Below are 111993 nucleotides of genomic sequence, written 5' to 3' on the forward strand. Positions count from 1 at the left end.
GAAGGCTCACCGGACATTTTAGCTTTGCTGGCGCCCGGACATTTTAACTTTGCCTGGACAAGATTTTTTCGCATAATAAACCTTATGTTAAATAGCGCCTAGCCGGACATTCCCCGCGTTGGCTTGATTACCCTGGTCACGCCACCATCAGCGGCTCGCTTTGGGCGTCATCGATACGGCAAAGGCTTCGGTGTAGACCGCCTGCACCTGGTCGCCGCGCCGGATGGCCTTGAGCTGCTGGGGATCGCTGACATGCACGTCCACCGTTTTCCCTTTTGGACCCTTGAGCGTCACCATGCCGGCCTTGTGGTTGACGTTCACGACATCCGCAGTCACGGTCACCTCCCGGCCGATGCTGCCGCCAGGCTTGGCTCCGGGCGGTGCGCGTTCGATCGTTTCCCGCTCGATAGCCGAGCGCACGCCGGTCTGCCGGGTCATGCTCACGGACAGCGCTTGCTTGTACTCGACGGTCACCACGTCGCCAATGCGGATCTGGTCGAAGTTCCGGACGTCGTCGCCGACCTGCAGGTCGGTAACCTTGCCTTGCTTGTTCCTTAACGAGACTGTGCGTGTGGCACTGTCGATGGCGACCACGGTCGAGGTCGTCTTGACCGTCTCCGTCTCCGTCGCCATCACCGCCCCGACGCCGGACGCGACATGCACGTTGGATTCTGGCTGGGCTAGCGCTACGCCACTGGCTGCGACGAGTGCGCAGGCGACGAATAGCTTGTCGAAATGCATGCTCGGCTCCATTGCGCGGAGAAACTTTCGGATACGTGAGGTTTAGTTCATCCACGCCAAAGTACAAGGCGTGCGACACGTCACAGGCATTCAGCAACGCGCGCTTGAATGACTGTTGCTCAAGCTTTCCCGGTGTTTCGAAGACTTGCCGGCCACGCCATCGTCAGGCAGTTTTCCAGACCTGAACTTGTGGGCTCGAAGCCACAGAACCTTACCTGCCTGTTTGGATCACCTAGACTACCGGACAGCGGCAAACATAGCGCGCGGTAAGGGAGAAGACATGGAAGCGACCTTCTTTCCCGCCACCCTGGTGGCGGCGGCAATCGCTTGTTTCGTATGGCAATTGCGAAACCGGTTTCTGCTGTACTGCAAATCCTATCTTCTGCTCAACGGACTCGTGGTAGCGCCGGTCAATGGTCGAGAAGTGTCCCTGGTCGGCCACTATGACGGTCGGGATATCAGTGGCGTGGTCCCGGCGGAGACCATTTTCTACAGGATCGAGTCGCCCTTGAAAAAGAAGCTTGTGCCCGCCGAACCCGCACAAGGCGATGAGCCGATCGTGCACGCATGGGATGCGCCAAAGTACTCGGTACAGATGTTCTGCCGGGGCGAGATGATATGGTCGGGTGCGGTTTCGCGACGCGAAGCACTACGGATACGCGAGGCAGTCGAGGCTTTCCGCAAGCGCGCCAGGGCGCCTCGAAGCGGAGACCAGGCGGTTCATGACGTGCAGCTGCTCTGGGTGGATTGAAGACTCCGGACCATCCCGCGCGCAGGATACTTGCCATGGATTTTCGCGCAATCGGCCAAAAGGATTAACCGCATTTAACCCTTCTCCTCGTTGCCAAGTCCTGGTTTGCGCTGAAGAATGCAGTCATGGACGAAGGGGGGGCTGACATGGAAATGCGTTGGGAGAAACTCTACTCTGGCGGCTTGGCCGAATTTCACAAGTCCGATTCCGAGGCCCGTCGTTCGGCGCGGCGCGCAAGCGCGTTTGAGGCAGTGTGGCTGGGAATGCTGCTGATGGTATTGATAATCGCCAGCGCCCTCCTCTTTCAATGAATCCGACACCGGGATGCCTGGATCCATGCCGTCCCCAGCCAGGGTGTCCGGCTAGGATAGCCGAGTCATGCACCTCGCAGCCGCTTGCGTCATGCCCCGCCTCGTAGGTATAGTCACCCGCGATGACTCCATCGCGGAGACTTGCCAATGAGCGCCTTCATTGCACGCAGCCGGGCCAGCGCAGTGGCGTACATCAACGCCTGCGCGAAAGGTACCGTCGAGCTGGACTATGAGACAGCGTGGGAGGATGCGATCGAGCTCGGGCGGCTTGGCCAGCGGCTGGGTGTCGATGTCCAGTACCGGACAGTCGAGCATATTTGCGTCGAGTCTGCCGACGCCTTGACACGCGGGCTGCGTGAAAAGAAGCTGACCTTCAGACAGCGATACCTCTATTGCAGGTTCGACATGGTTGCGCTGCCCGAGGCGGTCCTGTGCGAACTCGAGTCCCTTGCGATCGAGCATGGCGACTATATCTTGCCCGGCCATTTGCTCGGGGAAACAACCCTGGTCTGGCGCTAGCGATTTCCACGAGAGAACTGCGACCTGCAGTCTGGCGTCGTGACCTGATGTGACGCCTTGATATGGCGACGGATAGGCAAATCCACCTAAGGATCAATCCCTACAGGCAGCATGCCCCCTCGAAAGTAGGATAAGAGGACGAACTACGCGAGGGTTTCCTCTATGCGTCCTCACTATGCTACCGAGGCGGACTGGCCGGACATTAAAGCACTCCTGCACGCCTCATCATTATCCGTGGCCGGGGTTCAGGACCGGATCGGCCAATACATGGTAATTCGGGATAACGCCGGCCTGCTGGGTTGCGCAGGGTTGGAGCGCTATGCGAACACGGGCGTTCTGAGAGGCCTTGCGGTTGCACAGCGCGCGCGGTCAGCCGGCCTTGGCGAACTCCTCATTTCCGCCATCGTCGCAGACGTCCGCCGCGAGGGCGTCGAGTCGATCGTGCTGCAAACCAGCAACGCGTCCGGCTACTTCGCGCGAATGGGCTTTATGCCCATCAGCTACGCGGAACTGGCTCCGGCGGTCCTTGCCTCCCCGGCACTGCGCCGCGACCAGGTCGAAGCCGGAATGCTGATGCAGATCGCGCTGTGAGAATCGCCACAATCGCCACCTCTGCCATGGCCGCGCCCTCCCTCGCTAAGGTATGCTTTCGCCTTCAAAACGGTCCTGGCAGGGGAAGAAATGCGGCGCGTCGTATTCAATCAGAAAGGCGGAGTTGGCAAGTCAACAATCGTATGCAATCTCGCGGCGATCAGTGCCAGCGAAGGCTTGCGCACTTTGGTCGTCGACCTGGATGCCCAAGGCAATTCGACCCAGTACCTGATGGGCGCGCGCGCCGGCGAGGCGAGTCCGAGCGCGGCAAACTTCTTCGAGGCGTCCCTGGCCTACAGTTTCAAGCCGGTGGACCTGGCGTCGTTTATCCATCCGACGCCTTTCGAGAACCTCGACGTGATGCCAGCGCATGCCGACCTCGACGCGCTGCATGGCAAGCTTGAATCCCGCTACAAGATCTACAAGCTGCGCGATGCGCTGATCGAGCTGGAGGCAACCTACGATGCGATTTACATCGACACCCCTCCGGCCCTGAATTTCTATACCCGTTCGGCGCTGATTGCGGTGGAGCGCTGCCTGATCCCGTTCGACTGCGACGATTTCTCCCGGCGCGCCCTCTATACGCTGCTCGATAACGTGAAGGAAATCCAGCAAGACCATAACGACGCGCTGGAGGTCGAGGGCATCGTCATCAACCAGTTCCAGCCGCGTGCCAGCCTGCCGGCAAAGCTGGTCGAAGAACTGGTCACCGAGGGGTTGCCGGTACTTGAGTCGCGGCTGTCTTCCTCGGTGAAGATCAGGGAATCGCACCAGCACGCCATGCCGATGATCCACCTTGACCCGCGGCACAAGCTGTCGCAGGAGTACCTGGCGCTGCACCGCGAACTGGCAGGCTGAATGCCGCCGTTGCAACGCCGGCTCAGCGCATTCAGCGGAACCCGATACGCCGCGCTCCTTCCCGGAACAGCGCTTCGCCGTCGGCATCGAACGGGAACGTCAGCAGGAAGTCGTCGAGCGTATAGTGCGGCGCGACCTTGTAGATCGCCGCGGCCTGGGACCGCGCCTGCTCCAGCGAGTCGGCCAGCGCCAGCGTGCAGGCGGCGATGGCGTGGATATGCGGAAAGACATTGGGCCGCGCGGCAGCCTTGACGGCCCAGCCGGCGGCTTCCTCGAACTGCCCGAGCCGGACCAGCGCCATCGCCCGCGTCGCCAGCATGCCGAACAGCATCGGGTCGAACGGGCTCAGCTGGCGTGACAGGTCCGATGAATCGATAGCCGCCTGCGGGTCGCCGGAGATCGAGCGGACGAACGACAGGTTGTAGTGCCCCAACGCGAAGTTGGGGCTCAGGTCGATGGATTGCTCCAGCTCGCCGACGGACTCTTCGGGGCGGCCCCGCAGCCACAGCGCCCGGCCCATCGCCCAGTGCACCGCGGGGTCGCGGTCATCCGCCATCATGCCCTGCACCGCGGCTTCGTAGGCCTTGTCGATCTCCGGTCCGCGCTTCTCCCAGTTCTGGAATGCGTCCTGGAAATGCGTGAAGGACAGGCCCGCGTAGGCGCGCGAGAAGGTGGGGTCCATCCGCAGCGCCGTCTGGAAGAAATGCCGGGCCATCTCGTTGTCGGCCCGGCGATACCGGTACATGTGCCACAGGCCGCAGTGGTAGGCTTCCCACGCATCGAGCGAGCCCGGTGGCTTCAGGATGGCGCGGTTGCGCTCCAGCGTCTCGATTTCGCTGGCGATGGAGGCGACGATGCGGTTGCCGACTTCTTCCAGCACAAGGAAGGCATCGTCCAGCTTGTGGTGGAAGGTGTCCGCCCAGACGATCCGGGCGCTGCGGGTCTCGGCCAGTTCGACAGTCACGGTCAGGCGCCCTTCCCGCGTGTTGACGGTGCCGCCCACGACGTAGTCGACATTCAGTGTCCGGCCCGCTTCTTCCGCGCCGACGTGGCGCTCATGCAGCGCAAACACGGTTCCCTGTGCAATGACAAACAGGCTGCGCAGCTTGGCAAGCCGCGTGATGATGTCGTGCGCCAGTGCATCGGCAGCGCCGCCGCGCGCCAGCGCGGCGGTGGAAGGGTCGACGAAAGGCATCACCGCGATGGAGCCGTGCCGCGAAATTGCCGGTGAGGCGTCGGTGGCGGCAGCGACGCTGGCGACCCCGGCTACCTCGACGACCGCGGTGCGGCTGGCCGCCCCAGCCACCGACGCGGCCATGGCCGAGCGCCAGGCATTGCGGATCGGCCGGCTGTCCAGCCCTTCGGCCTCGAACAGCCTGGTGGTTGCGGCGACATGCTCTTCCCCTTCGCGAAGGCGGCCCTGGCGTGCAAGCGCGGCAAGGATGGTTGCGTGCACATGCTGGTCGAATGGCGCCAGTTCGCGCCACTTGTCCAGGTAGCCGAACGTTTCTTCGCCGGCAGCGCCCTGCGCGAGCTGCTCAAGCAGTGCGACGTGGCAGGCCCGGAGGCGCCGCCGTTGCGCGGTGAGCCATGTGCTGAATGCCGGGCAGCGCCCAAGCTCGAGGCCTTCCAGGAAATCTCCTTCGAACAGCACCGCCAGGTCGCGCTGCCGCTCCGCTGCCAGTGTCGTGACGCCTGCTTCCATCGCCTGCGAGACCGCCAGCGCGTCGACAAACCCGTCTGTCAGGTCCAGCCAGATCGTGTCCCCTCTGGTGCGCAGCCGCTGCCGTGCATCGGAATCGACGAGCTTGCGGATCCGGCTGAGGCACCAGCGTAATTCGCCGCGTGGATCGTTGGGCACCTCCCACAGCAGTTCGCACAGCTGGCTGCGCAATACAGGCCGTGGCGCAAGTGCCAGGTATGCGAGCAGTGCGCGGACTTTCCTCGACGCCGGCAGCGAAAGCGCAATGCCCTGCTGATGGACACGAAGCGGCCCAAGCATCCGGATCTGCACAGGCGGGATGCCGGGATCGGGCGGCCGGTGAGATTCCACGGCAATTTCCACGCCGGCTACCACGCGCCCTTCCACGCGCGCGGCAAAAGATCGGGACCGGAACGACCTGGAACAGACAGGAAAGGAGACAGGACCATGGACACCACCGTGCATGTGCGCAGCCGCAGTCATCTGACCATCGCCCTCGCGGCCGGAGCGGTCTTCGCGCTGGGGCTGGGCCTGCGCCAGTCGCTGCCGCTCTTCATCAGCTTACTCAACTCTCATACCGGCGTCGGCTATGCCACCGTCAGCCTGGCCTTTGGTGTCTCGCAGCTGATGTGGGGCGTGGCGCAGCCGGTCGCGGGCGCGATCGCCGACCGCTGGGGACCGCGGCCGGTGATGATCGCCGGTGCCACGCTGTTTGCGGCCGCGGTCGCGGCCACGCCGGCCGCGGACAATGCCATTGCACTGATGCTGCTAATCGGGGTGGCCGCCGCTGCCGGCTCCGGGGCGATCGGGCCGGCCATGCTGATGTCGGCAGCGAACCGGCTGATCCCCGAGGTACACCGCGCCATGGCGAGCGGCATTGTCAACGCGGGCGGCTCGGTCGGCCAGTTCACGATCCTGCCCCTGACCCAGTTGCTGATCGGCACCGCGGGCTGGCAGCCGGCCCTGGTGCTGCTGGGCGCCGCAGGACTGGCCGCGATCCCGGCAATCCGGGTCATCACCCGCGCGGCGCCGGCGCATGCCAACGCCCACGCCAGCGCCGCGGGCGACAGTACGGAGTGCGGGGCCAAGGTTGGCGAGGCCAGGGTGGGAGAAGCATTACGCGGCGCATTGCGCGATCCCAGCTTTCTACTTCTCAGCGCAGGCTTCTTCGCCTGTGGCTTCCACATTGCCTTCATTTCGACGCACCTGCCCGGCGTGGTCGCGCTTTGTGGAATGCCCGCCACGGTCAGCGCGTGGTCGCTGTCGCTGATCGGCCTGTGCAACATCCTGGGGAGCCTGTTCATCGGCAAGGTTATCCAGGCCGCGTCGATGAAATATGCGCTGGCCGTCCTTTACTTCGCGCGGGCCTTGCTGATCATGGCGTTCTTCATGGCGCCGAAGACGCCGGTGAGCTTCGCCCTGTTTGCTGCCGGGCTCGGTTTCACCTACCTGTCGACCGTTCCGCCGACCATCGGCCTGGTCGCCAGGCTGCGCGGGGCCCGCTATCTGGCCACGCTATTCGGCGTCGTCATGCTGTCGCACCAGCTTGGCGGATTTCTCGGCGCCTGGCTTGGTGGCAAGGCGTTCGAGATGACCGGCAGCTACGACTGGATGTGGCAGGCCGACATCGCGCTTTGCCTGCTTGCCGCGATGCTGCACCTGCCGATCCGCGAGGCACGCCCGCTGCCCGTCGTTGCCGGGCAGGTCCAACCCACCTGAGGAGACTGCCATGCGTTCATTTCACTCGGCATCGCTGCCTGTGCCCTATCAGCCCTTCTTCCGTGAGGCGGGGACCGGACCCGGCGTCGTCTGCATCCATGCCAATGCCGGCACCTCAGGACAATGGCGTGCGCTGATGGAACACCTCGCACCGAGGTTCCACGTCCTGGCGCCCGATTCCTATGACTCGGGCCAGGGTCCGCACTGGCCGTCGGACCGGGTCATTTCGCTGCGCGACGAGGTGACGCTGATCGAGCCGGTGCTTGGCAAGGCTGGCACGTCGCTGGCTCTGGTGGGGCATTCGTATGGCGCCGCGGTGGCACTGGTCGCCGCGCTGGCGCAACCCGGCCGCGTGCGCGCCGTCGTGCTGTACGAGCCCACGCTGTTCTCGCTGCTCGATGCGCAACAGCCCGCGCCGAATGACGCCGATGGCATTCGCCATACCGTCGCCGCCGCGGCCGCCGCGCTCGACGCCGGCAACGAAGACGCCGCTGCCGGGCACTTTATCGACTACTGGATGGGAGCGGGAGCGTGGCGGCAGACACCCGCACAACGCAAGCCACCGATTGCCGCGTCGGTGAAGAATGTCCGCCGGTGGGCGCATGCGCTGTTCACGGAGCCCACGCCGCTGCAGGCATTCCGCTCACTCGACGTACCGGTGCTCTACCTGGCCGGCAAGCGCTCGACGCCGTCGGCGCATGGCGTGGCGCGGCTGCTGACGGCGGCACTGCCGCGGGTGGAAGTGGTGGAGTTCGCGCAGCTCGGGCATATGGGCCCGTTGACGCATCCGGAGACGGTCAACCCGGTGATCGCGGCGTTCCTCGAGCGCCACCGGCAATGAGCCACGTCCATTCACCCATTGCTGCTACAAGGCCAGCGTAAACGGCAACAACAGCGCATTCACCAACAGCAAGCCGAAGAAAAGGATCGCGATGGCCGCGGAGACGGCGCGAGGCCGTCCCTGCCCTGCACCCGCCGTTCGCCGCGTCCACAGGAAACCGGCACCCATCCCGAGCACGGCCAGCCCGGAAAATACGCTCTCCGCGGTCAGCGCGGCCGGGTAGGCCCGGGCGGGGGTGGTATTGAAGCTCTCGATGAACGGAAGCGACGCCATCCCAGAGTCTGGCCGCGGTGGCGCGGCGGCGGCAACCGGCGGCCGTGCGGGCACCTCCGGTTCCTGAGCCGCTTGCGTGGCAAGCAACGCTGCCACCGGCAATGCGTCCGGAGCAGGCTGCGCCGGCGGGTCGTCGGGTACGCCGACCAGTGCAGGGGCCACCAGTGGAGGGGCCACCAGTGCCGGGGCCACCAGTGCCGGGGCCGGCGCTGGCGTGGCTGCCGGCTCCTGGAGGGGCAGGGTTGCCGGAGTTGCCGGGACTATCGGCTTTATCGTGACTTTGGCCGTGGGCGGCGTCGATACAGGCCGTTCCGACGCACTTTTCATCGAGTCCCGTTCCCGCCAGAACCGGGCGAACAGGCTTTCCAGGCAGCGTGCCGACTCGCAGGCATCGCGCCGCGCACGCCACGCCGTGATGTCGGCATTGTCGATCCTGCCCTTGCGCAACATCCGTTGCTGCTCGGCGTAGATGCGCTCGTAACGGTCGGACAGCCTGGAGGAATCGCAGATCAGGGCCTGCCGCTGGCGCGGCCTGGGCTCGTCGGTCGCCAGCGAGCATCGCACGCCGGAACCATCCGGATTATTGCAGCGGACCGTGGATTCGCCCGCAGGCGACCTGCATGCGATGTCGGAGGCCCATGCGCCGCCGACGGCGAAAAGGCACGCGGCAACAGCCGCGGCAACCAGCGAGGGCAGGCGCCACAGGATCCTTTTCATCATGATGCCCCATCGTGAATCGGTCCAAGGCTTCCAAGCTAGTCGCTAGTTGGCGCGTCATACAAGTGCTGGTTTTCGCAAGCCTGCGTCAGCGCACATGACGCGAGGCTTGCGGGCGGGAAAGCGCGCTGTCGTTCTCTCGCGGCAACCCGTTGCGGGCGAAACGCGTTATTCGACCGCGATGCCCTTGTCGCGGATGACCTTGCCCCACTTGGCATAGTCCGAGCGGATGCGCTGGCCCATCTGTGCCGGTGCCTGGTAGCCGGCGATGGCGCCCGCCTTCAGCAGCTTGTCCTGCACGTCCTTGTCAGCCAGGATCTTGCCGACTTCGCCGGAGATGCGGTCGACCACGTCCTTGGGCGTGCCCGGCGGCGCCAGCAGCCCGCCCCACGACACCGCGTCATAGCCCTTGAAGCCCTGCTCGGCAATGGTCTTGACGTCGGGCAGCATGGCCACGCGCTGCGGCGAGCCGACGGCGATGGCGCGCAGCTTGCCGGCCTGGATGTGCGGCAGCGCCGCGACCAGGTCGGCGTACATGATGGGCACCTGGCCGCCGATGGTGTCGCTGATCGCCGGCACCCCGCCCTTGTAGGGCACGTGCTGCATCTCGAAGCCGCCCATCTGCTTGAGCAGTTCCATGCTCAGATGGCCGAAGCTGCCGGCGCCGGAGCTGGTGTAGTTGAGCTTGCCCGGCTGCGCCTTGGCCTGCGCGATCAGCTTGGACAGGTCGGTCACGTTGGGCAGCAGCGTCGGGTTGACCACCACCACGATCGGCAGGTCATAGACCGTCGCCACCGGCGTGAAATCCTTGGTGGTGTCGTATCCCGCCTTCTTGTACAGGAACGGTGCCAGCAGCGTCGGCGTGGCCAGCATCATCAGCGTGTAGCCATCCGGCGCGCTCTTGGCGACCTGGGCCGCGGCGATGGAGCCCGACGCACCGGCGCGGTTTTCCACCACCACCGGCTGCTTGAGGGCTTCGCCCAGCTTCTGGCCGACGATGCGCGATGCGGTATCCGTGGGCCCGCCCGGCGGGAATGGCACGACCAGCTTGATGGGCTTGGCTGGCCACGATTGGGCGAAGGCGCCGCTGACCAGCAGCGGTGCGGCGGCCAGCGCCAGGATCGCGCGGCGGCGGGAGTGAACCATACGGGTAATGTCTCGAATACGCACTTTCTTGTTCCAGTTGAATCAGCGCAAGGCAATCCAGCCCCCTTGCCGGGCGCGCTGCGCGTGCGCCATGGGCCTGCCATGGGCACCACGCGCGGCGCGAATGCTCAGGCGGACGCGTCCGGCAGCGTCAGCACGCCGCTGGCCTGCAGCGCCTGCAACTGCTCGTCGCTCAGCTGCAGCAGGTTTTGCAGCACGGCCCGCGTGCCTTCGCCCAGCGTGGGCGGCGCGCTGCGGATCGGCAGGCGCTGGCCATCGAGCCGGTAAGGCGGCGCGAACACATGGGTGGTGCCTGCGACCGGATGCGGCATCTCGCGCAGCAGGCCGCCCTGGCGGGTGCGTTCGCTGGTCAGTGCCTCGTGCAGCCCTGCCACCTTGCCGCACGGAATGCCGCAGGCGCTCATGCGCTCGAGCAGCAGGTCGCGCGCAAAGCTGCGGATCAGGCCCGTGATCAGCGGGGTCAGCGTCTCGCGGTTTCTGGCGCGCTCGACATTGGTGGCGTAGCGCGGATCCTCGACGATGTCCGGGCGCTCGATCACCTGGCGGCAGAACTTGTCGAACTGGCTGTTGTTGCCCACCGCGATGATCAGCGGGCCATCGGCGGCCTCGAACATGCCGTAGGGCACGATCGACGGATGGGCATTGCCGTAGCGGGCCGGATCGCGCCCCAGCAGCATGGCGTCCAGGCCGTAGTAGCCGGTCACCATCAGGCCGCAGTCGTACAGCGCCATTTCGATCAGCTGGCCCTTGCCCTTGCGCTCGCGGCGGAACAGTGCCGCCAGCACGGCCTGCGCGGCGTACATGCCGGTCATCAGGTCCACCACGGCCACGCCAAACTTCAGCGGCGGCGTGTCGGCTTCGCCATTGAGCGCCATCAGCCCGGCCTCGCCCTGGATCACCAGGTCATAGCCAGGGCGCTTGGCCTCGGGGCCGCTGCTGTTGTAGCCGGATACCGCGCAGTAGATCAGTTCGGGCTTGATGGCCTTGAGCTGTTCGTAGCCCAGGCCCAGCTTCTCGGCGCCGCCGGTCTTGAAATTGTGGATGACCACGTCGAACTGCGGCAGCAGGTCGTAGACGATCTGCACGCCTTCCCTGCTCTGCAGGTCCAGCGTGATCGACCGCTTGTTGCGGTTCATGCTGTTGAAGTACGTGGTCTCGGTCTTGCCGATGCGCATGCCCCAGTCGCGCGTATCGTCGCCGCGTCCGGGGTGCTCCACCTTGACGACTTCTGCGCCGAAATCGGCCAGGACCTGCCCGCACAGCGGGCCGGCAAACACACGCGACAGATCGAGTACGCGCACCCCCTCAAGCGGGAAGTCGATGCCTTGGGATGATTCGGGCGTCTGCAAGTCTTGTCTCCTTGGGCTGTTTCGAGGTACGAGCCGTCTTTGGGAAATCGTAGCCCATGCCGGGCTGGCGGCACGCATGGCAGGCGTGGCTGCGGTGTGGCGCTGAGGTGTGGCGCGGTCAGCCCATCATTCTTGCTTGGATAAATAGCCTATACAATCCCAATCGACATTGACAAAATGTTCAATAGAATTTGACAACGCTCCGCGCAGGAGCCCAAATGCGTGGCGCCCGGGCATCCGACTGGAGTCGAATGCCCGGGCGCCACGTTGACTTCACATTTACCGGAACGGTACTGCCTGCTTCAGTGGCTGGCTCCCTCCACCGCGCCGATGCCGGTCTCGGAACGCAGTTCCTGCGCCTCGAAGCCAGCCTTGTCCACGCGGGCCCGCGTCGACTTGTCTGTCACCGAGAAGAACCAGATCCCCAGGAAGCCGGCAGTCATCGAGAACAGCGCCGGCGACGTGTAGGGGAACGGCGCGCTGCTGAAGTGGAACACGTCCACCCACACCGCCTGCGACAGGATGGTCAGCACCACCGCCGACAACAGCCCGATAAAGCCGCCGACCGTGGCGCCGCGGGTGGTGCAGCCCTTCCACAGCACCGACATGAACAGCACCGGGAAGTTGGCCGACGCCGCCACGGCAAACGCCAGCGACACCATGAAGGCGATGTTCTGCTTCTCGAACACGATGCCGAGCACCACCGCGACCAGGCCAAGGATGATCGTGGTGATGCGCGAGACGCGCAGTTCCACCGAACTCGTTGCCTGACCCTTCTTGAAGACCGTGGCATAGAGATCGTGCGAGACGGCCGAGGCACCGGCAAGCGTCAGGCCCGCGACCACCGCGAGGATGGTGGCAAAGGCCACGGCGGAGATGAAGCCGAGGAACACGTTGCCGCCCACCGCGCTGGCCAGGTGCACCGCCGCCATGTTGATGCCGCCCAGCAGCTTGCCGCTGCCGTCCTGGAAGCTGGCGTTGGTACCCACCAGCACGATCGCGCCGAAGCCGATGATAAAGGTCAGGATGTAGAAGTACCCGATCCACGTGGTCGCCCAGAACACCGACTTGCGCGCCTCCTTGGCATTGGGCACGGTAAAGAAGCGCATCAGCACGTGCGGCAGGCCGGCGGTGCCGAACATCAGCGCAATGCCGAACGAGATCGCGGAGACGGGATCCTTGATGAAGTTGCCCGGGCTCATGATCGAGTCCTGCTTGGCATGGACCTCCACCGCCTTGGCGAACAGCGCCTCGGGGCTGAACTGATACTGCGCCAGCACCATGAACGCCATGAACGAGGCGCCGCCAAGCAGCAGGCAAGCCTTGATGATCTGCACCCAGGTGGTCGCGGTCATGCCGCCGAACAGCACGTACACCATCATCAGCGCGCCGACGATGACCACCGCGACCCAGTATTCCAGCCCGAACAGCAGCTTGATCAGCTGCCCCGCGCCGACCATCTGCGCGATCAGGTAGAACGCCACCACCACCAGCGTGCCCGACGCCGCGAACGCTCGCACCGGCGCTTGCTTGAAGCGGTACGCGGCGACGTCGGCAAAGGTGAAGCGGCCCAGGTTGCGCAGCCGCTCCGCCATCAGGAACGTGATGACGGGCCAGCCCACCAGGAAGCCGATCGAATAGATCAGCCCGTCATAGCCGTTGGCATACACCGCGGCGGATATGCCAAGGAACGACGCCGCAGACATGAAGTCGCCGGCGATCGCCAGGCCGTTCTGGAAGCCGGTGATGCCACCGCCGCCGGTGTAGAACGCCGCGGCGGACTTGGTCTTGGAGGCCGCCCACTTGGTGATGTAGAGCGTGCCGAGGACGAACACCACGAACATGCCGATGGCGGTCCAGTTGGTCGGCTGGCGCACGGCCTGCCCCATGTCGCCGCCGGCGGCGAACACGCCCGCCGACAGCAGCAGCGCCGCGGCGCCGAAGATTGCGTGACGGGCGTTCATGCGACCTCCCGCTTGATACGTTCGGTCAGCTCGTCGTAGGTGCGGTTGGCATGCTGCACATACAGCCCGGTGATGACCACCGTGAAGACGATCACGAACAGCCCGATCGGCATGCCCCACGTCATCACGCCCTCGCCCATCTTCCTGGCAAGCAGTTCCTTGTCGAAGGCGATCAGCAGCACGTAGCCGTAGTAGATCACCAGCGTCGCCGCGGTCAGCAGCCAGCCGAGGCGCGAACGCCTGCGCACAAGCCGCAAGTAATTGGGATTGGCCTTCAGTCGCCTGACCAGATCTTCATGCATTCCTGTCTCCTGCCATCTATGCGTGGTCTTGCCCGGTTCACCCGTGGCGGGACGCCGCGAGTCCGTGCTGCATAAGTTAATGGCCGCCCCTTACCTGCTTCTTACACGGGCCAGAAATCGGCACCGGGTAAACGCTGAGGCGAGGCGAGGGGCAGGAGGCTCCCCGCGATGTCGGTTGTTGGTTGGCAAGGGCGGCGCATGCGCCGCAAGTCGGGCCGCGCCCAACACTCTTGCCGATGGACGAGCGGCATTTGCACGCGTGGCGGGACGCCGGCGGCATTTTCCTGCCACTGCATCCGGTGGCATGGCTCCTGCGTAAAAGCAAGCGGACGCTGCAGCGTTCTGCCCGCTTTCTCTGACCGTTTTTCTGCTTCTCCTTACCGTTTATCGGAGTACCGCCATGATTCGACAGTTCGCTCACACGTTCCTTGCCACCGCCGCGATCGCAGTGGCCTGCACCGCCAGCGTCGCCCATGCCGCAGCGCCGCGCGACAGCGGGCATGCCGGCGACAAGTACGGCTATTCGTTCCGGGTCGGCATGCACGATGTGTTCAGCGACGGCGCACGCGCCGGCCGCTTCGATGTGTTTGCCGAAGGCGCCAGCACCGAGGCTCCGGCCGCCAATGCGCAGTACATTTCGGGCCTGGACCGCAGCGGCGTATCAGCGGATCCGGCGCGCAAGTTCGACGTCTATTCCGACGGGGCATTGGCCTAGGCAATGCCGGAGAACAGCGCGTCGAGTATCCGCCTCGAATGACAATCAGCGGCGTGCTTGCGGCCGTGGCCTAGCCGTACTTTCCGCCCGGCAGCGCCATCTCGATCGCGCTCATCAGTTCCTGCAGGCGCAGCGGCTTCGCGCACACCGCATCGAAGCCGCTTTCCATCGCCAGGCGCCGGTCCTGTTGGCGCGTGAAGGCGGTCAGGGCGATGGCCGGCACGCGCGCGCGGGACCCGACCACCTCCTGCGCGCGCACTTCGCGGACCAGTTCATTGCCGTCGCGGCCCGGCAGGCCGATGTCGCTGATGATCAGGTCCGGCGTGGCGTTCGCCATCTGCGCCAGTGCGTCGTCGCTGTCGCGGGCGCTGCGGACATGGGCGCCAAAGCCGGCCAGGATGGCGCTCAGGGCGGCGGCCGCATCGCTGTCGTCTTCCACCAGCACGATATCGAGTCCGTCCAGCCGCGTCGCGGTGCCGGGTGCGCCGTGGTCGGTACCGCCGGCAGAATCTGCCTCCTCCGGCTCGGCGCTCGGGGTCAGCAGCGGGATGGCGATCTCGAAGGTGGCGCCATGGCCCAAACCCTGGCTGTAGGCCTGCACGACGCCGCCATGCATTTCGGCAAGGCGCTTGACGATCGCCAGGCCGAGGCCCAGCCCGCCCTGGGCGCGACGGTTGGCACCTTCGCTCTGGGTAAAGCGGTCGAACAGGAACGGCAGGAATTCCGGATCGATGCCACGGCCCGCGTCGACCACGGACACGCTCAGGGTCTCCGTATCGGACTTCGCGATCACGCGGACGGTGGCGCCTTCGGGCGAGAACTTGATCGCGTTGGAGATGAGGTTCCACAGGATCTGCTGGAAGCGCGCCGGATCGAGCCACGCAGCCTGCGCCAGGTCCGGGGCGATTTCCCCCTGAAGCGACAGCCGCTTCTCGCTGGCCATCAGTTGCATGCTGTCGAGTGCGGCGCGAATGACTGTGGCTGGGTTGGCCATCTCGCGCTCGAGCTTCATCTTGCCGACATTGAGCAGCGACACGTCGACCAGGTCAGCCACCAGCCGCTGCTGGATGGCGACATTGCGTTCGACCGCGGCCAGCCCGCGGCGCCCTTCGTCGGTGCTGACATGGCGCCCCAGCACATGGGTCCAGACCGAGATCACATTGAGCGGGTTGCGAAGCTCGTGCGACAGGATGGCGATGAACTCGTCCTTCATGCGGTTCACGCGTTCAACGCCGGCACGTGCCGCCTGCTCGCGTTCGATCAGCTGTTCCTGCTGGCGCTCAAGGTTGAGCCGCTCGGTAGCGTCCGTCACGACCGCGACCCGGTCGCCCGATGGCGTGCTAGGGGAAATTCTCCAGTCGAGGTGGACCGGCTCTCCCGCCGCGTCGAGCAGCGGGAACGATCCCTGCCATCCCTCGTCCGCTGGCACGGTGGCTTCGGCGGCGCGCTCGGCAAAATCGCCGGGCGCCAGCGCGGTGACGGACTGCCCGAGCAGATCCGAGGCCGGCCGGCGCAGCAGTGTCAGCATGGCGGGATTGACGTCAATCAGCTGGCCGCGGGCATCGAGAACGCAGATGCCGCTGGTGGCCTGCTGGTAGATCGCGCGCAGGCGTGCCTCGCTCTCGCGCAATGAGCGCTCGGCCGCGGCGGCACGCGCCAGCGCCGAGGCCGTGGCAATCAGCACTTCCGGTTCGGCGGGATGGATCAGGTAGGCCGTGGCACCGGCATTCAGCCCGCGCGCCTTGTCGTAATCCTGCACGTAGGTGGCCGACAGGTGGATCACCGGCAGCGTCGCGGTATCCGGGTCGGCACGCAGCCGTTCGCACACCTGGATCCCGTCGATATCAGGCAGGTTGACGTCGAGCACCATCACGGAAATGCCCGGTGCCCTTGCCAGGCGCAAGGCGTCCAGCCCGCAATCGGCCTCGGTCGTGCGGAACCCGGCGCTCTTGAGCACGCGCACGGTCGAATAGCGGGTGATTGGGTTGTCGTCGACGACCAGTACGAGCGGAGATGACGCGGACGGTGCCGCCTGCTGCGTGGATTGCGGGTCCATGATCATGCCTTTGCCGCGCCCGCCGCCGCCGGCGCTGCGGGATAGGTGAGCGGCAGCGTGACGTAAAAGCGCGAGCCCACATCGACTTCGCTTTCGAAACCGACCCGCCCGCCCAGCACCTCGGCCAGCCGCTTGCTGAGCGCAAGGCCAAGCCCTGAGCCGCGCAGGCGGCGCTGCAGCGGCGAATCGATCTGCACGAAATCCTGGAACACCGCGCCATGCATTGCCGCGGGAATGCCAATGCCAGTGTCCTTGACCGAGAACATGACCTCGTGCTCGCCCACCAGCTTCGCGGAAACACGGACTTCGCCGCGCGGCGTGAACTTGAGCGCGTTGGAGATGAAGTTGCGCAGGATCTGCGACAGCTTGCGGTCGTCGCTGTAGAGGCTCGGCACCTCGTGCGGTTCTTCAAAGATCAGCGCCACCTCTGGATTGGTCAGCACCGGCTTGAACATGCCGCGCAGCGTATCGAACAGCGCGACCATGTCGAACCACGCCGGCGACACATCCACCCTGCCCGCTTCGAGCCTGGCCAGGTCGAGCAGGTCGTTGACCATGTCGGCAAACTCCGCGGCGGTCTCGCGCACGAACATCACCTGCCGTTCCTGCTCGGTGGTGAGCGGACCGTCCACGCGATCGATCAGCAGGCGGGTGATGCTCTGGATCGCGACGATGGGAGTGCGGAATTCATGGCTCATGTACGTGAGGAAGCGGCTCTTCAACTCGGTTGCCTGGCGCAGCTGTTCCGCCTGGATGTCCAGTTCCGCGTACAGCGCCACCACGCCGCGGTTGGTCTCCTCAAGTTCCGCGCGCAGGCCGTCGCATTCGCGGATCTTGGTGTCCAGGGCCTCGCGCAGTTCGTCCGGGCTCAGCGGGGTGTCCGGCGGCAAGCGGGAGTCGTCGTGGCTGGCCATGCTCAACCCTCGGCGCGGCGGATCACCAGCACGGTGGCGTCATCCCGGCCCCGGCCGAACTTCCACACGATAAACGCCGCGATCAGCGTGGGATCGTGCCGCAACAGGCTGGCATCCTCCAGGCGCCAGCGCGACTGCACGCCATCCGAGAACAGGATCACCAGCGCATGGGCCGGCCATTCCATCACCTGTTCCTGGATGGCATGTACCTGGATCCCCGCGGTGCCGTGCTGCGGCAGCAGCGTGCGGTCCGCGGTGCCCGAGATAACGCGGCCCATCACATTGCCGGCCCCGGCGAAATGGATCTGGTTGCCGCGCAGGTCCAGCCGCGCCGCGCTGACGGCCGCGCCACGGGTGCTGCGCAGTGCCGCGTGAGCGCGTTCGAGGACCTGGGACGGGCTGCCGCAGGGCTTCTCCGCAAACGCCGCCAGCGCGGCCCTGGCTGCGTCGGCGGCCAGCGGGCCATGCCCGAGGCCGTCGGCCAGTACCACGTCGGCGCCGTTCTCGTGCTGCGCCACGCCCCAGCCGTCGCCGCTGACCTGCTCGCCGGGTGCGGCCAGGCATACCGCCCCGACCAGGCAGCCGCGCAACGGCGCCGCCCGTACCGGGCGGCCACCCGGCTCCCGTTCGCGATAGAACCGCGCCAGGATGACGCTGCCCTGGCCAAGGCGGCTGACGATATCGAAGTCGTCGGCCATGCGCTGCACGGCGCCCAGCCCCTCCCCGGCGCTGCCCGCGCTGGAATAGCCATCGCGCATGCATGCCTGCAGGTCGTGCATGCCGGGCCCGTTATCCAGCGAGATCAGCTCGATCAGCATGCCGTCGCCCACGGCGCGGGCGCCAATGTACATCCGGCCGCCCACCGCATGGCGTACCAGGTTGCTGCAAAGCTCGTTCGCGACCACGGCGATGCGGCCCGCCAGCACGCTGTCGAAAGCCAGCCGCGCGCACAGGTCGGCCGCGAGCCGGCGGGCTTCGCCGACCCGGCTGGCGTCATCCATGGGAAGCACGACGGCGGGACCCTGTCCGCTACTTCCACCGAGTGACACTGACACAGGTTCCCTCCCCGACTTGGGTACGGATGGAGAAATCGTTGACCAGCCGGCGGCTCCCGGACAGGCCCATGCCGAGGCCATTGCCGGTGGTCCAGCCATCGGTCAGCGCCAGGGAAACGTCGGGGATGCCAGGGCCCTTGTCCTCGAAATGCAGCCGCAAGCCCCGGCGTACGCCTTCGTCGATGAATTCCCAGCGCATTTCGCCGCCATGCCCGTGCACCACCGCATTGCGGGCCAGTTCGCTGGCCGCCGTAATCATCTTAGTCTGCTCGACCAGTGAAAACTGCAGCTGGGCGGTCAGCGCACGCACGACCGAGCGGGCCTGCACGACATCGCGCTCGTCGCGCAGCGGGATCGTCCCAGTGGTGCCAAGCGCGGATTGCGTCACCTGAGCTCACTCCGCTGCGCCTTGTCCAGCAGCGCCATGCCGCGCTCGACGTTGAGCGCGGTCCTGACGCCGGTCAGGGGCAGCCCGAGTTCCACCAGCGTGATCGCCACGGCCGGGCGGATGCCGACTACCACCGTGGCCGCGCCCAGGATGCGTGCGATATCGGAAATGCCGACGAGCATGCGGCCGATAAACGAATCGACCATTTCCAGCGCCGAGACGTCGATCAGCACCCCGCGCGCGGTGTTCTGCTCGATGCTTGCCGCCAGGTCTTCCTGCAGCCGCAGCGCGGTCTGGTCTTCCATGTCGATCTGGATCGTGACCAGCAGGTAGGACCCCATCCGCAGGATCGGAATTCGCTCCATGGTCTGCCTCCCGGTCAGGCCGGCTGGCGGGTCACGGCGTGCCCCGTCAGCCGCATGGCGGTGGCCAGCGCGTCGGCCAGCGTTGCCTTGGTCACGATGCCTTGCAGGTCGATGCCCAGATGCACGATGGTCTGCGCGATCTGCGGCCGGATCCCGCTGATGATGCTCTCCGCGCCCATCAGGCGGATCGCGGTCACCGTCTTCATCAGGTGCTGGGCCACCAGCGTGTCGACCGTCGGCACGCCGGTAATGTCGATGATGGCCAGTGCGGAGCCGGTTTCGACGATACGCTGCAACAGGGTTTCCAGCACCAGTTGCGCGCGGCTGCTGTCCAGCGTACCGATCAGCGGTACCGCCAGCACCCCTTCCCACAGCTTGATCACCGGCGTCGACAGCTCGAGCAGTTCCTGCTGCTGGCGACGGATGATGTCTTCGCGGCTGCGCTGGTAGGTAGACATGGTCCACTGCGCCATGCGGTCGACGATGGCGGACGCGGCCCAGATCACGTCGATCTGCGCTTCCGGGTTGCTGCGGTCACGCTGCAGCGCCTCGAAAATGGGCCGTTTGAGTGACAGCACGAAGCCGCTGGTCACGTCCGCGGTCTCGCCTTGCGCGGCGCGCGAGGCCGACAAGTGGGCGAGTACCTCGCGCAGTTCGGCGAACGGCGCCTGCTCGAAGCCGCCCGCATCGCCGTTGGCGCGCAAGGCGGCCTGCAGGCTTTGCAGGATGGAGCGCTGCTCGCTGGCAAGGTTGCCGGTGAAGCCCCGGCCGCCGGACAACGACTGGTATTCGGTGGCCCAGCTCTCGGCAATTTTTTCGACTTCGGCGTGCAACAGGCCGGCAAGGCGCTGGTTTTCTGAACGCATAGGGATGGCGAAAGTTGTAAGCGATGCACAGGAGACAAAGTACGCAGTGTCAGTGCATTCTAGGAGAGATTGATAGCTCACTCCACGTTACTTCGCGCCTCACGAAACAAAGTCGGGTGCAGCCATGTGCACTGCCGTGCACGGCTGCGCCCGTCCGGGCCGGTCGTATCCCGGATCGCTATTGCATATCGGCAAACCGCTTGCCGCGCGCCGCCAGGTCTGCCAGCAACGGCGCGGGATGGAATTCCTCGCCAAGCATTTCCTCGTACTGCCGCAGCGTCCGCACTACCTTGTCGAGCCCGATAGTGTCGGCATAGAACATCGGACCGGCCCGGTACACCGGCCAGCCATAACCGTTGTTCCAGATCACATCAATATCGGACGCCCGCAGCGCCTTGCCCTCCTGCAGGATCTTTGCGCCCTCGTTGATCATCGGCAGAACGCAGCGCTCCAGGATTTCCTGGTCGGATACCGCGCGGCGGGTGCGGCCCTGGCGCGCGGCAAAGTCGCGGATCATCTGCTCCACCACCGGCGACGGCCGCGCATTGCGCTGCGCGTCGTAGTCGTAGTAGCCCGCGCCGGTCTTCTGGCCGCGCCGGTCCATCTCGCAAAGGATCTCGCGCAGCGTCGAGCCGGTCGAGCGCTCGCGCACCCAGCCCAGGTCCAGTCCCGCCAGGTCGCTCATCGCGAACGGGCCCATCGGGAAGCCGAAGTCATGCAGCACACGGTCGATGTCCCAGGGCAGCGCCCCCTCCAGCGCCAGCTTCTGCGCTTCGCGCTGCCGCTGCGCCAGCATCCGGTTGCCGACGAAGCCGGGACAGACGCCGACCAGCGCCGCGACCTTGCCGATCTTGCGTGCCAGCTCCATCGAGGTCCGCACCACGGGCTTTGCGGTTTTCTCGCCGCGCACCACTTCCAGCAGCTTCATCACATTGGCCGGCGAGAAGAAATGCAGCCCGATCACGGCCTCTGGACGCGACGTGGCCGCGGCGATCTCGTCGACATCCAGCGCCGAGGTGTTGGTCGCCAGGATGGCGCCCGCCCTGACGATCCGGTCGAGCCGGCCGAACAGTTCCTTCTTGACATCCATGTTCTCGAACACGGCTTCGATCACCAGGTCGGCTTCGGCCAGGTGCTGCAGGTCCAGCGTGGGCGTCAGCAGCGCCATGCGCGCCTCGACATCGGCGGCGCTCAGGCGCCCCTTCTTCATGGTGTTGTCGTAGTTCGCGCGGATGGTGCGCAGCCCGCGGTCAAGCGCCTGCTGCGTGGTCTCGACGATGGTGACCGGCATGCCGGCGTTGAGGAAGTTCATCGCGATGCCGCCGCCCATGGTGCCTGCGCCCACGAAGCCGACTTTGGCCACGGGGATCGGCTGCACATCGGCGCCGATGTCGGGCACGTTCCAGACCTGTCGCGAGGCAAAGAAGACGTAGCGCTGCGCAGCGGACTGCGTGCCCGCCATCAACGCCTGGAACAGCTCGCGCTCGCGCCGCAGGCCCTCGTCAAAGGGCAGCTCGACCGCCGCCTCGATGCAGCGGATATTGGCCTCGGGCGCCTCGAAGCCGCGGAAGCGGCGCGCGTTGGCCTTGCGGAAGGCGGCGAACAGTTCGCCATGGCCGCGCGCGGGCGCAATCCTGTCCTCAAGGTCGCGCACCTTGCGCAGCGGCCGCTTCTCTTCGACGATCCGGCGCGCGAAGGCGATGGCGTCCGCGCGCAGCGTGGCATCGTCGGCGAGCGCATCGAGCAGGCCCATCTCGGCTGCCTCGGGCGCCGGAACATGGGTGCCGTAGGCGACCATCTCCAGCGCCCTTTCCACACCGACCAGCCGGGGCAGCCGCTGCGTGCCGCCGGCGCCCGGCAACAGCCCGAGGTGGACTTCGGGCAGGCCGCATTTCGCACTGCGCGCGGCAATGCGGTAATGGCACACCAGCGCGACCTCCAGCCCGCCGCCGAGCGCGGTGCCATGGATGGCGGCGACTACCGGCTTGGGGCTGTTTTCGATGGCCGCCTGCACCTCGGGCAGCCCGGGCGGCACGAACGGCTTGCCGAACTCGGTAATATCGGCGCCGGCAATGAAGGTCTTGCCGGCACAGGCCAGCACGATGCCCTGCACCGCCGGATCGGCGATGCAGCGCTCGATCCCCTGCAGGATGCCCGCGCGCACGGCGGCGGACAGCGCGTTGACAGGGGGCGAATCGACGGTCAGCACGGCGATATTGCCGTCCACGGCCAGGCTGGTGACTGCGTTGATGGCGGTCATGCAAGCTCCTTGTACTTTCGGGGAGAAAGGGAAAAGGGGAATCGGCCGACCGCGCATGTCTCAGTCAGGCAGGCCGGCCACATGCTCGACGGGCGTGACAGCGCGGTCCGGGCCGGCCCGGCGCGAGCGCGGATCGGCAATGCGAAGTGCCAGCACGAAGGCGGCCAGCTTGACCGCGATGGCAACGACAAAGACCAGCGGGAAGTGCACCGACTGCGCCAGCAGCCCGCCGATCACCGGCCCGACGGCCATCATGCCGAACGTGGCCGTGTCGGAAACCGCCAGCAGCATCGGCCGGTCCTTGCGTGCGCCGAACTCCATCACCAGGTTGTCCGCCGAGATAAAGAAGCCGCCGAAGCCCGCACCCAAACCGCAGAACGCCAGCAGGAAGCCCGGCAGCGTGGCGCACGCCAGCAGCCATGCCGTGGCGGCGATCCACGTGGCGATGCTGGCCAGGAACACCAGCCGGTAGCCATGCCTGTCCGCGACGCGGCCCCAGGCGAGGTTGCTGCCCGTCTGCGCCAGCAGGTAGGCCAGGCTCAGGTACCCGAGCGTGGCGCCATCCAGCCCCAGCAGCCGGCCGGCGTAGATCGCATAGAACGGCATCGCCATCATGCCCAGCGCCACCAGTGCCCGCGCCGCGAAAAAGCGCACGAAATCCCCGGTCGGCTGCCAGCAGCGCCGGCAACTCACGCACGCGCCGGCCAAAGCCGGCGCGCATGCGCACGTCGTGCAGCGCCGGCTCGCGCATGCCCGCCAGCGCCGAGATCCCCAGGCTGGTCAGCACGAAGGCAGCCAGGAAGGTGGCGGCATAGCCATTGCCGAACACGTCATTGCCGACCAGGTAGCGTCCGCCCATCCACGCCACCGCCGCCGCGGTGAGGCCGCCGAAGAAATTGCGCAGCGCCGTCAGGCGCCCGCGCCGCGCCAGCGGGATGATCTTGGAGGTCAGGTAGTTGAAGCTGACGTTCTGCACGCCGTTGAGCAGCCCGAACAGCAGCAGGAACGCTGCCGCGGCCATCAGCGCGCCGCGCCCGCTCAGCAGCAGCGCCGACAGCGCCAGCCCCAGGATCTGGCCGCGCACCAGCCAGCCGACCAGGTAGATCAGCGGCATCACGCGCTGGCGATGCTCGATCAGCGTCGCGCCCCAGATCGACGAGGCGGCCATGCCGGCATATTGCGCAGCGAGCACGAGTCCGACCGTGAGTTTGGAGCCGGATAAGAGGTACAGGTAAGCGGGCACGAAGGTGGGTGCGGTCACCAGCCGGAAGCCGGTCATGCCGAGCATGCCGTGGATCAGGAATGCCCTGGCATTGCGCGGCAGGTGGCGGTCGACATGGTCGCGGAAATTTTGCTCGGCCCGTTGCTGCTCCACCTCCGCGGCTTCGCCCAGCAGCGCGCCGCTCATGCCGGCCTGCGTTGTCACGTCGTCTCCCGCTATGGGTCCGGCCCCAGTGCGATGCCGGATGCATTTTCGTGTTTTTGGTATGGCTACGATAAATGCTAGCACAAGCGTTCGTTTTTCGAGGATGAGGACTTGGCGTGCTTTCGAAATTTCGGCATTGAGACGGCGAGCTGGCGCCGGCAGCGAAGACGCGAGACCGGCCGGGAAGGTGGCAAGGCGGCACAAGCCCTACGATTCTCACCATACATGCCATGAAAATCTCGCATATTTGCCCCGATCTTTGCTGCACCGCATTAGTCCGGCCAGGCCTTGGCGGTGGCTGCCACCGTCCCATCTCCGCCTTGCCTTCCGATCCCCGATGACAGCGACCTGCCGCCCGGTTTAGGTTTTGGAGTATTGACGATGCCAAGTGCGGCTTGTATAAAAGTTCCTGCCGCTGCGTGGCCGTCGACGTTTTTCGAAAAACAAGACTGCTGATGCAGTGCCCCTGATCCTGCCGGCCGCCAGGCAACAGCGCAGGGCACGGGCCCACAGGCGCACAACAAGGAGACGAGCTTGGACGCACTGGAAACGTTCCGGCAGCAGGCACACGCCTGGCTGGAGGCCAATTGCCCCCCTGAGATGCGCCTGCCGATGCAGGACGAGGAAGACATCTGCTGGGGCGGCCGCAAGTTCCGCTATCAGTCAGAAGCGCAGCGGCATTGGCTGCAGCGGATGGCCGAACAGGGCTGGACCGTACCGGAATGGCCGCGCGAGTATGGCGGCGCCGGATTGAGCGCGGCCGAGGCACGGGTGCTGCGCGCCGAGATGCAGCGGCTGAACTGCCGCGTGCCGCTGCAGAGCTTCGGCATCTCCATGCTCGGGCCCGCGCTGCTGAAATATGGCACCGAGGCGCAGAAGCAAGAACATCTTCCAAAGATTGCCCGCGGCGAGATCCGCTGGTGCCAGGGCTATTCCGAACCCAACGCCGGCTCTGACCTGGCCGCGCTGCAGACGCGCGCCGAAGAGCGCGGCGACCATTTTTTGGTCAACGGCCAGAAGATCTGGACGTCGTATGCCGACAAGGCCGACTGGATCTTCTGCCTTGTGCGCACTGATTTCGCGGCGCAAAAGCACACCGGCATCAGCTTCCTGCTGTTCGACATGGCGTCGCCGGGTGTCTCGACCCGTCCGATCGTGCTCATCTCCGGCAAGTCGCCCTTCTGCGAGACCTTCTTCGACGACGTCAAGGTGCCGCGCCACCAGCTCGTCGGCGAGCTCAACGGCGGCTGGGCCATCGCCAAGTACCTGTTGACGCATGAGCGCGAGATGATCAGCGCGATCGGCAGCCGCGGCTTCCGCCAGCCGCTGGGGCGCCATGCCGCCAGGGTCATCGGCGTGGACGAGCGCCATCGGCTCGACGACCCGATGCTGCGCGCGCAGATCGCGCGCTTCGAGGTCGACGAGGCGGCCTTTGCCGCGGCCGGCGAGCGCGCCCGCGACCTGGCGCGGCAAGGCGAAGGCATGGCGGCGTTCTCGTCCGTACTGAAGTACTACGGCGCGGAACTGAACAAGCGGCGCTACGAGCTGCTGATGTCGGCAGGCGGCACCGATGCCCTCGAATGGGAAGGCGCGCGCAGCCAGGAAGGTGCGCTGGCGCGGGCATGGCTGCGCACCAAGGCGAACTCGATCGAGGGCGGCACCAGCGAGGTCCAGCTCAATATCATCGCCAAGCGCCTGCTCGGCCTGCCCGGCGCCTGAGCCGCCGCGTAATCCTCCATGACCCCACATCTGCCAGACGCCGCCATGCCTATCGTACTGACCGACACGCAGGAGATGCTGCGCGACAGCGCCATGACGTTCCTGCAAGAGAACGCCCAGATCTCCGCGCTGCGCACGCTGCGCGACACCCGCGACCCCGTCGGCTTCTCGCGGGAGCTGTGGCAGCGCTGCGCCGCGCTGGGCTTTGCCGGGGTGATGATCGACGAGTCGTACGGTGGCAGTGGCCTTGGCGCGGTCGAGGCCGGCGTGATCGCGGAAGCGATCGGCACCACGCTGGCGCCGCTGCCCTTCCTGTCCACCGCCGTGCTTGGCGCCGCGCTGGTCGGCTTGTACGGCAACGAAGGCCAGCGCAGGGCGCTGCTGCCAGAGATCGCCGCGGGCCGGCACCTGATGGCGCTGGCGCTGGATGAAACCGCCCGGCACCGCCCCGAGCGCATCGCCACGCAGGCGCGGCGCGATGCGGACGGCTATGTGCTCGATGGCGGCAAGGTTTTCGTGGTCGACGGCCACGTGGCCGATACGCAGGTGGTCGCGGCGCGGACGGGCACTGGCGCGGGCGACGGCATCTCGCTGTTCCTGGTCCCGCGCGACCATGCCGGCGTGCAGGTGGAGCGCTGCGTGCTGCCCGATGCCACCAACGCCGCGCGCATCGTCTTCCACGCCGCCAGGGTACCGGCCGATGCGCTGCTCGGCAGCGTGGGCAGCGGCGCGCAGATGCTGGAGCGGGTGCTCGACATCGGCCGCGCCGTGCTGTCGTCCGAGCTGCTCGGCATCGCCGATGCCAGCTTCGCGCGCACGCTGGCCTACCTGAAGGAGCGCAGGCAGTTCGGCAAGGCCATCGGCGAGTTCCAGGCACTGCAGCACCGCGCCGCGCACCTCTTCGCCGAGATCGAGCTCGCCCGCGCCGCCGTGCTGCGTTGCCAGCAGCGGCTCGACGAAGGCCATGCCGATGGCCCCGAGCCGCTGGTCTGCGTGGCCAAGGCCAAGGCCGGCGATACCGCCACGCTGGCGGTGCAGGAAGGCGTGCAGATGCACGGCGGCATCGGCATGACCGATGAATTCGATATCGGCTTCTTCATGAAGCGCGCCCGCACCGCGCAGGAATGGCTGGGCGACGCCAACTGGCAGCTCGACCGCTGGGCCACGCTGCGCGGCTACTGAGCGACTGAGCGACTGAGCGACTGAGCGACTGAGCGATTGAGACAGGCGGCCCCATCCGCAGGGGCCTGCAGGACATCACGCAACACCGAGGCGACAACGGATGCCCCGGTTGCGGCGCCATGCGCCCGCACCGGTCCGACCGCCAGCAAGGAGGCAGCATGTCGGCAAGTCCCTGGGCACCCGTATTCCCGATAGCGACCGCAACGGCTGGCGTCAGGCAGCATTGCCGGCCTCCGCACGGAGGCCTGCAATGAGCGCCTATGTCTTGCGCCGCCTGCTGGCGCTGCTGCCGACGCTGGTCTTCGCCAGCATCATCGTGTTCGCCATCGTGCGGCTGGTGCCGGGCGACGTGGTCGACCTGATGCTGAGCCAGAACGACATCAGCGCCGATACCCGCACCCGCGAAGACCTGGTCCGCGCGCTCGGCCTCGACCGCCCGATGTGGGAGCAGTACCTGCACTGGGTCGGCAATATCGTGCTGCATGGCGACCTGGGCCAGTCGCTGTGGCAAGGCGAGCCGGTGCTGAGGATGGTGATGGCGCGCATCCCCGCGACCTTCTCGCTGGGCGTGCTGGCGCTCGCCGTGGCGCTGACGGTGGCGCTGCCGATCGGCGTGCTGTCGGCGATCCGCCAGGACACGGCGGCCGACTATGTGGCGCGTTCCTTCTCGATCCTGATGCTGGCGGTGCCCAGCTTCTGGCTGGGCACGATGGTGATGGTGTTCCCGTCGGTATGGTGGGGCTGGTCGCCGGAAGTGCGCTACGTCCCCTTCCTGGAAGACCCGGTGCAGCATGTCAGGCAGATGCTGGTGCCGGCCATCGTGCTGGGCATGGCGCTGTCGGCGATCACCATGCGCATGACGCGGACCATGATGCTGGAGGTGCTGCGCCAGGACTATATCCGCACCGCCTGGGCCAAGGGCCTGAACGAGCCCCTGGTGATCCTGCGGCACGCGCTGCGCAATGCGCTGATCCCGGTGGTGACGCTGATCGGCCTGCAGGCGCCCCTGCTGATCGGCGGCGCCGTGGTGATCGAGCAGATCTTCGTCGTGCCGGGCATGGGCTTGCTGCTGCTTGATGCCGTGCACCAGCGCGACTATCCGCTGATCACCGGCGTCTTCCTCGTGGTCGGCGTCGCGGTGATGCTGATCAACCTGCTCGTCGACCTGAGCTACGGCCTGTTCGACCCCAAAGTGAGGCACCGCTGATGGCACCCCCGACCGTCGATCCGCAAGCCGCTTCCGCCACCCTGCCTGGCACGCTGCCTGGCGCCCCGCCCCGCTCCGCCCGGCAACGACAGCCCCGCTTTGCGCTGCTGCGGCGGCTGTTCCGCGACAAGCCGCTGGGCGCCGCCGGCGCGGTGATCTGCGCGGTGTTCCTGTTCTGCGGCGTGTTCGCCGACCTGCTGGCGCCATATGGCATGAACCAGATCAACATGATGGCGCGGCTGCAGCCGCCCTCGTGGGCGCATCCGTTCGGCACTGACAACCTCGGCCGCGACATGTTCTCGCGCTGCCTGTACGGCGCCCGGCTGTCGGTGGTGATCGGGCTGGCGGCGGCGACGCTGGCCACGGCAATCTCGCTGGTGCTGGGCATCCTGACCGGCTACCTGGGCGGCAAGTTCGACCTGGTGGTGCAGCGCATGGTGGACGCGTGGATGAGCTTTCCCGACCTGGTGATCCTGATCGTGGTGGTGTCGGTGCTCGGCCCGGGCAGCTGGCAGATCGTCTGCACGCTCGGCCTGCTGCTCGGCATCGGTGGCTCGCGCATCGTGCGCAGCGCGGTGGTGTCGGTGCGCGAGAACATGTACGTGCATGCGGCGCAGTCGATGGGCGCTTCGACCGGCCGCATCCTGTGGCGCCATATCCTGCCCAATGTGCTGCCGCCGGTGATCGTGCTGTTCACCACGCGCGTGGGGACCGCAATCCTGGCGGAGTCCGGCCTGTCCTTCCTCGGCCTCGGCGTGCCGCCGCCGGCGCCGACCTGGGGCGGCATGCTGTCCGGTGACGGACGCACGTTCATGTTCCAGGGCCCCTGGCTGGCGCTGGCGCCTGGCGTCTGCCTGACGATCGTGGTCTATGCGATCAACGTGTATGGCGACGCCCTGCGCGACCTGCTCGACCCGCGCATGCGGGGCAGCCGCTGAGAACAGCAGATTGACGAGCCGCCGGCGTATCGGGTATCGAGCCGGCACATCATGATCCCCAAAGGAGCAGACGATGGTGCGCAGCGTGAAGACGGACGGCAGGATGACGAGGCGGGCTTGCCTGGCGATGGCGGCGACGGCAATGGCCGCGGCCTTCGCCTGTGGCACGGCAGCCGCCCAGGCGGAAGCGCCGAAGTATGGCGGCACCATCGAAGTCGGCTCGGTCTACCCTACCATCTCCGCCTTGTCGTGGGACCTGGGCGACTGGAACTGGAAGCAGAACTACGACACCGGCCAGGTCTATGAACAGCTCTTCGCCGCCGATCTGTCCAAGGCCCGCCGCAACGGCGGCAAGTACGCCTTCCAGGCCGACGCCTGGCTGCCCGAGGATGCCATCCGCGGCGAGCTGGCCGAGAGCTGGAAATGGACCGATCCGCTCACGCTCGAAGTCAAGCTGCGCAAGAACGTGCGCTTCCCGGCCAAGCCGGGCGTGATGGAAGAGCGAGAGCTGACCGCGGAGGACGTAGTGTTCAGCTACAGCCGGCAGAACGCCAGCGCCAAGAAGATCCCCACCTACTTCGACCACCTGAGCAAGGTCGAGGCCGTGGACAAGCACACGGTCGTGTTCCGCTTCAAGGAGTTCAATGCGGAATGGGACTACCGCTTCGGCTGGGGCTACTACTCCGGCATCATGCCCAGGGAGGTCGCCACCGCGGGCGCGGCGAACTGGAAGAACGTCACCGGCTCCGGCCCGTTCACGCTGAGCCAGTTCGTGCAGGGCAATTCCAGCACATATGCAAAGAACGCGCAGTACTGGGACACCGAGAAGATCGGCGGCAAGGACTACAAGCTGCCCTTTGCCGACAAGGTCATACTGCGCACCGTCAAGGACGAGGCCACCCGCAACACCATGCTGCGCACCGGCAAGCTCGACGTGCTGGAAATGGTGCGCTGGACCGCAGTCGATGAACTGAAGAAGAGCGCGCCGCAGCTCAAGTGGTCACGCTGGCTCTCCTACACCGGGCAGTACCTGGCCCTGCGCGTCGACACCAGGCCGTTCAACGATATCCGCGTGCGCCGCGCCCTGAATATGGCGGTGAACAAGCAGGAAATCGTCAAGCAGTACTACGGCGGCAATGCCGAGCTGTTTGCCTATCCGCAGCACCCGGACTACACCGGCTATTTCGAGCCACTGAGCGCGATGCCGGAATCGGTCAAGGAGCTCTTCACCTACAACCCGGAGAAGGCGAAGAAGCTGCTGGCCGAGGCCGGCTACCCGAAGGGCTTCAAGTTCAAGGTGCAGGTCTGCGCCTGCAGCCAGGACCATATGGAAATGCTGCCGCTGATCGGGGCCTACCTGGAGCAGGTCGGCGTGCGCATCGAGATCCAGCCGATGGAGTACGGCGCCTTCCTGTCGGCGATGACCACCAGGACCAATGCGCCGGGCTACATGATGAGCAACGGCCATACCAACCCGACCACGACGATCCGCAAGAGCTTCGTCGCGGGACAGGTGTGGAACGCCTCGCAATGGAACGACCCCAGGTTCGATGCCCGCGTCAACCAGGCCTTCCAGATGCGCGACCTGGGCAAGCGCCAGGAAGCGTTGCGTGCCATGACCCGCGACATCCTGGCCGAAGCCCCGTATATCTGGCTGCCCACGCCCTACCTGTTCACGGCGTGGTGGCCGTGGGTCAAGAACTACGACGGCGAGCTGCGCGCCGGCGCCGTGCGCAACGGGCCCATCTATGCCAGGGCATGGATCGACCAGGAGATGAAGAAGAAACTCGGGTTCTGACCTCCGCAACGTCAATCCGCACCGTCAACCCGCACTGTCGACAGGAAAGCAACCATGACAGAGCCAATCCTGCAGGTGAAAAACCTGACCACGCGCTTCCGCACCGACCGCGGCGTGGTCACCGCGGTGGACCGGGTCTCGTTCGACGTGGCCGCCGGCGAGACGCTGGCGATCGTCGGCGAGTCGGGTTCGGGCAAGAGCGTGACCGCGCTGTCGATCCTCGGCCTGATCCCGCAGCCACCCGGCGTCATCGAGTCCGGCGAGATCCGTTTCGAGGGACAGGATCTGCTCAGGCTCAGGCCGGCGGCCATGCGCGCCATCCGCGGCAACCGCATCGCGATGGTGTTCCAGGAGCCGATGTCGTCGATGAACCCGGCGCTGACCGTGGGCAAGCAGATCGCCGAGCCGATCCGCGTGCACCAGGGCCGCGCCTGGCGCGACGCCTACGAAGAGGCCGCGGAACTGCTGGCGCAGGTGCAGATCCCGGAGCCGCGCAGCCGCGTCCATGCCTATCCGCACCAGTTCTCAGGCGGCATGCGGCAGCGCGCGATGATCGCGATGGCGCTGGCCTGCAAGCCGAAGCTGATCATCGCGGACGAACCGACCACCGCGCTCGATGTCACCGTGCAGGCGCAGATCCTGGATCTGCTGAAGGGGCTGGCGCAGCAGGCCGGCACGGCGCTGATCCTGATCACGCACGACCTTGGCGTGGTGGCGCGCTATGCCGACCGCGTCGCGGTGATGTACGCCGGGCGGCTGGTGGAGACGGCGACCGCGGACGAACTGTACCGCCATCCCGCGCATCCCTACACGCGCGGCTTGATGGCGTGCGTGCCGCGCCTGGACGGCGACACCAGCCAGCCGCTGGTGCCGATCGACGGCCAGCCGCCAGACCTTACCGCGCTGGGCCCGGGCTGCGCTTTCCTGCCGCGCTGCCGGCTGGCGCAGGACCAGTGCCGGCAGGCGCCGCCCGAGCTGCGCGCGGTTTCCGACCAACATCTCAAGGCTTGCTTCCTCCATGACGCACATTGACACGCCCCTGGCGCGCAGCGTCGCGGCGCCTGAGCGCGCCGAACGCACGGATTGCACGCATGGCAGCGCAAGCGCCGAGGCCCCGGCCAATTCTCAATCGCGCCAACCGCTCCAGTCTGACGACGTGATCCTGAAGGTCGAAGACCTGAAAGTCCATTTCCCCGTGACGCGCGGCGTGCTGCTCAAGCGCCAGGTCGGCTCGGTCAAGGCGGTCGACGGCGTCTCGTTCACGCTGCGCCGCGGCGAGACGCTGGGGCTGGTGGGCGAAAGCGGCTGCGGCAAGTCCACCACCGGGCTGGCCATCATGAAGATGCTGCCCGCCAGCGCGGGACGGATCGCCTTCGACGGCGAGGACCTGGCCGGCTTCAGCGGCGCGCGCGAAAAACGCTTCCGCCGCAGCGTGCAGATGGTCTACCAGGATCCGTTCGCGTCGCTGAACCCGCGCATGAAGGTGCGCGACATCATTGCCGAGCCGCTGCAGGTGCATGGCCTGGCCGGCGACCGTACCGCGCTGCAGGCGCGCGTGGCCGAGCTGCTCGACATGGTCGGCCTGCTGCCCTACATGGCCGACCGCTACCCGCACGAATTCTCGGGCGGCCAGCGGCAGCGCATCGGCATCGCGCGTGCGCTGGCGTTGAAACCGAGCCTGATCGTCTGCGACGAGCCGGTGTCGGCGCTGGACGTGTCGATCCAGGCGCAGGTAGTCAATGTGTTCATGGCGCTGCAGCGCAGCCTGGGCCTGTCCTACCTGTTCATCGCCCATGACCTGGCTGTGGTGCGCCATATCAGCGACCGCATCGCGGTGATGTACCTGGGGCGCATCGTCGAGATCGCGACCCGGCACCAGCTCTACGCCGAGCCGCGCCATCCGTACACACGCGCGCTGCTGTCCGCGGTGCCGGTGGCCGACGTGCGCGCCGAACGCCAGCGCCAGCGCATCGTGCTGCAGGGCGAAGTCCCCAGCCCGATGCATCCGCCTTCGGGCTGCCGCTTCCATACGCGCTGCCCTTCGGCAATGCCGCAGTGTCGCAGCGCCGACCCGGTGCTGCGCGACCACGGCGACGGGCAGATGGTGGCCTGCCATCTGTACGGCTGACAGCAGGCAGGCGACAAACACGGCTCAGCGCAGCAGGCCCATCATCATGGGCCGCACGAACAGCTCGGCGGCGTTGTCAGAGGTGGCGTCGCGGACCCAGCGGCGCAGCTCGACCGCGGCGTTGATCATGCCGTGCACCTGCAGCGCGGCGATCGACTGGTCCAGCGGCCGGATCGAACCGTCCTGCATGCCTTGCACCAGGAAGCGGACAAAGCGCGTCGACAGCCGCGCCATGTCCTGCATCTTGGCGACGCGCATCTCTTCCGGCAGCGCCCCGTAGATGGTCAGCCGCAGCAGTGGCCCCTGGCTGGAGAACTGGTAATGCACCAGCGCGCGCGACACCGCGCACAGCTTGTCCCAGCCGGTGCCTGGCATCTCGTCGGCCAGCGTCTGGGTATCGCGGATCACCGCCGACATGCGGTCGAAGCAGGCGGAGATCAGGTCGTCCTTGTTCTCGTTGTGATGGTAGAACGCGCCCTTGGTCAGGTTCAGCCGTGCCGAGATCCGGTCCGCCGAGGCGCCACGGTAGCCCTGCTCGTTCAGCAGCTCGGTGGCGGCGCGCAGGAATGCCTGCTGCGTCGTTTCCGGCTGGCCCAGCGTGGGCAGCAGCGCTTCGACATCCAGATCCGGCTGCCATGCGGTGCCGGGCGCGGCAATGCCGTTTAGCACGATGTCCGCCAGCGTCTGCGCGACCTTGGGATAGTCCGCGGGTTCGTAGCGTTCGATCCAACTCATCGCGCCGCTGGTCAGCGACAGCAGCAGGTGGGCCCGCGCGCTCAGCGCGCTGCGCTGTGCCGGGTTCTGTGCCGGATCGGCGGGCGGGGCATCCCGCAGCAGCCCGCGGATCTGCCGGAACATGTCGTTGTAGGCGGAGAACGCCACGTCGGCATGGCTGGCCGGCAGCGCGCGGATCTCGCGGAAACTCATCAGCTCGGGCCGCTCGCCTGCCGCGGTGCGCGCCAGCCGCGCGACAAACAGCGCGATGAAGGCGGCAACGCGCTCGCCGGCGCTGCCGTGCCGCGAAGCCGCGCCGGCCAGGCCGCGCATTTCCTCGATGGTGCGCATCAGGCAGGCCAGCACCAGGTCTTCTTTCTTGCGGAAGTAGTACGTGATGCTGTTGGTGTTCAGCCCCACCAGCTGGCCGACGTCCGACAGCGTCGTGCCGCGCACGCCCTTGCGGTTGAACAGCGCCGCGGCGGCATCGAGGATGCCTTCGCGCTTTTCGACATAACGGCGGGTCTGCCTGGCTTCCGACTGGTCCGTGAGCATGAGCGGTCCGGCTACGCGGATGGGCGAACCGGTTTTTCGAAGATACGGTGCCAGGGATTATAGGTGCGGGTATAGCGCGAGAGATATTGGGATGTTCCCGCTTTGCCGCACGTACCGTATTGTTGAAGCGATCAGGACGACTACGAAGCCGCCTTCGGCCGCGCCCTGGCCGCCCGCTGCACCGGCGCCAGCATGGCCGCGGCAGGCCCGATACCGTCCGCATTGACCAGCACGCCCGCCGACACGATGTAGGCCGCCGCGCTCTCGATATCGCCGCGCAGCGCCGCGCAGGCCGCTTCGCTGTCGTGCCCGCGCAGGGCCTCGACCAGCTTGTCGTGATGCTTGACGGCGACGCGCTCATCCACGCGGCGCGATCCGGAACGCAGGTCGTGGTTGAGGATCGGCCCGATGCGCAGCCACTGCGACTCGATCATCTGCAGCAGGATCGGCATCCTTGCCGCCGCATAGACGGCAAAGTGGAACGCCTGGTTGGCGGCGATGACCGCGGCGCCGTCGGGCCGATCCTTCGACATCTCCGCCGCAAACCGGCTGCGCAGCGACTCGACCCGCGCCAGTTCGGCATCGGTGATGCGCTCGGCGGCGGTGGCCGTCGCCAGCCCCTCCAGCTGGATCCGGATCTTGGTGATTTCCTCGAACTGGCTGACGCTCATCCGCGGCACGCGCAGCGCCCGGTTGGGCGTCAGTTCCAGCGCCTGCTCGGCGACCAGGCGGTGGACCGCCTCGCGCACCGGCATCACGCTCACGCCCAGCGCTGCCGCGATATTGCGCAGCGAAATCTGCTCCCCCGGCATCATCTGGCCAGTAATCAGCAGCTCGCGCAGCTGTGTGTAGACATCGCGGCTCAGCGTCTGGCGGGTCAGCGGCGTTACGAGTTCGTTCAGGGGCATGCGGCGAAGCATACCACATAGGGTAATCCGCTATATGCGATCTGTGATCACAGTTTTAATCTTGCTTCCGAAGGCAGGCACTGGCCTGTCGCATGGACTTGTAAGCACTGGAAGCAAGGAGAGCGGATACATGTGGAAGGATGAATCGCTGGCGGGCAAGCGCGTACTGGTGACCGCCGGGGCGGATGGAATCGGCCTGGAGGTCACGCGGGCCTTCGTCGAAGCCGGTGCCCGCGTCGCGGTATGTGATGTGTCGGGCGCGAGCCTGGAGCGGATTGCGGCGGAACTGCCCGGCGTGCTGGCGGTCAGGGCCGATGTGTCCCGCGAGGACGATGTCGAAGCGCTGTTCCGGGCGATCGATGCGGGGCTGGGCGGCCTCGATGTGCTGGTCAACAACGCCGGCGTGGCCGGCCCGACCGGCGGCGTCGAAACGCTGTCGCTGGCCGACTGGGAGCGCTGCCTCGCCGTCAACATCACCGGCCAGTTCCTGTGCACCCGCGCCGCGGTGCCACGCCTGCGCAAGGGGCACGCGCCGGCGATCGTCAACCTGTCCTCGGCGGCCGGCCATCTCGGCATGCCGGGCCGCAGCGCCTACTCCGCGTCGAAATGGGCCGTGGTGGGCTTTACCAAGTCGCTGGCGCTGGAGCTGGGCGCGGATGGCATCCGGGTCAACACGGTGCTGCCCGGTGCGGTCGACGGCCCGCGCATCCGCGCGGTGATTTCAGCCAAGGCGGAATCGCTCGGCAAGCCGCTCGACGAAGTCACGCGCAACTACACGTCGCAGGCGGCGCTGGGCCGCATGGTGACGATGCGCGATATCGCCAACATGGTGCGCTTCGCGTGCAGCGACCAGGCGGCGAACGTACACGGCCAGGAACTGGTCGTCGACGGACTGACCCAGGCCCTCAGCTAAGGCGCCCTGCCCTGCACGGGCTGCCTGCATTTCCGAACAACGCCAGACCAGGGAACCACCATGGCCAAACGAGCCAAAGCCATCATCACCTGCGCGCCGACCGGCGCCATCCACACCCCGAGCATGTCGCCGCACCTGCCGGTGACCGCCGACGAAATCGCGCAGGCGGCCATCGACGCCGCGCGCGCCGGCGCCGCCATCCTGCATCTGCATGCGCGCGATCCCAAGGACGGGCGCCCGTCGCAGGATCCCGAGCTGTTCCGCCCCTTCCTGGCAAAGATCAGCGCCGAGACCAATGCGGTGATCAACATCACCACCGGCGGCAGCCCGCACATGACGGTGGAAGAACGCATGCTGCCGGCCACGACCTTCAAGCCGGAGCTGGCCTCGCTCAACATGGGCTCGATGAATTTCGGCCTGTTCCCGATGCTGGAGCGCTTCAGGGACTTCCGCCACGACTGGGAACGCGAACACCTGGAGAACAGCCGCAACCTGATCTTCAAGAACACCTACCAGGATATCGAGAACATCCTGCGCATCGGCAATGCCAACGGCACGCGCTTCGAGTTCGAGTGCTATGACATCAGCCACCTGTACAATCTGCGGCACTTCTTCGACCGCGGCCTGGTCAAGGGCCCCGTGTTCATCCAGTCCGTGTTCGGCATCCTGGGCGGCATCGGCCCCGATCCCGAAGACCTGATGCATATGCACCGCACCGCGCAGCGCCTGTTCGGCGACCAGTTCCGCTGGTCGATCCTCGGTGCCGGCCGCAGCCAGATCCCGCTGGCAACGATCGGCGCGGCGATGGGGGCCAATGTACGCGTCGGCCTGGAAGACTCCCTGTGGATCGGCCCGGGCCAGCTGGCGGCATCGAGCGCGGAGCAGGTCACGCGCATCCGCACCGTGCTGGAAGCGCTGAACATCGACGTGGCCACCCCGGACGAAGCCCGCGACATCCTCGACCTCAAGGGCGCGGCAGGCACCGCGTTCTGAACGCCGGCGGGGCCGCAGCAGGCAGGCTACGGCCACCATCGACACCCGCCATCCACTGGCGGGCACCGAAGACATCAACCAGGCAGAACGGCAGCCGCGCGACCCGCGAGGCGCAGCGCCGTATCCGCCCAACGGAGACCACGTTCATGCAGACCGTACCCGCCCCCGGCGCGCCATCGCTGGCCGCGCCGACAGACCGCCCGCTGACCGGGCTGCTGTTCCGCAAGCTCATGCCCCTGCTGGTGCTGTCGTATGTGATCAGCTTTCTCGATCGCACCAACATTGCGCTGGCCAAGACCCATATCGCCGTCGACCTGAACATCTCGGCGGCCGCCTACGGCCTCGGCGCGGGCCTGTTCTTCCTCAGCTATGCACTGCTCGAAGTCCCGAGCAACCTGATCATGCATCGGGTCGGGGCGCGCTTCTGGATCACCCGCATCATGGTGACGTGGGGCCTGCTGTCCGCGGCGATGGCCTTTGTCCAGGGCGAAACGTCCTTCTACATCATGCGCGTGCTGCTCGGCGCGGCCGAAGCGGGCCTGTTCCCCGGCGTGATGCTGTACCTGACCTACTGGTTCGGCCGCGAGGACCGTGCGCGGGCGGTCGGCTATTTCCTGCTGGGCGTCTGCATCGCCAACATCGTCAGTGGTCCGCTCGGCGGCGCACTGCTGGGCATGGAAGGCATCTGGGGCTTCAAGGGATGGCAATGGATGTTCGTGCTGGAAGGCCTGCCGGCCGTGTTCCTGGCCGCGGTGGTGTGGAAGAAGCTTCCCGACGGCCCGGAAAGCGCGCCGTGGCTGACGACGGCGCAGGCGCAGCAGGTCCGCCGACAACTGGCCGCGGAAGCCGCCGACGGCAGCGCCGGCACGGGCGGCCACTCGTTCCTGGGTGCCATCCGCGATCCGCAGGTCTGGCTGGCGATCTTCATCTACTTCTGCCACCAGATCGCGATCTACACGGTGATCTTCTTCCTGCCGGGCATTATCGGCACGTACGGCAAGCTCACGCCGCTGGAGATCGGGCTGCTCAACTCGCTGCCCTGGATTGCCGCAGCCATCGGCGCCGCCTGGCTGCCGCGGCATGCCAACACCCCGCAGCGCGGACGCCGCCTGCTGTGCCTGGGCCTGGCCGTGATGGCGGCCGGCCTGCTGGTTGCCGCGTTCGCGGGCCCGGTGCTGGCACTGGTCGGCTTCTCGATGACGGCGCTGATGTTCTTTGTGGTGCAGTCGATCGTGTTCCTGTTCCCGTCGTCGCGGCTGACGGGCGTGGCGCTGGCGGGCGGGCTGGCGCTGATCAATACCTGCGGCCTGGTCGGCGGCTTTATCGGGCCGTCGACGATGGGGCTGATCGAGCAGGCGACCGGCAGCACGCGCAACGGGCTGGTGATCATGGCCGTACTGCTGCTGGTGGCGTGCGCGGTGGCGCCTCGGCTGCGCCAGGGGCAGGAGCGCTGAGCCCGCGGTGCACGGGCCCTCAGGGGTTCAGGGCTCGTGCGCTGCCGCCGGCCCTGCCGGTGCCGACGGGTGGAGCACCGGCAGCCGGAACATGAACTCGCTGCCGCCGCCGCGGCGGCGCCTGGCTACCAGCGTGCCGCCGTGTGCCTCGACGATCGAGCGGCAGATCGCAAGCCCCATCCCCATGCCGTCGCCCTTGGTGGTGAAAAAGGCGTCGAAGATCCGCGGCAGCACGTCTTCGCCAATGCCGGTCCCGCGATCCTGCACGCTGACCACCACCATCTCCTGCTCCTGCTGCTCGCGGTATGAAGCCACCAGCAGCTCACGCTGCTCGACCGGCGTGTCGGCCATGGCGTCGAGCGCATTGGTGACCAGGTTGAGCACTACTTGCTGGAGCTGCACGCGGTCCGCCTCGACCTGCGTGGCGCCGGCAGCCAGCCGGGTCACGATCCTGACGTTGTGCGCGTCCAGTTCGGGCCGCACCATCACCAGCACCTCGCGCAGCACCTCGTCCGGCGAAAGCGGCGCGAGCGCCGCGGGGGCCTGCCGCGCCAGCGAGCGCAGCGCACGCACGATGTCGGCGGCGCGCAGCGCATGCTGGCGGATAAAGGCAAGGCCCTCCAGCGCCTCGCCGAGTTCCGGCTGCGGCCGCTGCAGCCAGCGCGCGCTGGCATCGACGGTCGCGACAATGGCAGTCAGCGGCTGGTTGACTTCATGGCCGATCGACGCCGCCAGCGTGCCCATCACGGTCAGGTGCGAGGTGCGGGCCAGCTCGGCGCGCGCATCGCGCAGGCTGATCTCGGCGGCCACCCGACGGTTGTTCTCGCCGATCAGCTGCTCATACAGGCGCGCCGTTTCCAGCGAGATCGCGACCTGCGGCGCCAGCATTTCCAGTTCGGCAACGTGGTTCGCGCCGAACACGCCCGGGGCGTTGTTGTTCTCCAGGTAAACCGCGCCGATCAGGCTGTGTCCGCGCACCAGCGGCAGGCACAGCACCGAGCGCACCCCGCTGTCGATGGCGGCCCTGGTGCGGATCGACGGCGCGTCTACCATGGCGTCGGCGAGCACCAGCGTCTGGCGCGTGCGCAGCACGCTGCTGAGCACCGCCAGCGGCAGCGCGTGCTCGGTGGGCGGCGCCGAGCCAAGTGCCACCGTCACCTTGCCGTCGAGCACGCGGCCCGACGCTTCGATCATGGGCGCGCCGTCCCGCATCAGCACCAGCAGGCCGTAGCGGGCACCAGCATGCAGGATCACAGTGCTCAGCAGGCTCTCGACCAGCCGATCCATCACGATCTCGCTGGACAAGGCACGCGCCGCCTGCCTGCCGAGTTCCCAGCCGGCTACCGGCGACGTGGGGGGCGTGGGCGGCGCCGGCGTGTCGCCGGCAGCAGGCGCATCGAGTTGCGGATATTGGACGGCCAGCAGCGTCGCCTTGTGTTCGGCGCCCCAGCGCTGGTAGCACGCGCGCGCCACAGCCAGGTGCTGCCGGGCAGCCGTATGCAGGCCGTGCCGGGCGCACAGCATGCCGGCCAGTTCGTGGGCCAGCGCCTGCTCATGCACGAAGCCGGCCGCCGCTGCCGCCTCGGCCGACTGCTCGTAACAGGCCAGCGCGCGCAGCGGATCGCCATCCGCCTGCGCCAGCGCGGCATCGGCCAGCAACAGCTTGTTGCGGAACGTCAGCGGGTTGAGCGCTGCCCAGCGCGCGAAGCAGGCGCGGTGGGCAGCGATGTCGGCGGCGGCCTGCGGTGCCTGCGCGTGCGCCAGCGCAATGCTGAGGAACAGGCGGCAGTCGGCCACGTTGATATGCGCCGGCGCGGACCAGATCAGCGTCTCGGCGTGGCGCAGGCTGTGCACCGCTTGCGCCCACTGCCCCAGGAACACCGCGGCCATGCCGTCGTACAGGTAGATCCAGAAGCGGGTCGGCAGCGAGTTGCTGCGTGCCAGCCGTTGCGCGGCGGTCCCGCAGTGTGCGGCTTCCTCATGCCACCCGCTGCTTTCGCCGTCCTCGCCGCCCTTGCCGCCCTTGCCACCCTTGCCGCCTTCGTCGCCCACGCGCAGCCGCTGCACGAGATGCAGCTGCGAATGCAGGATCAGTTCGATGTCCCGGTACTGGACCTGGCGCGTCAGCGCCAGGCCGCGCGCGATCTCTTCCGCCACCAGGCACAGCTGCTCGCCCATGACCAGCAGGTCGGACGCGATATGGTTACAGGCATAGCAGGCCATGCCGATGTCGCCGGAGGCGCGCCCCAGGGTCACGGCTTGCTGCGCGTGGCTCAGCGCATACGACAGCGGACGCGTCCACGCGCTGACCTGGTCCACCGCGACCAGGGTGGCGATGCGTCCCGCTTCATAGCCATGGTGGTCGATCAGCGCCATCGCGGCCTGCCCGTACGCCAGCCCGTCCTCGTACTTCTCGTACAGGCTGGCGATAAACACGCCAAACCATGACAGGCCGTACGGAGACTCCGGCGTGGCGCCATGGTCGAGGGTCAGCTCGACCATCTTGGCCACGTGCAGGAAGCTGATGCCATCGCGCACGAACAGCGAAGAAATCAGCGTGGAGAGCAGCCCCATCACGGCATGGATGCGCGCGTCTCCGGTGGCGGGCAATGACGCCAGGCTGGCGATCGGGCGCGTGCCCAGCGCGGCGCGCACGGCGTCACAGGCGTCGCGCATGCGCTGCGCGGAAGGCGCGCGCTCCAGGTGTACATCGAGCAGCGCCAACCCGGCCAAGGCAGCGTTGATCGCGCCTTCGTAGTCCGAGCGCACGGTCTGCAGGCTGGCGCGGAGACGGTACACGGCGGCCTGGTCGAGCGCGTTTTGTGCGCGCGCCAGCAGCGCGTCGATCCCGTCCGAGGCGGCATCGAGCCGGGCCTGTGCCAGCAGGCATTCGCAACGCAGCAGGTCGACGGCGTAAGCCTGCGCGTAGTGCGCATCCCACCAGTCCGGCCGCATCAGCGCCTGTGCCGTGTCCATGTAGTGCAGCGCCTGGCCGATCGCGCCGGAGCGCCAGGCGCGCCGCCCCCCCACCAGCAGCACCTCGACGAAGGCGACGCGCTGCGGCATCGGCAACGCCTGGCTCGCACGGACGGCCACGCGCTCGATCTGGTTGCAGATCTCGAACGCATGGTCCGCCAGCGCGCCGCGCCAGTGTCCGATCATGATCTGCGCGATGCGTGCGTGCTCGGCGGGACGCGCGTGCGGCTCGATCATCGAGTACGCGGATTCAAGCACGCGGTCATGCTGGAACGCGTAGCCGCACGGCGCCTGCACCAGCAAGCCGGCCTCGACGAACGGTTGCAGCCGGCTGGCCAGCTGTGCGGCGCTGACGTCGGCCACGCGGGCCAGCAGGCCGGCATCGCCGCGCAGTCCGACGCAGGCGAGCTGTTGCAGCAGTTCGGTTCCGGCGCGCGGCAGCCTGGCAAAGCGCCGGATCATCAGGTCGACGACGTTGCTGGTGTAATGCTGGTCGTCGACCTCGGCGGCATGCCAGTCCCAGCCAGTGCCGCCGGCCTGCCTGGTCAGTACACCGTCGTCGACCAGCGTGCGCAGCAACTGGTAGGAAAAGAACGGATTGCCCGCGGTCCTGTCGTGCACTGCGTGCGCCAGCGCCGCGATACGCGCGGGCGGCTCGTCGAGCGCGGCGCCGACCAGCTCGGCCAGGTCATCGGGTACCAGAGGCCTGACGGCGATGCGCGTGACCGCCAGCGCGCGGTTCGCATGCAGCAGCCACGAGAAGCGTTGCTCGACATCCTGGCCGTGGTCCCGGTACGCGGCGATCAGCAGGATGCCGCCGGGAGGCTGCAGGGTGAAGGTCTCCAGCAGCGCAATGGTAAATGCATCGGCCCACTGCAGGTCATCGAGGAACAGGACCAGTGGCATGCCCGGCGCGGCAAAGGCGGCAAAGGTTGCCAGCAGCGCGGCCTGCGCGCGGGCCTGTGCCTGCTGCGCGGGCACGTTGGCCAGCGGCGCCGTGCGGCCCAGCACCTGCTCGACCTCGGGCACGAGTTCGGCCACCGCCTTGCCCTGCCCCGCCAACGCGCCGAGCCAGCGTTCGCGCATTGGCGCAATCGTGGCCGGCGGCGCGTCCAGCAAGCCGAGCGCAAGCGCGTGGATGGCCTGCGCCACAGGCGCATACGGAATCTCGAGCTGGAGCTGGTCGCTCTTGCCGGCGGCAATGCGGGCGCCGGTCTGCGCGGCGGCCTGGAGCGAGAAGGCGTTGGCCAGCGCGGACTTGCCGGTGCCGGCGGCGCCGGCAATCAGCACCAGCTCGGATTTGCCGCCCTGGCACACGCGGCCCAGCGCGTTGGTCAGCAGCGCCATCTCGCGGGCGCGCCCGACCAGGCGCGCCGGTGCCCGCAACGCCGGCTTGTCCGTCACTGGCCGGCCTGGCAGAGGCCGAGCTGCTGTGCCATCAGCACCAGTTCAGCAAAGGTGCGCGCCTTCATCTTGCGCATGGCCTGCCCGCGATGGATCTTGACCGTAACCTCGCTGATGCCGATCTCGGCCGCGATCTGCTTGTTCAGCAGGCCGGACACCGCCAGCCCCATGACCTCGGCCTCGCGCGGCGAAAGGGTTTCGTAGCTGGCGCGCAATCCGTCTGACTTGCGCGCGCCTTCGCGACGCAGGCGGTCCTTGGCCAGCGCAGCGCCCACCGCGTCGAGCAGGTCCTGTTCGCGGTACGGCTTGGGAATGAAGTCCACTGCGCCCGCTTTCATCGCGGCCACGCTCATCGCAATGTCGCCGTAGCCAGTCATGAAGATGATGGGCAGCGGCACGCCCATGCGGGCCAGCCGGCCCTGCAGGTCCAGGCCGCTGGGGCCGCGCAGCCTGACGTCGAGCACCAGGCAGCACGGCGTATTCGGCAATGGAAAGGCAAGCAGCTCCGCGGCGGACTCGAACAGCACCGCGCCCAGGCCGACCGAGCGGAACAGGTTGCTGAGCGCATGGCGCACGCCGGCATCGTCGTCGACGACCAGTACGGTCGCGTCATCGCAGGCACTGTCTTCGGCAGGCTCCAGGCTTTGGGATGTCACGGTCTGATCTCCAGTCCACGCGTGCGAGGCCGCACGAGCAGCGGATTATAACCGCGGGCCGTCATCGGCAATGGACCGCCTTGAGCCCAGGTGAGATGCACGGGTCACTCATACCATGGTGTTAGTCCCGCGCGCACCGGCGCCGGACCGCTCGCCCGCTTCCTGTGCAAGCGCCGCCCGGCCGACTAATACCTTCATGCAATGGCGATGGCTGCGCCTACAGTCTAGTCTTGTTATCCGGGCCGCGCTGCCGTGCCGTCTGCCGGCGGCCACCTCCCGCCTACGCCTGCTCAAACCCCTTGCCCCGAGGATCGACACCATGTCTAACCCGAAGCTCGAAGTCCTGACCCCGCAAAACAGCCAGCTGATCATCATCGACCACCAGCCGCAGATGGCCTTCGGGGTGCAGTCGATGGACCGACAGGCCATGAAGAACAACGTCGTCGGCCTGGCCAAGGCCGCAAAGATCTTCAATATCCCGACCACCATCACCACGGTCGAAAGCGAATCGTTCTCCGGCTACACCTATCCCGAGCTGCTCGACGTGTTCCCCGGGCAGAAGACGCTGGAGCGCACCTCGATGAACTCGTGGGACGACCAGAAGGTCCGCGACGCGCTCAAGGCCAACGGCCGCAACAAGGTGATCGTCGCCGGCCTGTGGACCGAGGTCTGCAACACCACCTTCGCGCTGTGCGCGATGCTGGAGGGCAACTACGAGATCTACATGGTGGCCGATGCCTCCGGCGGCACCAGCAAGGAAGCCCACGACTACGCCATGCAGCGCATGGTCCAGGCCGGCGCGGTGCCGGTGACCTGGCAACAGGTGCTGCTGGAATGGCAGCGCGACTGGGCGCACCGCGACACGTATGACGCCGTGATGAAACTGGTCAAGGAACATTCCGGCGCCTACGGCATGGGCGTCGACTACGCTTACACCATGGTGCACAAGGCGCCGCAGCGCACCGCCACGCCGCACGAGTCGGTGGCGCCGGTGCCGGCGCGCTGATCCCGGCATCCCCCGATGCCCGCTTGCGCGCGCCCACGACGGCCGGCGCGCAAGCCTGCTTCCCAGGCACCGGCAAGGTGCCTTCTTCCACTTCCTGGAGGGCCTGATCGATGAAAACCATCACCACCCAAGACGGTACCCGCATCTTCTACAAGGACTGGGGCGCGGGCCAGCCGGTCGTGTTCTCGCATGGCTGGCCGCTGCATGCCGATGCATGGGACACGCAGATGCTGTTTCTCGCGCGCCAGGGCTTCCGCGTGATTGCCCATGACCGCCGCGGCCACGGCCGCTCGGACCAGCCCGCGCAGGGCAACGACATGGACACCTATGCGGACGACCTCGCCGCGCTGATCGAAGCGCTGGACCTGCGCGACGCGGTGCTGGTCGGGCACTCCACCGGCGGTGGCGAGGTGGCGCACTACATCGGCCGTCACGGCACCAAACGCGTGGCCAAGGCGGTGCTGATCGGCGCGGTGCCGCCGCTGATGCTGAAGACCGACGCCAACCCCGGTGGGCTCCCGCTGGACGTGTTCGACGGCATCCGCAAGGGCGTGGCCGAGAACCGCTCGCAGTTCTACCAGGACCTGGCGGTGCCGTTCTTCGGCTTCAACCGTCCGGGCGCCAAGGTCTCGCAGGGCACGATCGATGCCTTCTGGGCGCAAGGCATGGCCGGCGGCATCGTCGGGCAATACGCCTGCATCCGCGAGTTCTCCGAGGTCGACTACACCGAGGACCTGAAGAAGATCGACGTGCCCACGCTGATCCTGCACGGCGACGACGACCAGATCGTGCCGATCGACGCCTCGGCCCGGCGCGCCGCCGAGCTGGTCAAGGGCGCGACGCTCAAGGTCTACCCCGGCGCCTCGCACGGCATGTGCGTGGTCAACGCCGACCAGGTCAATGCCGACCTGCTCGCCTTCCTGAAGGGCTGAGTTCGATGTCGCGAGGCCGTTTTACCCGCCGGCAGTTCATTGGCACCGCGGCCGCGCTCGGCGCGGCCGTTTCCCCGGAGATCTTCGGCATGCAGCCCAGCACCGCACCCAGCCTCATCCTCGTCAACGGCAAGTTCACCACGCTCGACAAATCCAACCCGCAGGCAGACGCCGTGGCTATCCGCGACGGGCGCTTTGTGGCCGTCGGCACGCGCCAGGACGTCATGAAGCTGGCCAGCGCGCAGACGCAGATCGTGGACCTGAACGGCCGGCGGGCCATCCCCGGGCTGATCGACAGCCACATGCACATCATCCGCGGCGGCCTGAACTACAACATGGAGCTGCGCTGGGACGGCGTGCGCTCGCTGGCCGATGCCATGCGCATGCTCAAGGACCAGGTCGCGCGCACGCCGGCGCCGCAATGGGTGCGCGTGGTCGGCGGCTTCACCGAGCACCAGTTCGCCGAGAAGCGGCTGCCGACCATCGACGAACTGAACGCGGTGGCGCCCGATACCCCCGTATTCATCCTGCACCTGTACGACCGCGCCATCCTCAACGGCGCGGCGCTGCGCGCGGTCGGCTATACCAGGGACACGCCCAACCCGCCCGGCGGCGAGATCGTGCGCGATGCGCGCGGCAATCCCACGGGCCTGCTGCTCGCCAAGCCCAACGCCACCATCCTGTACGCGACGCTGGCCAAGGGCCCCAAGCTGCCGCCCGAATACCAGAAGAACTCGACGCGCCATTTCATGCGCGAGGTCAACCGGCTGGGCGTGACCGGCGTGATCGATGCCGGCGGCGGGTACCAGAACTACCCGGAGGACTACAGCATCATCGAAGAGCTGCACAAGGACGGGCAGCTGACGGTGCGGCTGGCGTACAACCTGTTCACGCAAAAGCCCAAGGAAGAACTGAACGACTTCAAGACCTGGACCGCCAAGGTCAAGCCGGGCCAGGGCGACGACCTCTACCGCCACAATGGCGCCGGCGAAATGCTGGTCTACACCGCGGCCGACTTCGAGGACTTCCGCGTCGAGCGCCCCGACATGGTGCCGTCGATGGAGGCCGACCTGGAGCCGGTGATCCGCCTGCTCGCGGAAAAGCGCTGGCCGTGGCGGCTGCATGCCACCTACGACCAGACCATCTCCCGTGCGCTCGATGTCTATGAAAAGGTCGCGAAGGACATCCCGTTCAACGGCCTGAACTGGTTCTTCGACCACGCCGAGACCATTTCCGAGCGCAATATCGACCGCATCGCCGCGCTTGGCGGCGGCATCGCCGTGCAGCACCGCATGGCCTACCAGGGCGAATACTTCGTCGAGCGCTATGGCGCGCGCGCCGCCGAAGCCACGCCGCCGGTAAAGAAGATGCTGGAAAAAGGCGTCAAGGTCGGCGCCGGCACCGATGCCACGCGCGTGGCCTCGTACAACCCGTGGGTGTCGCTGTACTGGCTCACCACCGGCAAGACCGTGGGCGGCATGGCGATGTACCCGCAGGCCAACCTGCTCGACCGCGAAACCGCGCTGCGGCTGTGGACCGAGGCCAACACGTGGTTCTCCTCGGAAGTCGGCAAGAAGGGCCAGATCAAGGCGGGCCAGCTCGCCGACCTGGCGGTGCTGTCGGCCGATTACTTCAGCGTGCCCGGCGACGAGATCCAGGACATCACCTCGGTGCTGACCATCCTGGGCGGCAAGGTAGTCTACGGCGACGCCGACTTCAGCAAGCTGTCGCCGGCGCTGCCTCCCCCGATGCCGGACTGGTCGCCGGTGCGCCACGTCGGCGGCTACCAGCCGCGGCCGGAAGCGCGCAAGCTGGCGCTGAACACGGCGTGCGGGTGCGCGAGTTCGTGCGGCGTCCATGGCCATGCGCATGCCAGGGCCTGGACCGCTGGCGTGCCGGCATCCGACGAGAGCACGTTCTGGGGCGCGCTGGGCTGCTCATGCTGGGCCTTCTGACCGTGGCCAACGGAGACCGGCCATGCCTGAACCGATGACTTCCGTTCCCCAGGCGCCCACCGGCGCCACCGGGCTGCCGCGCTGGATGCATTGGCTGGCCCTGCTGCTGCTGTGCGCGGCCTACCTGCAGGGCGGCCTGTTCAAGCTGGCCGACTTTCCCGGCGCGGTGGCCGAGATGCGGCACTTCGGCCTGAATCCGCCGGTGCCGATGGCAGTCGCTACGATCGTCCTCGAGCTGGGCGCCTGCGCCATGATCCTGCTGGGCTGGCGGCGCTGGCTGGGCGCACTGGCGCTGGCGGCATTCACGGTCGGCGCGACTTTCATCGCCAACCGCTTCTGGGAAGTCCCGCCAGAAGCCCGCTTCATGATGACCAACGCGTTCTTCGAGCACCTGGGCCTGGCCGGCGGCTTCCTGCTGGTGGCCTGGCACGACCTGCGCGAGCGCGCATTCAGGCAGGGCTGACCAAGATGGCAGAGCAAGTGACGGACTCCCCTTCCCGCCCCGCCGACGGCGGCGCTTTCGCGCCGCTGGCGCAGGCCACGTTTGCCGTGCTGTGGGCGGCCACCATTCTCGGCAACGTCGGCAGCTTCATGCGCGACGTGGCCAGCGCCTGGCTGGCCACCGACCTGTCGTCGTCGCCGGCCGCGGTCGCAACGATCCAGGCCGCGGCGACCTTGCCGGTATTCCTGCTGGCGATCCCGGCCGGCGTGCTGTCCGACATCCTCGACCGGCGCCGCTTCCTGGTCGCGATCCAGGTCGGGCTGGCGCTGGTCAGCGGCACGCTGATGATGCTGGCCTGGCGCAACGCGCTGACGATCGAGATCCTGATCGGCATGGCTTTCCTGGGCGGTGTCGGTGCGGCCTTGATGGGGCCGACGTGGCAGTCGATCGTGCCCGAGCTGGTGCCGCAGCAAGAACTCAAGCACGCGGTTGCGCTCAACTCGCTGGGTGTCAACATCGCCCGCGCCATCGGCCCGGCTGCCGGCGGCCTGCTGCTGGCGGCGTTCGGCGCGGCCGTCACGTATGGCATGGACCTGCTCAGCTATGTCTTCGTGATCGCCGCGCTGCTGTGGTGGAAACGCCCGGCGCGCACCGCCGACCCGCTGCGCGAGCATTTCCTGGGGGCGTTCCGCGCCGGGCTGCGCTTTACCCGCGCCCACAGCAAGCTGCATGTCGTGCTCGCGCGGGCCGCGGTGTACTTTGCCTTCGGCAGCAGCATCTGGGCACTGTTGCCGCTGGTGGCCAGGCAACTGCTGAAGGGGGGCGCCAGCCTCTATGGCGTGATGCTGGGCGCGGTCGGGGTGGGCGCGATCCTCGGCGCACTGGTCATGCCGCGGCTGCAACGGCGGCTGGACGCCGACGGGCTGATGCTGCTGTCTGCCATCACCACTGCGGTGGTGATGGCCGGGCTATGCATGGCGCCGCCGGTCTGGATCGCACTGTTGCTGCTGCTGTTCCTGGGGGCGGCATGGATCATCGCGCTGACGACGCTGGGCGGCGTGGCGCAGGCGATCTTGCCCAACTGGGTGCGCGGCCGCGCGCTGGCGGTCTACCAGATGGTCTTCAACGGCGCGATGGCCGCTGGCAGCCTGGTGTGGGGCTTTGTCGCGCAGGCGCTGGGCACGCCCGGCGGGCTGCTGGTGGCCGCGGCCGGCATGCTGGCGGCAGCGCTGCTGCTGCACCGGCTGCGCCTGCCCCGCGGCGAAGAGGACCTGGGGCCGGCACGGCACTGGCCCGAACCCGAAGGCGCCGCCGATATCGCGCATGATCGCGGCCCGGTCATGATCCTGATCGAGTACTGCGTCCGCGCGCCAGACCGCGACGCCTTCCTGCGCGCGGTCCACCAGCTTTCCGAGGAACGGCTGCGCGACGGCGCCTTCAACTGGGGCGTGATGGAAGACCCGGCCGATCCAGAATTGCTGACAGAGTGGTTCCTGGTCGAATCGTGGGCCGAGCATTTGCGCCAGCACGAGCGCGTGCCCCATGCCGACGCAGATCTGCAGCGCGAGGTCGCCCGCTTCCATGTCGGCGACAAGCCGCCGCGCGTGCGGCACCTGCTCGGCGTCGGATTGCCTCCGGCCCCTGCGGCTCGCCACTGATCCTCGTGCATCTTCTATTGGAGTCTTTCCGATGAAGCTTTACCTTGTCTCCCTTGGCGCCGGCATCCTCGTCGGCATCATCTACGCGCTGATGCAGGTCCGTTCGCCGGCGCCGCCCGTGGTGGCGTTGATCGGCCTGCTAGGCATGCTGATCGGCGAACAGGTGGTGCCGCCGGTCAAGCGCCTGCTCGCCGGGGAGCCCGTCACCATTGCGTGGTTCCACTCGGAATGCGTGCCCAAGATCACCGGCGCCCCCGGCCCCACGCTGAACGCCGCCAGCAAGACGCCCGCGGACGACGCAACGCACTGACCGGCACCGGTCACGCGCCTGGCTCAAGGGCCTCAGGGAATCCGTGTGAATGCCACGCCGGTCATTGCCATCGTCGACGACGACGCTGCCGTGCGGCATGCCATGGGCGGGCTGGTGCGCGCCTTCGGCATGGCGGTGGAGTTGTACGCGGGTGGGCCGGCACTGCTGCAGTCGCCGTCGATCGACGGCATCGACTGCGTGATCACGGATGTGCAGATGCCCGGCATGAACGGCTTCGCGCTGTGTGAAGCGCTGCGCGCGCGCGGCTTGCGCATGCCGGTTATTTTCATGACGGCGTTCGACCTGCGGGACTTCGCGCAGCGCGCGCGGGACGCGGGCGCTGCCTGCTTCCTCGGCAAGCCGTTCGGCGATACCGATCTGCTCCGGTGCATCGAGCGTGCGCTGGCGATGCCCCGGAGGCCTTCACGGCCCGGCCGGGGTCAGGCCAGCGCCGGATAGTCGACGTAGCCGTGCGGGCCGCTTCCGCCATAGAGCGAAGCATCCTCGAACGGCTGGTTGAGCGGCTGGTTCTCGCGGAAGCGGCGCGGCAGGTCGGGGTTGGTGATCATCTTGCGGCCGAACGACACCATGTCGGCGCGGCCGCCGCGGATGGCTTCCTCGGCCATCTCCTTCGAGTAGCCGTTGTTGACCATCCAGACGCCGCTGTACAGCCGGTGCAGCGCTTCATAGTCGAACGGCACATTGTCGCGCGGTCCGCCGGTGTGGCCTTCCACCACATGGATGTACACCGGGTGCAGCTTTTCCAGTTCGCGCACGACATGCTCGAACAGCGGCTTCGGGTTGCTTTCCACCGCGTCGTTGACCGGCGACACCGGCGCCAGGCGCACGCCGACACGGTCGGCGCCGATCTCCGCGATCACCGCGGCCATGACTTCGAGCAGGAAGCGCGCGCGGTTCTCGACGCTGCCGCCGTAGGCGTCGGTGCGCTTGTTGGTGCCGTCGCGCAGGAAGGCATCGAGCAGGTAGCCGTGGGCACCATGCACTTCAACACCGTCGAAGCCGGCGCGGATGGCGTTCGCCGCGGCGGTACGGAAGTCATCGACGATGCCGGCAATCTCGTCCACCTCCAGCGCACGCGGCAGCGAGCATTCGACGTATCCCTGGCCGTTGATGAAAGTCTTGGCATTGGCCGCGATGGCCGACGGCGCCACCGGCGCCTGGTTGTCCGGCTGGAAATGCGTGTGCGACATGCGCCCGGTGTGCCAGATCTGCAGGAAGATCCTGCCGCCCTTCGCGTGCACCGCGTCGGTCACCTCCTTCCACGCGGCGATCTGTTCGGGCGTATAGATGCCCGGCGTATTGGTGTAGCCCTGGGCCGTGGTCGAGACCTGAGTGGCCTCGGCGATGATCAGGCCCACGCTGGCGCGCTGGCTGTAGTACTCGACCACCATGTCGGTCGGCACCAGGTCATCGTCGGCGCGGCTGCGCGTGAGCGGCGCCATGGCCATGCGGTTGGCGAGCTCAAGCTTGCCCAGCCTGACCGGCTGGAACAGCGCATTGGCGAGAAAGGCTTCGTTCTGTGCACCCATGAATGGCTTACTCCGAGGTTGGTGATTGGCCCTCCGCCGCGGCGGAGGGCTGGAACAGGTGGTTGAACATCAGGTCGACGCTGCGGCGCAGCGGCTCGGCCGAGCGTTCGAGTTTCATCCGCAGCAAGGCGCCTTCCCAGGTATCCCAGGCCAGGCCGGACAGTTCGGCGGCTGCGATATCGGTGCGGATGGCGTGGTCCGCCTGGGCTTCGGCGATCATCCCGGCCAGGCGCTCGCGCCAGGCCAGTTGCGCCGCCTGCAGTGCCGCACGGCAGGTCTCGCTGGACGAGGCGATTTCCGCGGCGAAATTGCCGACCAGGCAGCCGGCGCGCTCCGTCCCGGCTTCATGGTGGGCAATCATCTGGTCGAACACGTAGCGGATCGCCGCCATCGGCTGCGGCGGCGCCGCTTCCATCATGGCTTCCCACGACCGCTGCAGGTACGCCGCGTACTGCGCGATGATCGCCGCGGCGAACGCTTCCTTGCTGTCGAAATGGTTGTAGAACGACCCCTTCGGCACGCCGGCATGGTCGGTGATCTGCTGGATGCCGGTGGCGTTATAGCCGTGGCGCGAAAAGAGTTCGCGCCCTGCCTTCGTCAGGCGGTTCGGGATATCGGTCTTGTCTGCGGTGCGGGCCATGGGTTCAATAATATGACCAGTCGTCTTAAAAAGTCAAACGCCAATAAAGTGGTGAATCAGCCACTGGTAACGCAGTTTTTCTGGTGAAGTGCCGTTCCCTCTACCTTGGTTCGGCAGGCCGCACTTCATAGAATGAAGTTGCCTCCTGGACAAGCGGCCCGTATTCCGCCGCAGCCACCGCCATGCACGCTGTCGCCTATCCCTACCAGCCGGTGCCGGAACGGGGCACCATGCGCTGCTTCCTGCTGGCCTTGCTGATGCACCTGTTGCTGGGTGCCTTGCTCTACTACGGCGTGCGCTGGCGCAACGCAGTGCCAGAAGGCGTGACAGCCGAACTGTGGGAGCCCGTACCCGAGGTGGTCACGCCACCCCCAGCGGTCACGCCCACGCCGACACTCAGGCCTGTCGAAGAGGAAGACGCCGATATTTCCCTTCAGGAAAAGCAGCGCAAGGCCGAGCGCGCCGCCCGCGACGAAGCCCAGCAGGCACGGCAGCGTGAAAACCAGGCCCGCGCCGAGGCGGCGCGCAAGGAGGCACAACGCAAGGCAGAGGCAGAGCAACGCCAGGCTAACAACACGCGGCGCCAGGGCGAACTGGCCCGCCTGCAGGCACAGGCGGGCCGTGCCAACGCGGGAACCGGCTCAGGCACCTCCGCGCGGCCTTCGTCTGGCTATGCCGAGCGGGTCCGGCAGCGGGTCAAGCCGAACATCATCTTCAGCGATGACGTCGCCGGCAACCCGGCGGCGGTGGTGGCGGTGCATATGGCGCCGGACGGCTCGGTGCTGTCGACGCGGCTGGCCAAGTCGAGCGGCAACGCCGGGTGGGACAATGCCGTGCTGCGCGCGGTCGCGCGCTCGGACCCGCTGCCGCGCGACGAGAACGGCGTCGCGCCCTCCAGCATCAACATCACGTTCTGGCCCAAGGACCTGGGCGGCTAGCCGCGGCGCCGTGCAAGACGAAACACAAAGAAGGGAAACAAGCAGGAAGGGGTGGTGCCCATGGGCAGGATCGAACTGCCGACCTCTCCCTTACCAAGGGAGTGCTCTACCACTGAGCCACATGGGCGCACACGCTCCGGCGAAGACCGGAAGATTTGGAGCGGGAGACGAGTCTCGAACTCGCGACCTCAACCTTGGCAAGGTTGCGCTCTACCAACTGAGCTACTCCCGCGTACTTTGGCTCCCCGACCTGGGCTCGAACCAGGGACCTGCGGATTAACAGTCCGTCGCTCTACCGACTGAGCTATCGGGGAATTCATCGCGTTTTCAGCGAAGCGCGGATTCTACAACAACGTTGGCGGGTTTTGAAAGGGGTCAACGACAAAAATCCGCAGAACGTGCCGCCGTCATTGCCGCCTGGTGGCGGCGCTGCTCTCGAGACAATCTCGAGGCTACCCACATCGTCCAACAGGCCGTTGCCGTATCACCGTTGCCGGTCGATCCGGAATCTGTGCACATTGTGCACACTGAACGCCCGCTCGCTTGTCCCCGCCCACCCGATACGCTTGAATCGGGTCACCTTCCGGCAGAGGAAGGATGGAGACAACGATGCCTATTCCCAACACGGCGCGGCCACCGGAACGCGCCGATCGCACCGCACTGGCGCAACTGCTTGAGCCCGCCTCGATCGCCATCATCGGCGCCTCGCGCGATACCAGCCGCATCGGCGGCGTGGCGCTGGACCACCTGCAGCGCCTTGGCTACCAGGGGCAGGTTTACCCGGTCAATCCGCGTTATGCCGAGATCGCCGGGCTGGCCTGCTATCCCGATGTGGAATCCCTGCCGGCGGTGCCGGACGTGGCGGTGCTGGCGCTCGGCGCCGACGAAGTGCTGCCGCAGCTGCGGCGCTGCCATGCCCGCGGCATCCGGGCCGCCATCCTCTATGCGTCCGGCTTCGCCGAGGCCGGCGAAGCCGGCGTCGCGCGCCAGGCCGCGCTGACCGCCTTCGCGCGCGAGAGCGGCATGGCCATCGCCGGCCCCAACTGCATGGGGCTGGCCAACCTGACCACGCGCGCCATCACCGCCTTTGCCACCACCTTCCGCGCCTACCCGCCGCAGGACGGCCCCGGCGCAGTCAGCCTGCTGACGCAGAGCGGCAATGTCTGCGCCATCGTCTATGCCACCGGCAGGCAGATGGACGTGGGCTTCCACCAGTTCATCAATACCGGCAACGAAGCCTGTCTGGACTACGCCGACTACCTCGACTACCTGGCCGACGATGCCCGGACCGGTGCCGTGGTCGGCTACATCGAGGGCCTGCGCAGCGGCCCGCGCTTTATCGACGCCGCGGCGCGGTTGCGCGCGGCGGACAAGCCGCTGATCGTGCTGAAGGCCGGCGAAAGCGAGGCCGGCTCGGCTGCCACCCAGTCACACACCGCCGTGCTGGCCGGCAACCAGGCCATCTACCGCGCCGCGTTTGCCCAGGTCGGCGCGATGCAGGCCAGCGACCCGAGCCACCTGACCGACCTGGCCTACCTGTCGGGCTTCCGCCAACGCAGCGCGGGCCGCCGCGTGGTGGTGGCGTCGGTGTCGGGTGCGATGGGTGCGCTGTCCGCCGACCTGCTCAGCGCCGCCGGGCTGGACGTGCCGTGCCTGCCCGAGCCGGTGCAGCAGCGCCTTCAGAGCGCTGTGCCGGAGATCGGCTCGGTGGCCAACCCGGTCGACCTGACCGGCCAGCTATTCAACCGCAGCGGCCTTGCGTATGCCGTGCTCGACAACCTCGCGGCGGTCGACGGCGTGGACGTGATCTTCCTGTACGCCACCGCCTACCTGCTTGACCGCGTGGCGGATGAACTGATCGACGTGGCGGGCAAGACGAACCGGCTGATCGTCGTCGCGACCACCGGCGAGCCGGCCAGCCGCGCCAGGCTGGCCGCGGCCGGCGTGGCGGTGTTTCCGGACGTGGCGCGCGCGGCCAGGGCATTGGGCACGTATGTGGGCTGGCTCGGCACGCAGGCACGGACTGCGCACTGGATGGCCCAGCGCGCGCAGGCTGCCGACCGTCCGCAGACGGAAGAACTGCCCGCTACCGCGCTGGACGAGTATCAGGCCAAGCACTGGCTCGCGGGTTTCGGGGTGCCGATCGGCGTGGAAGCCGTCGCGGCCACTCCCGCCGATGCCGCACGCGCCGCCGCGAGCCTCGGCTTCCCGGTGGCGGTCAAGGTGCTCAGCCCCGACATCGCCCACAAGACCGAGGTCGGCGGCGTGCGGCTGGGCCTGCGCGATGCGCAGCAGGTGCAGGATGCCGCCGCAGAAGTGGTTGCCGCCGCGACGCAAGCCAAGCCGGATGCGCGCCAGCGCGGCGTGCTGGTTCAGCAGATGGCCAGCGGCGTCTGCGAGCTGATCGTCGGCGTCACGCGCGACCCGGTGTTCGGCCCGGCCATGACGGTCGGCCTGGGCGGGATCTTTACCGAAGTCTTCCACGACGTCGCGCACCGCTTGCTGCCGGTGGACCGCGCCATGGCCCGCGAGATGCTCGCCAGCCTGCGCGGCTACCGGCTGATGACCGGCTTCCGCGGCAAGCCTCCGGCCGATATCGACGCGGCCGCGGACGCCATTGCCGCGCTGTCCGACGCCGCGATGGCGCTCGGCGGCTCGCTCGCGGAAATGGAAGTGAATCCCCTGCTGGTGCGCGAAGCCGGCCGCGGTGCGGTCGCGCTGGACGCGCTGGTGCTGACACAGCCGAACCACGACGGAGACCGGCAATGAGAGACGACACCATCGACACCCGCCGGCGCGACACGCTGGCGCTGCTGGGCCTGGGCACCCTGGGCACCCTGGGTATGCTGACCCCGGGCGCCGCGCGGGCGGCCGATTTCCCCGCGCGGCCGGTCACGCTGATCGTGCCGTTCGCGGCCGGCGGCGCCACCGATACGCTGGTGCGCACGCTGGCCGACAGCGCCAGCAAGACGCTGGGCCAGCCCGTCGTCGTGGAGAACAAGCCCGGCGCCGCCGGCGTGCTGGGCGCCAACGTGGTCGCGCGCGCCAAACCCGACGGCTACACCCTCACCGTGATCCCGGAACCGGTGTTCCGCCTGCCCCACCTGCAAAAGACGCAATTCGACCCGCTGCGCGACTTCACCTACGTGATCCACCTGACCGGCTACACGCTGGGCGTCGCGGCGCGCGCCGACGCGCCGTGGAAATCGTGGCAGGAAATGATCGACGATGCGCGGCGCCGCCCCGGCAAGATCAGCTACGGCAGCACCGGCACCAACGGCACCATGCACGTGACCATGGAAGAGATCGGGCAGAAGCTCGGCATCCAGTTCAACCATGTGCCCTACAAGAGCATGGAATCATAAAAACGCCACGTTTCCGCCCCTTTCCGTCCCCTTCAAGTTCCGCCCGCTATCCCTTGCCAGTCCTGGGCTTGCGCCGTTTTCATCCGTTCCACCCCTTCCATGGCCTTTTGGTATGATGTTTCATCTGAAGTTCATACGGATGGAACCATGCAATACCGAATCGACACCCCGGCCGGCCGCCGCAAGTTGCCAGCGGATCGTGAACCCTATTACAGCCAGGTGGGCAGCGGCGCCTATGTTGGCGTGCGCGTCCTGGCCAATGGCACGCAGACGTGGATAGCGCGCGCGCGTGACGTGGTGGCCAAGAAATACGTGTATCTGGCCCTTGGCAGTCTGCTGGAAGCGGACGAAGCCGGCCGCTATGACGCGGCCGCAGAACTTGCGCGCAACCATGCCGTGCGCGTGGCGGGTGGTGTCGTGAAATTGGAAGCGGGCACCGTGGGCGATGCCATGGCGCGCCGCGTCGCGTTCATCAGGCAGGATCAACGCCCCAAGGCGGCGGACGAAGCGGAACGCATGTTCGCTTACAACGTGTTGAGCCATCCGATTGCCGCCCGTGCGCTTGACAGGCTGACGGTGGAGGAATTCCGCGCGTGGTTGCATGGGCTGGTGAATTCGCGCCTGCCGGACGACTATGACCCGGACGACTATGACGCGCCCGAAATCCTGCGTCGCACGCGTTCCACAGCGAACCGCATCATTGGGGTGGTGCGCGCCGCGCTGAATCAGGCGTACACGGACGGGCGCGTGGACAGTGACCGGGCATGGCGCAGTGAAGGCAAGTTCGAGAAGGTGGACGGCACGCGCAAAACGCTGCTGACTGCCGCGCAGGTGGGCACGCTGATAAAGGCGGCCGAACCGGACATGGCGGTGTTTCTCAAGGGGTTATGGCTGACTGGCTTCCGCATTGGCGAACTGGCGCGCCTGCGGGTGCGGGACTTCGTGCCGGAAACGGGCACCGTGGAAATCAAGCTGTCCAAGACGGGACCGCGCACCGTTCATTTGCCCGCCGATGCATTGGCGCTGTTCAAGGCGCAATGCAAGGGCAAGACGCCAGCGGCGCCCATCTTCGCGCGCACCGATGGTTCGGCATGGGAAAGCGCGAACTACTGGCGTCCGGCCTTCCGCGCGGCCGTGGATGCGTCCGGCCTAACCGAACGCGACGACGAACCCTTGGTGCCCTATCACGTGCGGCACGCGTCCATATCGCACCTGCTGGCCCAAGGCGTGAATATCACCGGCGTGTCCGAAATGGCGGGCACCAGCCTTGACATGCTGAATAGGACTTACGCCAAGAACGTGGCCGCCGTGACCAATGCGCAAATTGCCAAAGCCAGAAAGACACGCACTATTTGAGTTTCGGTATTCATTTAATCTAATTTGCGTATTCATAAATCCCCGGTTCGCCCGGGGATTTTTTTTGAACATTGGATGGAAACAGATGCGATTGCCGGGAAAGCAAACGTGACACCCCGGAAAGCAAACGTGACAGACAGCAGGCAGAAACAACCAATAGTCCGGGGTTCCTGGTGGCGCCATGCGCCTGCTGGATTGGACGGGCTTTTTCCTGGCGCGCGAAAGTCCTTGAATTCCTAAAAAGCCAACCTATTGTAGATGCCCGCCATCATAAGGATGGACCGAAAGGGGCCGCAGGAATTCAAACGCCAGGAAATTGGAGTCAGACAGATGGCCATCAAACAAGTGACCAACCGCAAGTTAAAGGGCGATGCGATTGCCGATGCCGTGGCATCCACCGTAAAACATCCGAAGGGCGGGGGATTGCCTGCCGTGGCATCGTCCATGAGCGAACCCACCAAGCGTTTGCCGCCTGGCCGTTCTGGAAAGCTGCTGACCACCCCCGGCGCCTCCACCTACACCGGATTGTCTGTCTCATGCCTGGAACGCTTGCAGCGCGAAGGCACGGGACCGCGCCGCGTTCAGGTAACACCGGAAACCTGGCGCTATCACGTGGATGACCTGGACGCCTGGATGGCGGAGCTGCCAACGTCCACCAGTGGTTCAGCGGCGCGCATCGCCGCCATCCAGCGCCGCCGCGCACAAGCCGCCAACAGCGCAGACAAGTCCCGCACCAGCACGCACGAACCCGCCGCGTAGCACGCCCCCGCATTGGCGCCGACTGCGCGCGCCAAGTAATCCAGGAACGAACGCAAAGCGCGACCCGCGCCAGGTATTAGCCCCTGGCAGCGGTGGGCACCGTTCGCCTTGAAGAACCGGACAGGGGCATGTGTCGTGACCATCCAAACTTTGTTGAACGCGCCGCGTCTGCGTGGCGTCATCCCAACTGCCTGCGGAGAATGGTGGGCAATCACGCCGATTGCCGATGACCTGACGCGGCGCCTTGAGTTGCTGATTCGTGCCTACAGCAACAACGCTGCGTCCATGCATTGCATGCGAAAAACGCCGCTGCCCGTCCTGCTGGCGCTGCTGGACCTGACCATAGACGACCTGCGCGGCACGGACGGCAAGTTGCCCGATCTGGACCCCGGTTGGTGGCGCCATCCGCGCCGCTATGACGCCCGCTATCCGGTGCGGCCCATGGGGGAACAGTGATGCAGGCCGAGCCAAGCCGGGATGATGACGAAGACATGGCATGCGAAGCGGCCATGGCGTCCATTCGCGCAAACGGTCATCACTTCAATGGGCACCGGAACGGACAGCCCTTTCAATCAAATCTTGAACTACGCGGCGCGGAGGGCATCACGATGGAATCCATTGAATGGCTTTGGAAGGACCATCTTGCGCACGGCAAGTTGTCCATCTTGGCCGGCGACGCTGGCACGGGTAAGACCACCTTGGCATTGAGCATCGCCGCATATCTGTCATGTGGGCGTCAGTGGCCTGACGGCGCGCCGATGACTGAGCCGGGAACCATCGTGATGTGGTCAGGCGAAGACGATATCGCCGATACATTGCTGCCACGCTATGTCGCAATGTACGGCGATAGATCGCGCATGTGCTTTGTGGGGGCGGCACGCGACGCAGACGGCCACCATCGCCCGTTCGATCCCGCGTCCGATTTGCCTCTGCTGGCCGAAGCCATTTCACAGATTCCCGGCCGGGTTAGCCTTTTGATTATCGACCCGGTAGTCAGTGCCGTGGCTGGCGACATGCACAAATCCAACGACGTGCGACGCGCCCTGCAACCACTGGTGGACCTTGCATCGTCCACCGGCGTGGCAGTCATTGGCGTGACCCACTTCACCAAGAACAGCCGGGGTTCCAGTCCCTTGCACCGCGTGAATGGTTCGCAGGCGTTTGGCGCCGTCGCACGCGTGGTACTGGTGGCGGGCAAAGAGGAAGACACGGGGCGCCGCATCCTGGCGCGCGCCAAGTCCAATATCGGCACGGACACCGGAGGGATGGCCTACAGCATCGAACAGACCGAAGCTGCGCCGGGTATCCCTGCCAGTTTCATCCGTTGGGGCGAACAGTTGGAAGGCAGCGCGCGCGAGTTGCTGGGCGTGATTGAAACAGACGACGATCCGGAAGAACGCGGCGCGCTGACAGAGGCAAAGACCTTTCTTGCGGACCTGCTGGCCGATGGTCCCATGGCGCAACGCGAAGTCATGAAGAACGCGCGGGGCGCCGGCCATTCGCAGCGCACCATCGAACGTGCAAAAGCCCACCTTGGCGTGCAGGCCAAGCGGCTGGACGGCGTTTGGAAATGGGGGTTGCCATGAACGCCGCCAAGACCGCCAACAAGGCCGCCAAGTCCGCCAACAAGGCCGCCAAGTCCGCCAAGCGGTTGGCGGGGTGCAAAGCCAATACCAGCATGGGTTTCCGGCAAGGCCGCCAAGGCCGCCATGTGTACGTGCGCGCGCGCACGCGCACGCGCGGGGGTTCTGGCGGTGTTGGCGGCCTTGGCTGCAAGCCAATACCAGCATGGGTTTCCACCCCGCCAACCCTTGGCGGCCTTGCTGGCGGCCTTGGCGGCCTTGGCGGACTACCTGGCGGGGTTGAATCCGCCGCCATGACCCGCCTGCCGGGGTGATGCCATGTCGCAGTTGCCTACCACGGAGGACGTGGCCTTGTGGCTGACGCAGTGCAAAACGTGGGTCAAGGAACTGGCCACGCTGGAAGCCTGGCCGCCTGCCCTGACGGCCGACATTCTGGACCGCCTGCGCGGTGCCCCTGCTGCGAGCCTGGAAGGCCAAGCCGAACACTTCCGGGTCCGCATCAACGAAGCGCGCCAGCGCGCGAAACACCGCGAGTCGTTCGAACGCGCCGAACGGCCCGCACCAGAACGTCCCGCGCCAACCAAGCCGCGTTGGCGCCGGGAATGGGAAGCGCGCAAAGCGGCGGAAATTCTGAACGCGAAAAATCGGAGGAACGATCATGAGCAAAGCCTTACGCGTCGTTGAAAAGCCTGCGCCGTCTGGTGACATGGTGCCGGTAGAGGCCGAGAAAGCGATAGCGCAATACAACAGCATGGTGTTGGCCATCAAGGAATGTCACAGCCTTGATGTTGCCGCGCAAATGCAATCGCAGGCCGCTGCCATGGCGTATTACGCGCACGAAGCGCAAGACGTGGAAAGCGAACGGCTGATGCGGGAGATTCGTATCCGCGCACAACGCCGTTGTGGCGAACTATTGATTGTGATGAAGGAAAACGGACAACGCCGCCCGTGGGGCGGTGATAACAAAAAATCGAAGTCCGATGACCGGACCTTGAAAAGTTCAAGCGTCCCAAGCCTGAATGACCTTGGTATCCCGAAGCAACGCGCTACGGAATGGCAGGCGATTGCCAAAATTCCAGAACAAGAATTCGAGCAACACCTGTCCAATCTCCGCGCTATCGGGGAAATGCCTATCACCCACACGATTGCCGCGTTGGGCAAGGCCACGAAGCCGCGCGCGGAACCGGAAATGGCCACGCCGGATACCCCTGTGCGAACTGAACCACCGCCACCGCCACGCACGCCCGAACTGGATGCAAGAACGCTGCTCATTGGCCTGAACCGCTTCTGCGAAATCGAAACCGACCCGGCCGCCATCGTTGCGCAGTATCCCGATTGGGAACGCGACTACGTGAAAGAACGGCTGGACAAGTCCATTGCCACGCTGGTGGCCATTCAACAAGCATGGGGAGAATGAATCATGGGAAAGGTAGTGAAGTCGAAACGCGACCTGCGCACGCTGATTGACCAAGTGTTCCGCCAAGCTGCAATGAAGGGCGAATTTGATGAACACGAAAACTTGGCCGCGTTCAAAGCGCAGCACGGGGAACTGTCCAAGCAACTCGCCTTACAGTTGGGTGACCTGCAATTGCTCGACCTGTTCCGCGCCGCTGCAAAACGCCATATGACCGTGCCCGTGGAACCGAAACACGCGAAGCAACTTACGTTGTCGGGCATCCCTGACAAGGTGCCGGGTTGCATCAAGTTTGTGGACCCGAACGGAAAGCGCCGGTTCGTTTCCACCATGCTGGCCACGGTGGAACAACTGCAAAGCCATGCCCGTTTGCAACGCGCCAACATCGAAGCGTGCGAGAACGCCGCCACCATGTCCGGCCGTCTGTGCCGGTTCATCAAAAAGATGGGCGCGCGCAATCTTGAGGAAGCATTGCGAATCAGCGCGGCGCGCAAGGGCGGCCGGAAGGATGCAGCATGAACGCGCCCTTTCCGACAACTGCCGGCGAACTGCTGCTGGCCATCGAATCCGCAGGCGAGACGAACAACTGGGTTGTGTCCAGCGATCCGGCCGACGCGCGCGACCAGCACGGGAGCCTGCGCCGCACGTTCCGCCTGCGCGCCCTGGCCGATGCCGAATGCGCCCTGGTGTGCGAATTTGGCGCGGTGTTCATCGTGCTGGACGGCGCCCGCTTTGATTGTTTGCTGCAAGACCTTTGGCACCCCGACCGCCTGCGCGATGCCATCACGTCCAAGTCCTGGGCCGGCACCGATGAACTGGCATTCATTGACGCGCTAGAACGCGCATTTCCGCGCGAACTGTTCGCGCCCACCATCGCCCCGAAGGGGTCGCACCATGACCAAAATTGACACAACGCGCGCACGCGCCGCCCTTGTTCCCCGACAGGCACCCTACTGGCAGCGGGTGGATTGCGGCCTGTTCGTGGGCTTGCGTCTGATGGAAACCGGCGCGGTGACATGGAACCTGCGCTACCGCTTCGGGGACCGCCAGCACTACCGCACCTTGGGTTCGCTGCTACAACTGCCCGAAGCCGACCGCTTCAAGCACGCCGCCGAAGTTGCGCGGCAATTCTCCGCGCAATTCGCGGACCCACACGGACAGGCATCCATTGACGTGCGCCCATCCGCGCCCGTTCGTATTCCCATACGGAAAGGCAACGGCCAGCGCGGTCCGTGCAACCTGTACCGGCATTTCAATGCGCAGGACCAATTGTTGTATGTCGGTATTTCCAACAGCGCCATTGCTCGCTTGAAGGGACACCAGCGCAATGGGGCTTCGCATTGGGTGGATGAAATCGCCTACATGACGGTGGAAACCTTCCTCACACGGGACGTTGCCTTGGCCATGGAGCGCACGGCCATCAAGCGGGAAAGGCCGCTTTACAACATCCAGCACAACGGCACAGACGCGGACGTCGCGCCCGTATGTGGTTGCCGCTGACGCGCAGAACAACGCGGAAGGACGTCATGAAGAAAAACCCACCGACACCGGAACAGCGCGCCGCGCGCAACGCGAAACACCGCGAGCGCGACCGCGCCAGGCGCGCCGCCATGACCCCGGAACAGTTGGAAGCCTGCCGCCAAGCCTGGCGCGAAGCAAAGCGCCGGCACCGTGACCGTGTGAAAGAAAATCCGGACCGCTATGGCAGGTCATCACGTGCACGTACGGACATGGACCCTGACGAACGCGCGCACCTGCGCGCCAAGGACCGCGCACGCTATGCCGCCCTGTCACCGGAGCGGCGCGAAGCCAAGCTAATGCGGCAACGTGCCCGCTATGCCGCCAGGACGCCCGAACAACGCGCCGCGCGCAATGAAGCCAGGCGCGCGCGTGCCCAAAAGCGCAAGAGCGCAAGCGGCTTGTAAACGCGCCTGGCGCCGCATAGTGTGAATCGGCCCCCCGGAGGAAAACCCATGAGTGCATCAACGTTTCGCAAGGCCACCCAACAGGACGCGGAGTGGTGGCAAGTGTTCCAAGGTGGCACGCCACTACAGCAGGCGGACATGCGTGCGGTGGCGGACGCAGCGGTCCAAGAGCTGGTCCGGCGCGGGTACACCGCTGCGCAGGATGACCGCCTGGACGCGTTCCTGGCGGCCGCGACCCGGTACGCGGTGGAGTCCCAACAATGACCGCCCCGCGCGTTGTCGTGGTCCTGCTCAATCCTGGCCGCTATGGCCTGCGGCTTGAGACTACCAGCGGGGTTTTTTGGGATGCGGAAGACATACCACCGGAAGGCGTTGCGGCCACGGCGGAAGCGATGGGCCACGCGTTGCGCGAAGCCGGCCAGCCGCTTGCCGCCTTGCGCGTATTGCCGCCGCCAGAAATGACCACCGAAGACGCCATGGACCTTGCACGCACGATTGGCGATGCCATCGCGCGCGGGTTTAGCCAGGCTTCATGAAGCCACCACAATTTGGAGATACCGAAAATGCAAGTCACCTTGAACAACACCGGCCGCAAGGTCAATCCCGTGGTGGCCTTGGCGTTGGATAGCCTGCGCCGATTTGCCAAAGCGGATACCGGCGCCGTGGTGCGAGTGGACGCGGCGAACATTCGCACCAAGGCCGCGCAACCGCCAGCGGACACCGGGACACCTGCCTGGGCTGGTGACCTGGTGGCTACTGCTGTCTATGACTTTTTCGAAGCCATCCCCGATTCCGTCCTGGCGGCGCTGATCCCCTTTGCCACCAAGCTGCAAGTCCAGGGACAGTTGCACGTGCCGGGGCACGTGACACCGAGCCAGGCCGCAACCTTCCTTGCAGAAGGCTATCCAATCCCCGTGATTAGCGGCGCCCTTGGTAGTGGTGCCACGCTGAATGGTGCCAAGCTGGCCACCGTGGTGACCGCTTCGCGCGAACTGCTGGGCGCTGGCGCAGGGGCCAACGCGCTGCTGGAAGCAACGTTGGCCGAATCCATCGCCTTGGGCGTGGATGCCATCCTGTTGGGCAGCGGCGCGGGCAGTGCATCGCAACCGCCTGGACTTGGTGCGGGTATCGTTCCCCTGACTGGTTCGGCCGATGCGGTGGCCGATACCAAAGCGGCGGTGGAAGCTGCGCCGGCCGGAATGGTGACGCCCGTTTGGCTGATGCACCCATCGCAGGTGATTGGCGCCACCGCCGCCAACATCGTGGACGGCGGTGCGATTGCCGGCGCGCCCATCATCGGCAATATGCACGTGACCTTGGGCGATGTTTGGTTACTGGACGCGGCGGACCTGCTGCTAAACACCAACGGTGACGTGCCGGAGTTTTTGCGCACGGAGGAAGCCATTGCGCATCTTGATGACGCCGCCTTGCCCATCGTGGACGGGGCCGGCACGGTAGCCGCGCCCGTTGTCAGCATGTACCAACAAGGGCTTGTGGCCACGCGTGCCGTGTTGCCGATCTATTGGGCGATGCGTGACCCTGCGCGCGTCATCAAGACCAGCGGTTGCACGTGGTAAAGGGGCAAGCCATGAACCTAGAAGACGCCAAGATGATTTGCGCCCTCGCGGACGCCCTGGGCGAACGCATGGACAACCTGGAGCGCAACGCCGAACGCATGGCCAAGGAATTGGAAGTGCTGCGCGTGGGGCTGAAAAGCGCCATCTATCTGCGCGCACCCGACACGCCGCCGCCAGGCGCACCAGTGCGGCCGCGTATCTCACGCCCCGGTGTGGCGGGCAACAGCATGGAGAACTGACAAATGCCACGCAGGCGCCCGCACGTCCCATTGCAACTGTTGCGCGCAACGGACCGCGCGTGGTCCTGGTCCGAAGCGGCGGACCCGAACGGCGCGCCCGCCGCGCTAGTGTCCCGCACCTACGTGCAAACGGAGCCAGGCACCACGCTGGTGGTGGTGTGCCCCTGGCCCGTAGGTGGGTGGCAGGTCAGCGCCGAACGCCGCACCGGACTGCGCGCTGGCCATGTCCGTGCGTTCCCTGCGGCGGATGCCAGGGAAGTGCTGGCCGCTTGCGCGCGCGTGGCCGCCAGCATCGCGCGGCGCCCGCTGCCTGCCGTGCTGCACCTGGCCTTGGACGATGGCCTGGACCCTGGTGTGGCGGCGCGTGCGGCCCTGGTCCTGCTGGCCGCTGCTGGTCAGGCGTCGCAACCCATTGCCGCCTGACGCACCCCCCGGTTCGCGTCCCCGTCCAACGGTCCCCGCGTCCCACCCACCCCCCCACCTGCCCTGGTCAATGGGCTTTGTGCGCAATGCGATACAGGCGCGCCGGGTTCCTGCCAACCAGGACAGGCCGGCGCCCCACCTTTGCAAATCCCTTGTGTGTCACATGCGCCAATGCCCCGCGCGCTGGCCAGGCGGCCCGCTGGCGCTGTCTTCCTGCCAGGTGCGTGGGTAACACTGGCCCTAGCCGAAAAGCGCCTACGGCGCGTTTAAACGCGTTTGTCTTGGGTGACGCGGGGATATCACGGCGGGGGGAGGGTCCGAAAAGTGACTTAAAGGGGTGCGAGCGGCCCTCGATGTGCCGCGTTAGAAAATCCCGACATTTCCGGGGGCTGATTTTTCCCTCAAAGAAAATGACCTACGGCGCACCTACAATGCACTGGCGCCATCTGCTCATCACAGATTGATGATGTAACGGGAGGGGCGCATTTTGACAGGTTGCGGCCTGGCCCGCCGCCAGCGTTGCTACTATCGAAGCCGGATTTGCGATAGGGGAATGCCAAATGGGCCAGGACATGACCAGGCGCCGGCCGATGCCGACACGCAGGCGCGACCAGCCGGCGCCCGACCCGCGCACGCCGCGCGAAATTCGCTGAATACCGGGCTTTTCGTGGCCGGAAAACCTTGCGGCTTTGGTATGGTGGCCAGGTCTTGAACGCACCTTGTCCTGGTCCCCCATGAACCTGTCCGAAGCCTTCCGGCACTACGGCGCCACGCTGCGCAACCGCCTGTATGACGTGTCAGCCTTGACGGACACGGACCCACCAGAACTGGTGTTCGCGCCGTTTGAGCATTGGCCAGGCTGGCGCTGGCCTGGCAAGCATGCCGACCTGCCGCGCAACGTCTGCGAATACCGGGACGATTTGCGCCTATGGGGACAGTCACCGGCCATCCCCGAAGTACGCCGACACATGCGCCAGGCGCATGAACAAGGCTTGCCCGTGCGGCTGGTCCTGGCGCGCCTGCTGGACCCGGAACGCGACGGGGGCCAGGTGGATGCCGGCCAGAATGCGCAAGACGTGCCAAAGGAATTTCATGTCCGGCCGGAACTGGTGGGCCGTGTCACTGAGTTTGACGGGGAAGCATTCTGCATTCGGTTTGAGCGCCACGCTTGAACTTGCGACGCGGGGCGCGCAACAAATGGTGCACGGCTGATGATGCCAAACGACCGTGGGCGCCACCAGGCGGGGGACGTCCACGGGTGGAAAGACACGGCCAGTTGGACGCGTCCATGCGTGGGCGCGACCTGGACAACGGCACGGTGTTTGACTTCGTGGCCGAACTGCCAAGCCCACGGCGCCGGCTTTTGCGCCATCCGCCCCACTGTGCAGGCCCAAGTCTAGACCTGTTGGCCGGCCAAAATTCACGCGCCTGGATTCATGCATGTTTCATACGGGCATGAAAACGCTGGACGGCAAATATGCCGCAAACCGGCGCCAGTAAAGGAAAAGCGGCATTTATGACGTCTTGCGCATTTGTGCCCTACAAGGGCGAGTCCGAGATCATCGCCGCGCTGATGGGCGGGCATATCGACCTGGGCGTCACGGCCGGCGGCATCGGTCCGTATGTCGACAGCGCCAAGGCGCGCTGGCTGGTGCTCTGGACCGCCGAGCATTCGCGCCGCTGGCCGCGCGTGCCGACGCTGCGCGATGTCGGCCTCGACATCGTATCCAACTCGCCGTTCGGCATCGCCGGCCCGCGCGACATGGACGCGCAGGCCGTGCAGGTGCTGCACGACGCCTTCCGCAAGGCGCTCAACGAGCCGGCGATGCAGAAGCTGCTGGAGCGGCTCGACCAGGAGAACGCCTACCTGAACAGCGCCGACTACGCCGCGTTCGCGCGCCAGCGCTATGAAAGCCAGGGCAAGCTGGTCAAGCGCCTGGGCCTGACCGCCAACCCTTGATGCCCAATCCCAGCCCGATCACGGAGCCCGCATGCAATATCGATCCGTCTTCCACTCCGGCCTGTTCGCCGGCCGTACCGTGCTGGTCACCGGCGCCGGCAGCGGCATTGGCCGCTGCACCGCGCATGAACTGGCCAGCCTGGGCGCGCGCGTGGCGCTCGCCGGACGCAAGCTGGAAAAGCTGGAACAGGTCCGCGAGGAAATCATCGCCGCCGAACCCGACGCCGCCGGCCGACTGACGCTGCACAGCTGCGATATCCGCGACGAGGCACAGGTGCGCGAGACCGTGGCTGCGGTGCTGGCGGCGCACGGCAGCATCGACGGCCTGTTCAACAACGCCGGCGGGCAGTTCCCTTCGCCGCTGCGCGATATCAGCCTGAAGGGCTGGGAAGCCGTGGTGCGCAACAACCTGACCGGCGGCTTCCTGGTGGCGCGCGAATGCTTCACGCAATGGATGGAAGCCAACGGCGGCGCCATCGTCAACATCATTGCCGACATGTGGAATGGCATGCCGGGCATGGGCCATTCGGGCGCTGCGCGCGCGGGCATGCTGTCGTTCACCGAGACCGCGGCGTGCGAATGGGCCGCCGCCGGTGTGCGCGTCAACGCCGTGGCGCCGGGATGGATTGCGTCCAGCGGCTTTGACACCTATCCGCCCGAATTCCAGGCCAAGATCCGCCAGCTGGCGCGCAAGGTGCCGCTGCAGCGCCTGGGCACCGAGGCCGAGGTTTCCGCCGCGGTGGTGTTCCTGCTGTCGCCGGCGGCGGCCTTCATCACCGGCTCGACCCTGCGCGTAGACGGCGGCGTGCCCAACGCCAAGCACACCTGGCCGCAGCCCGAGCACCGGCGCTCGCAGCCATACAACGGCTTCCCGCTCTACACGCTGCCGCAATGCCTGACGCCATCCAACGAGTAAGCGAACACCATGACCCTGCAACCGCCCAACCCGCGCTATTACAGCGCGGATCATGAAGCCTTCCGCGCCAGCGTGCGGCGCTTCTTTGAGAAGGAAGTCGCGCCCAATGCCGAAGCCTGGGACGAAGCCGGCAGCTTCCCGCGCGAGCTGTACCGCAAGGCCGCGGAAGCCGGCCTGCTGCAGCCGGGCTTTCCCGAGGAATACGGCGGCGCGCCGTGCGACGCCTTCTACCGCATGATCCTGTTCGAGGAGCGCGCCTGGGGCGGCTCGGGCGGGATCGCCTCGGGGCTGTTCTCGCACACCATCGGCGCGCCGCCGATCGCCGCGGTGGGCAGCGAGGCGCTGAAGGCGCGCGTGCTGCCGCGGATCCTGTCGGGCGAGAAGATCTCCGCGCTGGCGATCACCGAGCCCGACGCCGGCTCCGACGTGGCCCGGCTGTCGACCAGCGCGCGCCGCGAAGGCGATCACTACGTCGTCAACGGCACCAAGCTCTATATCACCTCCGGCATGCGCGCCGACTACTTCACCGTGGCCGTGCGCACCGGCGGTCCGGGCTCCGGCGGCGTGTCGCTGCTGCTGATCGAAGGCGATACGCCGGGGTTGAGCCGCACGCCGCTGAAGAAGATGGGCTGGTGGGCGTCCGACACCGCGCAGCTGTTCTTCGAGGATTGCCGCGTGCCGGTGGAAAACCTGGTCGGCGAGGAAGGCAAGGGCTTTGCCGCCATCACCCGCAACTTCAACCACGAGCGCCTGGCGCTCGCGGCGGCGGCCTGCGGCTACGCGCAAGTGTGCTTCCACGATGCGCTGGCGTGGGCACGAGAGCGCCATACCTTCGGCAAGCGGCTGGCCGACCACCAGGTGGTGCGCCACCAGCTGGTCGACATGGCCACCCGCATCGAATCCACGCGCGCCCTGCTCGACGACCTCGCCGCGCGCCTGGACGATGGCGCCGCGCCGGTGGCGCAGATTGCGATGGCGAAGAACATGGCCACGCGGACCTTCCAGTTCTGCGCCGACCGCGCGGTGCAACTGCTCGGGGGGATGGGCTATATGCGCGGCAGCCGCGTGGAGCGCCTGTATCGCGAGGTCAAGGTGATGATGATCGGCGGTGGCGCCGAGGAAATCATGAAGGACCTGGCGGCGAAGCAGCTGGGGCTCTGAGCGCCGGGCGGCCGCTGACAACGTCAAAGGCTGCCAATGTTGTCTCCCCTCTCCCATTCATGCGAGAGGGGCGCAAACAGCCCTGCTTATTCCAGCTTCACCCCGCTCCTCTTCACCACCTCACCCCAGCGCGCCGCTTCGGTCCTGATAAAGGCCTGGAACTGCTCGGGCTTGCCGCCAACCGGATCGATGCCGTAGTCGATCAGCCGCGCGCGCACGTCCGGCTGCTGCAGCACGGCATCCATCTCCGCCGACAGCTTCGCCAGCAGCGCCGGCGGCGTCTTCGCGGGCGCCAGCAGGCCGATCCAGCTGCCCGCCGTCACCGCCGGGAAGCCGGCCTCGGCCATGGTCGGCACGTCCGGCGCGGCCGGCCAGCGCGCGCACCTTGCCCGCCTTCACCTGCGGCATCATGGTCTGCACCGAATCGAAGATCACCGCGACCTGCCCGGAGAACAGGTCGGGCAATGCCGGCGAAATGCCCTTGTACGGCACATGCGTCATCTTCATGCCGACCGCCTGCGCGAACAGTTCCCCTGCCAGGTGCGCGCCGGAGCCGGTGCCGCTCGACGCAAAGGTCATCTTGTCCGGGTGGGCCTTGCCCCAGGCCACCAGCTCCTTGACGCTGGTCGGCGGCAGTTGCGCGCTGCCGACCAGCAGCAGCGGGATCCGGCCGATCATGCTGACGCCGGTCAGGTCCTTGACCGGGTCATAGCTCATCTTCGCGTACAGGCTCGGGTTGATCGCGTGGGCCGCGACCACGACCAGCAGCGAATAGCCATCCGGCGTCGCTTTGGCGACGTTTTCCGAGCCGATCATGCCGTTGGCGCCGGCGCGGTTTTCCACCACCACCGGCTGGCCGATGCGCTCGGACAGCTTCTGCATGACCAGCCGCGTCACCGCATCGGATACGCCGCCTGGCGTATAGGGCACCACCACGCGGAGCGGCCGGTTCGGGTAGGCATCGCCTTGGGCCATGGCCGGGATGGCGCCGGCAAGGCTGCCGGCGAACAGGCCCAGCGCCAGCAGGCGGCGGACGCGCGCATTGCGCTTGAGTCGGGTCATGTGTCTCCTCCTTGTCAGGATTGGCCGGGTCTATGCCCAGCTGTGCGGTACGGAAAGCGGGAAATCGAGCAGCATCTGCGCATAGCTCTTGCCCAGCGGATCGGAACGCAGGCTGGCCACGCCGCCGCCGCCCAGCGCGCCATGCATCAGGAAGTTCAGCGCATGCAGGCCGGGCACATCGAAGCGCTCGACCTCGCCCTCGACCAGGTGGGCAAAGTACGCGCGCACGGCCTGCGGCGTCAGCTGCTCGCGCAGCAGCGCCAGGTACTCCGGCTTGCGCGCGATAACGCCGATGTTCTCGTCGTCGCCCTTGTCGCCGCTGCGCGCGCAGGCCAGCGCGACCAGCGGCCGTTGCACGCGCGGTTCGTCGGGGACCGGAGGCAGTGCCGGGGCGTCGACCACCGCGGGCGCCTCCGGCGTGGCGCTGGTTGCGGCGTTCGGCAGCGTGATCACGCCGCCGTTGAATTCCACGCGCATCGGCACGTCCGCCTTTGGCACGAGGAAGGAGAACACCTTCACCACCGGCTGGATATCGACACGCCCCGCGAAGGACGAGCGCGTGCCGGCCGCCATCGACGTTCCCGCCGACGAGCATTCGCGCTGCAGGAAACTCAGGCCCCGCGCCAGCGGATGGCGTGCGCCGATGCGCAGCACCACCTCGCGCGTTGGCAGCTCACGCGCATGGGGGCCATATTGCGATTCGCAGCCCAGCAGCTCGACCACGGTCTCGGTGTAGTCGGGCATGCCGCGTTCGGCCAGCATGGCGCGGGTGCGCGCCAGCAGCGCGTCGGCGGTGCGGCGGGCCTTGGCCGGGGCGTCGATGCCGCGGATCGCCATCATCAGGCTGATCTGGAAGCCGTCCTGCCAGGTGGCGTTGCCCTTGTAGTGGGTGCCGGGTGCCCTGCCGCGCGCACCATTCACACGCACCCGGCCCGGCTCGACCAGCTCGGTGCGGACCATGCGGAAGTCGCACGTTACGTCAGGCATCAGGTAGTTGGCGGGGTCGCCCACCTCGTAAAGCACCTGCTCGGCGACCGCGGCCGGATCGACCAGCCCGCCGGTGCCGTCAGGCTTGCTCAGCACGAAGCTGCCGTCGTGCGCGCAGTCGATCACCGGGTAGCCGATCCGGTCCCAGCCTGGCACGCGTTCCCAGTCGGTAAACAACCCGCCGGTGGCCTGCGCACCGCATTCGATCACATGGCCCGCGAGCGTGCCGGCCGCAAGGCGGTCCCAGTCGGTCCAGTCCCAGCCGAACTCATGCGCCAGAACCCCGACCACCACGGCGCTGTCGACGCAGCGCCCGGCGATGACGATATCGGCGCCAAGCGCCAGCGCGCGGGCAATGCCTTGCGCGCCGGTGTAGGCGTTGGCCGACCACGGCTCGGTGGTGGGCACGGGCGCGCCGGCAAGATCGGTGAGCCCGTCGGCGCACCATTGCGCGAAACCGGGCTGCACGTCGTCGCCGGTGACCACGGCGATGCGCGGATGCAGGCCCTGCTGCGCGGCGACCTTGAGCAGTGCGTCGCGGCAGGCTTGGGGGTTGAGGCCCCCGGCGTTGGCGACCACGCGGACACCTCGCTGAAGGATCCCGGCCAGGTTGGGCCCCATCGCCGCCTGCACGAAATCGGTGGCGTAGCCCAGCGCCGGATCCTTCGCGCGGGCGCGCGCCAGGATCGACATGGTGGTTTCGGCCAGATAGTCGTAGACCAGGTACTGCAGGCCGGGCACGGCCAGCAGTTGCGGCGTGGCGATGGCGGAGTCGCCCCAGAAGCCGGAAGCGCCGCCGATGCGCACGGTCTTGCCGGCGTGTGCGTCGGCCACTACGGCATTGGTGAGTTCGCTCATGCTGGCTCCTTTGCCGCCACATCGGCTTCGACGCGCGCCAGCAGCGAACCGGCGCTGGCCTGTCCGCCGGCGCGCGCGGGCAGTTCAGCGACCACGCCGGCAAACGGCGCAGCGATGGTGTGCTCCATCTTCATTGCCTCCAGCACCACCAGCGGCTGGCCGGCTTCCACGCGCTCGCCCTCCGCCACGTGGACCGCGACGATGCGCGCTGTCAGCGGTGCCTGCAGCACCCCGTCGGCATCGCCGGCATCGCGGCGGCGGCGCGGGTCGTGCAGCGGGAACTGCCAGGCGCGGCCGCACTGGAACAGGTGCAGCACCTGCTTGTCGGCGGCGAACACCAGCGGATAGGCCACGCCGTCACATTCGACCAGGGCCGTGCCGCTGTCGCCGTCGGCGCGCAGCACGCGCAGCGCGCAGGCGACCGGCTGCTGGCCGGGCTGCTGGTCACCTTCGCGCTGGCGCAGCATCACGTGCCAGCCTTCGGCGGCGACGCGCAAGGTCGCTTCCCACGCCGTGCCGGCCGCGTACAGCACCACGCTGGCGGCGGCACGCGCAAGCGTAGCCGGCTTGCCGTTGTCGCCGAGCAGCCCCGACGCGGCCAGCGCGGCGCTGGCCATCACGTGCAGCGGCGGCAGCGGCGCCTGCAGCGCGCCCTGCATGTGCGCATCGACGAAGCCGGTGTGCACGTCATTGCCCGCGAAGGCGGGATTGGCAAGGCAGTCGGCGAGGAAACCCTGGTTGCTAGGCACGCCCAGCAGCGCACAGTCTTCCACCGCGCGCAGCAGCTTGCGGCGCGCTTCCTCGCGGCCGGCGCCATGGGCGACCAGCTTGGCTACCATCGAATCGTAATGCGTGGGGATGGCGCCGCCCTCTTCCAGCGCATGGTCGACGCGCACGTCGCGGCCGGCGGCGGGCGGACGCCAGCGCAGCAGCGGCCCGCCCTGCGGCAGGAAGCCCGCGGGCACGTCTTCGGCGGTCAGGCGGACCTCGATGGCGTGGCCGTTGAGTTTCACCTGGTCCTGCGTCACCGGCAGCGGCTCTCCCGCCGCCACGCGCAATTGCCATTCGACCAGGTCGAAACCGGTGATGGCCTCGGTCACCGCGTGCTCGACCTGCAGGCGCGTGTTCATTTCCATGAAGTAGAAGTTGCCGTCGGCATCGAGCAGGAACTCCATGGTGCCGGCGCCGAGGTAGCCGATCGACCTTGCCGCCCGGACCGCAGCCTCGCCCATGCGCGCGCGCAGCGCCGGGCCGACCGCTGGTGACGGCGCCTCTTCGATGACCTTCTGGTGGCGGCGCTGCACCGAGCAGTCGCGCTCGCCCAGATGGATGACGTTGCCCTGCGTATCGGCAAAGACCTGGATCTCCACGTGGCGCGGCGCGATCACGGCGCGCTCCAGGATCAGCTCGCCGGAGCCGAACGCGGCCACGGCCTCGGAGCGCGCGCTTGCCAGTGCCATGGGCAGTGCCGCCGCCTCGCGCACCAGCCGCATGCCGCGCCCGCCGCCGCCGGCCGCGGCCTTGACCATCAGCGGGTAACCGATCGTGCCGGCTTCGGCCAGCAGCGTGGCGTCGTCCTGCGCCGCGCCCTGGTAGCCCGGCACGCAGGGCATGTCGGCGGCCAGCATCAGTCGCTTGGCCTCGGCCTTGTTGCCCATGGCGCGGATCGCCTCGGCGGGCGGGCCGACAAAGATCAGCCCGGCCGCGGCGATGGCTTCGGCAAAGGCCGCGTTCTCGGCCAGGAAGCCGTAGCCGGGGTGGATGGCATCGGCACCGCTGGCACGGGCGGCCTCGATGATGGCGGCAATGTTCAGGTACGACTCGCGCGGCGCCGCGGCGCCGATGCAGACCGCCCGGTCCGCGAATGCCACGTGCGGGCTGTGGCGGTCGGCTTCGGAATAGACGGCCACGGTGGCCAGCCCGAGGCGGCGCGCGGTGCGCATGATGCGCACCGCGATCTCGCCACGGTTGGCGACGAGCAGCGTATGGAAGGGTCGGCTGGTTGCAGACATGGGAATTCCTGTTGGTGGGCCTCTGCGCGTCGTCCCAGCGAATACCCAAAGGGCACGTGGGCGGGGGCCCAGTGGCTTTGGAAGACGCTGGATTCCCGCCCGAGCGGGTGACGGTGGCAGGTTTGGTGTTATCGCTGTGTTCTGGCGCTACTCACAAGACTGGGCGGCGCGCACGGCATCGGCATCGAAGCGCACCGTCCAGCTCGCGTCGCGCTTCTCGCGGAAGGCCGCCACGCCCTCCGCGCCCTCGCCGCGCATGCACTGGGCGAACAGCCGCGAGGCTTCGTCCAGCAGCGGCCCGGCCGGCTCCTGGCCGCAGCGGCTGACCAGCGTCTTGAACACGCGGTTGGCATTGGGCCCGCAGCGGCCGATGCGCGTCAGCCATTCGGCGACCAGCGCGTCCAGCTCGGCGCTGCCGGCGGCGAGCTGGTCGACCAGCCCGATCGCCACCGCGGCCTCGCCGCTGATGCGCTCGCCGGTGAGTCCCAGGCGGCGCGTGGCAGCCGCGCCGATGCGCTGCACCACGAACGGCGCGATCTGCGCGGCGATGATGCCGAGCGTGGTTTCCGACAGCGCGAAGCGCGCGTCCCGCGTGGCCAGCACGATGTCGGCGGCGCAGGCCAGGCCCATGCCGCCGCCCATCGCGGCGCCGTCGACGGCGGCGATGACCGGCACCGGCAGCGCGCTCAGCCGCTGCATGAAATAGCCGAACTGGCGGTTGCGGGTGGCGACCGGGTCTTCCCGGCTGGCATCGGCATCGAGCCGAGCCTGGAAGTTGCCGACGTTGCCGCCGGCGCTGAACATGCCGCCGGCGCCGCGCAGCACCAGCGCGCGCACCTCCGCGTCGGTTTCGGCCTGCTCGACCGCCGCCGCCAGCGCGGCAACGACCTCGGGCGCCAGCGCATTGCGCGTGGCCGGGATGTTGAGGGTGGCGAACAGCACGCCGCCGGCGCGGCGCACGATCACGGGTTCGGTTTGCGTTGGTTCGGTCATGGCGCTTCCTGCCTGTCAGCCGCGTGACATCAGGCCCATCTGCTTGGCGATGACCTGCAGCATCACTTCGTCCGCGCCGCCACCGATCGAGCCCAGCCGGAAGTCGCGGTAGGCGCGCGAGGCATGGTTGTCCCAGGTGTAGCCCATGCCGCCCTGGAACTGCATGCACCAGTCGGCCACCTCGCGCGACAGGCGCCCGGCCTTGAGCTTGGCCATCGACGCCAGCTCGACCACGTCGCCGCCGGCGATATAGGTCTGCGTGGCCAGGTAGACCAGCGCGCGCAGCGCCTCCATCTCGGTCTTCAGCTCGGCCAGCTTGAACTGGATGAACTGGTTGTCCAGCAGCGGCTTGCCGAAGGCGATGCGCTGGCGCAGGTACTCGGCGGTTTCCTCGATCAGCGCGGTGCAGGCGAGCCGGCGCGCCGCGCCGTTCAGCCGCTCTTCCTGGAACTGCTTCATCTGGTAGATAAAGCCCATGCCCTCCTCGCCGATGCGGTTGCGTACCGGCACGCGCACTTCGTCGAAGAAGATCTGCGCGGTGTCCGAGCACCACATGCCGAACTTCCTGATCTTCTGCACTTCCACGCCGCGCACGCGCTTGCCGTCTTCCCTGATCGGCACCACGATCAGCGATTTGTTCTTGTGCGCGGGCCCGTCGGAGGTGTTGCACAGCAGGCAGATCCAGTCCGACTGGGTGCCGTTGGTAATCCACATCTTGGAGCCGGAGATGACATAGTCGTCGCCATCGCGCACCGCACGGGTCTTGAGCGATGCCACGTCGGAGCCGGCGCCCGCCTCGGACACGCCGATCGAGCACACCATGTCGCCGGCGATGGCAGGCGCCAGGTAGTTGCGCTTCAGTTCGTCGGAGCCGAACGCGGTCAGCGCCGGCGTCGCCATGTCGGTCTGCACGCCTACGCCCATGCCGACGCCTTGTGCGCGCGCATATCCAAGCGCCTCGGCGGCGGCGACGGCGTAGGAGAAATCGAGCCCCATGCCGCCGTACTCTACGGGCTTGGTGATGCCGAGGAAGCCGAGGTTGCCCATCTTCTTGAACAGCTCATGCGCCGGGAAGATCTCTGCGGCTTCCCATTCATCGACGAAGGGATCGATTTCCGCCGAAACGAAGCGGCGGATGCTGTCCATGATGTTGCGGTGGTCTTCGGTGTAAAGCATGCTGGTCTCCTGGATTTCGTTGCGTTCTGTCTGTCTGGGAGCGGCGGCGCTCAGAAGCGCCCGACGCCGAACTGGATGGCATGCGGCTGGCGCAACGCCGCCTCGCGCGCGGTGGCCAGCACAAAGGCCAGCACGGCGCGGGTGTCGCGCGGATCGATCACGCCGTCGTCCAGCAACAAACCACTGGTGACGAAGGCGCTCGCCTGGCGCTCGAAGTTGGCGACGATCTCGGCGGTCTGGCCGGCCAGTTGCGCCTCGTCAACCGGCTTGCCCTTGCGCGCCGCCTGCTGGCGCGCCACGATCTCCAGCGTCATGGCGGCCTGCTCGCCGCCCATCACCGCGGTGCGCGCGTTTGGCCACGAGAAGCAGAAACGCGGCTTGAAGCCCCGCCCGCACATGCCGAAGTTGCCCGCGCCGAACGAGGCGCCACAGTACAGCGTAACCTGCGGCACCCTTGAGTTGGACAGCGCCTGGATCATCTTGGAGCCGTGCTTGATCATGCCGGCCTCTTCCGAGGCGCGCCCGACGATAAAGCCGGTGGTGTTCTGCAGGAAGACGATCGGCGTGCCGGACTGGTTGCACAGCTGGATAAACTGCGCGGCCTTGGTGGCGCCGGCCGGGTCGATGGGGCCGTTGTTGGTGATAAAGCCCACGGTGTTGCCCTCGATGCGGGCATGGCCGCACACGGTGCCGGGGCCGTAGTCGGGCTTGAACGGCAGCCACGCCGAATCGTCGACGATGCGCGCGATGACCTCGCGCATGTCGACCGGGCGCTTCATGTCCAGCGTCATGACGCCGTCGAGTTCCGACGCCTCGAGCCGTGGCGCTCGCGCGGGCTGCGCCGGCTGGTGTTCCACCCTGGGCCAGTCCAGGCTGGCGACGATGTCGCGGGCAGTGGCAATGGCGTGCTCGTCGTCTTCTGCAAGGTATTCAGCCAGGCCAGTAGTAGTGGCGTGCAGGTCGGCGCCGCCCAGTTCCTCGTCGGTGGCGATCTCGCCGGTGGCGGCCTTCAGCAGCGGCGGACCGGCCAGGAAGGCGCGGGCGCGGTTGCGCACCATCACCACATAGTCGGACAGGCCGGGCATGTAGGCACCGCCGGCCGTGGACGAGCCGTGTACCACCGTGATCACCGGCAGCCCGGCCGCCGACAGCCGCGCCAGGTTGTAGAAGATCGCGCCGCCGCGCACGAACTTGTCGACGCGGTACTTGCGCAGGTTGGCGCCGGCCGACTCCACCAGGTGGATGAAGGGCAGCCGGTTTTCCAGCGCGATTTCCTGGCAGCGCACCAGCTTCATGTTGCCGGCTTCGGTCATGGCGCCGGCATCGATGCCGGAATCGGTGGCGAGCACCATGCAGCGCACCCCGCACACGAAGCCGATGCCGGCCACCAGCGAGCCGCCGGGCACCGAAGTCTCCGGGTCGGGATCATCCATGCAGAAGCCCGCCAGGGTGGACAGCGGCAGGAACGGCGCGCCCGGGTCGAGCAGGCGGCCGACGCGCTCGCGCGGCAGCAGCGCGCCGCGCCTGGCGAAGGTCGGCCGGGAGCGCTCGGAAGCGGCCACGGCGCGCTGTTCCAGGCCGTGCAGGCGGTCGATCAGTGCCTGCATGCCGGCGCGCTGGCTAGCGAAAGCGTCGGAGGACGGGTCAATGCGGGATTCGATGGGGATCATGGCGCGTGCGTGTGGTTCCGTGATGGATGGATTGCAAACCACGGCGCCCCTCGCGACAACCGCAATCGCTCAGATTGTGCATAATGTGCACAAGTTGCCCACCCAGGGAGTGTCTTCCGGCGCTCCGCCGACACATCCGGCCATGCCCACCAAATCCTCCGCCCCCGGCGGCGTCCAGAGCCTGGCGCGCGCCTTCACCCTGCTGCAACTGCTGGCCGAACACCATGACGCCGGGCTGGCGCTGCCAGACCTGGCCACGTTGGCCGGTATCGACCGCACCACCGCGCACCGCATGGCGCGCTTCCTGGAAGCCGGCGCGTATATCGAGCGCGAATCGGCTGGCAAGCGCTATCACCTCGGCACCGCGGCGATGGCGCTCGGGCTGCGTGCGATGAACCGGCCGCCGCCCAACAGCGCCCTCGTCACCAAGATGAAGGCACTGGCGCGCCTGACCGGCGACGCGGTTTTCCTGATCGTGCGCATAGGCGACCACGGCCATTGCCTGAATACCGAGGAAGGCAGCCATCGCATCAAGACCTTCCACATGCTGACGGGCACCTCGCGCCTGCTGGGCCAGGGCACCGGCAGCATGGCGCTGCTGGCCAAAATGGACAATGACGCCGTCCGCGCGCACTACGAACGGCACCGCGCCGAGTACGAGGCGGGCGGCCTGAGCCTGCTCAAGCTGTTGCGCGGCGTCGAGCGCAGCCGCAAGCTGGGCTACGCGCTCGCGGGTGCGGAGGGCGTGGCCGGCGTGGGCTACGCCCTGCCACTGGCGATGGGCGCGGATGCGGCCATCAGCATCGTCTCGACTGCGTCGCGGATGTCCGCCGCGCGCCGGCATGAGATGGGCGCGATCATCGTGACGATGTTCGCGCAGCAGGGGTAAGACGGCGGCGGTCGCGCAAGCCCCCGGCCATGCATGCCCTGCTGGCGGACTGAACGGCGGCGCACCTCGCGTTTCTTTTTCTTGTCGCGCCTTTGTCAGGGGCCGCACAGAGACGCACCACCTCGACAGCGTTCAATGGTGACGCGAACAGAGATACGCAAGACGCGCCCGCCGCCCTGGCATCGGCCGGGCCAAGCCGCCTTCATTGGAGGGCGAAATCTGTCCTGGTGCCAGAACAATAAATTCCCCCGCCGGCCAGAGGGAGGGTCGGCATTCTGGCCACGCCCCGATGTCGGAGCGTGGTCTTTTTTTTCGCGGGCGGGTGAACCAGGAAGTTTCCCGCGGGGTGCAGCCCGTCGAGCACTCCGCGCCGGAATGCAAAAAGCCGGCGCACAAGCGCGCCGGCCCGAAGCGGCATCGATTGCCGCCCTGCCCGCTCAGAACGAGCGCGGCAGGCCGAGGATGTGTTCCGCGACGTACGAGTAGATCAGGTTGGTCGAGATCGGCGCGACCTGGTACAGGCGCGTCTCGCGGAACTTGCGCTCGACGTCGTATTCGCAGGCAAAGCCGAAGCCGCCGTGGAACTGCAGGCAGGCGTTGCCAGCTTCCCAGCTGGCCTTGGCCGCCAGGTACTTGGCCATGTTGGCCTGCGCGCCCATCGGCTCGTGCTTGTCGAACAGCTCGCAGGCCTTCCAGCGCATCAGGTTGGCGGCTTCCAGCTCGATGAAGGACTCGGCGATCGGGAACTGCACGCCCTGGTTCTGGCCGATGGGGCGGCCGAAGACCTCGCGCTCGCTGACGTACTTGGTGACGCGGTCCATGAACCAGTAGCCGTCGCCGATGCATTCGGCGGCGATCAGCGTGCGCTCGGCGTTGAGGCCGTCGAGGATGTACTTGAAGCCCTTGCCTTCTTCGCCGATCAGGTTTTCCTCGGGGATTTCCAGGTCTTCGAAGAACAGCTCGTTGGTCTCGTGGTTGACCATGTTCGGGATCGGCCGCACGGTCAGGCCCTTCTTCTGCGCTTCGTGCAGGTCCACCATGAAGATGGACATGCCTTCGCTCTTCTTCTTCACGTCGGCCAGCGCGGTGGTGCGCGCCAGCAGGATCATGAAGTCGCTGTGCTGCACGCGGCTGATCCACACCTTCTGGCCGTTGACCACGTAGCGGCCGTCCTTCTTGACCGCCGAGGTCTTGATCTTGGTGGTGTCGGTGCCGGTGGTGGGTTCGGTCACGCCCATCGACTGCAGGCGCCACTCGCCCGAGGCGATCTTCGGCAGGTACTTTTCCTTCTGGGCCTGGGAGCCGTGGCGCAGCAGCGTGCCCATGTTGTACATCTGGCCGTGGCAGGCGCCGGAGTTGCCGCCGCTGCGGTTGATCTCTTCCATGATCACCGAGGCTTCGGTCAGGCCCAGGCCGGAACCGCCGTATTCCTGCGGGATCAGCGCGGCCAGCCAGCCTGCCGCGGTCAGTGCGTTGACGAAGGCCTCCGGGTAGGCGCGCTGCTCGTCGACTTTGCGGAAGTACTCATCCGGGAATTCGGCGCAAAGCGCGCGCACGGCATCGCGGATTTCTTGGTAGTTGTTCGATTGGGTCTGTTCGATCATGGCGCGTCGTTGGCTTGGGCTGACGGAGTTTGCGGCGCTTCGGTCCCACGGGGTGGCCCATGGCGACCGAGGCTGTCTTGGCCGCAATAGTCGCTGCGATCGCCACCCCGGGCAATCAGCCATTGCGAAAGCGCGCCTTCCACGGCGCTTAAGGCCGGCATCCGGAGCCCTGGAGGTGCCGTTTTCGCAATCGCCAAAGCCGGCCATTGGCATTGTCAAATAGCGCAAAACCCACTTTGGCCACATCCTCACGGCTATCTCCTGATGAAGACCTAGGAACCCGCACATGGCAGTGAGCTACCAGCACCTCAAGCAGCGACCGTTCGCCCCCGTACGCCAACGCTATACCGAGCGCGACACCATGCTGTACGCACTCAGCCTGGGGCTGGGCAATGATCCGCTGGACGCGGCCGCCCTGCCCTTCGTGTTCGAGGGCGCCGCGTGCGGGCTGCGCACGTTGCCCTCGCAGGCGGTGGTGCTGGGCTATCCCGGCTTCTGGGCGCGCGAGGCCGATACCGGCATCGACTGGGTCAGGCTGCTGCACGGTGAGCAGCGCATGCGCCTGCACCGTCCGCTGCCGGCCAGCGCCGACATCGTCGGCCATAACCGCATCACGCACCTGACCGACAAGGGTGAAGGCAAGGGCGCGATCATGGTGACCGAACGCCGCCTCGAAACGGCGGACGGCGAGCTGCTGGCGACGGTGCAGCAGGTCAGTTTCCTGCGCGGCGACGGCGGCTACAGCCAGCGCGACGGCGGCCAGCCCAGCGACGATCCGTTGCCCGCGCTGCGCCCGACCCCCGAAGACCGCGCGCCGGACTTCACCGACACACAGGCAATCCGCCCCGAAGCCGCGCTGCTGTATCGCCTGATGGGCGACTTCAACCCGCTGCATGCCGACCCGGCCGTCGCGAAGGCGGCGGGCTTCGAGCGTCCGATCCTGCACGGCCTGGCCAGCTACGGGCTGGTCGCGCATGCACTGGTGCGCCAGTGCGCGGACCACGATCCGGCACGCCTGCGGGCGCTGGATATCCGCTTCACCGCGCCGGTGTTCCCCGGCGAGACGCTGCTCACCGAGATCTGGCGCACACAGGAAAACGCCAACCACTTCCAGGTGCGCGCCCGCGTCGCCGAACGCGACAAGGTCGTGCTCAGCCACGGCTGGGCCGAGATCGCCTGATCCTGTTGCCCACCCATGCATCCCGCTACCGTGCCTAACAACGACCTCGCCGCCGCGCTGCGGGCATTGGTGCGCCCCGGCGACCATGTCTGGTGGGGCCAGGCCACCGCCGAGCCGCTGACGCTGACGCGCGCGCTGGTCGAGCATCGCCACGCGCTCGCCCGCGGCGGGCGGCTTAGCGTGTTTGTCGGCATCGGCCAGTCCGACACGCTGCAGCCGGCGCAGACCGACGTGATCGATTTCTTCGGCTATGCCGCCAGCGGCCCGCACCGCCAGCTCGCCAAGGCTGGCGTGCTGGACATCGTGCCCAGCCACTACTCGCACCTGCCCGGGCTGATCCGCCAGGGCGCGCTGCGCGCCGACGTGGTGCTGGTGCAGGTGTCGCCGCCCGACGAGGAAGGCCGCTACAGCATGGGCCTGGTGCATGAGTACATTCCCGCGGCGCTCGACCGGGCCCGCGTGATCATCGCCGAGGTGAACCCGGAGGTGCCATGGACCTATGGCAGCCGCCACCTCACCGCCGACCAGATCGACCTGCTGGTCGATGCCGTGCATGCGCCGATCAGCCTGGATCGCAGCGCCCCCGGCCCGGCGGAACAGGCGATCGCCCGCCATATCGCCGGCCGGGTCGAGGATGGCGCCACGCTGCAGATGGGCATCGGCAACCTGCCGGAGGCCGTGGTGGCCGCGCTGCACGACCGCCGCGACCTGGGCCTGCACAGCGGCGCGGTCGGTGACGGCATTGCCGCGCTGGCCGAGGCCGGCGTGCTGACCAACGCGCGCAAGAGCATCGATACCGGCATCGGCATCGGCGGCATCCTGATGGGCAGCGAGCGCCTGCGGCGTTGGGCCCACCGCAATCCAACGCTGCAGCTGCGCGAAACCAGCTACACGCATCATCCCGAGGTGCTGGCCAGCCTCGACAAGCTCACGGCGATCAATTCGGCGATCGAGGTCGACCTGACCGGACAGGTAAATGCCGAAGTGGCGGCGGGCGTCTATGTCGGCGCGGTTGGCGGCGCGGTGGATTTCCTGCGCGGCGCCGCGCGCAGCCGCGGTGGCCTGCCCATCGTCGCCCTGCCCGCGACCGCCAAGGGCGCGAGCCGCATCGTGGCGCAGTTGTCCGGCCCGGTCAGCACGCCGCGCTCGGATGCCGGCCTGATCGTCACCGAACACGGCGTCGCCGACCTGCGCGGCCAGACCCTGTCGCAACGCGTGCGCCGCATGCTGGACATCGCCGCCCCCGAACACCGCGAGGACCTGGAGCGCCAGGCCCACGCCCTGCTGCGCCAGTGCGGCGCGGTTTTTGTTGCCACCACGGGCGCGGCCTGACCCGCCGCCTGCTTCGCTACCTGACAGAATTTCCAAGGAGACTTCCATGCGCCGAGCCGCAATCGTCACCCCCCTCCGTACTCCCGTCGGCACCTTCGGCGGCAGCCTGCGCCCCGTGTCCGTCGAGGAACTGGCCGCCACCACCGTGCGCGCCGTCGTCGAACGCAGCGGCATCGACCCCGCCCGCATCGATGACGTGGTCTTTGCCCAGTCCTACGCCAACAGCGAAGTGCCCTGCGTGGGCCGCTGGGCCGCGCTGCAGGCCGGCTTGCCGGTCGAAGTGCCGGGCATGCAGCTCGACCGCCGCTGCGGCGGCGGCCTGCAGGCCATCGTCACGGCCTCGATGATGGTACAGAGCGGTGCGGCCGACGTGGTCATCGCCGGCGGCGTCGAGAGCATGAGCAATATCGAGTACTACACCACTGACATGCGCTGGGGCTCGCGCTCGGGTAACGTGAAGTTCTACGACCGCCTCGACCGCGGCCGCGAGCGTTCACAGCCGGTCGAGCGCTTCGGCAAGATCTCCGGGATGATCGAGACCGCCGAGAACCTGGCGCGCGACTACGGCATTACGCGCGAGCAGGCCGATGCCTTCTCGGTGCGCAGCCACGAACGCGCCGCGGCGGCGTGGGAATCCGGCCGCTTCGACGCCGAGATCGTGCCGGTGCAGGTGCCGCAGCGCAAGGGCGACCCGGTCACGTTCGCGCGTGACGAGGGCTTCCGTCCCGGCACCTCGATGGAGAGCCTGGGCAAGCTGCGCGCGCTGATGCCCAACGGCACCGTCACCGCCGGCAACGCCAGCCAGCAGAACGATGCCTCGGCCGCCTGCCTGATCGTGGCCGAAGACAAGCTGGCCGAGCTTGGCCTGACCCCGATGGCAACGCTGGTGGGCTGGGCCGCGGCGGGCTGCGAGCCTTCGCACATGGGCATCGGCCCGGTGCCGGCGGTGAAGAAGCTGCTCAAGCGCCTGAACCTGACGCTGGACCAGATGGACCTGGTGGAGCTGAACGAAGCCTTTGCCTGCCAGGTGCTGGCCGTGCTGAAGGGCTGGGAATGGAACGACCAGGACGCGATCGAGCAGAAGCTCAACGTCAACGGCTCGGGCATCTCGCTGGGCCACCCGATCGGCGCCACCGGCGTGCGCATCCTGGCGACATTGCTGAACGAACTGCAGCGTCGTGGCGGCCGCTATGGCCTGGAAACCATGTGCATCGGCGGCGGCCAGGGGATCGCCGCGGTGTTCGAGCGCTGCTGATCGTCACCTGCACCGTCGTCGAACCGCCATCCCTGCGCAGGCCGGGATCCAGTGTCTTGCAACGTCACTGGGTTCCCGCCTGCGCGGGAACGACGGTGGCAGACCGACGGTGGCAGACCAACGGTGGCAAATACTGAGGAAAACTCGAAATGATCCGCGACAGCGACACCCTGGAAGCACTGCTCGACAGCGTGCGGCGCTTCGTGCGCGAGCGCCTGATGCCCGCCGAGGCACTGGTTGCCGAAACCGATGAGATCCCGCAGGACATCGTGCAGGACATGCGCGAGATGGGCCTGTTCGGCATGACCATCCCCGAGCGCTTCGGCGGCCTGGAACTGACCATGGAGGAAGAAGCCCGCGTGGTCATGGAGCTGTGCCAGACCTCGCCGGCGTTCCGCTCGCTGCTGGGCACCACCGTCGGCATCGGCTCGCAGGGCATCCTGATGGACGGCACGCCCGAGCAGCAGCAGGCGTGGCTGCCGCGCCTTGCCACCGGCGAGATCCTGGCCTCGTTCGCGCTGACCGAGCCGGATGCCGGCTCGGATGCGGGCTCGCTGCGCACCACCGCCATCAGGGACGGCGACCACTACGTGGTCAACGGCACCAAGCGCTTTATCACCAACGCGCCGCAGGCCGGGATGTTTACGCTGATGGCCCGGACCAATCCGGACATCAAGGGATCGGCCGGGGTCTCGGCCTTCATCGTCGACGCGAAGACGCCGGGCATCAGCTTCGGCAAGCGCGACGTCAAGATGGGCCAGAAAGGCGCGCATACCTGCGACGTGATCTTCGAGAACGTGCGCGTGCCGGCGGCCAACCTGATCGGCCTGAAGGAAGGCCAGGGCTTCAAGACCGCGATGAAGGTGCTGGACAAGGGCCGGCTCCACATCTCGGCGGTCAGCGTTGGCGTGGCCAAACGCGTGCTGCGCGACGCGCTCAACTACGCGCTGGAGCGCCAGCAGTTCGGCCAGCCGATCTGCGAGTTCCAGCTGATCCAGGCCATGCTGGCCGACAGCCAGGCCGAACTCTACGCCGCCGAATGCATGGTGATCGACGCCGCGCGCCGCCGCGACGAGGGCAGGAACGTTTCCACCGAAGCCTCTTGCTGCAAGATGTTCGCCACCGAGATGGTGGGCCGCGTGGCCGACCGCGCGGTTCAGATTCTCGGCGGTTCCGGCTATATTTCCGAGTTCGGCATCGAACGCTTCTATCGCGACGTGCGCCTGTTCCGCCTGTATGAAGGCACCACGCAGATCCAGCAGGTCATCATCGCCCGCAACATGATCCGCGAGGCGCGCGGCGCCTGAGGGCCGAGCCGCCGAGATGCCCCCATGCTGCCTGTCCCGCGGGACGGGCAGCCAAGAAGCAACCGCCACGAAATCCATGACCGATTCCGCCGCCAATTCCCTTCCCGACCTGCCGCCCCCTTCGCCGCGCACGGGCGCGCTGAGCCACCTGCGCGTGCTCGACCTGTCGCGCGTGCTGGCCGGGCCGTGGTCCACCCAGAACCTGGCGGACATGGGCGCCGACGTCATCAAGATCGAAAAGCCCGGCGAAGGCGACGATACCCGCCACTGGGGCCCTCCGTTCCTGTCAGGCGAGGATGGCGTGCCCACGCGGCAGGCCAGCTATTTCACCGCGGCCAACCGCAACAAGCGCTCGGTTACCGTGGACATGTCGAAGCCCGAAGGCCAGGCGCTGATCCGCGAACTGGCCCGCCACAGCGATGTCGTGGTGGAGAACTTCAAGACCGGCGGCCTCAAGCGCTATGGGCTGGACTACGCGAGCCTGAGCGCGATCAATCCGCGCCTGGTCTATTGCTCGGTGACGGGCTTCGGCCATACCGGCCCGTATGCCGCCCGCCCCGGCTATGACCTGCTGATCCAGGCCATGAGCGGCCTGATGAGCATCACCGGCCATGCCGACAGCGAACCCGGCGGCGGCCCGATGAAGGTGGGCGTCGCGGTGATCGATCTGTTTACCGGCATGTACGCGACCACCGCGATCCTGAGCGCGCTGGAAGCACGCCACTATACCGGCCGCGGCCAGCATATCGACATCGCGCTGCTGGACGTGGCGATGGCGGTGCTGGCCAACCAGGGCGCGGGCTTCCTCAATGCCGAGGACGTGCCCCGCCGCCAGGGCAATATCCACCCTAGCGTGGTGCCCTACCAGGACTTCCCCACCGCCGACGGCAACATGCTGCTGGCAATCGGCAATGATGGCCAGTTCGCGCGCTTCTGCGAGGCCGCGGGGGTGGACTGGGCACGCGACGAGCGCTATGCCACCAACACCGGCCGTGTCAACAATCGCAAGGTGCTGATCGCGATGATGATGGAACTGACGCGCACGCGCACCACCGCCGAATGGGTCGCGCTGCTCGAAGCCAATTCGGTGCCGTGCGGCCCGATCAACAATATCGCCCAGGCGTATGCCGACCCGCATGTGCAGTCACGCGGCCTGCGCATCGAACAGTCGCGCTATCCGGGCGCGCAGCCGCCCGCCGGCCAGAGCGTCAACCGGGTAGTGACTGCCGCCAGCCCGCTGCGCCTGTCGGAGACCCCGCCCACGCTGCGCTATGCCCCGCCGGCGCTGGGCCAGCACACCGAGGAAGTGCTGCGCGACTACCTGAACCTCGATGCGGAGCAGGTGGACGCGCTGCGCTCCAAAGGCGTGGTGTAAGTCGATACCACGGAGCCTGCCGGAAGACCATGCGCATCGAACTCCAGGCTTTCTCGCATACGCATGTGTCGCGGCTGCTGCCGGCGTTCCCGCTGGTGATCGCTGCGACGCAAGGCAAGACCCTGGTGCGGCGCCGCGGCTTCGAGCGCGTGGTCGTACCCGGCCAGCCCCTGGTGGTGGCGCCGTTCGAAACGGTCGACCTGTACCTCGACGGCGGCGCGATGCAGCCGGCCTGCTGCAGCCTCGAAATGCGGCTGCGGCCGGGCGGCGCGCCCGGTGCGTCGCTGCACCACCGCCTGTCGCAGCGGGTGTTCATGCAGCCGCAGCACACATGGAGCGCGGCCTTTATCGCCGACCTGCTGCGCGCCTCGCCCACGCAGGTCCGGCGCACGCTGTTCTCGGAAGGCGCAGCGCTGACCGAGCTGTGCCGCACGCAGCGGCTGATGCGGGCCTTGTTCGAGGTGTTGCATGACAACCCCGGCACCGAGACACTGAAGCGCCGCATTGGCTGGTCGCCGGGCAGCGACCTCGAAGCCGCGTTCTACGACTGGTTCGGCCTGTCGCTGCACGCGCTGGCGCGGTCCGGTGCCCGGCGGCCGCCAGCTGCCATGCGCGCCGCGGCGTTCGTGCCGCAGTGGCTGGAACAGCAGCTGGCCTGATACGCGCGCTTTCGGCAAGCTCGAAAGCGGCCTTTGCCGATCCGCGATTGCAGCGCACCAGCCGCGCACATACACTGGCGTCGTCCGGTCTGCCGGACGGCTTTCTACCCCGCACAAGGACTTTCCGCGCGATGCCCCCGGACCGAGCTACTTTCCAACGGATCAGCGACATCCCCCGCCACTGGGCCACCGAGGCCCCTGACCGCGCAGCCGTCTTCGAAGATGGCCGCATCGTGAACTTCGGGCAGCTGTGGCAGGGCATCGGGGACGCCCAGGCCTGGCTGCAGGCGCAGGGGGTCGGCACCGGCGACCGGGTGCTGGTCGTGGCCGAGAACTGCCTCGCCGTGATCACGCTGGTGTTCGCCTTGTCCGAACTGGGCGCATGGCCGGTGGTGGTCAACGCGCGCCTGTCGGAGCGCGAGATCGAGGTGATCCGCTCGCACTGCGAGCCGCGCCTGATGCTGTTTACCCACGCCGCATCGCCCGACGCGCTGCGGCACGGCGTGCGCTACCGTGCCCGCGAAATCGCGCCGGCCGGCCTCGGCCCGTTGATGGCCAGCGCCGCCGACAGTGCCAGCGAACGCGAGCCGGAAGCCCTGGCACGCGAGGTCGCCGCACTGATCTATACCTCCGGCACCACCGGGCAGCCCAAGGGCGTGATGGTGACGCACCGCGGCCTGCTGCACTTTGCCCGCGTCACGGTGGCATCGCGCCGCATGCAGCCGGATGACTGCGCCTACGCTGTCATGCCGATGTCGCATGTCTTCGGGCTGGGCACGCTGCTGGTTTCGACCTTCCAGGCCGGCGCCAGCCTTTACCTGAGCGCGCGCTTCAACGCGGCGGACGTCACCGCGGCGATCCGGCAAGGGGCAATCACGCTGCTGCAGGGCGTGCCGACCATGTTCAGCCGCATCCTCGCGCATGTGCGCGCCAGCGACGTGCCGCTGGCGCCGTCACCCAGGCTGCGCTACCTGTACACCGGCGGCGGGCCGCTCGACCCGACGCTCAAGCAGGAAGTCGAGGCGATGTTCGGCCAGCCGCTGCACCATGGCTATGGCATGACCGAGTACGCGGGCTCGCTGTTCGTCACGCGCATGGACCGGCCGCGCGGCGATTGCTCGGCGGGCGAGATCGTCGAAGGCGCCGAACTGCAGGTGGTCGGGGCCGACGGCCAGCCGGTGCCGGCCGGCGAGCCCGGCGAGCTGTGGGTCAGGGGCCCCGGAGTCATGCGCGGCTATTACCGCGCACCGGGACTGACCGCCGAGGCGCTGCGTCCCGGCGGCTGGCTCAATACCGGCGACCTGGGCCGGCTGGGGCCAGACGGCGCGCTGTTCATCGTGGGCCGCACCAAGGACCTGATCATCCACTCGGGTTTCAACGTCTATCCGATCGAGGTCGAATCGGTAATCAACACCCATCCGTCGGTGCGCGTGTCGGCCGTGGTGGGCCAGCCGGCCGCGGATGGCAACGAGCAAGTGATTGCCTTTGTCGAGATCAAGGACGGCGAGAAGTTCGATGCGCAGGCGCTGCACGAATACCTGGTCGACCGCTTGTCGCCGTACAAGCGCCCGGAAAAGATCCTGCGTGTCGCCAGCATCCCGACCACGGCCAGCGGCAAGCTGCTCAAGCACCAGCTCAGGCAGATGGTGTCGCAGCAGAAGTAGCGGTAGCGGCGGCGCGGGAGCGATCAGTCCTGCCGCCCGAGGCCGTCCTCGACCAGAAGGTCGACCAGCTTGCGTGCGAACAGCGGCAACGCGCCAACATCCGCCACGCACACCTGCAGCTTGCGCTCGGCCCATTCGTCGTTGAGCTGGACGATGCGCAGCGCCATCGTGCCGGCGTGCCGCGCGGCCGTGCTTTCGGGCAGCACGCCGAGACCGACATTGGCCTCGATCATGCGGCAGGCAGTCTCGAAATTGCTGACCTGGACCCGCCAGCGCAGCTCGCGCTGCAGGTCTGCCGCGGCACGCTTGAGGAAGTTGTGGATGGCGCTGGCTTCCGGCAGGCCGATAAAGTCGTAGTCGAGCGTATCGATGAAATCCACGGTGTCGCGCTCGGCCAGCGGATGGCTGAGTGCCGTGGCAAGCACCAGCCGGTCGCGCCGGTAGGGCATGACCTCGAGTCCTTCGGTGCGCACATTGCCGGCGATGATGCCGATATCGACCATCCCCTCCTGCACCGCACGCACGATGTCCGGGCTGAGCCGCTCCTGCATGTCGATGGTCACGTCGGGATTGTTGACGAGGTAGGTGCGCAGCACCGCGGGCAGGAACTCGCTCATCGCCGTGGTGTTGGCAAAGACGCGCACATGGCCCTTCACGCCGGCCACGTACTCCTGCAAATCGCCGCTGAGCTGCTCCAACTGGCGGATCACGCGGCGCGCGTGGGCCAGCAAGGTTTCGCCGGCCCCGGTGACCTTCACGCCCTGGCTGCTGCGGCTCAGCAGCTTGACCCCGACGTACTCCTCCAGGTTCTTGATGCGGGTACTGGCCGCGGCCAGCGACAGGTGGGAACGCTGCGCGCCGCCGGTCAGGCTCTGGGCCTCGGCAATATGCGTAAACAGTTTCAGATCGACCAGATCAAAGCGCATCACATCGTTCCCTAGCGTATTACGGGATTATCGCGCAATGGTGGCGCCCGTACACGATGCCGGTGCGAATGCCGCACCGCCGGGGCGAATATCGCCCAGCGTCGGTGGCTTGTCCGCAGGGCCGGCAAATATGGCTGGAAATCCCTTGAGGGCGCGGAATCGAGGACGTGGATGCCTTCATGCACCTTGGACATCTTGTGCGTTTCCATGTTGACTTCACTGCCATGCTGGAAACGATCGTGGCCGCCGCGCGCCTGCCAGTCAACGCAGGCCCCGCGGTGTTCCGTGCTTCGAAAATGCCGGCCCGCCTCGGCGGGGAAATGCGGCGCGGAAAACGCGCGACGCGCGGCTCACGCTACCGAACGCTGCCTTTCCGGGGCGCGGTGCAGCGCGAGACGGCGCGCCGCATCCATGGACAGGCCAAAGCGGTCATAGAAAGCACAGTGAAGGTCGCTATTGGCGGGCCAGCCGGCAAAGCGCGCCAGGTCGGCCGTCGCCACGTGCCCCGACATGATTTCGAACAGCACCCGCATCAGCCGCTGTGTCCGGCACAGGTCGGTCAGCGCGGTGGCTTGCGCGAACAGCGTGCGGCGCACCTGCGCCGTGGACATGTCGAGCCGTTCGGCGATGAACGCGGCGCTCCAGGCGTATTGCGGTTGCAGGAATACCCGCTTGCAGATGCGGTGATGCAGCGCCGCCTGCGCCGCCGCTGGCATCACGCCGTGCAGTTCGAGATGGCATGCGGCGGGCTGCGCGCCACTGCCGTCGAGGTGCATGTCGACGGCTTCGAACGCTGCCACCGCAATCTCCTGGCCGGGCAGCAGCACGCGTTCGTAGCCGCGCCGCCTGACCACCACCCGCCCCTGCGTGGTCGCGACCGACAGCGGGAATGCCAGCAGCAGCCGCTGCAGGCTGATATGCATGGGGGATTGCAGATGGACGCGCATGATGGCCCGGAAAGCGGTCTGTGACGATGACTATCATCGCCGCCCGCGAGAATTCCTGCCTCTGCAATTTCCGAACGCCCCGTTCGCCGCCATGACATAGCCCGCTCCCAGATGCTGCGGGACTGACTGCGGAGCCCGGCGACACAAGCCCTCAGGATGAAGGCCGCAGGGCCGGTGGCAGTCAACCGGCATGGCCGGCTTGTGCCGTACTTTGAAATGGCGCCAGCGGGATTCTTCATTGCACGGCACAGTTGCGGTATGCGCTTTGACGCGCCCGCGCGGCATCTCCAGACTCCGCCCACACAAGACCACAACGGAGGAGATGCATGAAGACCCGGATCTACGCAGCAATGCTGTTGTCGGCGGTTCTGGCCCTAGTGTCCCGTACATTGAAACGACGCTTTACAGGAATGCATAGCCACCATGACTGATGATCTTTCTGCCAGCATGAACCCGCAGGCCGCGTTGCAGGACGTAGCGCGCCGCTGGAACGCCGCGGCACAGCAGTGGGATGCCCCTGCGCTGGCGGCGCTGTACGCCCCCGAAGCGCTGTTCTTCGGCGGCCGCCCCGGCCATGCCGTGGGCCGGGATGCGATCCTGGCGTACTTTGCCTCTTATGCGGAAACGCTGCGCTCGGCATCGATGTCCCTGTCCGGCCAGAGCGTAGTGGAGCTTGATGCCGACACAATGCTGGCGCAAGGACATGCCGACTTTCGCTTTGTGCTGGCGGATGGCCGCGAGACGGCCTCGCAACTGCGCACCACCTGGGTGCTGGTCAGGCGCGCGGGCGTGTGGCAGATCCTTCAGCACCACTTTTCGCCGACGCCGGACGCGCCGCCGATCGGATAGGCGGCGTGCCGCATCGGGATGCGGCACGCCATACCGCCGGGTTGTGCGGTCAGTCGCGATAGGCCCACAGGTCGACCACGCGGCTGCCGTCATCCGCCAGCAGGCGGAACGCGGCGGGCGCGTAGTCGCTGTCGACTGCCAGCACGCCAGTGGCGCTGGCGGGCAGTCCGCTGCAGGCCGAGGTCGACAGCTTCAGGGCCAGCGTATTCGGCATGGCATGCGCGGCCACCGAGCCCGACAGCTGGCACGCCGACGCGCCGGCAACGATCTTGCCTTCCGCCGTGACCGAGAACACTGCCGAGCCGCCGGCAGGCAAGGCAGCCGTAAAGCTGCCAGCCACCGTGCCGGGTTCGATGGCCGCCGCCGGCACTGCATCGTGCCGCAGCAGCGTGACGCTGGCGCCGGCCTGCGCGCCAGGCGCAGCCACCCAGCCAGCGTTCTTGTCGCGGCGGTAGATTGCGGTGGCCTTGTCGTCCGCGTCGGCGAGCGCAAGGAAACGGCTGCCGTCGGTGGCGGCATAGTACTTGCCGACCGTGGGATTGTCGGCATCGCCAACGCTGACCACGTAAGCGCCGGGCTCCAGGTCCGTGACCGACAGGCTGGCGGAGATGCCCGGGCTGGTCGTGCCCGGCGCATCGTCGCCACCGCATGCGGCAAGCGCCAGCAGCGCCAACAGGGGGAAAGCTGAAATATGGCGTTTCATCGCGGCACGCCTCACTGGCCGAACAGTTCACCGAGACGCAGGCGCAGCCATTGCTGGCCCGCCGTGCGCTGGTCGAAGCCGACCTGCATGGCCGTCACGGCCACCTTGGTCTTGTAGACCACCGATTCATCTTCGGCCTGCGCCGCCGTCGGCGTGCCGCCGCCGGCGCCGAGGCCGAGTCCGTACGGCGCGGTACCGTTGAACTTCAGCGCATAGGCGTCGTAGGTGCCATGCCGCGAGAAGGCGAACGGCGTGGCCGCGGTCGGGGCATTCGGGAAATTCACGTTCAGCGCCAGGCCCGCCGGCAGCAGCGGGCCGCCGTTTGCCCTGGCACGCAGCGTGTTGACGAGCTTGATGGTCAGCTGCGCCACCACGCCCGAGACCGGGCTCGCCAGGCCGGCGTTGTCGACCGAATCCGTGCCGGCGCTCAGCGCAATGGAGGGAATGCCGCGCGACGCCGCGAACTGCGCATTGCTGACGGTACCCGAGCTGTTCACGATGCGGCCGACGTTCTGCCCTTCGTTGGGGCCGGACAGCACCAGGTCCGGCGCCTTGCCCCAGCGGGCCGGCGCCAGGACATCGAGGCCGTACATCGTCGCCATGACCGGCGTTCCGTGCGCGTAGTTGTAGTCGCCGTTGGTGTAGCCCGGCTTGGTGAAGGGCCCTACCGCCGGCTCGCCGGTGGCCGCGGCACCGTTGTGGCAGCCCCCTTCGGCATCTACCTGGGTCTTGTCGTTGTCCGGCACGATGACCGTGGTGCTGTACATCACGATGCCGGCACCGCGGCCGCTCTGGCCTGTGCAGGGAACGCTGACGATGACGTTGTGGCCCGCGCCCTTGAGGGCGTCGTACAACGCCTTCAGGTTGCTGGTCAGGCCGTCGTCGTTGGTCAGCAGGATATTCAGGGCGAAAGCAGGGCTCGCCGTGGCGGCCAGCAGGGCCGCGGCGATCAGGCGCGTCTTCATGTTGGTGGAGTCGAAACGTTCAGGGATGCGGACAAGGCGTGCCCGCGGCGCAGCCGGTTGAATTCGATGGGTCCGTTGCTTCGGCGCAGCCCGATGAGGCTGGCAGGCGTACGCGCCGTCAGCGCCCTGTATGGTGGCGCTGGCCGGGCGAAGCGCCCTTTGGTATCCGGTGATGGACGGACGCTACGTTACCCGTGGCTTGTTACAGTTGCATGAACAACAATGCCGATGCCCTGACCAGCCGGCGCTGTATCGATCCATCGAACAGTGGCCATCGAACGGCGCTGCGTGACCCGGCAGGCGCGGTGCCTGCGAGGCCACTGGAGGCCCGGATTCTTCCCATCTTCCTGCGGTCCAACCGGAAGAGCGCAACCGCGAGGGCTGCTGCAGTTCGCACGAATTCTCTACAAGGATTTCCAGATGAAGCCGACCAAAGCCTGTCCGATTGTTTTGAGACGCACGCAGAACGGTCTCGAGATCCTGGCGTTCGAGCACCCCCTCTCCGGATTCCAGATCGTCAAAGGGACGATCGAGCCGGGGGAACCTCCGGCAGATGCCGCCGTGCGCGAGTTGCGCGAGGAGTCCGGCATTTCTGGCGTGGTGACTGCCGACCTGGGGTTGTGGGAATCCGGTGACGAACAACAGGTATGGTCGCTGCATCTCTGCGAGCCATCGCAGCCGCTGCCGGACACCTGGGAGCATCGCACGGCCGATGATGACGGCCACGTGTTCAGGTTTTTCTGGCATCCCTTGCGAGAGGCGCCCTCGGATCAGTGGCATTCCTTGTACAAGGACGCGCTGTCCACCATCGGGATGCGGCTGGCACGGACAGGAAAGTCCTAGAACGACATACAGGCGTGGCTGCGCACCCTGAGCACCGCTTCCTGCCGGAAGCGGGCCTTGTACTCGCTGGCGATGGCGCGTGCCGCCGCCTCGCTGCGTTGGTCGGGGGCATGCACCAGGCTGAGCACGCGCGTGGCTTCCCTGACGGCCTTCCCGTCCGCGCCGCGCCATTGGCCGGACGCCGGCCAGACCGTAAAGCCGTCCGGGAAGCGCGATGCCACGGCGCCTTGCACAAAGGCGTCCCATTCCGCCTCGGACACCGTTCCGCCGGGCTTTTCCATGCCGAAGTAGATCAGTTCGGCGATTGCGGCTTGTTCTCCGGCCGCGCATGCGGGAGCCGGCAAGGTAGCGCAACCCGACAGCGCGAATGCCAGCGCCAGCGCGATGACGATGGCATTCCCGGCACGAGACAAAGGCGAGCAGCGAATCCGCATCCGTGCAGAGTAGTGCAGCCTCCGGCCCGCGTAAACGGTCAAGGATGCCGCAGCCGCGAGCTTTCCGGCATCACCTCGGGCATCAGCGGCTGTCGACGTCCAATACCGCCTGCGCAAACGCCACCGGCGCCTCTTGCGGCGGGTTGTGGCCGATCTTGCCGCTGAGCTGGCGGTGCTCGTAGCGCCCGGTGAACTTGCTCGCATACGAACTGGGCGCCGGGTGCGGCGCGCCGTTCGCGTCGGCTTCGATGGTGATGGTGGGCACGCTGATCGTCGGCGCGGTGGCAAGGCGTTTTTCGAACTCGTCGAAGCGCGACTCGCCGGCGGCGAGGCCCTGTCGCCAGCGGTAGTTGTGGATGGTGATCGCCACGTGGTCGGGATTGTCGAACGCGACGGCGCTGCGATGGAAGGTGGCATCGTCGAACTCCCACTTCGGCGACGCCAGTTTCCAGATCAGTTTGGCGAACTGGTGCGTGTATTGCTGGTAGCCGGCCTGGCCACGGTCGGTGGCGAAATAGAACTGGTACCACCATTGCAGTTCCGCCTCGGGCGGCAGCGGCTTCTTGCCGGCGGCCTGGTTGCCGATCAGGTAGCCGCTGACCGAGACCAGTGCCCGGCAACGGTCCGGCCACAGCACCGCCATGATATCGGCGGTGCGCGCGCCCCAGTCGAAGCCGGCGACCACGGCGGTCGGGATGCGCAGCGCATCCATCAGCGCGATCATGTCGGCCGCGATGGCCGATGGCTGTCCGTTGCGCATCGTGGCGGACGACAGGAAGGTAGTCGAACCGAAGCCGCGCAGATAGGGAATGATCACGCGATAGCCGCGTGCCGCCAGCAACGGCGCCACGTCGACGAAGCTGTGGATGTCATACGGCCAGCCGTGCAGCAGCAGCGCGACGGGCCCGTCGGCCGGCCCGGCTTCAGCATAGCCGACGTTGAGCACGCCGGCATTGACCTGGCGGAGCGCCGCGAACTTCGTATGGGTGCCTGGCGTGGTCGACGGCAACGGCGCGGTCTTGGGCAAGCCGGCCTCGGGACGGGCGGCTTGTGCCAGGCCGGCGTGCGCGGCGGCGAGCGTCAGCGCGGCAGCACCGAGGAAGCCGCGGCGCGGCAGGTCGATGGTGTTTGACATCCTTCTCTCCTATCGGGTGATCGAACCAGCCACCAGTCTAGGAGGCGCTCGCAAGCGCAATGTGTCGGGCACCCCGCCCTCTTGTATCGCTGTGTATCCGGGTGCGGATTGCCAGATACGCCGATACAAAAAACAGGGCGAAAAAAAGCCGCTCCGGAGAGCGGCCCTTCCCGCCGGCGCGAAATCCGCGGCGTCAGTCGTCCAGCAGCGACAGGTCGCGCACGGCGCCCTTGTCGGCCGACATGACCAGCTTGGCATAGGCCTTCAGCGCGGCCGACACCTTGCGCGGACGCGCCTTGACCGGCTTCCAGCCCCGGGCGTCCTGCTCTTCGCGGCGGCGCGCCAGCTCCTCGTCGGACACCAGCACGTCGATGGTGCGGTTGGGAATGTCGATGCGGATCCTGTCGCCGTCGCGCACCAGGCCGATCGCGCCGCCGGCTGCCGCCTCGGGCGAGCAGTGGCCGATCGACAGGCCCGAGGTGCCGCCCGAGAAGCGGCCGTCGGTCAGCAGCGCGCACGCCTTGCCCAGGCCCTTGGACTTGATGTAGCTGGTCGGGTACAGCATTTCCTGCATGCCGGGGCCGCCCTTGGGGCCTTCGTAGCGCACGATCACCACGTCGCCGGCCTTGACCTTGTCGTTCAGGATGTTCTCGACCGCCTCGTCCTGCGACTCGGTGACATGCGCCGTGCCCTCGAACACCAGGATGCTCTCGTCCACGCCGGCGGTCTTCACCACGCAGCCGTCGAGCGCGATGTTGCCCCGCAGCACGGCCAGGCCGCCTTCCTTCGAGAAAGCATGCTCATAGGAGCGGATGCAGCCCTCGGCACGGTCCAGGTCCAGGCTCGGCCAGCGGGTGTTCTGGCTGAACGCCACCTGCGTCGGGATGCCGGCGGGGCCGGCCATGTAGAAATGGCGGACCGCTTCGTCCTGCGTGCGGCCGATATCCCACTGCTCCAGCGCGTCCTTGAGCGACGGGGCGTGGACCGTCGGCACGTCGGTATGGAGCCTGCCGGCGCGCTCCAGCTCGCCCAGGATCGCCATGATGCCGCCGGCGCGGTGCACGTCTTCGATGTGGTACTTGTTGGTATTGGGCGCGACCTTGCACAGCTGCGGCACGACGCGCGAGAGGCGGTCGATGTCGTCCATGGTGAAGTCGATGCCGGCCTCCTGGGCGATCGCCAGCAGGTGCAGGATGGTGTTGGTCGAGCCGCCCATGGCGATATCCAGCGTCATGGCATTCTCGAACGCCTTGAAGCCCACCGAGCGCGGCAGCACGCGCGCGTCTTCCTGCTCGTAGTACTGGCGTGCCAGTTCCACGATACGGCTGCCGGCGCGCTTGAACAGTTGTTCGCGGTCGGCGTGGGTCGCCACCACCGTGCCGTTGCCCGGCAGCGACAGGCCCAGCGCCTCGGTCAGGCAGTTCATGGAGTTGGCCGTGAACATGCCCGAGCACGAGCCGCAGGTCGGGCATGCGGAGCGCTCCACCTCGGCCACGTCGGCGTCGGAGTAGGCGCTGTCGGCGGCGATCACCATGGCGTCGACCAGGTCGAGCTTCTTGAACTCGACGGCCTTGGTGACCGGGTTGGCCAGGCGCGTCTTGCCGGCTTCCATCGGGCCGCCGGAGACGAAGATCACCGGGATGTTGAGGCGCATCGCGGCCATCAGCATGCCCGGGGTGATCTTGTCGCAATTGGAGATGCACACCATGGCGTCGGCGCAGTGCGCATTGACCATGTACTCCACCGAGTCGGCGATGATGTCGCGGCTGGGCAGCGAGTACAGCATGCCGTCGTGGCCCATGGCGATGCCGTCATCGACCGCGATGGTGTTGAATTCCTTGGCCACGCCGCCGGCCGCCTCGATCTCGCGCGCGACCAGCTGGCCCAGGTCTTTCAGGTGCACGTGCCCGGGCACGAACTGGGTGAACGAATTGACCACCGCGATGATGGGCTTGTTGAAATCTTCGTCTTTCATGCCGGTGGCACGCCACAGCGAGCGGGCCCCCGCCATGTTGCGGCCGGCGGTGGAGGTTTTGGAACGGTATGTGGGCATTGTTTTGCTAAGGAATGTCGCCAGAAAGGTTGCGGGCCACGGGATGAACGGCCTTGCGCGCGCCCGTGCGGACAACCTCTTGAGCTGCGCCCTGGGCAAACCAGAGATTATCCCATAACAGGTCGTGTCTCAGGTTCCGGCGCGGCGGCCGGTGCGGGCCGTCGATCGAGATGCCGCTGGAGATGCCGAAAACTGCACTTCAGCCCGCGTAAGACACCGCCCGATACACCGCTCCCGGGGCACCCCCTAGACTTGAATCGCGGGCGCTCTCGTGGCGCGGCTGAGGCGCGGGAAGTCTTATGGCAACGAACCCAAGGGCGACAACGGCCAGGCGCCGCGCTGCGGAGCGGCCGGACAGCCTTCAGGATTACCAGCAAAAGCGAAATTTCCACATCACCCCCGAGCCCGCCGGCACACGGCGCAGGGGGAAGGCGCAGCCGTTGCGTTTCGTGGTGCAGAAGCACTGGGCCCGGCGGCTGCACTACGATTTCCGGCTCGAACTGGACGGCGTGCTGCTGAGCTGGGCGGTGCCCAAGGGGCCCAGCTACGATCCTGCCGAAAAGCGCATTGCCATCCATGTCGAGGACCATCCGCTCGACTACGCGGATTTCGAAGGCGAGATTCCGCCGCAACAGTACGGCGCCGGCTCGGTCATTGTCTGGGACCGCGGCACGTGGGCGCCGGTCGGCGACGCGCGTGACGGCATGGCAGCCGGCAAGCTGGTGTTCGACCTGTTCGGCGAGAAGCTGGCCGGCCGCTGGGAGCTGGTCCGCATAGCCAGGCCGGGCGACCAGTCGGAACAGTGGATCCTCTTCAAGAAGCGCGACGCGTGGGCGCGGCCATTGTCGGAGTTCGACGTGCTGGCCGCGCTGCCGGACAGCGTCATCGCCAGGCCACTGGGCGCCCTGAACGAATCCGGGCAAGGCCCGGTTGCAGACGCGGCCGAGGCCATCCGGCACGCGCCGCGCGCGCCGCTCCCGGCCAGGCTGGCCCCGCAGCTTGCAACGCCTTCGCCCACGCTGCCGGACGGCGCCGGCTGGATCATCGAAACCAAGTTCGACGGCTACCGCATCCTGGCAAGGATCGACGACGCGCGGGTGACGCTGTTCACCCGCAACGGACATGACTGGACCCGCAAGCTCGGCTCGCTGGCCGCCGAGATCGAGAAGCTCGATATCTCGCAAGGCTGGCTCGATGGCGAGATTGTCGTGCTGCGCGACGGCATGCCGGACTTCAATGCGCTGCAGAATGCCATCGACGGGCAACGCCACGACGCCATTGTCTTCTTTGCCTTCGACCTGCCTTACTGGGAAGGCCGCGACCTGCGCGGCTTGCCGCTGGCGCAGCGCCGGGAAAAGCTGGCCACGCTGGTCGGCACGGGTAGTGACCGGGTCCGCTTCAGCGAGGCCTTCGAAGCGCCTGCCGCGCAGATGTTCCAGGCGGCGTGCCAGCTCGGGCTGGAAGGCCTGATGTTCAAGCGTGCGGATGCCGCCTACGTTTCCGCGCGCACGCAGAGCTGGCTGAAGATCAAGTGCAAGCTGCGCCAGGAATTCGTCATCGGCGGGTTCTCTGACCGTGAAGGGTCGAAGACTGAAATCGGCAGGCTGCACCTGGGTGTATATGGCGAGGGCGACAAGGGTGAGGGCGACAAGGGCGACCTGCTTTACGTCGGCGGCGTCGGCACCGGCTGGGACAGCGAGATGGCCGCGAAGCTGCATAAGCGGCTGGCGGCATTGCAGGTCGACGACAGCCCGTTCGCCAACGAGGCGCGTGGCAGCCGGCGCTGGGGTGGTCGCCGTCCCGCCGTGCCGCGATGGGTCAAGCCAACGCTGGTGGCGGAGATCGAGTTCTCCGACTGGACGCCGGACGGCCAGGTCCGCCATGCCTCCTTCAAGGGCTTGCGCACCGACCGGCCTGCCAGGTCGATCCGGCGCGAAGCGGTCCAGACCGCCGTGACGCCGCATGGCATGGCCGCCATCAAGGTCACCAACCCCGAGCGCGTCATCGACAAGGCCACGGGCATCACCAAGGTCGAACTGGTGCGCTACTACGAGAGCGTCGCCAGCATGATGCTGCCGCACCTCGCCGACCGCCCGCTGTCGCTGGTGCGCGCGCCGGAAGGCATCGACGCGCCGACGTTTTTCCAGAAGCACGCGGAAACGGCAATGCCCGGGCTGACCGAACGCCCGGCCTCGCTCTGGCCCGGCCACGGCTCGCTGCTGACGGCCGACTCGGCCGAAGCCATCGTCGCGGCAGCCCAGATGAATGTGGTCGAGTTCCATACCTGGAACTCCACCGCACGCCACATCGACCGCCCCGACCGGGTCATCTTCGATCTCGACCCCGGCGAAGGCGTGCCGTGGGAGTCGATGCTCGAAGCGGCCATGCTGGTACGCACGCTGCTCGATGAGCTCGCCCTGCAATCCTGGCTGAAGACCAGTGGCGGCAAGGGCCTGCACGTGGTCGTGCCGCTGGCGCCGCGCCGCTCGTACGATGAAGTCAAGGCATTCTCCCGGGCGGCCGTGCAGCACCTGGCCGCCACCCTGCCCCGGCGCTTCACCGCCCGCCCGGGCGCTGCCAACCGCAAGGGGCGGATTTTCGTCGACTACCTGCGCAACGGCTTCTCCCAGACCACCGTGGCCGCGTTCTCGGCGCGGGCCAGGCCGGGGCTCGGGGTTTCGATGCCGGTGTCGTGGGAGCAACTTGGCAAGCTGAAAAGTGGCGCACAGTGGACCATCCGCGATGCGCGCGAGTACCTCAGCTTCCAGGTTGCGGACCCGTGGCAGTCCTATTGGGACACGCGCCAGACTTTGACCGCCGCCATCGAGCGCTTAAGCTGATTCCAGCCGTACTGCATTGCGGAGACTTCCATGCCTGCCCGTTCCCTCGCCTCGCTGTCCCTCTCCTTCGGCCTGGTATCGATCCCCGTCAAGCTCTACACGGCCACCGAAACCAGCTCGGCGGTGCGCTTCAACCTGCTGAGCAAGGAGGGCTCGCGCCTGAAGCAGCAGTACATCTCCGAGCAGACGCAGCAGGTCGTCGAGCGGGCCGAGATGGTGAAGGGCTATGAATTCGAAAAGGGCCGCTTCGTGACCTTTTCGCCCGACGAACTCAAGGCGCTGGAAGAAAGCGCCAGCCACATGGTCGATATCGTCGCGTTCATTCCCGAGCAAAGCGTCGATCCGCTGTACTACGACAAGGCCTATTTCATCGCGCCGGACAAGCGCGGCGGCAAGCCTTACAGCCTGCTGCGCGAAGCCATGGCCAGGACGGGACGCTGCGCGATTGCCAAGTGGGCCGCCAAAGGCAAATCGCATATCGTGCAGATCCGGCCGGTCGAAGGCGGACTGGTGTTCCAGCAGCTGCTGTTCGCCGATGAAGTGCGCAATATCGCGGAACTGCATATCGAGGAGGTGGCGGTCTCGGATGCCGAACTGAAACTCGCGGTCCAGCTGATCGAGCAGGCATCGGAAGAGCAATACGACCCGACGCAGTACAAGGACGAAGAAAAGGCCAGGGTTCTCGCCGCCATCGATGCCAAGATCGCCGGCAAGCAGATCGTGTCGCCGGAGCCGGCCGAGGTTGCCGCCGGCGGCGAGGTCATCGACCTGATGGATGCGCTGCGCGCCAGCCTGTCGAAGAAGGCAGCGCCGGCGGCCAAAGGCAAGGCCGCCGCCGACACCGCGTCCGCCCGCCGCCCCGGCAAGCGCGCCGCAACCCCGGCAGCGCCCACGCCGATCCGGCGCTCCGCGAAGAAATCGGCGTGAACCGCGGCGAAGCCCTGACCACGCGGGCGCTGGAGGCGCGCCTGGGCGTGTCGCGCCGGCTGATCGGCAGCCTGGTCAGCGCCGGGCTGGTCACGCCCGCACGCGGCCCGCGCGGCGAGCATGTGTTCTCTTTCCAGGATGTGGTCCTGATCCGTACCGCGGCCTCGCTGCATCGGGCTCGCGTGGCACCGGCGCAGATCCTGCGGGCGCTGCATCGGCTGGAAAAGCTCGCACCGGACCGGCACCTGTCAGGCGTGCGCATGTCCGCCAGCAGCGGCAAGGTCTCGGTGCGCGACCGGCATGGCGCGTGGCTGGTGGAGAGCGGGCAGCGGCTGATGGAATTCGAGCCGGCCCCGGACGATGTGCGCATCGTGGAGCTGGCGCGTGCCGCCGCCAGCGAAACAGCGGCCGACGAAGCCTTTGCGCGCGCGCAGGCGATGGAGCCCGTCGATGCCGTGGCCGCGGAAGCCGCCTACCGGCGCGCGCTGTCGCTGTCCCCCGGCATGCTGGATGCCTACCTGAACCTGGGCTGCCTGCTGTCCGAGCAGCAGCGCTTCAATGACGCGATCGCGCTTTATGAAGGCGCGCTGGGCCGGCTGCCCGAGGCGCCGCAGCTGCATTTCAACCTGGGCGTCGCGCTGGAAGACATCGGCGCGCCCCAGTCGGCACTGGCTGCCTACGATCGCTGCATCGAGCTTGCACCGGGCGATGCTGATGCGCATTACAACGCCGCGCGGCTGCATCATGAACTGGGGCACTTCCAGAAGGCGGTGCGGCACTTCAACCAGTATCGCAAGCTCGACCGGGCGGAATAGATGGAATAGGCGGATTAGGCGGAATAGGCGATGGGTCTCGGGGAGCGCCGTTCGCTTCAGCTGAAGCGATCCCGCATGACCAGCGCACTGATCTTGTGGCCATGCCAGAACATCTGGTGGATGCGGCCCTTGAGCTTGTCCAGGGTGTCGTCGTCGAGCGTGTCGAAGGTCAGCCTGACGGCCGGCCGGCTGCCGTCGCCCTCCATATGCTCGATAGAGTTGTATTGCGGAAATCCGTATTTCACCAGGAAGGCGCCGATGTCTTCGTCGGTGACGCCGGCATCGATGTTGCTAAGCATGAGGACGGACATGGATCATCTCCGCTGTTAGTACAAGGACGACGGACACCCCGTCGCCCGAGGCGTCATGGCTTGACCTCGGTCCACCCCGGGCCGGGGTCGAAAGACCGGATCGCACCGGCCCTTGCCGCACTGTCCCGACCAAGGTCGCGCTCGAAGACGCGTCCGTCGTGGCTCACCATGAAGCTCTTGATGCCGGTATCCCCGTACCGGAGCGGCCAAGCGATCAGGGCAAACCCGCCAAAGAGCTTGCCGTCGACAACATAGTCATACTTTCCGCCCGGCGCGTGCGAACCCTGCGAGGTCAGCAGCCGGTAGCGATAGCCATGGTAGCTGCCGCCCGGCGTGCTGCGATGTTCGGCACGGAGGAAGGCCGGGCCAAGCGGGCTTTCCGGTTCGCCGGGGCGCGTTGGCCAGTACAGGCCATCGTGTTTGCCAGGCGAGCTGATCAGCTTCGATGCGTACGCCGTCACGCCGCGGTCCTGGCGCATCAGCTGCGCATACTCGTTCTGCGCATCGCACACGGCGAGCAAGGTCTGCATCGCCGCCAGCTCATTGCGGCCGATGCGGCGCACGCGCATCTCCTCGACGCCGGCGCGCGTATCGAAATGCCAGCCCTTTGCAGTCTTCACCAGCGGGACCGGCATGGTCCAGCCGTCATTGCCCGCGGCAATGCGGGCGCGGTCGGGTCCGTCGGCGCGAATCGCGTGCGACTGATGCCAGGCCTCCAGGAACCTGTAGCGGATCTCGGCGCCGACGGGCGGGATCAGGTCGGTATAGCGGGCGCCGAGCAGCGACTTCATGGCGGCGTCGTCGCTGGTGGCAACCGCTTCGCCGAACGCGTTCATTGCCGCCTCGGGCGTAGCGAAATTCTTCTGCGCGAAAGCCGGCACCGCCGCCAGGGCGAGCAGCATTCCCCCAAGGAACAACGCCTTGCGGCAGGACCACGTCAGGCCCGATCGTTGCGTGCGCTGCATATCGCTATCCCCTGGTCAACGCCGTCCGCCACCACGGCCGCCGCCTCCGCGGCCGCCGCCGCTGAAGCCACCGCCACCACCGCGGCTACCGCCGCCACTGAAGCCGCCACCGCCGCCACGCTGCCCGCCACCGTCGCGGAACGAGGCCGACTGCGTGCTAGCACGGCCCCGGTCGAAATCGCGCTGCGCGGCCGCACCGCCACCACCTACGCCCTGGAACGCGCTGTCGCGGCCGCCGCCGGCGGAGCGGTCCGAAGCGCGGGCCCGGTCGGACGCTCCGGCCCGATCGCCCGCCCCACCACGATTGCCACTTCTGTCCGCGACGCCCCCGCGATCGCCGACGCCTCCGCGGTCCCCGACGCCCCCGCGGTCCCCAACGCCCCCGCGATCGCCAACGCCGCCACGGTCGCCAACGCCGCCACGGTCGCCAACGCCGCCACGGTCGCCACGCCCCCCGCCCGCCATGCGGTCCGACACCCCGCCCGCGCCTTCGCGGCCGCGGAATTCATTGCGGCGGTTGGCGGCAGCCGCATCACGCCCGCCAAACCTCTCGCTCGTCGCGTTATCCCGGTACGCCACCCCTTTGCGGTGCGAGGCGTCGTGCTGCCATTTCCCTCCGCCCTGCACCTTGGTGCGGTCGAAATTGCGGTCGATATTGGCGGCCTTGTTGACGTTGATGTTGACGTCGCCCCCGCCCCAGTTGCAGTTGCCGAAAATGGCGCCCGCAGCGGCCAGGCCGACGCCCCAGGCAAAGCCGGTCATCAGCGCGGCGCCAGGATAGTACGCGGGGTAAGGCGGCCAGTAATACGGCGGGTAGGACGGATAGCTCCAGGCACCGTACACCACCGTCGGGTTGTAGGCCGGTACGTAGATGACTTCCGGGTTCGCCGGCTCGATCCTCACGATGGTTTGCGCTGGCGGTGCCGCCTGCGCTGACTGGTCCGGCGGCGGCGCCGGCGCAGGTTCGACAATGACCTTCTGCTGCTCGTTCGACTTGAGATTGCCCGATTGCTGCGCGCGCGCCCGCAACCGCTGCACGGCGTCGAGCACTTCCTTCTCCTGGCCAATGAACGCATCGCCCAGCTTCTGCGTCCAGTCGAGCTTGTCGCTCATCGGCTCAAGCACCTGCGGGAATGCCACCAGCGACTTGACGCTGACATCCCAGGACTGGCTCTCTACCGCCTTCAGCGCAGCGTCGCCCTTCACCTTGGGATTGGCCTTGACCCAGCGGGCCGCCTGCACGATCTCGAGCGGATAGGTGGAGGCCATCAGCACCTGCGACAGCACCGAATCGGGATAGAGCGCGATGGGCGCGACCAGCGCCTCCAGTTCTTCCGGCTTGAACGGTGCCGGCGCGGCTGGCGCATTTTGCGCCTGGACATTCAGGGCCAGCCATGCCAGGCCAGCGCACAGGCAGGCGCCAACACGGCGCCACAGACGCATTCCCCGCCCCTCCATGGCCAGTCTCCCTCGCCCCGTCATCGTCAGGGGCCGAACATCCGGCCTGGCGCCAGCACACTGCCCGCACCAGGTCCGGCAAAGCAAAAAGCGATCGCCAAGTCCTATTGCCCAGACAAACTATAGGTGCAGGCGTTCGCTCCTGAGATGAAAAATTTACGCAGGTGAAATAGGAAAAACTTTTGCGGCATCCGGGGCCGGGCAGCGCGGCCAATGCTCGAATCCCGATACTGCTGTCCGATATTGTCTATTGTGAGGAAGGTCAGACAGCACGTGTCCCAAGGCGACCGAACCAATGGAGGTGGAGCATGGCCAAGCATAAGGAGAAGCGTCACGACAAGGAGCAGGCCGAGACCGAGCCGCCCCGTCCCGGAGATGACGCCGAGGACCGCCAGGACGAAGCGCAGGCGCAGCCGCGCGAACGCATGTCCGAGAAGGCTTACCAGAAAGAGCTCCGCCACCTTCATGGCGAACTGGTCAAGCTGCAGCTATGGGTCCAGGCCAGCGGCGCCAAAGTCTGCGTGATCTTCGAAGGCCGCGACGGCGCCGGCAAGGGCGGCACCATCAAGGCCATCACCGAACGCGTCAGCCCGCGCGTTTTCCGCGTGGTCGCGCTCCCGGCCCCGACCGAACGCGAAAAGAGCCAGATGTACGTACAGCGCTATCTGCCGCACCTGCCAGCGGCGGGCGAGATCGTCATCTTCGACCGCAGCTGGTACAACCGGGCCGGCGTCGAGCGCGTGATGGGGTTCTGCAGCGAGACCCAGGCCGAGGAGTTCCTGCGGGCCGTTCCTCTGGTGGAGCGCGCCATCGTCAATTCCGGCATCATCCTCATCAAGTACTGGCTGGAAGTCAGCCCCGAAGAACAGACCCGCCGCCTGAAAGGACGCATCCACGACAACCGCAAGATCTGGAAACTTACCGACATGGATTTGCGCTCGTACAGCCGCTGGTACGACTATTCGCGCGCGCGCGACGCCATGTTCGCGGCATCCGACAGCGACGTCGCGCCCTGGTTTTTCGCCGATTCGAACGACAAGCGGCGGGCGCGCCTGAACATCATCCGGCACATGCTGGACCGGATCCCGTACCAGGAGACCGAGCGCAAGACAGTCAAGCTGCCGGCCAGGCAGAAGGCCCACGGATACCAGGAACCCGACTACCCCTACAAGCATGTGGAGTCGCGCTACTAGGCAGGAGGCCGCAATCGCCTAGTTGGCCAGCTTGCGCGACTTCCAGTCGCCGCCCTTCTCCTTGCAGTACCAGCCGGTCCAGCTCTCGGACGCGCCGGCACGGCGGAACTCGCTGTGCAGCTGCCGGCACCGGTCGCCGTGGTCCTGCCGGGAACGCAACGGCGTGAACGCACCTTCGACCTTCCGCTCGCGGGTGTCGGGGGGCAGCGTGAACGTCACGCGCGCACCGTCGGCGCCCTGCTCCAGCGTCCTGCGGAAGACGCCGGTCAGCACGTCGAGCTGCTTCTGCGTGAGCGTGCCGACAATGGTGCCAGTGAGGTAGTGATCAAAGTAGGCAATGGCCGTCCCTGCCGGCGCCAGCCCGGCAAGGCATGCGCCGCCGGCGCATGCCAGCGCGCGCAAGACCCCGAATCGGCGGTTCATGTCGGCTCCTTCGACGTGGTGCCGTGGCAAGCGTGGCGTGACCTGCGAGCACTGGCGCCCGCCGCGTACGGTTTCAGTCTTCCTTGCCAAGGTAATCATCGACCGCGCTGCCCACGGTGGGGTGGAACTTGTCGCCGAACGCTTCCATCAGCTCAAAGCGCTTGAGCTTGTCCCGCACCGGGTCTTTCATTTCGGCGAAATGCAGGGCAATGCCGCGCTCGCGCAAGATACCGCTCAGTTCGCGCAGCATGTCGGCCGACGTGACGTCGACGCTGGTCACCGGCTCGGCCGCGACCACGACACGGCGCACCGGCGTCGGCGAGTCGTCGATCGCTTCTATCAGGCGTTCCTGGAACAGCTCGGCGTTGGCAAAGAACAGCGGCGCGTCCCAGCGGAACAGCACCAGTCCGTCGATGCGCCTGGCCTCCGGGTAGCGCCCGGTATCGTGGTACCCGCGCAGCCCTTCCACTTTCCCCAGCACGGCGTAGTGCGGCCGCCAGCCGTCCCAGAGGAATTCGATCACGGCGATGACCACGGCCAGGAAAATGCCCTGGATGGTGCCAAACACGGCGACGGCGGCGAAGCACACCATGGACAGCCAGAACTCCCACTGCTGGATGCGGTAGATGCGCTTCAGGTCGGATATCTCGAACAGGCTGATGGCCGCGGCGATCACCACCGCGGCCAGCGCGCTGCTCGGCAGGTACTGCAGCAGGTTGGGCGCGAACATCAGCAGCATGGCCACGGCGAGCGCCCCGACCACGCCGGTGAGCTGGGTCTTGGCACCCGCGGCTTCCGCCACCGGCGTGCGCGACGAGCTGCTGCTGATCGGGAAGCCCTGGAACAGTCCCGCCGCGAGGTTGGCGGCGCCCAGCCCCACCATTTCCTGGTTCGGATCGACCCGGGTATTGGTGCGGGCGGCATAGGTGCGCGACAGCACGCTGGTGTCGGCGAAGGCGATCAGCGCGACCGCGCACCCGCCCACCACGATCTTCACCAGGTCAACCCCCTCCAGCCACGGCACGACAAAGGCCGGCAGCCCTTGCGGCGTCTTGCCCAGCACCTTGACGCCCTGCTGGTCCAGGTCGAACACACTGACGACGAGCGTGGCGACGACCACTGCAATCAGGATGCCCGGCACTCGCTCGAAGCGCTTCAGGGCCAGGATCACGACCAGGCTGCCGGCGCCGACGGCAAAGCTGTACCAGTGAATCTGCCCCGCCAGGATGGCGCCGCCCAGGCTGAGCATTTCCCGCAGCGGTCCGGCATCCTCGACGGAAATCGCGAAGAGCTTTGGCAACTGGCTGACCAGCACGGTGAAAGCGATGCCGTTCATGTAGCCGTAGCGGATCGGCTTGGACAGCAGTTCGGCGACGAAGCCCAGGCGCATCAGCCCCATCACGATGCAGACCACCCCCGAGACCACCGCCATCATGCTCGCCACCAGTACGGCGCGCGCCGGATCGCCGCCGCCGAGCTGCAGGACCACGGCCAGGATCGGCGCGGCCAATGCCGAGTCCGGGCCGAGCACCATGATCCGGCTCGGCCCGAACAAGGCGTACGCCAGCAGCGGGACCATGGTGGCGTAAAGCCCGTAGACGCCAGGTACGCCGGAGGCCACGGCGTAGGCGATGCCCACCGGCATCAGCATGGTGGTCAGCACCAGCCCGGCGGCCAAGTCGCTCGGCAGCCAGTCCGCGCGGTATGACTTCAACACCTGCACACCAGGAAGCCAGCGCAGCCACCCTGCGGTCTTGCCGGCGTCCCGCCCTGCGAAGCGCGTGAGTTTTTGGGGCTCCATGAGCAGCGATCTCCTTCGACACGCATCGACTATAGGCGGTGGCGGCACATTCATGCCATGCCATGCATTGCGGGCGCCTCGTGCATGCCGGAGGCGCCAGGCGGGGCGCCCGCTGCGGCGATCCCCCTCCTCCCCGCGCTTCCTCTCGTTTTCCCCGATTGTCCCCGAATGCAAAGGCGTTGTCCCGGAAAGCCAAACTCACGGCAGCCAATACTAGATACTTCGCGGGTCACAACCGGCCTGCGCCACTGCCAGCAAGAGCTCTGCTTCCCCTGCTGACGTTTGCCGCAGCCGCAACCGCAGCCGGTGCACTACAGGAAGAGCTTCCATGATCGGGCAACCCACTACCCCTCGCGCAATTGCAACGTCCTCGGGCACAGCATCGCAATCCGGCCTCTACGGCTGGATCGTGTTTGCCCTGAGCTTTGGCCTGCTGCTGTCGGACTACATGTCCCGCCAGGTGCTGAACGCGGTATTCCCGCTGCTGAAGGCCGAGTGGTCGCTGAGCGACACCGAGCTGGGTGCGCTGGGCGGCATCGTGGCGCTGATGGTCGGCTTGCTGACATTCCCTCTGTCGATCCTGGCGGACCGCTGGGGCCGGGTCAGGAGCCTGGTACTGATGGCCGCGCTATGGAGCCTGGCCACGCTGGGCTGCGCGCTGGCGAACGGCTTCGGGCAGATGTTTATCGCACGCCTGTTCGTGGGCATCGGCGAGGCGGCGTATGGCAGCGTCGGCATTGCCGTGGTGTTGTCGGTGTTCCCGCGCCACCTGCGCGCGAGCCTGAGCTCCGCCTTTATCGCCGGCGGCGCGTTCGGCTCGGTGCTGGGCATGGCGCTGGGCGGCGCGTTATCGGCGCATTTCGGCTGGCGCTGGGCCTTTACCGGCATGGCGTTGTTCGGGCTGGCGCTGGTGGTGGTGTTCCGCCTGGCCGTGACCGAGCCGCGGCTGCAGGCCCGGCGCAAGGCGCTGGGCGAGGAGGCTGAGACCGCATCGCGCGAGCCCGCCATGGCGCTGCGCCCGCTGCTCGCCGCCCTGTTCTCGGCGCGCTCGATCCTCTGCGCCTATGTCGGCAGCGCAATGCAACTGCTGGTGATGGGCGCCCTGATCACCTGGATGCCGAGCTACCTGGCGCGCTACTACGGCATGGCCACGGATCGCGCCGGCGTGGTCGCGGCGGGATTCGTGCTGGCCGGCGGCGTCGGCATGGTGCTGTGCGGGGCGATGACCGACTGGATCGCCCGCCACGCGCCGCGCCGCAAGTGGGTGATCGCAGTGGCCTATAGCCTGACCTGCTGCATCCTGCTGTTGACCGCGTTCCGGCTGCCGGCGGGCAGCGCGCAACTGGCGCTGATCGGTGCCGGCATGCTGTTTGTCGGCGGCACCGCCGGCCCCGCCAGCGCCGCGGTTGCCAACCTGACGCGCCCGGCCATCCACGCCACCGCCTTTGCCACGCTGACGCTGGCCAACAACCTGCTGGGCCTGGCACCCGGACCTTTCGTCACTGGCCTGCTGGCCGACCACATCGGCCTGAGCGGGGCGCTGCAGCTGGTGCCGCTGGCATCGCTGCTGGCCGCCGCCGCCTTCCTTGCCGGCCGCCGCTACTACGCCGCCGACCTGCTCCGCCTGGAGGGCCGTCACGAAGGCGCCGCTTCCGAAACTTCTCACTGACTTTCCTGCAGAACCATGAGCCTTTCCCCTGACACCACCGTGCTGCTGGTACCTGGCCTGCGCGACCACGTCGCCGAGCACTGGCAGACCCTGCTCCAGGCACAGTTGCCCAACGCGCGCTCGGTGCCGCCGCTGGAGCACGACAAGCTGAGCCGCGATGCCCGCGTCGCGGCGCTGGATGCCGCCCTGGCCGCGATCGAAGGCCCGGTCATCCTCGTCGCGCATAGCGCCGGCGTCATGATCACCGTGCACTGGGCCGCGCAACACCACCGCAAGATCCGCGGCGCGCTGCTGGCCACCCCCGCCGACCTGGAGTCGCCAATGCCGGCCGGCTACCCGGACACCGCCACGCTTGCGCAACACGGCTGGCTGCCAATTCCGAGGAGCCCGCTGCCCTTCCCGACCATCCTCGCGGCCAGCCGCAACGATCCGCTGGCGACCTACCCGCGCGCGGCGGAAATGGCCAGCGACTGGGGCAGCAAGCTGGTCGACCTTGGCGAAGTCGGCCACCTCAACCCCGCCGCCGGCTACGGCCCATGGCCGCGCGCGACCGCGTTGATCGATGAGTTGCTGCGCGCCGGCTGATCCGGCGCATTGATTCCGCAGTACCTGGCAATACCAAACCAGACGGAAACATCCGCATCCCAAAACCAAAGGAAACAAGGGGAGAACAATCCATGAAAATCAGGACCCTGGCCGCAGCCGCAGCGCTGGCCTGCTCGGGCGGCGCCCTCGCGCAGTCGACCGTCACGCTGTATGGCGTGGTGGACACGAACCTCGAGTACGTCAACCATGTAGGCGCGGTGCCCGTGGCGAGCAACCAGTTCAACCGCGGCCCGGCAAACGATGTCTACCGCATGAACTCGGGCGGCATCTCCGGCTCGCGCTGGGGCATGCGCGGCACCGAGGATCTCGGCGGCGGCCTGAAGGGGCTGTTCGTGCTGGAGAGCGGCTTTAACCTCGACACCGGCACGATGCAGCAAAGCAACCGCCTGTTCGGCCGCCAGGCCTTCGTCGGCTTGCAGAAGGACGGCCTCGGCCAGATCAGCCTGGGCCGCCAGTACACCTCGATGTTCGAGGCCCTGGCCAACTTCTCGCCGACCGCCTATGCCACCCAGTACGAACCGGTGGTACTGCAATCCGGCCCGAACTTCCGCGCCGACAACACCATCAAGTACAGCGGCAAGTTCGGCCCGGTCACGGCGCTGG

Annotated in this window: 105 protein-coding genes, 3 tRNA genes and 1 pseudogene (1 of these 109 only partly in view); 66 read left to right on the top strand and 43 right to left on the bottom strand. The window is 67.2% G+C overall.

Annotated features, from left to right (window positions below; all coding sequences use genetic code 11):
• Positions 1-147 precede the first annotated feature (147 nt).
• Complete coding sequence (locus J8I34_RS08835) at positions 148-741, bottom strand: hypothetical protein (RefSeq protein WP_209805840.1); 594 nt, start codon at positions 739-741, stop codon at positions 148-150.
• 280 nt (positions 742-1021) lie between these two features.
• Here J8I34_RS08835 and J8I34_RS08840 point away from each other — a divergent pair, with 280 nt between their 5' ends.
• The 5 genes from J8I34_RS08840 to J8I34_RS08860 all read left to right on the top strand — a co-directional run bounded on the left by J8I34_RS08840 (position 1022) and on the right by J8I34_RS08860 (position 3771).
• Positions 1022-1492 (top strand): hypothetical protein, encoded by a 471-nt coding sequence (locus J8I34_RS08840; RefSeq protein ID WP_029047477.1) that lies wholly within the window; start codon positions 1022-1024, stop codon positions 1490-1492.
• 125 nt (positions 1493-1617) lie between these two features.
• On the top strand, positions 1618-1803 hold the full coding sequence (locus J8I34_RS08845; RefSeq protein ID WP_209768946.1) for a hypothetical protein: 186 nt from the start codon (positions 1618-1620) through the stop codon (positions 1801-1803).
• A 147-nt stretch (positions 1804-1950) separates the two neighbouring features.
• Positions 1951-2322, top strand: coding sequence for a PHA-granule associated protein 4 (locus J8I34_RS08850; RefSeq protein WP_209768944.1), 372 nt, complete (start codon positions 1951-1953; stop codon positions 2320-2322).
• Positions 2323-2484: 162 nt separating this feature from the next.
• Entirely contained in the window at positions 2485-2913 is a 429-nt protein-coding gene (locus J8I34_RS08855; protein WP_029047480.1) for a GNAT family N-acetyltransferase, read from the top strand.
• Between the two features lie 90 nt (positions 2914-3003).
• Positions 3004-3771 (top strand): ParA family protein, encoded by a 768-nt coding sequence (locus J8I34_RS08860; RefSeq protein ID WP_029047481.1) that lies wholly within the window; start codon positions 3004-3006, stop codon positions 3769-3771.
• Between the two features lie 31 nt (positions 3772-3802).
• Here J8I34_RS08860 and J8I34_RS08865 read toward each other — a convergent pair whose 3' ends face one another.
• Positions 3803-5824 (bottom strand): BTAD domain-containing putative transcriptional regulator, encoded by a 2022-nt coding sequence (locus J8I34_RS08865; RefSeq protein WP_348635693.1) that lies wholly within the window; start codon positions 5822-5824, stop codon positions 3803-3805.
• 96 nt (positions 5825-5920) lie between these two features.
• Between J8I34_RS08865 and J8I34_RS08870 the strand changes: the two genes are divergently transcribed.
• A complete protein-coding gene (locus tag J8I34_RS08870) occupies positions 5921-7192 on the top strand; it encodes an MFS transporter (RefSeq protein WP_209768942.1) in 1272 nt (423 codons plus the stop codon).
• A 10-nt stretch (positions 7193-7202) separates the two neighbouring features.
• Entirely contained in the window at positions 7203-8033 is an 831-nt protein-coding gene (locus J8I34_RS08875) for an alpha/beta fold hydrolase (RefSeq protein ID WP_209805841.1), read from the top strand.
• Between the two features lie 24 nt (positions 8034-8057).
• Here J8I34_RS08875 and J8I34_RS08880 read toward each other — a convergent pair whose 3' ends face one another.
• From J8I34_RS08880 to J8I34_RS08900, 5 genes are all read right to left on the bottom strand, one after another.
• Positions 8058-9026, bottom strand: coding sequence for a GntR family transcriptional regulator (locus J8I34_RS08880; protein WP_209805842.1), 969 nt, complete (start codon positions 9024-9026; stop codon positions 8058-8060).
• A 165-nt stretch (positions 9027-9191) separates the two neighbouring features.
• A complete protein-coding gene (locus J8I34_RS08885) occupies positions 9192-10169 on the bottom strand; it encodes a Bug family tripartite tricarboxylate transporter substrate binding protein (RefSeq protein ID WP_029047486.1) in 978 nt (325 codons plus the stop codon).
• 128 nt (positions 10170-10297) lie between these two features.
• Positions 10298-11539 (bottom strand): CaiB/BaiF CoA transferase family protein, encoded by a 1242-nt coding sequence (locus J8I34_RS08890; RefSeq protein ID WP_209805843.1) that lies wholly within the window; start codon positions 11537-11539, stop codon positions 10298-10300.
• A 302-nt stretch (positions 11540-11841) separates the two neighbouring features.
• Positions 11842-13503 (bottom strand): cation acetate symporter, encoded by a 1662-nt coding sequence (locus J8I34_RS08895; RefSeq protein ID WP_029047488.1) that lies wholly within the window; start codon positions 13501-13503, stop codon positions 11842-11844.
• On the bottom strand, positions 13500-13805 hold the full coding sequence (locus J8I34_RS08900; protein ID WP_029047489.1) for a DUF485 domain-containing protein: 306 nt from the start codon (positions 13803-13805) through the stop codon (positions 13500-13502). The genes J8I34_RS08895 and J8I34_RS08900 overlap by 4 nt, the downstream gene beginning before the upstream one ends.
• Positions 13806-14205: 400 nt before the next feature.
• Between J8I34_RS08900 and J8I34_RS08905 the strand changes: the two genes are divergently transcribed.
• Positions 14206-14520: a hypothetical protein gene (locus tag J8I34_RS08905; protein WP_029047490.1), complete on the top strand. Its 315-nt coding sequence runs from the start codon at positions 14206-14208 to the stop codon at positions 14518-14520.
• Between the two features lie 70 nt (positions 14521-14590).
• Here J8I34_RS08905 and J8I34_RS08910 read toward each other — a convergent pair whose 3' ends face one another.
• The 8 genes from J8I34_RS08910 to J8I34_RS34695 all read right to left on the bottom strand — a co-directional run bounded on the left by J8I34_RS08910 (position 14591) and on the right by J8I34_RS34695 (position 23078).
• Positions 14591-16576, bottom strand: coding sequence for a response regulator (locus tag J8I34_RS08910; protein WP_245175848.1), 1986 nt, complete (start codon positions 16574-16576; stop codon positions 14591-14593).
• A gap of 2 nt (positions 16577-16578) precedes the next feature.
• Positions 16579-17490, bottom strand: coding sequence for a sensor histidine kinase (locus J8I34_RS08915; protein ID WP_084402451.1), 912 nt, complete (start codon positions 17488-17490; stop codon positions 16579-16581).
• A gap of 2 nt (positions 17491-17492) precedes the next feature.
• Positions 17493-18491 (bottom strand): ATP-binding SpoIIE family protein phosphatase, encoded by a 999-nt coding sequence (locus J8I34_RS08920; protein WP_035877700.1) that lies wholly within the window; start codon positions 18489-18491, stop codon positions 17493-17495.
• A 28-nt stretch (positions 18492-18519) separates the two neighbouring features.
• Positions 18520-18933, bottom strand: coding sequence for an anti-sigma regulatory factor (locus J8I34_RS08925; protein ID WP_029047494.1), 414 nt, complete (start codon positions 18931-18933; stop codon positions 18520-18522).
• Complete coding sequence (locus J8I34_RS08930) at positions 18930-19298, bottom strand: STAS domain-containing protein (protein ID WP_029047495.1); 369 nt, start codon at positions 19296-19298, stop codon at positions 18930-18932. Before J8I34_RS08930 ends, J8I34_RS08925 begins: the two co-directional genes overlap by 4 nt.
• Before the next feature lie 14 nt (positions 19299-19312).
• The gene (locus J8I34_RS08935) at positions 19313-20164 is read right to left on the bottom strand and encodes an STAS domain-containing protein (protein WP_209768928.1); all 852 of its coding nucleotides are present in this window, start codon (positions 20162-20164) and stop codon (positions 19313-19315) included.
• 178 nt (positions 20165-20342) lie between these two features.
• Complete coding sequence (locus tag J8I34_RS08940) at positions 20343-22424, bottom strand: 3-hydroxyacyl-CoA dehydrogenase NAD-binding domain-containing protein (protein WP_209805845.1); 2082 nt, start codon at positions 22422-22424, stop codon at positions 20343-20345.
• 60 nt (positions 22425-22484) lie between these two features.
• A complete protein-coding gene (locus J8I34_RS34695; RefSeq protein ID WP_371748051.1) occupies positions 22485-23078 on the bottom strand; it encodes an MFS transporter in 594 nt (197 codons plus the stop codon).
• Between J8I34_RS34695 and J8I34_RS34700 the strand changes: the two genes are divergently transcribed.
• The 8 genes from J8I34_RS34700 (at position 23038) to J8I34_RS08980 (ending at position 32822) form a co-directional block, all read left to right on the top strand.
• Complete coding sequence (locus J8I34_RS34700) at positions 23038-23646, top strand: hypothetical protein (protein WP_245175849.1); 609 nt, start codon at positions 23038-23040, stop codon at positions 23644-23646. The genes J8I34_RS34695 and J8I34_RS34700 overlap by 41 nt on opposite strands.
• Positions 23647-24384: 738 nt before the next feature.
• Entirely contained in the window at positions 24385-25569 is a 1185-nt protein-coding gene (locus J8I34_RS08950) for an acyl-CoA dehydrogenase family protein (RefSeq protein ID WP_209805846.1), read from the top strand.
• Between the two features lie 45 nt (positions 25570-25614).
• Positions 25615-26751, top strand: a complete 1137-nt coding sequence (locus J8I34_RS08955) for an acyl-CoA dehydrogenase family protein (protein ID WP_209805847.1) — start codon at positions 25615-25617, stop codon at positions 26749-26751.
• Positions 26752-27001: 250 nt separating this feature from the next.
• Entirely contained in the window at positions 27002-27958 is a 957-nt protein-coding gene (locus tag J8I34_RS08960; RefSeq protein ID WP_029048254.1) for an ABC transporter permease, read from the top strand.
• Positions 27958-28896, top strand: coding sequence for an ABC transporter permease (locus J8I34_RS08965; RefSeq protein WP_209805848.1), 939 nt, complete (start codon positions 27958-27960; stop codon positions 28894-28896). Before J8I34_RS08960 ends, J8I34_RS08965 begins: the two co-directional genes overlap by 1 nt.
• A gap of 73 nt (positions 28897-28969) precedes the next feature.
• Positions 28970-30694, top strand: coding sequence for an ABC transporter substrate-binding protein (locus J8I34_RS08970; RefSeq protein ID WP_029048256.1), 1725 nt, complete (start codon positions 28970-28972; stop codon positions 30692-30694).
• Between the two features lie 54 nt (positions 30695-30748).
• Positions 30749-31726: an ABC transporter ATP-binding protein gene (locus tag J8I34_RS08975; RefSeq protein ID WP_209768918.1), complete on the top strand. Its 978-nt coding sequence runs from the start codon at positions 30749-30751 to the stop codon at positions 31724-31726.
• Positions 31713-32822: an ABC transporter ATP-binding protein gene (locus J8I34_RS08980; RefSeq protein WP_209805849.1), complete on the top strand. Its 1110-nt coding sequence runs from the start codon at positions 31713-31715 to the stop codon at positions 32820-32822. Before J8I34_RS08975 ends, J8I34_RS08980 begins: the two co-directional genes overlap by 14 nt.
• Before the next feature lie 24 nt (positions 32823-32846).
• Here J8I34_RS08980 and J8I34_RS08985 read toward each other — a convergent pair whose 3' ends face one another.
• On the bottom strand, positions 32847-34091 hold the full coding sequence (locus J8I34_RS08985; RefSeq protein WP_209768907.1) for a TetR/AcrR family transcriptional regulator: 1245 nt from the start codon (positions 34089-34091) through the stop codon (positions 32847-32849).
• Positions 34092-34231: 140 nt separating this feature from the next.
• Complete coding sequence (locus J8I34_RS08990; protein ID WP_209805850.1) at positions 34232-35011, bottom strand: GntR family transcriptional regulator; 780 nt, start codon at positions 35009-35011, stop codon at positions 34232-34234.
• A 118-nt stretch (positions 35012-35129) separates the two neighbouring features.
• Between J8I34_RS08990 and J8I34_RS08995 the strand changes: the two genes are divergently transcribed.
• From J8I34_RS08995 to J8I34_RS09005, 3 genes are all read left to right on the top strand, one after another.
• Positions 35130-35912, top strand: coding sequence for an SDR family oxidoreductase (locus J8I34_RS08995; protein WP_209805851.1), 783 nt, complete (start codon positions 35130-35132; stop codon positions 35910-35912).
• 60 nt (positions 35913-35972) lie between these two features.
• Positions 35973-36905, top strand: a complete 933-nt coding sequence (gene kce / locus J8I34_RS09000; RefSeq protein WP_209805852.1) for a 3,5-dioxohexanoate:acetyl-CoA acetone transferase — start codon at positions 35973-35975, stop codon at positions 36903-36905.
• Positions 36906-37051: 146 nt separating this feature from the next.
• Positions 37052-38359: an MFS transporter gene (locus tag J8I34_RS09005; RefSeq protein WP_029048263.1), complete on the top strand. Its 1308-nt coding sequence runs from the start codon at positions 37052-37054 to the stop codon at positions 38357-38359.
• 27 nt (positions 38360-38386) lie between these two features.
• On the opposite strand, the gene J8I34_RS09010 is transcribed toward J8I34_RS09005, so the two are convergent.
• Both J8I34_RS09010 and J8I34_RS09015 read right to left on the bottom strand, forming a co-directional pair.
• Complete coding sequence (locus J8I34_RS09010) at positions 38387-42739, bottom strand: trifunctional serine/threonine-protein kinase/ATP-binding protein/sensor histidine kinase (RefSeq protein WP_371748052.1); 4353 nt, start codon at positions 42737-42739, stop codon at positions 38387-38389.
• The gene (locus J8I34_RS09015) at positions 42736-43395 is read right to left on the bottom strand and encodes a response regulator transcription factor (protein WP_209805853.1); all 660 of its coding nucleotides are present in this window, start codon (positions 43393-43395) and stop codon (positions 42736-42738) included. The genes J8I34_RS09010 and J8I34_RS09015 overlap by 4 nt, the downstream gene beginning before the upstream one ends.
• Before the next feature lie 319 nt (positions 43396-43714).
• Here J8I34_RS09015 and J8I34_RS09020 point away from each other — a divergent pair, with 319 nt between their 5' ends.
• The 7 genes from J8I34_RS09020 (at position 43715) to J8I34_RS09050 (ending at position 50157) form a co-directional block, all read left to right on the top strand.
• Positions 43715-44401 carry a hydrolase gene (locus J8I34_RS09020; RefSeq protein ID WP_029048265.1) on the top strand — a complete coding sequence of 229 codons (687 nt, stop codon included), beginning with the start codon at positions 43715-43717 and terminating at the stop codon, positions 44399-44401.
• Between the two features lie 110 nt (positions 44402-44511).
• On the top strand, positions 44512-45333 hold the full coding sequence (locus J8I34_RS09025; RefSeq protein WP_209768896.1) for an alpha/beta fold hydrolase: 822 nt from the start codon (positions 44512-44514) through the stop codon (positions 45331-45333).
• A gap of 89 nt (positions 45334-45422) precedes the next feature.
• Positions 45423-47288, top strand: coding sequence for an amidohydrolase (locus J8I34_RS09030; RefSeq protein WP_209805854.1), 1866 nt, complete (start codon positions 45423-45425; stop codon positions 47286-47288).
• Between the two features lie 22 nt (positions 47289-47310).
• Positions 47311-47751: a DoxX family protein gene (locus J8I34_RS09035; RefSeq protein ID WP_209768892.1), complete on the top strand. Its 441-nt coding sequence runs from the start codon at positions 47311-47313 to the stop codon at positions 47749-47751.
• Between the two features lie 5 nt (positions 47752-47756).
• Positions 47757-49388 (top strand): MFS transporter, encoded by a 1632-nt coding sequence (locus tag J8I34_RS09040; protein WP_209805855.1) that lies wholly within the window; start codon positions 47757-47759, stop codon positions 49386-49388.
• Between the two features lie 31 nt (positions 49389-49419).
• Positions 49420-49698 carry a XapX domain-containing protein gene (locus tag J8I34_RS09045; protein WP_029048270.1) on the top strand — a complete coding sequence of 93 codons (279 nt, stop codon included), beginning with the start codon at positions 49420-49422 and terminating at the stop codon, positions 49696-49698.
• 45 nt (positions 49699-49743) lie between these two features.
• Positions 49744-50157: a response regulator transcription factor gene (locus J8I34_RS09050; protein ID WP_209768888.1), complete on the top strand. Its 414-nt coding sequence runs from the start codon at positions 49744-49746 to the stop codon at positions 50155-50157.
• Here the strand turns inward: J8I34_RS09050 and J8I34_RS09055 are convergent.
• Both J8I34_RS09055 and J8I34_RS09060 read right to left on the bottom strand, forming a co-directional pair.
• Positions 50139-51248 carry an alkene reductase gene (locus J8I34_RS09055; protein WP_209805856.1) on the bottom strand — a complete coding sequence of 370 codons (1110 nt, stop codon included), beginning with the start codon at positions 51246-51248 and terminating at the stop codon, positions 50139-50141. The genes J8I34_RS09050 and J8I34_RS09055 overlap by 19 nt on opposite strands.
• Positions 51249-51255: 7 nt before the next feature.
• Entirely contained in the window at positions 51256-51888 is a 633-nt protein-coding gene (locus J8I34_RS09060) for a TetR/AcrR family transcriptional regulator (protein WP_209805857.1), read from the bottom strand.
• A gap of 182 nt (positions 51889-52070) precedes the next feature.
• Between J8I34_RS09060 and tolA the strand changes: the two genes are divergently transcribed.
• The gene (gene tolA, locus J8I34_RS09065) at positions 52071-52826 is read left to right on the top strand and encodes a cell envelope integrity protein TolA (protein ID WP_209805858.1); all 756 of its coding nucleotides are present in this window, start codon (positions 52071-52073) and stop codon (positions 52824-52826) included.
• Between the two features lie 52 nt (positions 52827-52878).
• On the opposite strand, the gene J8I34_RS09070 is transcribed toward tolA, so the two are convergent.
• The 3 genes from J8I34_RS09070 to J8I34_RS09080 all read right to left on the bottom strand — a co-directional run bounded on the left by J8I34_RS09070 (position 52879) and on the right by J8I34_RS09080 (position 53140).
• Positions 52879-52953: transfer RNA gene (locus J8I34_RS09070), tRNA-Thr, on the bottom strand.
• 29 nt (positions 52954-52982) lie between these two features.
• A tRNA-Gly gene (locus tag J8I34_RS09075) sits at positions 52983-53058 on the bottom strand.
• 6 nt (positions 53059-53064) lie between these two features.
• Positions 53065-53140 (bottom strand) — tRNA-Asn (locus tag J8I34_RS09080).
• A 295-nt stretch (positions 53141-53435) separates the two neighbouring features.
• Here J8I34_RS09080 and J8I34_RS09085 point away from each other — a divergent pair.
• The 22 genes from J8I34_RS09085 (at position 53436) to J8I34_RS09190 (ending at position 69504) form a co-directional block, all read left to right on the top strand.
• Positions 53436-55595 carry an acetate--CoA ligase family protein gene (locus J8I34_RS09085; protein ID WP_209768883.1) on the top strand — a complete coding sequence of 720 codons (2160 nt, stop codon included), beginning with the start codon at positions 53436-53438 and terminating at the stop codon, positions 55593-55595.
• Complete coding sequence (locus tag J8I34_RS09090) at positions 55592-56191, top strand: tripartite tricarboxylate transporter substrate binding protein (protein ID WP_245175851.1); 600 nt, start codon at positions 55592-55594, stop codon at positions 56189-56191. Before J8I34_RS09085 ends, J8I34_RS09090 begins: the two co-directional genes overlap by 4 nt.
• A gap of 147 nt (positions 56192-56338) precedes the next feature.
• Positions 56339-57547 carry a tyrosine-type recombinase/integrase gene (locus tag J8I34_RS09095; RefSeq protein ID WP_209805859.1) on the top strand — a complete coding sequence of 403 codons (1209 nt, stop codon included), beginning with the start codon at positions 56339-56341 and terminating at the stop codon, positions 57545-57547.
• Positions 57548-57877: 330 nt separating this feature from the next.
• Positions 57878-58306, top strand: a complete 429-nt coding sequence (locus J8I34_RS09100; protein WP_209805860.1) for a helix-turn-helix transcriptional regulator — start codon at positions 57878-57880, stop codon at positions 58304-58306.
• A gap of 135 nt (positions 58307-58441) precedes the next feature.
• On the top strand, positions 58442-58762 hold the full coding sequence (locus tag J8I34_RS09105) for a hypothetical protein (protein WP_209805861.1): 321 nt from the start codon (positions 58442-58444) through the stop codon (positions 58760-58762).
• Positions 58762-59892: an AAA family ATPase gene (locus tag J8I34_RS09110; protein WP_209805862.1), complete on the top strand. Its 1131-nt coding sequence runs from the start codon at positions 58762-58764 to the stop codon at positions 59890-59892. The genes J8I34_RS09105 and J8I34_RS09110 overlap by 1 nt, the downstream gene beginning before the upstream one ends.
• Positions 59889-60203 carry a hypothetical protein gene (locus tag J8I34_RS09115; protein ID WP_209805863.1) on the top strand — a complete coding sequence of 105 codons (315 nt, stop codon included), beginning with the start codon at positions 59889-59891 and terminating at the stop codon, positions 60201-60203. Before J8I34_RS09110 ends, J8I34_RS09115 begins: the two co-directional genes overlap by 4 nt.
• A 4-nt stretch (positions 60204-60207) precedes the next feature.
• Positions 60208-60573: a hypothetical protein gene (locus J8I34_RS09120; protein WP_209805864.1), complete on the top strand. Its 366-nt coding sequence runs from the start codon at positions 60208-60210 to the stop codon at positions 60571-60573.
• Entirely contained in the window at positions 60548-61306 is a 759-nt protein-coding gene (locus tag J8I34_RS09125) for a hypothetical protein (protein ID WP_209805865.1), read from the top strand. The genes J8I34_RS09120 and J8I34_RS09125 overlap by 26 nt, the downstream gene beginning before the upstream one ends.
• 3 nt (positions 61307-61309) lie before the next feature.
• A complete protein-coding gene (locus J8I34_RS09130; RefSeq protein WP_209805866.1) occupies positions 61310-61822 on the top strand; it encodes a hypothetical protein in 513 nt (170 codons plus the stop codon).
• Positions 61819-62211: a hypothetical protein gene (locus J8I34_RS09135; RefSeq protein WP_209805867.1), complete on the top strand. Its 393-nt coding sequence runs from the start codon at positions 61819-61821 to the stop codon at positions 62209-62211. Before J8I34_RS09130 ends, J8I34_RS09135 begins: the two co-directional genes overlap by 4 nt.
• Positions 62198-62803 carry a GIY-YIG nuclease family protein gene (locus tag J8I34_RS09140; protein WP_209805868.1) on the top strand — a complete coding sequence of 202 codons (606 nt, stop codon included), beginning with the start codon at positions 62198-62200 and terminating at the stop codon, positions 62801-62803. Before J8I34_RS09135 ends, J8I34_RS09140 begins: the two co-directional genes overlap by 14 nt.
• Positions 62788-63228 (top strand): hypothetical protein, encoded by a 441-nt coding sequence (locus tag J8I34_RS09145; protein ID WP_209805869.1) that lies wholly within the window; start codon positions 62788-62790, stop codon positions 63226-63228. The genes J8I34_RS09140 and J8I34_RS09145 overlap by 16 nt, the downstream gene beginning before the upstream one ends.
• Before the next feature lie 48 nt (positions 63229-63276).
• Positions 63277-63492: a hypothetical protein gene (locus J8I34_RS09150; protein WP_209805870.1), complete on the top strand. Its 216-nt coding sequence runs from the start codon at positions 63277-63279 to the stop codon at positions 63490-63492.
• On the top strand, positions 63489-63764 hold the full coding sequence (locus J8I34_RS09155) for a hypothetical protein (protein ID WP_209805871.1): 276 nt from the start codon (positions 63489-63491) through the stop codon (positions 63762-63764). Before J8I34_RS09150 ends, J8I34_RS09155 begins: the two co-directional genes overlap by 4 nt.
• A 27-nt stretch (positions 63765-63791) precedes the next feature.
• Positions 63792-64805, top strand: a complete 1014-nt coding sequence (locus J8I34_RS09160; RefSeq protein WP_209805872.1) for a phage major capsid family protein — start codon at positions 63792-63794, stop codon at positions 64803-64805.
• An 11-nt stretch (positions 64806-64816) separates the two neighbouring features.
• A complete protein-coding gene (locus J8I34_RS09165) occupies positions 64817-65044 on the top strand; it encodes a hypothetical protein (protein ID WP_209805873.1) in 228 nt (75 codons plus the stop codon).
• Between the two features lie 3 nt (positions 65045-65047).
• Entirely contained in the window at positions 65048-65467 is a 420-nt protein-coding gene (locus tag J8I34_RS09170; RefSeq protein ID WP_209805874.1) for a hypothetical protein, read from the top strand.
• A gap of 734 nt (positions 65468-66201) precedes the next feature.
• On the top strand, positions 66202-66639 hold the full coding sequence (locus tag J8I34_RS09175; RefSeq protein ID WP_209805875.1) for a hypothetical protein: 438 nt from the start codon (positions 66202-66204) through the stop codon (positions 66637-66639).
• 344 nt (positions 66640-66983) lie between these two features.
• A complete protein-coding gene (locus J8I34_RS09180) occupies positions 66984-67427 on the top strand; it encodes a tripartite tricarboxylate transporter substrate-binding protein (RefSeq protein ID WP_245175852.1) in 444 nt (147 codons plus the stop codon).
• Between the two features lie 31 nt (positions 67428-67458).
• A complete protein-coding gene (locus J8I34_RS09185; protein ID WP_029048276.1) occupies positions 67459-68343 on the top strand; it encodes an SDR family oxidoreductase in 885 nt (294 codons plus the stop codon).
• A 9-nt stretch (positions 68344-68352) separates the two neighbouring features.
• Positions 68353-69504: an acyl-CoA dehydrogenase family protein gene (locus J8I34_RS09190; protein WP_029048277.1), complete on the top strand. Its 1152-nt coding sequence runs from the start codon at positions 68353-68355 to the stop codon at positions 69502-69504.
• Positions 69505-69590: 86 nt separating this feature from the next.
• Here the strand turns inward: J8I34_RS09190 and J8I34_RS09195 are convergent.
• From J8I34_RS09195 to J8I34_RS09220, 6 genes and pseudogenes are all read right to left on the bottom strand, one after another.
• Positions 69591-70566, bottom strand: a pseudogene (locus J8I34_RS09195) (tripartite tricarboxylate transporter substrate binding protein).
• 30 nt (positions 70567-70596) lie between these two features.
• Positions 70597-72411 carry an acyclic terpene utilization AtuA family protein gene (locus J8I34_RS09200; protein WP_209805876.1) on the bottom strand — a complete coding sequence of 605 codons (1815 nt, stop codon included), beginning with the start codon at positions 72409-72411 and terminating at the stop codon, positions 70597-70599.
• Positions 72408-74423 carry an acetyl-CoA carboxylase biotin carboxylase subunit gene (locus J8I34_RS09205; protein ID WP_209805877.1) on the bottom strand — a complete coding sequence of 672 codons (2016 nt, stop codon included), beginning with the start codon at positions 74421-74423 and terminating at the stop codon, positions 72408-72410. Before J8I34_RS09205 ends, J8I34_RS09200 begins: the two co-directional genes overlap by 4 nt.
• Positions 74424-74570: 147 nt before the next feature.
• Positions 74571-75416, bottom strand: a complete 846-nt coding sequence (locus J8I34_RS09210) for an enoyl-CoA hydratase/isomerase family protein (protein ID WP_209805878.1) — start codon at positions 75414-75416, stop codon at positions 74571-74573.
• A 15-nt stretch (positions 75417-75431) separates the two neighbouring features.
• Positions 75432-76592, bottom strand: coding sequence for an acyl-CoA dehydrogenase family protein (locus J8I34_RS09215; RefSeq protein ID WP_209768815.1), 1161 nt, complete (start codon positions 76590-76592; stop codon positions 75432-75434).
• 50 nt (positions 76593-76642) lie between these two features.
• Positions 76643-78262, bottom strand: a complete 1620-nt coding sequence (locus J8I34_RS09220; RefSeq protein WP_029048283.1) for an acyl-CoA carboxylase subunit beta — start codon at positions 78260-78262, stop codon at positions 76643-76645.
• A 142-nt stretch (positions 78263-78404) separates the two neighbouring features.
• On the opposite strand from J8I34_RS09220, the gene J8I34_RS09225 reads away from it, so the two are divergent.
• Complete coding sequence (locus J8I34_RS09225) at positions 78405-79151, top strand: IclR family transcriptional regulator (RefSeq protein WP_209805879.1); 747 nt, start codon at positions 78405-78407, stop codon at positions 79149-79151.
• A 437-nt stretch (positions 79152-79588) separates the two neighbouring features.
• On the opposite strand, the gene J8I34_RS09230 is transcribed toward J8I34_RS09225, so the two are convergent.
• Positions 79589-80755 (bottom strand): acyl-CoA dehydrogenase family protein, encoded by a 1167-nt coding sequence (locus tag J8I34_RS09230; protein WP_029048285.1) that lies wholly within the window; start codon positions 80753-80755, stop codon positions 79589-79591.
• A gap of 286 nt (positions 80756-81041) precedes the next feature.
• Here J8I34_RS09230 and J8I34_RS09235 point away from each other — a divergent pair, with 286 nt between their 5' ends.
• The 7 genes from J8I34_RS09235 (at position 81042) to J8I34_RS09265 (ending at position 89527) form a co-directional block, all read left to right on the top strand.
• Complete coding sequence (locus J8I34_RS09235; RefSeq protein ID WP_209805880.1) at positions 81042-81935, top strand: MaoC/PaaZ C-terminal domain-containing protein; 894 nt, start codon at positions 81042-81044, stop codon at positions 81933-81935.
• 30 nt (positions 81936-81965) lie between these two features.
• Positions 81966-83267, top strand: coding sequence for an acetyl-CoA hydrolase/transferase family protein (locus J8I34_RS09240; protein WP_371748053.1), 1302 nt, complete (start codon positions 81966-81968; stop codon positions 83265-83267).
• A 46-nt stretch (positions 83268-83313) separates the two neighbouring features.
• Positions 83314-84522 carry an acetyl-CoA C-acetyltransferase gene (locus J8I34_RS09245; protein ID WP_209805882.1) on the top strand — a complete coding sequence of 403 codons (1209 nt, stop codon included), beginning with the start codon at positions 83314-83316 and terminating at the stop codon, positions 84520-84522.
• A gap of 149 nt (positions 84523-84671) precedes the next feature.
• The gene (locus J8I34_RS09250; RefSeq protein WP_209805883.1) at positions 84672-85829 is read left to right on the top strand and encodes an acyl-CoA dehydrogenase family protein; all 1158 of its coding nucleotides are present in this window, start codon (positions 84672-84674) and stop codon (positions 85827-85829) included.
• Positions 85830-85905: 76 nt separating this feature from the next.
• On the top strand, positions 85906-87204 hold the full coding sequence (locus tag J8I34_RS09255) for a CaiB/BaiF CoA transferase family protein (protein ID WP_209805884.1): 1299 nt from the start codon (positions 85906-85908) through the stop codon (positions 87202-87204).
• Positions 87205-87233: 29 nt separating this feature from the next.
• Positions 87234-87863, top strand: a complete 630-nt coding sequence (locus J8I34_RS09260; protein WP_209768794.1) for an AraC family transcriptional regulator — start codon at positions 87234-87236, stop codon at positions 87861-87863.
• A gap of 131 nt (positions 87864-87994) precedes the next feature.
• Positions 87995-89527 (top strand): class I adenylate-forming enzyme family protein, encoded by a 1533-nt coding sequence (locus tag J8I34_RS09265; RefSeq protein ID WP_209805885.1) that lies wholly within the window; start codon positions 87995-87997, stop codon positions 89525-89527.
• Between the two features lie 23 nt (positions 89528-89550).
• Here the strand turns inward: J8I34_RS09265 and J8I34_RS09270 are convergent, their stop codons facing one another.
• Together J8I34_RS09270 and J8I34_RS09275 are read right to left on the bottom strand one after the other, a co-directional pair.
• A complete protein-coding gene (locus tag J8I34_RS09270) occupies positions 89551-90453 on the bottom strand; it encodes a LysR family transcriptional regulator (protein WP_029048291.1) in 903 nt (300 codons plus the stop codon).
• 350 nt (positions 90454-90803) lie between these two features.
• Positions 90804-91376, bottom strand: coding sequence for an AraC family transcriptional regulator (locus tag J8I34_RS09275; protein WP_245175853.1), 573 nt, complete (start codon positions 91374-91376; stop codon positions 90804-90806).
• A gap of 447 nt (positions 91377-91823) precedes the next feature.
• On the opposite strand from J8I34_RS09275, the gene J8I34_RS09280 reads away from it, so the two are divergent.
• Positions 91824-92249: a YybH family protein gene (locus tag J8I34_RS09280; protein ID WP_245175854.1), complete on the top strand. Its 426-nt coding sequence runs from the start codon at positions 91824-91826 to the stop codon at positions 92247-92249.
• 49 nt (positions 92250-92298) lie between these two features.
• On the opposite strand, the gene J8I34_RS09285 is transcribed toward J8I34_RS09280, so the two are convergent.
• A complete protein-coding gene (locus J8I34_RS09285) occupies positions 92299-92952 on the bottom strand; it encodes a hypothetical protein (RefSeq protein WP_209805887.1) in 654 nt (217 codons plus the stop codon).
• A gap of 11 nt (positions 92953-92963) precedes the next feature.
• Positions 92964-93917 (bottom strand): 5'/3'-nucleotidase SurE, encoded by a 954-nt coding sequence (locus J8I34_RS09290; protein ID WP_209805888.1) that lies wholly within the window; start codon positions 93915-93917, stop codon positions 92964-92966.
• A gap of 420 nt (positions 93918-94337) precedes the next feature.
• On the opposite strand from J8I34_RS09290, the gene J8I34_RS09295 reads away from it, so the two are divergent.
• A complete protein-coding gene (locus J8I34_RS09295; protein WP_209768777.1) occupies positions 94338-94760 on the top strand; it encodes an NUDIX hydrolase in 423 nt (140 codons plus the stop codon).
• Here J8I34_RS09295 and J8I34_RS09300 read toward each other — a convergent pair.
• From J8I34_RS09300 to ilvD, 3 genes are all read right to left on the bottom strand, one after another.
• Complete coding sequence (locus tag J8I34_RS09300) at positions 94757-95173, bottom strand: DUF3574 domain-containing protein (RefSeq protein WP_209805889.1); 417 nt, start codon at positions 95171-95173, stop codon at positions 94757-94759. The two genes, J8I34_RS09295 and J8I34_RS09300, sit on opposite strands and share 4 nt — an antisense overlap.
• A 103-nt stretch (positions 95174-95276) precedes the next feature.
• Complete coding sequence (locus tag J8I34_RS09305; protein ID WP_209805890.1) at positions 95277-96329, bottom strand: alpha/beta fold hydrolase; 1053 nt, start codon at positions 96327-96329, stop codon at positions 95277-95279.
• 193 nt (positions 96330-96522) lie between these two features.
• The gene (ilvD, locus tag J8I34_RS09310; protein ID WP_209805891.1) at positions 96523-98382 is read right to left on the bottom strand and encodes a dihydroxy-acid dehydratase; all 1860 of its coding nucleotides are present in this window, start codon (positions 98380-98382) and stop codon (positions 96523-96525) included.
• Between the two features lie 299 nt (positions 98383-98681).
• Between ilvD and ligD the strand changes: the two genes are divergently transcribed.
• Genes ligD through J8I34_RS09325 form a run of 3 tightly spaced genes read left to right on the top strand, consistent with a single transcriptional unit; the run spans position 98682 to position 102964 of the window.
• Positions 98682-101222, top strand: a complete 2541-nt coding sequence (ligD, locus tag J8I34_RS09315) for a DNA ligase D (RefSeq protein WP_029048299.1) — start codon at positions 98682-98684, stop codon at positions 101220-101222.
• A gap of 30 nt (positions 101223-101252) precedes the next feature.
• Positions 101253-102149 (top strand): non-homologous end joining protein Ku, encoded by an 897-nt coding sequence (gene ku / locus J8I34_RS09320; protein WP_029048300.1) that lies wholly within the window; start codon positions 101253-101255, stop codon positions 102147-102149.
• Positions 102146-102964, top strand: coding sequence for a tetratricopeptide repeat protein (locus J8I34_RS09325; protein WP_209805892.1), 819 nt, complete (start codon positions 102146-102148; stop codon positions 102962-102964). Before ku ends, J8I34_RS09325 begins: the two co-directional genes overlap by 4 nt.
• 56 nt (positions 102965-103020) lie before the next feature.
• Here the strand turns inward: J8I34_RS09325 and J8I34_RS09330 are convergent, their stop codons facing one another.
• The 3 genes from J8I34_RS09330 to J8I34_RS09340 are packed head-to-tail and all read right to left on the bottom strand — an operon-like array spanning position 103021 to position 105683.
• The gene (locus tag J8I34_RS09330) at positions 103021-103275 is read right to left on the bottom strand and encodes a hypothetical protein (protein ID WP_029048302.1); all 255 of its coding nucleotides are present in this window, start codon (positions 103273-103275) and stop codon (positions 103021-103023) included.
• Positions 103276-103328: 53 nt separating this feature from the next.
• Positions 103329-104240, bottom strand: coding sequence for a DUF2950 domain-containing protein (locus tag J8I34_RS09335; RefSeq protein ID WP_029048303.1), 912 nt, complete (start codon positions 104238-104240; stop codon positions 103329-103331).
• A gap of 15 nt (positions 104241-104255) precedes the next feature.
• Positions 104256-105683, bottom strand: coding sequence for a DUF3300 domain-containing protein (locus J8I34_RS09340; RefSeq protein WP_245175855.1), 1428 nt, complete (start codon positions 105681-105683; stop codon positions 104256-104258).
• A gap of 323 nt (positions 105684-106006) precedes the next feature.
• On the opposite strand from J8I34_RS09340, the gene ppk2 reads away from it, so the two are divergent.
• Positions 106007-106891: a polyphosphate kinase 2 gene (gene ppk2 / locus J8I34_RS09345; RefSeq protein ID WP_029048305.1), complete on the top strand. Its 885-nt coding sequence runs from the start codon at positions 106007-106009 to the stop codon at positions 106889-106891.
• An 18-nt stretch (positions 106892-106909) separates the two neighbouring features.
• Here ppk2 and J8I34_RS09350 read toward each other — a convergent pair whose 3' ends face one another.
• Both J8I34_RS09350 and J8I34_RS09355 read right to left on the bottom strand, forming a co-directional pair.
• Entirely contained in the window at positions 106910-107314 is a 405-nt protein-coding gene (locus J8I34_RS09350) for a hypothetical protein (RefSeq protein ID WP_209768740.1), read from the bottom strand.
• 73 nt (positions 107315-107387) lie between these two features.
• Positions 107388-109115 (bottom strand): SulP family inorganic anion transporter, encoded by a 1728-nt coding sequence (locus tag J8I34_RS09355; RefSeq protein WP_029048307.1) that lies wholly within the window; start codon positions 109113-109115, stop codon positions 107388-107390.
• Between the two features lie 328 nt (positions 109116-109443).
• On the opposite strand from J8I34_RS09355, the gene J8I34_RS09360 reads away from it, so the two are divergent.
• The 3 genes from J8I34_RS09360 to J8I34_RS09370 form a co-directional block, all read left to right on the top strand.
• Positions 109444-110784, top strand: a complete 1341-nt coding sequence (locus J8I34_RS09360; protein ID WP_029048308.1) for an MFS transporter — start codon at positions 109444-109446, stop codon at positions 110782-110784.
• A gap of 15 nt (positions 110785-110799) precedes the next feature.
• On the top strand, positions 110800-111369 hold the full coding sequence (locus J8I34_RS09365) for an RBBP9/YdeN family alpha/beta hydrolase (RefSeq protein ID WP_209805894.1): 570 nt from the start codon (positions 110800-110802) through the stop codon (positions 111367-111369).
• Between the two features lie 92 nt (positions 111370-111461).
• Positions 111462-111993: the beginning of a porin gene (locus tag J8I34_RS09370; protein WP_209805895.1), read on the top strand. Its footprint extends 632 nt past the window's final position; the window shows 532 of its 1164 coding nt (coding positions 1-532); it begins with the start codon at positions 111462-111464; the stop codon falls past the right edge of the window.

Source organism: Cupriavidus phytohabitans (assembly GCF_017815025.1).
GTDB lineage: Bacteria > Pseudomonadota > Gammaproteobacteria > Burkholderiales > Burkholderiaceae > Cupriavidus.

Excerpts from the sequence above, each read along its gene's own strand:
- J8I34_RS09005 (WP_029048263.1), top strand. The coding sequence starts at position 37,052 with ATGCAGACCGTACCCGCCCCCGGCGCGCCATCGCTGGCCGCGCCGACA.
- J8I34_RS09340 (WP_245175855.1), bottom strand. The coding sequence starts at position 105,683 with ATGCGTCTGTGGCGCCGTGTTGGCGCCTGCCTGTGCGCTGGCCTGGCA.
- ligD (WP_029048299.1), top strand. The coding sequence starts at position 98,682 with ATGGCAACGAACCCAAGGGCGACAACGGCCAGGCGCCGCGCTGCGGAG.
- J8I34_RS09360 (WP_029048308.1), top strand. The coding sequence starts at position 109,444 with ATGATCGGGCAACCCACTACCCCTCGCGCAATTGCAACGTCCTCGGGC.
- J8I34_RS09200 (WP_209805876.1), bottom strand. The coding sequence starts at position 72,411 with ATGAGCGAACTCACCAATGCCGTAGTGGCCGACGCACACGCCGGCAAG.
- J8I34_RS08980 (WP_209805849.1), top strand. The coding sequence starts at position 31,713 with ATGACGCACATTGACACGCCCCTGGCGCGCAGCGTCGCGGCGCCTGAG.
- J8I34_RS08850 (WP_209768944.1), top strand. The coding sequence starts at position 1,951 with ATGAGCGCCTTCATTGCACGCAGCCGGGCCAGCGCAGTGGCGTACATC.
- J8I34_RS09055 (WP_209805856.1), bottom strand. The coding sequence starts at position 51,248 with ATGGGTGCACAGAACGAAGCCTTTCTCGCCAATGCGCTGTTCCAGCCG.
- J8I34_RS09170 (WP_209805874.1), top strand. The coding sequence starts at position 65,048 with ATGCCACGCAGGCGCCCGCACGTCCCATTGCAACTGTTGCGCGCAACG.
- J8I34_RS09140 (WP_209805868.1), top strand. The coding sequence starts at position 62,198 with ATGACCAAAATTGACACAACGCGCGCACGCGCCGCCCTTGTTCCCCGA.
- J8I34_RS08855 (WP_029047480.1), top strand. The coding sequence starts at position 2,485 with ATGCGTCCTCACTATGCTACCGAGGCGGACTGGCCGGACATTAAAGCA.
- J8I34_RS09275 (WP_245175853.1), bottom strand. The coding sequence starts at position 91,376 with ATGCATATCAGCCTGCAGCGGCTGCTGCTGGCATTCCCGCTGTCGGTC.
- J8I34_RS08965 (WP_209805848.1), top strand. The coding sequence starts at position 27,958 with ATGGCACCCCCGACCGTCGATCCGCAAGCCGCTTCCGCCACCCTGCCT.
- J8I34_RS09145 (WP_209805869.1), top strand. The coding sequence starts at position 62,788 with ATGTGGTTGCCGCTGACGCGCAGAACAACGCGGAAGGACGTCATGAAG.
- J8I34_RS08985 (WP_209768907.1), bottom strand. The coding sequence starts at position 34,091 with ATGCTCACGGACCAGTCGGAAGCCAGGCAGACCCGCCGTTATGTCGAA.
- J8I34_RS09175 (WP_209805875.1), top strand. The coding sequence starts at position 66,202 with ATGAACCTGTCCGAAGCCTTCCGGCACTACGGCGCCACGCTGCGCAAC.
- J8I34_RS08915 (WP_084402451.1), bottom strand. The coding sequence starts at position 17,490 with ATGGCCAGCCACGACGACTCCCGCTTGCCGCCGGACACCCCGCTGAGC.
- J8I34_RS09270 (WP_029048291.1), bottom strand. The coding sequence starts at position 90,453 with ATGCGCTTTGATCTGGTCGATCTGAAACTGTTTACGCATATTGCCGAG.
- J8I34_RS09185 (WP_029048276.1), top strand. The coding sequence starts at position 67,459 with ATGCAATATCGATCCGTCTTCCACTCCGGCCTGTTCGCCGGCCGTACC.
- J8I34_RS09100 (WP_209805860.1), top strand. The coding sequence starts at position 57,878 with ATGGCCATCAAACAAGTGACCAACCGCAAGTTAAAGGGCGATGCGATT.
- J8I34_RS09130 (WP_209805866.1), top strand. The coding sequence starts at position 61,310 with ATGGGAAAGGTAGTGAAGTCGAAACGCGACCTGCGCACGCTGATTGAC.
- J8I34_RS09060 (WP_209805857.1), bottom strand. The coding sequence starts at position 51,888 with ATGGCCCGCACCGCAGACAAGACCGATATCCCGAACCGCCTGACGAAG.
- J8I34_RS09245 (WP_209805882.1), top strand. The coding sequence starts at position 83,314 with ATGCGCCGAGCCGCAATCGTCACCCCCCTCCGTACTCCCGTCGGCACC.
- J8I34_RS34700 (WP_245175849.1), top strand. The coding sequence starts at position 23,038 with ATGCCCAGCGCCACCAGTGCCCGCGCCGCGAAAAAGCGCACGAAATCC.
- J8I34_RS08970 (WP_029048256.1), top strand. The coding sequence starts at position 28,970 with ATGGTGCGCAGCGTGAAGACGGACGGCAGGATGACGAGGCGGGCTTGC.
- J8I34_RS09030 (WP_209805854.1), top strand. The coding sequence starts at position 45,423 with ATGCAGCCCAGCACCGCACCCAGCCTCATCCTCGTCAACGGCAAGTTC.
- J8I34_RS09285 (WP_209805887.1), bottom strand. The coding sequence starts at position 92,952 with ATGAAACGCCATATTTCAGCTTTCCCCCTGTTGGCGCTGCTGGCGCTT.
- J8I34_RS09035 (WP_209768892.1), top strand. The coding sequence starts at position 47,311 with ATGCCTGAACCGATGACTTCCGTTCCCCAGGCGCCCACCGGCGCCACC.
- J8I34_RS08990 (WP_209805850.1), bottom strand. The coding sequence starts at position 35,011 with ATGCTTCGCCGCATGCCCCTGAACGAACTCGTAACGCCGCTGACCCGC.
- J8I34_RS09235 (WP_209805880.1), top strand. The coding sequence starts at position 81,042 with ATGGCAGTGAGCTACCAGCACCTCAAGCAGCGACCGTTCGCCCCCGTA.
- J8I34_RS09150 (WP_209805870.1), top strand. The coding sequence starts at position 63,277 with ATGAGTGCATCAACGTTTCGCAAGGCCACCCAACAGGACGCGGAGTGG.
- J8I34_RS09120 (WP_209805864.1), top strand. The coding sequence starts at position 60,208 with ATGTCGCAGTTGCCTACCACGGAGGACGTGGCCTTGTGGCTGACGCAG.
- J8I34_RS08940 (WP_209805845.1), bottom strand. The coding sequence starts at position 22,424 with ATGACCGCCATCAACGCAGTCACCAGCCTGGCCGTGGACGGCAATATC.
- J8I34_RS08845 (WP_209768946.1), top strand. The coding sequence starts at position 1,618 with ATGGACGAAGGGGGGGCTGACATGGAAATGCGTTGGGAGAAACTCTAC.
- J8I34_RS08835 (WP_209805840.1), bottom strand. The coding sequence starts at position 741 with ATGCATTTCGACAAGCTATTCGTCGCCTGCGCACTCGTCGCAGCCAGT.
- J8I34_RS09350 (WP_209768740.1), bottom strand. The coding sequence starts at position 107,314 with ATGAACCGCCGATTCGGGGTCTTGCGCGCGCTGGCATGCGCCGGCGGC.
- J8I34_RS08975 (WP_209768918.1), top strand. The coding sequence starts at position 30,749 with ATGACAGAGCCAATCCTGCAGGTGAAAAACCTGACCACGCGCTTCCGC.
- J8I34_RS09110 (WP_209805862.1), top strand. The coding sequence starts at position 58,762 with ATGCAGGCCGAGCCAAGCCGGGATGATGACGAAGACATGGCATGCGAA.
- J8I34_RS09040 (WP_209805855.1), top strand. The coding sequence starts at position 47,757 with ATGGCAGAGCAAGTGACGGACTCCCCTTCCCGCCCCGCCGACGGCGGC.
- J8I34_RS08935 (WP_209768928.1), bottom strand. The coding sequence starts at position 20,164 with ATGCGTTCAGAAAACCAGCGCCTTGCCGGCCTGTTGCACGCCGAAGTC.
- J8I34_RS09045 (WP_029048270.1), top strand. The coding sequence starts at position 49,420 with ATGAAGCTTTACCTTGTCTCCCTTGGCGCCGGCATCCTCGTCGGCATC.
- J8I34_RS09090 (WP_245175851.1), top strand. The coding sequence starts at position 55,592 with ATGAGAGACGACACCATCGACACCCGCCGGCGCGACACGCTGGCGCTG.
- J8I34_RS09260 (WP_209768794.1), top strand. The coding sequence starts at position 87,234 with ATGCGCATCGAACTCCAGGCTTTCTCGCATACGCATGTGTCGCGGCTG.
- J8I34_RS09205 (WP_209805877.1), bottom strand. The coding sequence starts at position 74,423 with ATGTCTGCAACCAGCCGACCCTTCCATACGCTGCTCGTCGCCAACCGT.
- J8I34_RS09095 (WP_209805859.1), top strand. The coding sequence starts at position 56,339 with ATGCAATACCGAATCGACACCCCGGCCGGCCGCCGCAAGTTGCCAGCG.
- J8I34_RS09220 (WP_029048283.1), bottom strand. The coding sequence starts at position 78,262 with ATGATCCCCATCGAATCCCGCATTGACCCGTCCTCCGACGCTTTCGCT.
- J8I34_RS09180 (WP_245175852.1), top strand. The coding sequence starts at position 66,984 with ATGACGTCTTGCGCATTTGTGCCCTACAAGGGCGAGTCCGAGATCATC.
- J8I34_RS09155 (WP_209805871.1), top strand. The coding sequence starts at position 63,489 with ATGACCGCCCCGCGCGTTGTCGTGGTCCTGCTCAATCCTGGCCGCTAT.
- J8I34_RS08840 (WP_029047477.1), top strand. The coding sequence starts at position 1,022 with ATGGAAGCGACCTTCTTTCCCGCCACCCTGGTGGCGGCGGCAATCGCT.
- J8I34_RS08885 (WP_029047486.1), bottom strand. The coding sequence starts at position 10,169 with ATGGTTCACTCCCGCCGCCGCGCGATCCTGGCGCTGGCCGCCGCACCG.
- J8I34_RS09305 (WP_209805890.1), bottom strand. The coding sequence starts at position 96,329 with ATGTCAAACACCATCGACCTGCCGCGCCGCGGCTTCCTCGGTGCTGCC.
- J8I34_RS08960 (WP_029048254.1), top strand. The coding sequence starts at position 27,002 with ATGAGCGCCTATGTCTTGCGCCGCCTGCTGGCGCTGCTGCCGACGCTG.
- J8I34_RS09355 (WP_029048307.1), bottom strand. The coding sequence starts at position 109,115 with ATGGAGCCCCAAAAACTCACGCGCTTCGCAGGGCGGGACGCCGGCAAG.
- kce (WP_209805852.1), top strand. The coding sequence starts at position 35,973 with ATGGCCAAACGAGCCAAAGCCATCATCACCTGCGCGCCGACCGGCGCC.
- J8I34_RS09255 (WP_209805884.1), top strand. The coding sequence starts at position 85,906 with ATGACCGATTCCGCCGCCAATTCCCTTCCCGACCTGCCGCCCCCTTCG.
- J8I34_RS09135 (WP_209805867.1), top strand. The coding sequence starts at position 61,819 with ATGAACGCGCCCTTTCCGACAACTGCCGGCGAACTGCTGCTGGCCATC.
- J8I34_RS09210 (WP_209805878.1), bottom strand. The coding sequence starts at position 75,416 with ATGACCGAACCAACGCAAACCGAACCCGTGATCGTGCGCCGCGCCGGC.
- J8I34_RS08930 (WP_029047495.1), bottom strand. The coding sequence starts at position 19,298 with ATGGAGCGAATTCCGATCCTGCGGATGGGGTCCTACCTGCTGGTCACG.
- J8I34_RS08870 (WP_209768942.1), top strand. The coding sequence starts at position 5,921 with ATGGACACCACCGTGCATGTGCGCAGCCGCAGTCATCTGACCATCGCC.
- J8I34_RS08995 (WP_209805851.1), top strand. The coding sequence starts at position 35,130 with ATGTGGAAGGATGAATCGCTGGCGGGCAAGCGCGTACTGGTGACCGCC.
- J8I34_RS09215 (WP_209768815.1), bottom strand. The coding sequence starts at position 76,592 with ATGCTTTACACCGAAGACCACCGCAACATCATGGACAGCATCCGCCGC.
- J8I34_RS08955 (WP_209805847.1), top strand. The coding sequence starts at position 25,615 with ATGCCTATCGTACTGACCGACACGCAGGAGATGCTGCGCGACAGCGCC.
- J8I34_RS09335 (WP_029048303.1), bottom strand. The coding sequence starts at position 104,240 with ATGCAGCGCACGCAACGATCGGGCCTGACGTGGTCCTGCCGCAAGGCG.
- J8I34_RS09115 (WP_209805863.1), top strand. The coding sequence starts at position 59,889 with ATGAACGCCGCCAAGACCGCCAACAAGGCCGCCAAGTCCGCCAACAAG.
- J8I34_RS08920 (WP_035877700.1), bottom strand. The coding sequence starts at position 18,491 with ATGGATGACGCCAGCCGGGTCGGCGAAGCCCGCCGGCTCGCGGCCGAC.
- J8I34_RS09165 (WP_209805873.1), top strand. The coding sequence starts at position 64,817 with ATGAACCTAGAAGACGCCAAGATGATTTGCGCCCTCGCGGACGCCCTG.
- J8I34_RS08880 (WP_209805842.1), bottom strand. The coding sequence starts at position 9,026 with ATGATGAAAAGGATCCTGTGGCGCCTGCCCTCGCTGGTTGCCGCGGCT.
- ilvD (WP_209805891.1), bottom strand. The coding sequence starts at position 98,382 with ATGCCCACATACCGTTCCAAAACCTCCACCGCCGGCCGCAACATGGCG.
- J8I34_RS09125 (WP_209805865.1), top strand. The coding sequence starts at position 60,548 with ATGAGCAAAGCCTTACGCGTCGTTGAAAAGCCTGCGCCGTCTGGTGAC.
- J8I34_RS08895 (WP_029047488.1), bottom strand. The coding sequence starts at position 13,503 with ATGAACGCCCGTCACGCAATCTTCGGCGCCGCGGCGCTGCTGCTGTCG.
- J8I34_RS09230 (WP_029048285.1), bottom strand. The coding sequence starts at position 80,755 with ATGATCGAACAGACCCAATCGAACAACTACCAAGAAATCCGCGATGCC.
- J8I34_RS09020 (WP_029048265.1), top strand. The coding sequence starts at position 43,715 with ATGTCTAACCCGAAGCTCGAAGTCCTGACCCCGCAAAACAGCCAGCTG.
- J8I34_RS08905 (WP_029047490.1), top strand. The coding sequence starts at position 14,206 with ATGATTCGACAGTTCGCTCACACGTTCCTTGCCACCGCCGCGATCGCA.
- J8I34_RS08910 (WP_245175848.1), bottom strand. The coding sequence starts at position 16,576 with ATGGACCCGCAATCCACGCAGCAGGCGGCACCGTCCGCGTCATCTCCG.
- tolA (WP_209805858.1), top strand. The coding sequence starts at position 52,071 with ATGCACGCTGTCGCCTATCCCTACCAGCCGGTGCCGGAACGGGGCACC.
- J8I34_RS08860 (WP_029047481.1), top strand. The coding sequence starts at position 3,004 with ATGCGGCGCGTCGTATTCAATCAGAAAGGCGGAGTTGGCAAGTCAACA.
- J8I34_RS09265 (WP_209805885.1), top strand. The coding sequence starts at position 87,995 with ATGCCCCCGGACCGAGCTACTTTCCAACGGATCAGCGACATCCCCCGC.
- J8I34_RS09190 (WP_029048277.1), top strand. The coding sequence starts at position 68,353 with ATGACCCTGCAACCGCCCAACCCGCGCTATTACAGCGCGGATCATGAA.
- J8I34_RS09085 (WP_209768883.1), top strand. The coding sequence starts at position 53,436 with ATGCCTATTCCCAACACGGCGCGGCCACCGGAACGCGCCGATCGCACC.
- J8I34_RS09330 (WP_029048302.1), bottom strand. The coding sequence starts at position 103,275 with ATGTCCGTCCTCATGCTTAGCAACATCGATGCCGGCGTCACCGACGAA.
- J8I34_RS09025 (WP_209768896.1), top strand. The coding sequence starts at position 44,512 with ATGAAAACCATCACCACCCAAGACGGTACCCGCATCTTCTACAAGGAC.
- J8I34_RS09280 (WP_245175854.1), top strand. The coding sequence starts at position 91,824 with ATGACTGATGATCTTTCTGCCAGCATGAACCCGCAGGCCGCGTTGCAG.
- J8I34_RS08900 (WP_029047489.1), bottom strand. The coding sequence starts at position 13,805 with ATGCATGAAGATCTGGTCAGGCGACTGAAGGCCAATCCCAATTACTTG.
- ppk2 (WP_029048305.1), top strand. The coding sequence starts at position 106,007 with ATGGCCAAGCATAAGGAGAAGCGTCACGACAAGGAGCAGGCCGAGACC.
- J8I34_RS09160 (WP_209805872.1), top strand. The coding sequence starts at position 63,792 with ATGCAAGTCACCTTGAACAACACCGGCCGCAAGGTCAATCCCGTGGTG.
- ku (WP_029048300.1), top strand. The coding sequence starts at position 101,253 with ATGCCTGCCCGTTCCCTCGCCTCGCTGTCCCTCTCCTTCGGCCTGGTA.
- J8I34_RS09295 (WP_209768777.1), top strand. The coding sequence starts at position 94,338 with ATGAAGCCGACCAAAGCCTGTCCGATTGTTTTGAGACGCACGCAGAAC.
- J8I34_RS09250 (WP_209805883.1), top strand. The coding sequence starts at position 84,672 with ATGATCCGCGACAGCGACACCCTGGAAGCACTGCTCGACAGCGTGCGG.
- J8I34_RS09290 (WP_209805888.1), bottom strand. The coding sequence starts at position 93,917 with ATGAAGACGCGCCTGATCGCCGCGGCCCTGCTGGCCGCCACGGCGAGC.
- J8I34_RS09365 (WP_209805894.1), top strand. The coding sequence starts at position 110,800 with ATGAGCCTTTCCCCTGACACCACCGTGCTGCTGGTACCTGGCCTGCGC.
- J8I34_RS09225 (WP_209805879.1), top strand. The coding sequence starts at position 78,405 with ATGCCCACCAAATCCTCCGCCCCCGGCGGCGTCCAGAGCCTGGCGCGC.
- J8I34_RS08875 (WP_209805841.1), top strand. The coding sequence starts at position 7,203 with ATGCGTTCATTTCACTCGGCATCGCTGCCTGTGCCCTATCAGCCCTTC.